Raw genomic sequence first — 115,343 nt, 5'->3', positions numbered from 1 at the left:
TATCTTGCAGTCATCTGTGAATAAAATATCGTGAAAATGCCCACGCTTGTGAAGACCAAGTGACATTGGCCCTCCCTTATAGCTGTCCCCAAAGGCATACTCCATCTTATTTCTGGTTTCCCACTCTGTAGGGCTTCCAAGAATTTCCTCATACTCATATTCGCTGCTAATTACCCTGTCAAGCATCTTCTTTACCTGAGAGCTCTTTAGTTTAAGCTGCTCCTCATAAGGCAGGGTATGATATGAACAGCCTCCGCAAAGTCCATAGTTCTTACAGGCAGGCTCCCTGGTCTCTGTAGGTGCTTTTTCTAAAACTTCTTCTATACGGGCCTCGTACCTGTCATTTCTTCTTCTCCCAACCCTGTATCTAACCTTCTGTCCTTCGATTCCGCCCTTAAGTACAACCTTTCTCTCATCATCTGAAAGAAATATAATTCCCTTGTCAGGAAAATCCACATAACTTACTATACCCTCGTTAATCTCACCTTTTTTCAATTCTTTTTCCTCTTATCTAATCAAAATAATATTGGTGTCAAAAGTATTTGGCACCCATTAATGCGTTCCCCTACAGCTTCAATTCTCAGGGAGACTGCAAAATTATCTGTCAGTAACTCAATCATTTTACAAAATTTTAGCCTTCAAATTTACACAGTGCAATCTCCTGTAACCCTCTATCATACAGAGAAGTCAGACAGAGACTGCCGTTAATATTATGCAGTTTATGCTTTGACATCCCTTTTGGAAAACCTATGTCAAAGTATTCTCCATTACTTAGGGAAAATACTCTTTGTTTCCCTTTCCACTCATCGCTCTTAAATAATGGCGTCAATATCACATAGTCAGAGTCTGTAAATACACCGTTTACACCGCCTTTTTTCTCTGACCTTTTCAAGTTGTCAGATTCAATATACTTTTTGATTACCTTTCCCTTGTCTGATATCTTAGCAATTGCATAGTAGTCTAAGCCCCATTTATTGACAGATGTTGTGCTTTCTCCTGAAGTAAAGGCATAGATTTCATTATTAAGTATTTTCAAGGAGTCGATTTTAGGCATTTCTTCATTACTTTCATCATGATTGGTAAATCCCTGTTTATCAATTTCCAAAAAGCTCTTCCACTTGGCTGACTTTGCCTTAAAATCAATATCTAACAAAGCAAAACATCTTGATAAATCATAATATACCTTATTCTCAAAGCAAACCGGTATGAGAGTGCTGTCAGATACGACCTGAAAATACCTCTGCTCTGCCTTTTCAGGCACAACCTTTCCTGAAAATAAGGAGCCATTTTTAATTGGTATGACCAAAGGAGAAGAGAAATCTACGGTGTAGTACAAAAGCTCATTCTCAGGCTTTATTATGCCAAATCCTTCTCCGTACTTAAAAAACACAGGATAATTTCTCCTGCTATCTGTATAATCAAAGGCAGCAACCTTTCTAATACCCTGTGATGAAAGCTCAAGAACACTGTATTTACGATAGTTTTCAGCCTCAGATGTAAGTACCAATGCCCTTCCATCGCTTAATATTCCACAACTATGGACAAAGGTATATTCACCGTTTGTATCCCATTTTTCTATAAGATTTAGTTTTAGTTTCTCCATTACCTCACTCCCATTAACTCTCACACATTTTCATTACTTACATATATATGTTGGCATCAAAGCAACGTCCTATACAGCCTCCATTATGCCATAAGAATAAAATTCATTCAATTATGCTTCAAGAAAATCGTCCATTAGCAAAAAGTCTCTGATTCCAACGTAGAAAATTCCATACTCATCGTATCTTGGCACTATATTATCTCTGACAATAATAATTTTCTTAAAAGAATCGTCAATTCGTTTTAGAGAGTTTCTTTCCTGTTCTTTCTTCTCCTCACTGTTTATAGCAAAAGCTGATTGAATATAATATCTGAGATTTCCTCTGTTAATAATAAAATCAACCTCTAATTGTACTCTTGTTGTTTTTCCCTCCACATTTGGAAAATATTCCACAACACCCACATCAACATTAAATCCTCTTCTTAACAAGTCATTGTAAATGATATTTTCCATAATATGCGTTTCTTCAACTTGTCTAAAATTCAATCTTGCATTTCTAAGACCAATATCAGCAAAATAGTATTTAAGTGGTGTAGAAAAGTATTTTGAACCTTTAATATCGTATCTTTTAGCAGCATACAAAACATAGGCTTCTTCAAAATATGTTAAATACTTTGAAATAGTATTATTTGATATATTTATCTTTTTTTCCGAAGCATATCTATTAGATAGCTTAAGTGGATTTGTAAGTGAGCCTACTGCTGATGATACAAAATCTAGTAAAACTTCTAATACTTCCTCACTATTTTTTATCTGCTTTCGATCTATGATATCCTTAATATATGTTTCCTCAAATAATCCTTTCAAATATCTGCTCTTTTCTTCAAAGGTGTCCATTTCTAGTACAAATGGCATTCCACCGCAAAGTACATAATCTTCCCATGCTTTATCTTTATCCTCGTAACAGCTACTCATCTCAGCAAACGATAAAGGATAAACATGTATTTCATCTCCCCTATCTCTAAATTGTGTCAAAATATCTTTAGAAAGCATTTTTGAATTACTTCCGGTAACATATATATCAAGATTTTTTCGTTTCATAAGTGAAAGTAATGCATCAACAAAAGTAATCTTTTCATCATCATCATCAATATATGGATTTTTTACCGACCTTGAAAATTGTATCTCGTCAATAAAAATATAATATCTTTTATCACTAGTTATCTTATTTTTTATATATTCATTGAGCTTAAACGGATCTCTATACCCACTATTTTCGATATCATCGAGAGCCATTTCAATAATTTGGTTTTCAGCTATACAATTTTTCAATAAATAATTCTTGTATAGTTCAAACAACAAATATGACTTACCACACCTTCTGATACCTGTGATGATTTTAATTCTTCCGTTATCCTTTTTCTTAATTAGTTCATCTAAATATTGCTTTCTTTCTATAATCATATCCCACACCTCTTTTCTACGAATAATTTATATATTTTGCCACGTTTTTTATTTGTATATATTTTATCACAGTTAAAGAGTAATCGCAATCATAAGGAATAATTTTCGTGGCATAATATGTTTTTTATTCCATCTTATAGTTTTGATCTTTGATATCTCTTTTTTCTCCATTACCTCACTCCCATTAACTCTCACACATTTTCATTACTTACATATACATATTGACATCAAAGCAACGTCCTATACAGCCTTCATTATGCCATAAGAATTAAATTCGTTAAATATCAGGGTGAATTTATTACTCTTTACTTTGCCCTTGTAAAGTGCTAAAATTACCTTGTATCATGGTTAAACCAAGTAATGTAAACCTAAGCTTGTATTTATGATATTTATTAGAAGCTTTTATGATATCATTATGACTTTTGGAGAAAAGAGATGAAGGATAAACTAAGAACTCCTGCTATGGACTACTTCTTTGATGCAGTCCTCACACTTAAAAGCAGGGAAGAATGTTATAATTTTTTTGAAGATGTCTGCACCATAAATGAGCTCTTTACCATATCTCAGAGACTTATGGTTGCTAAGATGCTTACTGAGGGAAAGACATATATAGAAATATCAGAGGTGACAGGAGCTTCCACCGCAACCATAAGCCGTGTTAACCGTTCACTTGAGTATGGTAATGACGGCTACAATATTGCTATGGAGAGGATAGAGGCTGAAACTGTAAAGGAATAATCTCGCTAGTGTCTTCAAACGAAAAGCCGGCAAACCAAGAAAAATGCATATGTACATTAAGTTATACTTAAACTATACCCAACATCTGCATTTTCTTGTCACCGGCTTTTTCATTATATATTCTGCTTTCTAGCACATTTCAATAAATCATCCACATCTTTTATTTCGTCAAATCATAAGGTGTGTTCTGGTAGATATAATAGTTCACCCAGTTAGTATAAAGCGTATTGGCGTGTGCCCTCCATGACAGAACCGGCTTCTTTGCAGGATTGTCTTCAGGATAATAATTCTTAGGAAGCTCGATAGGAAGCCCCTTAGACTTATCCCTCTTGTATTCCGCATCAAGTGTCATTCTGTCATACTCAGGATGCCCCATTACAAAGATGCGTTTTCCGTCCTTCGTCATAAAGAGAAATACCCCTGCTTCTTCTGACTCTGCAAGTATCACAAGGTCATCATTCTTTACTATGTCCTCTCTCTTAACCCCTGTATGCCTTGAGTGTGGAGCGTAAAAATAATCGTCAAACCCTCTTATTAGAGGCTCTTTCCTGTTATAAACCTTGTGTGGATATATACCAAAAAGCTTGTCCTCAAACTGGTACTTATCAGCTCCATAATAATGGTACATTCCTGCCATTGCAGCCCAACACAGATGAAGAGTTGAGGTCACATGAGTCTTTGCCCAGTCCATAATCTCACAGATTTCTTTCCAGTAGGCAACCTCCTCATAGGCTAAGGTTTCAACCGGAGCCCCTGTAATTATTAGACCGTCATATTTTTTATTCTCAATCTCTGAAAATGTCACATAAAACTCGTCCAAATGGCTTGTTGGGGTATTTTTCCCTACATAGCTTTCAGTTGTTAAAAATGTAACATTTACCTGAAGAGGAGTATTGGAAAGAGCCCTCATCAGCTGAACTTCCGTATCCTCCTTAAGAGGCATCAGATTTAGTATAAGGATTTTGAGCGGGCGGATATCCTGAGACATAGCCCTGTTTTCATCCATTATAAATATATTTTCATCTTCCAGTATCTTCTTTGCCGGAAAATTATTTTTTACCTTAATCGGCATTACTACCTCCTACAAGCTCCAAAAACTCGTTCTCGCTTATAATCTTGATTCCAAGTTCCTTTGCCTTTTTGTTCTTACCTGAGTTAGATGTAAGGTCATTATTTATAAGATAATCAGTCTTACCGGTAACCGAGCCAGTTACCTTTCCGCCCTTACTCTCAATAAAGTCAGACAGCTCTCTACGGTTCTTGAACTTCTCCACATCACCTGTAACTACAAAGGTAAGTCCCGAAATCGTATTACTGCCTTCACTGCTGCCCTCATCATTCGCATTTGCTTCGGCATTTTCAATATGCACCTCTAGGAGAAGATGTTCCAAAGTCCTAAGGTTCTCATCCTTATTAAAATAATCTGCAAATACTCCTGCCATAACCTCACCAACTCCGTCTATCTGAGTAAGCTCATCAGGCTTTGCCTTTGTTATCCTCTCTATATCATTATCAAAGAATCTGCATATTAGCTTAGCTGTGGCAAGTCCTATATTGGCTATTCCAAGGCTGTAAAGCACTCTTACCGCAGTAGTTTCTCTTGCCTTGTCTATACTCTCTATGAGGTTGTTGTAAGATTTCTCGCCAAATCCCTCTAATGAAACTATCTTTTCTCTATGACCACTAAGCTTAAATACATCACTTAGCTCATGTATCATATTTTCTCCTACAAACTTCTCCAAGGTCATCTCAGAAAGTCCTGCTATATTCATAGCATCCCTGCTTACAAAATGTGTAAGGAGCTTTATCTTCTTCGCCATACAGTCAGGATTGGTACAGTAGAGCGTCTGTACTCCTTCCTCATCCTTAAGCTCAGTCTTTCCTCCACATACAGGGCAGAACTCAGGTACCTCTTCAGCATCACTTCCAGTTAGGTTTTCTAATATCTGTGGAATTATCATATTGGCTTTATATACCTTAATCTTGTCTCCCACGCCAAGCTTTAGCCCTCTCATTATACTTACATTGTGTACGCTGGCCCTCGTAACTGTGGTGCCTTCAAGCTCAACAGGGTCAAAGATGGCTACAGGATTGATGAGGCCTGTTCTAGATGCAGACCACTCTATCTCACGAAGAATGGTTTCAGCAGTCTCATCCTTCCACTTAAATGCTATGGAATGTCTGGGAAACTTTGCAGTTTTTCCAAGACTGTTGCCGTATGCTATATCGTTAAACTGCAGAACCAGGCCGTCAGATGGGATATCATAGCTTTTTATTCTCTTTTCATAAGTCCTTACCTCTGCTTCGATGCTGTCTCTGGTTACAAGAGGATGGTCAACTACAGTAAAACCAAGACTTTCAAGGTAATTAAGCTCTTCCACCCTTGTCTTAAACTTCTCTCCGCCCTCTAAGTCTTCGTATACAATGAAATTTATATTTCTACTTGCAGTAACCTCTGTAGATAACTGCCTAACTGAGCCACTGCAGAGATTTCTTGGATTCTTATATTTTTCAGCTACATCAGTGATTTCATCATTTATCCTATTAAAGTCCGAATACTTGATTATAGCCTCTCCACGCACCATGAGGCTCCCTTTATATGGGATTACGAGAGGGATATTTTCAAAAAACCTTGCATTTTCGGTAACAACCTCTCCTATTTCTCCGTTACCTCTTGTTAGAGCCTCGACAAGCTCACCATTTTCATAGGTTAGAACTATGGTTAACCCGTCTAACTTCCACATAAGTATCCCCTCTTTATCACCTAAAAAAGATTCCAGTTCAGCCACTTCCTTAGTTTTGGCAAGAGAAAGCCTTGGCTCCTTATGAGCTTTCTTTGGAAGGGAGCTAAGTACCTCATAACCCACCTTTTTTGTAAGGCTTCCTGCGAGCACTATGCCCGTTTCTTTTTCAAGATTCTCAAGTTCGTCATAGAGCTCATCATACTCGGCATTGCTCATAATCTCTGCACTGTCAGCATAATAAGCCTTTGCTGCCTTATCAAGTATTTCTATCAGCTCTTTCATCCTCTGCTTTTTAGCATTTATATCCATATCTACCTCAATTCCTTTACAAGCTCATTATATTCTTCTTCGGTAACATTTCTGTATGTACCGGGCTTTAAATTGCCAAGCTTTATATTCATTATCCTTATTCTTTTTAGTTTCACTACCCTGTAGTCAAAATACTCGCACATCCTTCTTATCTGCCTGTTAAGGCCCTGTGTAAGAATGATATTAAATGACGTCTTACCTGTACGCCTTAGCTTACATTTTCTGGTTATAGTGTCAAGAATAGGTACTCCTTCTGACATTTTTTTAAGAAATTCATCGTCAAATGGCTTATCTACTTCTACTTCGTATTCCTTTTCGTGGTAGTTTCTCGCCTTCATTATCCTGTTAGAAAGATCTCCGTCATTGCTAAGAAGAATGAGTCCTTCTGAGTCCTTATCAAGCCTACCCACAGGGAAAATCCGCTCAGGATGGTTGATGTATTCTACTATATTTACATCCTTTGATTTTGGATCCTTTGTAGTGCAGACTATACCTCTTGGCTTATTGAAAGCTATAAGGACTTTTTTTGCACTTCTCACGATTATGTTCTCATCTACCTGAACTTCATCACCTTCGCTTACTACAGAGCCTAAGAGGGCATGGCTTCCATTTATCGACACCCTGCCCTCTTTGATTAGCTTGTCTGCCTCTCTTCTGGAGCAAACACCAGCTTCACTTAAATATTTATTTATCCTAATTGATTCCATAATCACCTATGCTATCCGAACCATAATTACTTCTTTTTACTCTTCTTACTTTTTGTGTTCTTTTTGCTGCTTTCTGACTTTTTACCTGACTTTTCTTTCTTCTGCTTGGTACTCTTTGCATCATCCTTACCGTCTGATACTTTTATCTCTTCATTACTTCCTGCTTCTCTATTCTGTAGCTTAGAAAAGAAGTCAGCAAGCTTATTATCACTTTTAATTTCGCGTGCAAACTGGGTGTTTACATCTGAAAGCAGTGCACTCACATCATCTCTTTTGATATCAGCATCAATGATTTTTTGAACTTCATCAGGTAAAGGTGATAAGATTATCTTATAATCACCACCCTCATCAGCTCTTACATAAAAGCCGTCAATACTGGAAGCCGTGGTATCTATGCCCTTTATCTTAATTTCAGTCTTCGCATAGACCATCTTTGCATTCTCCTCAGGGCCATCTATAGTGTAGCAATCATCCAGCTTGATACTTTCAAAGTTTTTCATTATCTTAGGCAGTTCTTCTATGCCTGCATAGTTTACATTGTCAACCAGCTTTGATATTTCAGCCTTATCTACCTTAAGCCTGGCCTCAAGATACTCCTCTACCAGCTTATTTACCTCAGGATAAGCATTTTTCATAAGTATGCTGATACCCGCTGCATTATTACTGCTATCTGTTTCTTTTGCCTTATCATTTGCTGCAGAAGATGTTGATACACTGCTATCCGTCTTTGAAGTACTTCCAGACAAGCCATTGCTTCCGGTTGTATGAGAGGACTCATTATCTACTACTGATGTAGTATCCTTTACAACGGTATGTGCACTTTCTGTGCCTGTAGCTACAGATTTTTTAGTGGTAAAAACCACCATGCCAAGCAGCATAACCGAAAAGCTGGCACTTATGATTATCTTTTTATATTTAAAACGCATAATTAACCTCACTTAAGCCAAAATCGTACCCTATCATTATACTATTTTTGAGTATTTAATTCAAGGAATCATACAAAGACTGCTTAAGTTTCTACTTCTTTTTTCCAAAAAACTCAGCTAAAGGGTTGATTGTCTTAGCTGTTTCAAGTATATTTCCCTGTTCATTTTCAAGAAATTCCCTGAATTCATCAAGTTCTTCGTCTGAAAATCCTACGTTCTTGATAAAAACCAAACCCGGTATAATTGCCTCAGCCTCTCTCTTATCCTCTTCATCTATAAAGCTTATAAATATCTTCTGCCTTCCATCCTGCTTTATTACAGGAGAAACAACCACTTTTATATTATCCATATATCCTCCAAGACTAATCATATTACATTTGCAATTATATCATATTTATATTACAATTAGATATAAAACTCGTGCAAAATTCGTGGTTGCCAAACCATAGTATACACTGTATAATGGACTTAAATATAGAATGTTTCAGAGAGGGATGTAGCCGTATGACAATGAATATTTCTGTTTTAGGGAAATTCAGCATTGAATATAACGGAAAGACAGTATCAGATGATATTAATCGTTCCAAAAAGATGTGGAATCTTCTTGCTTTTATTGTTATGAATCATAATTCTGCGATTACTCAGTCCAGATTTATTGATTCATTATGGTCAGATGACAACAATAACCCTGTGAATGCTCTTAAGACTCAGCTTTTTCGTACTAGGGAAATGCTTAAGCCACTTGGACTTGAAGGTGAGGGATGTATTCTTTCAAGCAGAGGGGCGTATTCGTGGAACCCCGAGTTCGAGATAGTTCTAGACTGTGAGTTATTTGAAGGGCTTATTCAGGATGCGGAAAATGCATCACTCTCGAGAGAAGAAAAGATAAGCAGGTATATGGAAGCCCTAAAGCTGTATCAGGGGGATTTCATACCTAAGCTGGCAGGAGAGGTTTGGACCATTCCTATAAGTGCAAGGTATCACAGCATGTACCTTGAGGCTGTGAAAAGCCTTTGTGAGCTATTAGAAGAAAACAATGATTTTGATGCAATTATAAAGGTAATTCATAAAGCTATAGAAATAGACAACCTTGATGAAAAGCTTCACTGCCTGCTTATACTTGCATATATAAGGTGTGACCGCTACAAGGATGCTCTTGACCACTATGATAATGCTACTAATATGCTTTATAGATGCCTTGGTGTCAATCCATCAGACGAGCTTAGAACACTTTACAGCCAGATAATGGATACGCAAAAGGCTATGGAGACCGACCTTGCTATAATCCAAGAGCAGCTCATGGAGAATTCTTCAGATGAAGGAGCATTCTTTTGCGAATATGGTTATTTTGTAAAAACTTATCAGTTAACCAAGAGGAGACTTGAGCGTCTAGGTCTTTCTACCTATCTCTGCCTCTTAACCCTTCAGGCAGACAGCGCCAAGGCACTTGACTTTGCTAAGCTTGATGACTATATGTCAAAGGTTCTCGGCATACTTAAGATAAGTCTTAGAACCGGTGATGTCGTATCCAAATACAGTGGAGCGCAGTACATCCTCATGTTATCCTGTGTGAATTTTGAAAATGCTGATATAGTTATGAACAGAATTCTTGCAAGATACAAAAAGAGGCATAGAACAGATAGAGTTACACTTTCCTACAAGATTAAAGAGATATAGACAGGTGTTTATCCGGTTTAGTATTTATATTAGATCAAAATATCAGCCCTTAGATATGGCGGTGGTACCTTAAAGGTTTACTCCCACTGTATCTAAGGGCTTTTTTAGAATCTAAGTATTGTCTCGGTTGCTGATGTCAGCTTATCTGCAATACAAACAATAACAGCCTCCCTACACTTAGGAAGCTTTGTTACTGTAAGAGGCCACATGTGGCTCCTAATTATATTCTCTTCCTTTTCGCCTATTCCAAAATCACGCTTTGCATTTGCGGCAGCGTAACTAGGGTGCATAAAGCCATGCAGCTTGAAAAATTCCTTTAGATTTTTGAATTTGGCTTTCTTTTTATGCCAATCGTATAAAAAGTAGTCGTGTAAAAATGCTCCTCTTATCAGTGCCTTCTCATCTGACTTAAGCTTGAACATCTTGTTAATTCTATAACTCATTGCTGCCACCCTAAAGCAGTGGTCATAGGTAGTTATCTTACCGTGCTGGATAAAGGTCCTCATTCTAAGCACATGCTCGTGCTCATTTATCCCTTCAAGGAGTCTTGTTACCTCAGCCTTTATGACTTCATTATTTTTCATCGCTAATCTTCCTTTTATTTCCCACTACCGGCAACAAGCCGATAGTTTCCTTGACTCTGCCTGCTATTTGAGCTGCTCCATTTGACCTGAACTGTTTCATACTTCTTAGAGCATGCTGCTGAGCTTTACTCATCGTAGACGTATATTCTTTTACCTTGTCAGATGTAAGCTTCTCGTACGCTTCCCACTTTTCTGTAATAAACTGTCTCTTTTCCTCAATCACCTGATAAGAGGCTTCCATTCTGCGGTCAAATTCTGCACCCATTTCCTCCATTTTCTTAACAAGCTCTGTAAGTCCTGATACGGTAAGTGCCAAATCCGCACCAAGTACAGCAATCAATAACATTGCTATTCCTTCTATCACAAGCGGAGGAACATCTACAAACAGTCCAAACACAGCAGGAGATATATATTTTACCACAAATATACCTGCTATTCCAAATCCAATTGATGCAGGGAGGCAGATTCTACCCTGTATGTTAAACGGAACCTCACTATAGTCCCACCATACTGCGTGAAACAGCTTTTCAAGCACATAAGAAGTCACAAACTCAATCACCGCACTACCCAACATACTTATAAGAAATATCTGCCACAGCTTTGCTTCGCCATTCTTAAATATCTCATTAAATACCAGAGTGGCAACTACTGCCCCTGTTCCATATATCGGACAAATAGGCCCAAATAAGAACCCCCTATTGTCCCAATGATGAGTACGTATGGTACAATATATACTCTCATATATCCAGCCCATAAAACTAAATATAATAAAACATATAAAATATAAACCTAACGCCATCTATCCCTCCTATTATGGTTTACCTACAAAGCCTCTTAGATCACTCTGATTTCTATTGGCAAATTCAATTCCTATAATAGGGTTACCGCTCTTGTCAAAGCCATTAAATGTGTAACCCGAAATTATTTCAACATGATATACATTTCTATATCTTCCATTGTTTACAAAGCCTTCCATAAAGAAAAGGTCGCCCGGTTCAAACATCATATTCCTTATATTCGCATCCGAAAGTCCGCCTTCTACTATCTTTTTGTTCTGGTCATAGTACTTTCCCATTGCTGCTGCAGTCGGAGCGTAATTGGTACTCATTATGTTAAAGCCAAACTTATTATACGCCCTCCACGCAAGTGCGCTGCAATCATAATAACCCTCTTCCATTCTCCTTGACTGGCTGTATTTACTTCTTAAAGAATAAGCTCTGGCCCATTCTACCACATTTTTACGAAGTTCTGAAGTCACAGATACTACACATCCAAAAGTCTTGCCGTTAACCTTAGCAGTCACCAAAGTATTTCCCTTTGATTTTCCTACTATCCTTCCACTAGAATCAACTTCTGCAATGGCTGGATTTGCTGAACTCCATACAGTATTCCCAGTTCCCTCACCTCTGATTCTAAGCTGGTGGGAGCCTCCCTCAGCCAATACTATCGAAGTAGATGACATTTCATTATCGATAATATTTACATCCAAATTGAACTTTTTACCATTGATATCTACTGTAAGTGTACTAACTCCCGGATTGTAAACATCTATTGAAAGCACGTTTTTTTCAAGATAGGCTGCAACCTTCATATTTGGGTTTGAACTGACAACACTCACGTTAGCATTGGTAGTCTCACTAAGTTCGACCCTGCTGTTGACATCTACTTTGAAGCTGGTGACTTCATTGTCAAATTCACCTATTTTAGTCCTTTTAGCTACAAGCCTATTCTGTGTAAGTGTTACTGAGGAAACGTCCGCAAGAGTCTTTTGTACTGATGAAGGTGTTGCCACAATAGTGTTATTTACAATGGTACTGTTGCTATTGGTGCTATTCCCGCTGTTGTTATTGGTACTATTCCCACTGTTATTATTACTATTATTATTGCCTTTACCGATGTTAGTATTATTGTTGTCAGCATTGCCCTGCCCGCCATTGTTTCCGACACTCGAGCTTGGCTTTTTATCCGAAACAATATTTACTTTTTTAACAACTTTTTTCTCTATAATAAGCTTATACTCTGCCATAAAAAACAGGTTTCCCTGCCTATCCATGCCTGATATGGCTACAGAAGCAAGTCCCTTTTTATTAACCCAGTATTTTCCATTGCCAAACTGAAAAAGGTTCTTTCCATTTTCAGGTGAATAATAAAAATACGACTTTTTCCCTTTTTTGTATTTATCCTGAGGAACAAAAGTTATAAAATCATCCTCTTTTATTCGTATTTCCTTAGAATCATCATTGTTTACCTTTATTACTCTATTTGCTGCCATAGCTGAAACTTCGGTATAACTATTTATAGCTGTAAAAAATATAAATGCTAATGATAGTTTTACAGCCAATTTAATCATTTTATGCATCTGATATCCCTTTCATAATGCTTATAATCTGTTGCGAAGTTAAGTTTCAATACCCATCCTTGTAAGGCTTACGACGCTTTTACAGTATAACATGTATTTGTGTCATTTTTATATATATTTTTAGTTTTTTATCTTAAAAAAAGCAAAAAAAGGATGCCAAATGACATCCTTCAGTGTTTGTGTGTTGTGTGTTAATAATCCTATTACTTTCTGAGTCCTAAACGAGCGATAAGCTTACGGTATCCCTCAAGGTCCTTCTTCTGATAATAAGCAAGAAGTCTTCTTCTTGCACCAACCATCTTAAGAAGACCTCTTCTTGAATGATGATCCTTTGCATTAACAGAAAGATGTGCGTTAAGCTCTGCGATTCTCTCAGTAAGGATAGCTATCTGAACCTCAGGTGAACCTGTATCTCCAGGTGTTCTGCCATATTCCTTAATAAGTTCGGCTTTTTTCTCTTTTGTTATCATATTATTCTCCTTTCATTGATTCGCTGTCGCCAAGTATAAGGTCGGAGTATCCATATACTGCGCGGCAGTATTCTATGTGTGCATGCACACTCAGGTTATTCTATCATAAATTATTAAATAAGTAAAGTATATTTTTACTTAAGTTCCACAACGGGTATGAGCTTATCGGCCTTTAATATATGGTTAGCCAGCCAATCCAAGAGGAAATTCAAGAGTCCGGTCAGATATTCATCCTGATTTTCATCCACATCATCAAGATTAATATTCTCAATTTTCTCTACAAACATAGAGTGTGCCCTCTTCTGATCTTCAAGTCCCTTATAGTTGATGCTCTCCATATACTTCTCTTCATCTGCAAAATGAACCTTTGTATATTCCAAAAGCTCACCAAGCACATTACTAATCTGGTCAAATTTATCATAGAGAAAGTCGTTATGCATCACATCGTTTGCCTCTTTGATGATTTCAAAGAGCCTTTTATGTTCATCATCAATAAAACTAACTCCAACCAGATATTTACTTGTAAATGCAAATGGATCTGTACTTTCTTCTTCAATATTTTCTTTAGAAGCCTTCTTTTCAGATATAATAACAGGCTTACTAATAAGAGTATCCTTACTCACAATATGGCTGTACAGCCACTTAATCATAAATCTAATCACTTCGTCAAGCTTTGCCTTTGCAGTCTCATCTACCACACTGCCAACTTCACTTTTGATTGTCTCTAGTTTATCAGAGAACCATTTATGCTCATTTTTCTGTACTTCAAGCTCTCTGTCCACAGTTTCTGTCATGTAATCTTCTTCTTCTTTGAATCCGTGACTAGCATATCGTTCAAGGTCAGCTATTACCTTCTTAAGTTTCACTATAGGACTATCTGAACTATCTTTTCTAAGTACATAGTTTAGAGTTTCAAAATATTCAATTCTGTATTTATCAATACTAACCGACCCAACAAAGCAATCCTTAGTAAAATTAAACATCATTCCTCCTTGAATATATGGAAAATAAATTCAGTTGCAAATAAATTTGCAAAGAATATTCATGCTTTTCATTTATCTAACAATATATATATCGTATACTTGGACCATTTAATGAACCTGTGAATTGTGTAAAATATAATTGTATTATGTGGGTGATTTTCTATCTCCTATTAAACTAAAAAGGACACCCCTTAGGTGTCCTTTTTACATATATCTTCAAAACTGCAACCGAATCAACATCTTCCTTTTCTTTGGTCAAGCCTTCGACCTATTAGTATCAGAAGGCACACGGATTACTCCGCTTACACCACTGACCTATCAACCTCATACTCTCTAAGGGGTCTTATTAGCCTACGCTATGGGATATCTTATCTTGGAGGGGGCTTCACGCTTAGATGCCTTCAGCGTTTATCCCTGCCAAACTTGGCTTCCCAGCCGTGCAGCTGGCACTGCAACTGGTCTACCAGCGGTTCGTCCATCCCGGTCCTCTCGTACTAAGGACGGCTCTCCTCAAATATCCTACGCCTGCGCCAGATAGGGACCGAACTGTCTCACGACGTTCTGAACCCAGCTCGCGTACCGCTTTAATGGGCGAACAGCCCAACCCTTGGGACCTACTACAGCCCCAGGATGCGATGAGCCGACATCGAGGTGCCAAACCACTCCGTCGATGTGAACTCTTGGGAGTGATAAGCCTGTTATCCCCAGGGTAGCTTTTATCCGTTGAGCGATGGCATTCCCACTTACATACCACCGGATCACTAAGTCCTACTTTCGTACCTGCTCCACCCGTCGGTGTCGCAGTCAAGCTCCCTTCTGCCTTTACACTCTGCGAATGGTTTCCAACCATTCTGAGGGAACCTTTGAGCGCCTCCGATACACTTTCGGAGGCGACCGCCCCAGTCAAACTCCCCTCCTGGCATTGTCCCCTGCCCGGATAACGGGCAAAGGTTAGAAACCAGATACACGAAGGGTGGTATCCCAACATTGACTCCGCAGAAACTGGCGTCCCTGCTTCTTAGTCTCCCACCTATCCTGTACATCATATATCTAATCCCAGTACCAAGATGGAGTAAAGCTCCATGGGGTCTTTCCGTCTTGGCGCAGGTAACCAGCATCTTCACTGGTACTTCAATTTCACCGGGTGCATTGTTGAGACAGCGCTCAAATCATTACGCCTTTCGTGCGGGTCGGAACTTACCCGACAAGGAATTTCGCTACCTTAGGACCGTTATAGTTACGGCCGCCGTTTACTGGGGCTTAAGTTCGTACCTTCGGATTACTCCTAAGCACTCCCCGTAACCTTCCAGCACCGGGCAGGCGTCAGCCCATATACATCACCTTACGGTTTCGCATAGACCTGTGTTTTTGCTAAACAGTTGCTTGAGCCTATTCTCTGCGGCCTGTATCTCTACAGGCACCCCTTATCGCGAACTTACGGGGCCATTTTGCCGAGTTCCTTAACAATGCTTCTCCCGCCGGCCTTGGGATACTCTCCCCATCCACCTGTGTCGGTTTACGGTACGGGCTCTGACTACACAATAGCGGCTTTTCTCGACGGCTCTCCCAGGAGCTTCCCTACTTATATTTCGGTCCGCATCACACAGTCCACTTACCCGGACGGATTTGCCTGCCCGGCATAAACCATGCTTGCACCTGAATCCTTTACAGGCACTCCCTGAATCTCCGTGTCCCCACATTTCTGATAGCCAGAGGTACTGGAATATCAACCAGTTGTCCATCGCCTACGCTTCTCAGCCTGAGCTTAGGTCCCGACTTCCCCAGGGAAGATCAGCTTTACCCTGGAAACCTTGGATATACGGCCTGAAGGATTCTCACCTTCATCTCGCTACTCATTCCGGCATTCTCTCTTGATAACTCTCCACGGCTCCTTACGGTACCGCTTCTTCGTGTTATCAATGCTCCCCTACCAACATACCTTACGGTATATTCCATTGCTTCGGTGTTATGTTTCAGCCCCGGACATTTTCGGCGCAGGACCTCTCGACTAGTGAGCTATTACGCACTCTTTGAATGAATGGCTGCTTCTGAGCCAACATCCTAGTTGTCTTCGAAACCCCACATCCTTTACCACTTAACATACACTTTGGGACCTTAGCTGATGGTCTGGGCTGTTTCCCTTTTGACTTTCCGACTTATCTCATACAGTCTGACTCCCGGTAAACATCTATATGGCATTCGGAGTTTGATACGCATTGGTAGACTTTGACGCCCCCGCAGCGATTCAGTGCTCTACCTCCATTAGACTATACCGAGGCTAGCCCTAAAGCTATTTCGGGGAGAACCAGCTATCTCCGAGTTCGATTGGAATTTCTCCGCTACCCACAGCTCATCACCGCCTTTTTCAACAGACGTGTGTTCGGACCTCCATCCACTTTTACGCAGACTTCATCCTGGCCATGGGTAGGTCACCCGGTTTCGGGTCTGCCGTTACTGACTTACCGCCCTATTAAGACTTGGTTTCCCTTCGGCTCCGTACCTTAAGTACTTAACCTGCCAGCAACGGCAACTCGCCGGACCGTTCTACAAAAAGTACACGGTCGCACGTTAGTCGTGCTTCCGCAGCTTGTAGACACAGGGTTTCAGGTTCTCTTTCACTCCCCTCCCGGGGTTCTTTTCACCTTTCCCTCACGGTACTATACTCTATCGGTCACCAGGTAGTATTTCGCCTTGGGGGGTGGTCCCCCCTGCTTCCTACGGGGTTTCTCGTGTCCCGTAGTACTCCGGATACCACTGAATCACAGTCTGTTTCGCATACGAGGCTTTCACTCTCTTTGGCCGGCTTTCCCAAAACCGTTCTGCTACCTACTGCTTCTTCGTACGTGGTCCTCAACCCCAAGGATAAATCCTTGGTTTGGGCTTCGTCCCCTTTCGCTCGCCACTACTTAGGGATTCGATGTTTCTTCCTCTTCCTCCGGCTACTTAGATGTTTCAGTTCGCCGGGTTCCCTCCGTATGACTATGGATTCATCATACGGTGACAGAAGTTCTTTCTGCCGGGTTTCCCCATTCGGATACCTGCGGATCAAAGGATATTTGCTCCTCCCCGCAGCTTTTCGCAGCTTATCACGTCCTTCTTCGGCTCCTGGTGCCAAGGCATCCGCCCTGCGCCCTTGTAATCTTGACCATTATTGAATTGGGAATGCCACAAGGCGTAAGGCACTGTGCAAGCTTGCTTGCTTACGGTGCCTGATGCCTTGTGGGGTGCGTTTCCATGAAACGCACATCACGAGCGTGAAATGCGAAGCATTTCTGCGAGTGACCCAATTCAATTTAACTTTTGATAACTTATATTGGTTCTCTTTAATTTAACACTGACTAGCGTATCAGTATTAAACCTTTTTAATAAATACATTGTTTTATTGAATTCTAAATCACACTTGTTTTTCAACTTGTGCTAATCAGAAATTCAACTTCTCGATGTTGTTTCATATCTAGCTGTATATCTCCTAATGATTAAATCACTAAAAGCTATACTTGCATAAATATTTGTTCGGTATGCAGTTTTCAAGGTACATTTGACTGACTTTTCAATCAGTCATTTGATACAACCAACTAACAACTATTATCTAGTTATTGATTACATCAAATCACTAATTGAAGGCTTTAGTCCTTTTTAAGCTATTCTGCTATTCCAAGCTTTAATTCTTTTAAGATACTTCCGTTCGAGCTTCGCTCTTACTCGAAGAGTGTAGTGTTTATTAGAGGAAGTTCTTTTTCGCTTCGCTCAAAAGAACGACTTAAATTCTAAATTCATACTTCGCCTTCGGCTCGCATTCATTAAGAATTTAATGTCAAGAAATTAATGTCTGGCAGCCACCTACTCTCCCACACCGTCTCCAGTGCAGTACCATCGGCCGCCCAGGCCTTAACCTTCGTGTTCGGGATGAGAACGGGTGTGACCCCTGGACGCATCGCCACCAGACGTATTTAAGTTATCTCGTTGATAACTAGATAGTAAGACAATCTCTACTTCTTCTTCCTTAGAAAGGAGGTGATCCAGCCGCACCTTCCGATACGGCTACCTTGTTACGACTTCACCCCAGTCACCAGACCTGCCTTCGGCAGCTCCTCCCTTGCGGTTAGGCCACTGACTTCGGGCATTTCCGACTCCCATGGTGTGACGGGCGGTGTGTACAAGACCCGGGAACGTATTCACCGCGACATTCTGATTCGCGATTACTAGCGATTCCAGCTTCATGTAGTCGAGTTGCAGACTACAATCCGAACTGAGGCAGCCTTTCTGAGATTCGCTCCGGCTCACACCTTCGCTTCCCTCTGTAACTGCCATTGTAGCACGTGTGTAGCCCCGGTCATAAGGGGCATGATGATTTGACGTCATCCCCGCCTTCCTCCGAGTTATCCTCGGCAGTCTTTCTAGAGTGCCCGGCCTAACCGCTGGCTACTAAAAATAGGGGTTGCGCTCGTTGCGGGACTTAACCCAACATCTCACGACACGAGCTGACGACAACCATGCACCACCTGTCTCTCCTGTCCCGAAGGACTACAGACATTACTCCGTATTCAGGAGGATCTCAAGACCGGGTAAGGTTCTTCGCGTTGCGTCGAATTAAACCACATGCTCCACCGCTTGTGCGGGTCCCCGTCAATTCCTTTGAGTTTCATTCTTGCGAACGTACTCCCCAGGTGGAATACTTAATGCGTTTGCGACGGCACCGAAAGGCTTATGCCTCCCAGCACCTAGTATTCATCGTTTACAGCGTGGACTACCAGGGTATCTAATCCTGTTTGCTACCCACGCTTTCGAGCCTCAGCGTCAGTTTTGGTCCAGCAGGCCGCCTTCGCCACCGGTGTTCTTCCTAATATCTAAGCATTTCACCGCTACACTAGGAATTCCGCCTGCCTCTCCCATACTCAAGTTTAACAGTTTTGGGAGCAGTCAGGGGGTTGAGCCCCCTGCTTCCACTCTCAACTTGCCAAACCGCCTGCGCTCCCTTTACACCCAGTAAATCCGGATAACGCTTGCCCCCTACGTATTACCGCGGCTGCTGGCACGTAGTTAGCCGGGGCTTCTTAGTCAGGTACCGTCATCATCTTCCCTGCTGATAGAGCTTTACATACCGAAATACTTCTTCACTCACGCGGCGTCGCTGCATCAGAGTTTCCTCCATTGTGCAATATCCCCCACTGCTGCCTCCCGTAGGAGTTTGGGCCGTGTCTCAGTCCCAATGTGGCCGTCCGACCTCTCAGTCCGGCTACCGATCGTTGCTTTGGTAGGCTTTTACCCTGCCAACTGGCTAATCGGACGCGGGCCCATCCTATACCTGATTGCTCATTTCCCGACAAAACCATGCGGTCTCGCCGACTTATGCGGTCTTACCAGCCGTTTCCAGCTGCTATCCCCCTGTATAGGGCAGGTTGCCCACGCGTTACTCACCCGTCCGCCACTAAGTATTACAGTCTTCCATCCGAAAACTTCTGTCTGTAATCTCCGTTCGACTTGCATGTGTTAGGCACGCCGCCAGCGTTCATCCTGAGCCAGGATCAAACTCTCATAAAAAGTGTTTGCCTTCGTCAGAACAAGCTGACATTTATCATCTCTTGCTTATTCCGTTATCGACCGGCTAAAGTCGATAATTTTTACTGTTTTTTTAAAGGTGTATAAGCATTACTACTTATACGCGTTCGTTTGAATTTTCAAGATTGTCTCACTATTTAGTTATCAAGGTTCTTTGCCTTACAAACCGCTTGTATACTAGACTTTTTAGTTTATATCAAGTAGTTTCTTGTGGGGCAACGGATAGTATGATACCACAGTTTCGACATATTTGTCAACAACTTTTTTAAAGATTTATTAAAGAAATTTTTAAAACCTGCCGATATAGTAAGATGCACCCTAAAAAGGTGCATCTATGCAAATATCTTACGTCTAAGCAGAACCCAACTTAGTTATGCTAAGTACACAGGATCTAATCCTTTATTTCTAAGGTAGGTCTCCCAGTCTGTAAACACGGTTCCATCCTCATCAATGCACGCAGGATAGGCGATATCATAGACCTTTTTAAGTCTGTCAAAAACAGGATTGGTGTCGCGGTATTTTAGAAATTCTTTTAAGTACTGTAAGTTGGTATGCACATCCAAGAATTTATAATCTATTCCATATCTGTCAAAATTATATTTACAGTTCTGGCAGTCTGGACACATCTTGCTTCCATATATCGTAATCATAATTTTCCCTTTCTTAACTCGTAGTCAACCAAAGACTTAATTAAAAGTGAATTTCTCACCGGACTTGATGGACTGTTTTACCCCCGGCTTCGTAGTAACACCGATCATATTTTTTGCATACTCAGGGTGGTTTGTCACAAGCTCATCCACAATCTCGTACATTCCATGGAGCTGAATAGGGGCCCAAGTCTTGTAATTAGCCACCTCCATATATCTCTTTATGGTACGCTCTCCTACATCACCAAACTTAGGTTCAAGTGGAAGCATGGCAAAATCAAAGGTTCTTCCTTTTATTTTATCAGTGCATTTTTCAAATTCATCTTCACAATGGTCAAGATAAGCTTCATAATCAGCAATACTTAAGTCAGGATGCTCTAAAGACATTTTTTGATACCATTTATTATACTCTTCCTCTGAAGCAGTCTGATTGAGGTAGAGAGTTCCGGCATGGAAAATAGTTTTACCCTCTATTTCAACTATAAAGCCCACTCCCATCTCTGTAGCAGGAATTGAGGTAACAAGCATTTCCCCATTCTCAGAATAAAGCCTTGCATCTCCTCCAAAGCAGCTTACATGGTCCTGAATTTTTTCAGGAAGACCGTCTAAAAATGTGTCAACCTCCGGGATAGAGTGGTCGTATCCTATGAAAATCTCTGCATGGGGAAGCTGTTCAACCGCTCCAAAAATCTCAGGCCTGAAGTGATCCTGATTGATATTACTTGCAAATATGTAAAGTGGCTTCTCTCCCCTGATAGGCGGAATATCTCCCTGATACCAATCGAAAATCAGAGTAGCACTCTCAAGCTCAAGCAAAAAACCACTATGTCCTAAATATATACCTTTAGCCTTAAAATCTGACATTAACCCATCCTCCAAAAATTAAAATATTTCATTAACTAATCATCCTTAAGATTAATTCAATAACAAAGTTCATTATACCATATAATTATTTCAACTAAAAGTTTTTTTATAATACAAGTAGCAAAAGCATAAAAATTCGTTTATGGTTTTATTGTAATAGAACTTATTATTGTTTAAGACCGCATCATATTATTACAATTCTGCAAATTTGTTAACTGCTCCTATCAACTTTATCAAAAAATCAACCAATTCTTCTATAGACTGCTTAAACCCACCTTGTATCCACTGCTTAAGGACACTATTACATCCATCTGCTATAAAGTAATACATCCATTCCTGCTTATCTTCAGGAAGTCCTGGGAAGTACTCAAGTAATACTTTCTTATTATCTTCATAGCAAAGCGAAAACAGCCTTTTGCGAAATACCTTGCCCTGACTCTCAGAAAATAAGGCAACATAAAGCTTCCTTTTTTCAGAGATATCAGTTAGAATAATTGTAAATATATCGGAGAGGCTTGACTTGTCAATATGCTCTAAATTAGCCTGCAAATTGTCAATAAGCTCATCTTCTATCTGCTCCAACAAATCATAGGTATCCTTATAGTACTTATAAAATGTAGTTCTATTAATGCCTGCGGCAAAGCAGATTTCTTTCACAGTCATCTTGGCTATAGGCTTATTCTTTAGAATGTTTAGAAAAGCCTCAAATATCATTTTTTTGGTTAACTTAACTCTTACATCCATAGTATTCTCCATTTAGCAACATTTTTATAGTAAGTGTTGTTTAAGTCAACACCTGTAAGCAATTTGATGATTGATAGATTATTATCATAAAAGTATAATAGTCTGGTTAAAGCAACAGGTGTCGACAAACTTATTGTAACCCCAAGAAACTATTAATTCAACAAAAAGGAGTTAAAATGAATACTAAAAAAAGAGCTGTCAGGCTTATTTCCGTTTTTTTCATAGGGATAGCCTGTATATTTATCATTCTTCTAATTGCTGTATTTGTACTCTGGCACAACGAGATATCAAGCGTGACCTCTATAAAGAAAATCAGCGATGCCAATCCGGAGCATGGCGATGGAGCTGTCTACACAATGAAGGTATCCGGAGATTATTATTTTGATGAATTTCTTAAGGAGAACGGCGCTAAGAATGATACCGAGCTTATAAGCTTTATAACCGGGAAGATTACCAAGGGAATCATCCCTATGAAGATTAAGAATTCCGAAATTGCCTGCTCAGCTTTTACTGCCTCAACCTCAGACGGCAAGCGCATTTTCGGACGAAACTATGATTTTAAAAAGACAAACACTATGATAGTCCATACCAATCCCGGCGGGGGCAGACATGCTTCAGTTTCAACTGTTGACCTTCAGTTTGTCAGCGTTAATATCGATACAGGTATCACAGGCTTAAAAGATAAGATACTATGTCTGGCTGCTCCCTACGCACCCCTTGATGGAGTAAATGATGCAGGGGTGAGCTGTGGAATATTTATGTCCTATCAGGGCGAAAATACCGTTCCTACCGATGTAAATACCGATAAGCCAGACCTTACCAGCACTACTATGCTTAGGATGGTTCTTGACTATGCGGACAATGTTGATGAGGCCGTTGAAATGATTCAAAAGTATGATCTGCATGACTCAGCCAAGACCTCTTATCACTATATGATTGCAGATGCTACAGGTAAAAGCGCCATCTTAGAATGGGTAAATGGTACCGATTCTACCGATAACGATGCTTCAAAGAGAAAGCTAAATATTATCTATAACGACCCTGCTAGGGATGGCAACTATCAGATAATTACCAACTACATACTTTCAGACGGATATTATAAAGATGTGCCTGAAAAAGAGGCACACGGAGTTGACCGCCTTAAGATGCTTGAGGCTGCTCTTGCACCAAAGGGCGGAGTGCTGGTAGACGAAGAGGAAGGAATGAAAACTCTTGCAATAGTTGGCCGTAGAGGGATGAACAATGAGGATAGCAACTCCTTAACCATCCACAGCGTTGTCTACAATCTCACTGACAAGACCGCTATCTGGGTAGATAATGAGCATTTTGGTGAAAAAGAGCATACCTTTATATTAGATTTGGAAAATACCAAGGCTTCTAAATAATCTCTAAAATCAATATAAAATGCTTCCAGCCAATAAAAAAGTGACTGTCTCAAGTTGTGATAGTCACTTTTTATTTTTGAAATATATTTATAATTCATCTGCCTTGTAAGTAGCATAGCCCTCATAATAATAGCTGTAATCAAGGCCTTTCATAAAAACCTCTCTGTCGTCTGTTTTATCAGTCAAAGCCGAAAATAAAAGAGTCTTGATTTCGATATCCTTGACCGGACTTCTTTCCATCGCTAATAAATAATCGTCTTTATCTACTTTGCTCCAATCCACCACCTTTTTAAGTTCAGATTTTAATATTAAATCAAGCCATATCCTTGCACTTCTCCCGTTGCCTTCCCTAAAAGGATGGGCAATGTTCATTTCGACATATTTCTCAATTATCTCATCAAAGGTAGACTGTGGCATTTTCTCTATGCTTTTAAGAGCCTCATTAAGATAGATTGTTGGGGCAAATCTAAAATTTCCTTTTGCTATATTAACCGTTCTTAGCTGACCTGCAAATTCATATATGTCTTCAAATAAATGGCGATGGATTTTAACAAGTGCTTCAAGACTTCCAGGCTTTAATTCATTCATAAAATCTGTTTGAAACAAGTCTATAGCCTTTTTCTTACTTATTCTCTCTTCTTCATTGGCAAGCTTAAATGAGTCGGTTATTCCAAGTTTATTATCTATCGTCATTATTTCCCTCTTCTTTTATTCTTAATTGTATCAATTACATGTCTGATAGCTAAAATCGGATGACTAAGCAGTAGTCTTGGTCCTGAAAACCGCATTACATCTTTGATTTTACCCCTCATCTCAGGACTGTAGCAGTGCGACTTACAGTTTGAGCAAAATGTCTTTGTCTCCATAAAGGGGCAACGGTCTATGCGAAACATAGCATAGTCGTGTAACTCCTTGCAGGAAGGACAAAGCCCCTCCTTCTTTCCATGCTTCTTTTTGCAATACCACCTTATCATAAATGCTACGATATCTTTATCGTTCTGCCTTTTCTTTTCTATCTTATCCATAGAGATTTACCTTCCGAAATTTAAACTCCACCTTGTGGTTTATATTCAAATGTTTTAAGTATAATAATCACCTTACTTCTGTATCATCATATCACAAGTACTAAGCTCAGCCTTCACATTATATCATACTTATCTAAAAATTTCACAGCGGATTTTCTTGCCTTTTCTACTTTTTCATCATCCGTATTATCTATATCAGATGTTCGCAGCCAGCGCTTTCTAAACAAAGTCTGCGCCGCTTCTATCATTATCGCAGAAGCCTCGATATCTTTCTCAGCTTCAATAGCTTGCATAAATGCTTTAGCAGAAAGCTTACATATTGTCTCTGTTTTTATCCTATGAAATGACATTTGCATGAGGCTCGAAGCTGACCAAGCCCTGCAAAGCTCATCTTCATCAATAAGCATCCGCTTTGATAAGATATCTGCTTCTCTCTCGGATCCAACCCAGCCTAATGCTATGATTACCTTCTGCCTAAGCTTACTGTCCTTTGTTGCTAAAAGCAAAGCTAGTATAGGATTTAATCTATCACAAAAATCTATATAAAAATCTCTGTGTTTCATTTTAGACAGATTTTCCGCCATCAGATAAGCTGTATTTACCTTTTCTTCCTCATCCTCAGTTTTATCAAGTTCACAAAGTAAAAACTCAAGTCCTTCTTTTCCGTGCCTGTCAAAGCTACTTGATATATTTAACCTATTACCTTCTTTTAAGTCCTTACAGATAAGTTCATAGTGATAGGCAATTTCCCTGCTGCCACCTAAGTCAGCTATAAATTTAATTCTTTCTGCTCCTGGGAAATTATGCTCTGCCAGCTTATTGTAAGCTTTCTTTAATTCTTCCACAGTGAGATTTTCTCTACGAAGCTTTTCTGCTTCTATCTCATGTATGATTATATCTGTTTGATTTGACATTTTTGTGTCTCCTAAACTTTTGTAATATTAACTCACATTGCTTTATTACAGTATACCATAATCTATCAATTAAACTCCAATCACCTTTTGATCGACTTGACAACTTGACCACTTTAAATGCCCACTAAGAGATAAAAATAGCTATCAGTAGGCATTCTTTTAATTCCACATTTTACTTTTACAACTCCAGTTTTTATTAAAATCTTGATTTGCTATCAACATCTCATAAATAGGTTCAATAAATGTAATAAGCCTATCTATTACTTCTTCAAATAATAATTTCGAGTTCTTTACAGGATCAAATGCAGTCCACTGAGTATTTAATACAACGTTATCCTTAAATTCTCTGATTTCTGTGAAGGCATCTGTTTGTAACACCCTATTTCTGTGTGTTAAAGTGCTTCTAAGTGCTTGCGTAAGGACAATACCTTCAAAATCAAATATCCCACAAAGATAATAAATATCATAAAAGTCCTTCATTCTACTTGTTCCAGACATCCTCTGAAGAATTGCATCAAATTTCTCTGCAATTGTACTCTCCAACGAATATGTAAAAACCTCAGGTGATACAAAACCAGAAAGTCTTGTAACAATAGTTCTTTTTACAGGGATTGGCACAATTACATCATCAATACCTATATCAATAGAAAATGGAATTCTCACTTTCTCAATTCTACCAATAAGCATAGTCTTCACACCAGGATATTTTTTATCGACTGTAATTGGCTCTGTGTCCAAAACCTCAAGCTTTATAAAATCATTTCCTGTGCTGACATTACATATACACTCCATTGTTTGCCTTATATTCTCAAGGCTTCCATGAAGTTCTCTAATCATAAAGTCTATGTCTCTAGTAGGTCTGGAATCAAATTCTGTAAGTGTGTAGATGAACATTCCACCTTTTAGTATCAAATTATCGGAGTACCTAGACACAGATAGTTTTCTTAAGAATTCTTCCTGAGCAAAAAGTTGAAGTACCAGCTGAAATGATATCCCTTCTTCTTTTGACTGATTCTTCAATCTTGCTAAAACTGATGCAGCTATGTTTTTCAAAGCCATACCCCCAGAACCTCCCTCACCTTTTTTTCCACTTGAAGTTGCTTCGCATATTTCACCAATCTCGCAGTAACCTTGTCGGGATCTTGAATATATCTTTGAATGGCTGTATTGAATACTTCTCCATCGACTTTATTTCTATGAAGAAGAAGATCGCAAATTGTTCTTTCTCTATTATAAATCTTGACCAATTTACCATCAATTTCTGCTTCTTCTATTCCCACCTTATATCTCTCTCTTTTAATAAAATGGGGCTTTATAATAGGATAATCAATATAAAACCTTGTCCTCGTGCTTTTATTATCCACCGCCAAGTGCCAAGCAGATGGAGTCCTGTCAGTATATCCATAAAAATCCAGTGCACTTTCCATACATATTACTCCATCTGGAAATAATCTGGTTATAACAGGTATATCAGAAAACGAATGCTCGCCCAAATATTGATAATATCCTCTCCTTACCTGCTCTATCTCACCTTCTTCCAGCGCATTCTGAATCTTCTTATAATAAAAACCTTCCTCTTTAAGTTCAGCAGTACTCATTATTCCACCATATTTATCAAAAATTGATCTAAGGCTTTTACTCATCACAATTACCTCTTTTAATTATATTATACAATTATCTATATATTTTTGTATAGTTTAATAATTATATTATACTTTTTAATCCACTAAATGTCAATGTAATTTGGCTTTTTCCTTTGATCTTATCTAAAAAATTTATTAGCTAAAGTAAATACATATTTTTAGATAGAAAATTCCGACAAAAAACGCCCGGACTAATCCGAGCGTTTTACATTGTTATTCAATTTTCTTATTTCTAAATACACCTTAAAAGCAACAAGCTTTCTTCTAGTACAACTTCGCCCCAGCTGGTATTCTGTTATCTACCATAAGAAGGTTAAGTCTCTCCTCGCCCTCTTCACTGTGAATAGCTGAAAGAAGCATACCACTTGTTTATGCCTTTATATATTTCTGCTTGCTGCTGTTTGGCTTTTCAGGGATTGTGCGTTTCAGTCTGCCGCTGTTAAGTAACGGCATCAAAATCTTTTTCCGGAAATAGTCCCTGGAACTAATATCACAAAATTCCTGTATTTCAGCTCTTGTCCTGGCTTCTGTGCAGCAATTCATTAAGTTTCACAATATCCAGCTTGACTCCGATCATCTTTTAATCAACTTGATCACTTGACTTGACCACTTGACTTGACCACTTGCTACAAGAGAAGTCTCTGGGCCTACCTTTGTCCTCGAACCGACAGACAGGGGAATAATGATTTTAAATACGTCATCTTCTATAAATTCAGGCTCTGAACCTGTTAGAAACGTGCACCACTAGGCGTACTGCAGTTAACCCGGTGCGGTAATCTCGCACAGGATTTTAAATATCTGCAGACGGCGGTTATTTTTTCTTAAGACAACATTTTATTCGACCGACTTCAACGATTCGACCATATCTATATGTGCTGTTAACCTGCATACCATAAGCTGGATCAAAAGAGAGCAGCCTACGACGATCAATGAAACAATTATATATGATATCAATCGTAAATGAGGTGAATATGAAATCGTGGTTGTTGAGACTGTTCTGACATATAGTCCAAGAAAATACCATCCGGCAATCGAGCCAATTATCCACCCTGTCACCATGGTGATCAGGCTGCTTTTAAAGATAAGACTCTTTATATCTGTATTGTAGCTGCCGAGAACACGAAGTGTGGCATATTCTCTGTATTTTTCTGTAAAGTTCAATAATCCGAGATTATACTGGATCACAATACTTAGAAGAATGGCTGCTACGATTAGAAGTATGATCACTCCTTGAACGCTGTCCAGCAATTCCTCTGACTCACTGTATTGTTTCTTCAACTTGACTGAATCTTTGATAACAGACATCTGCCTCACATCGTCCAGATTCATGTTGTCATCTGCCAATAATGCGCTGGCTGTAAATGTATTGCCAAGCGATTTCCAGTATGACTGCGACATAAATATTCCCTGAGGGCTGTTTATATCTGCTATCTGGGAGACCTTCAGATAATTTCTCTTTCCCGCTATAAGTATGCTGATAAATCCGTTTTCTTTCACATTCAGATCCCTGGCTGAAGAACCGGATAGAATTATTCCATCATCAGGCAGTTCCAGCACATTTCCATCAGTATCATATGTCGTGAAAAAATAACCCTGACCAATAATAAACAGACTTTCAGAATGAACAGACATTGAGCTTTTTGCCTCACATGACTGTTCGCTTACCCACTGACAGTCGCCTGACAGAAGAGATTCTATTTTTTTGACTTCATCCTCTGTTGGAGACATACTGAGATTTAACTTTTCATAATAAGTGTATTGCCTGCCATAAATCTCACTGTTTACGATGTTGATAGTGTCTTTTAATCCGAAGCTTGACATCAGAAGCATCATGCTCCCTAAAACGCCTACAATTCCTATTGCTGTACGAATTTTGTTCTGTCCTGCATCTCGGATGATCCATCTCCAGTCAAAGCTCAGTCTGTTCCACAGAACTTTAAAATGTTCAGCAAAGACCTTTTTCTGACTCTGCCTGCCAGAAGCACGGAGCAAATCAGCCGGTGTCTCAGCTACGATGGATCTGCATGAGATCCAGGCAGATAAGGTACAGATAGTGATAAGCAGTACAATAAGTATTACTGAATAATACGAATTACGCCCCAGCCATTCAGGCATGCTGTAAAACTTTTTCTGCAGAGAAAGAAGGACAGGGGTTACTGTATATGGTGCAAGCTCATAGCCCAGTAATGCTGCTGGAATGCTGATGACAAGTCCGTAAACAGCATAATGTAGCTGGATCTGAAGAGGATGAAAACCAAGCGCCTTTAATATTCCGATCTGTGTACGCTGCTTCCTGACAATTCTTGTCATAGTTGTGTAAATGGTAAGGAGTGCCAGAAGAAAAAATACGAGTGAAAACATGACAGACATCTTTTTTATCTGCCCGATCTTATTTATGTATGAAGATACAGGTGTGTATTCCGTTCTGTCATAACACATCATATATTTATCACCTAGAATAGTTTTCAAATCTGAGCGCAGTGAATCCACGTCAGTTATATTATCTGTAGTAATTTTTATCTGATTATAGGCTGCATTAGGGACTATCTGAGAAAGAGTATCTGCTGATATGAATCCATAGGTATATTTCGAATGATCTGGCACCGTGGATGTAGATGAACCTGTATAGCAGATATACTCAGGGCTGTAGACCAATCCCTTAACTTCTAACTTTTGACTTTTTTCACCGTAGTATATCTGAATCTGGTCACCAACATGGATTTTCTTATTGTCTGCATAATCTTTATCCAGCCAGATGCCGTCTTCTGTTGGCTTATATTCATTTCCGTTAATACATAAAGGCTTTGATATTTTATTGTCTTTGTTGGATATAAGACAGATATTGACATTGGAATCGCTATCCAGATATGCGCTTTCTACAGCGGAAAGCTGGGTTTCGTTTACCCCATCAAGCTCTTTTATCTGTCCAATATCATCATTGTCAAATCCGAGACCATTGATCCAGATATCTGCCAGATTTGAATCCTTAAAATAGGCAATCTCTTCCTGCTCCATACCGTTCCATACTCCCTCGATACCTGAGTATATCAGCATTCCAAGAGCGCACATGATAAATATCGACAGGAACTGAGATTTCAGTCGCCAGATGTCACGAAGCATTTTACGAAACAGTGTACCCATTACCAGTTTACCTCGTCAACCTTCAAAGGTTTTTCATTTTTCTCAGAAAATTCGATCCTACCGTCCTTTAGGTGTATCACTTCATTAGCGCATAGCGCAATAGATGCATTATGCGTCACTATGATTACGGTTTTGTTATATTTCCTGGCCATATCCGTAAGAAGTTGAAGTACACTCCTTCCTGTAGCGCTGTCCAGAGCCCCTGTTGGCTCATCACAGAGAAGAATGTCAGGATTTTTACATATGGCACGTGCGATAGACAAGCGCTGCATTTCTCCGCCTGAAAGTTCATCAGGAAAATGCTGACATCTATCCTCCAGCCCGACACTACGGATCATTTCCTTTGCGTCAAACGAATGTGGCGTCATCTTAGCCACAATACTGACATTCTCTAGCGCATTAAGTGATGGTATCAGATTGTAAAACTGGAAAACAAATCCTATCTTTTTCCTTCTGTATTCGGTTAGTTCAAATTCATTGAGCTTTGAAATATCGGTATCTGACACCCGTATGCACCCAGATGAGGCTCTATCCATGCCACCTATAAGATTGAGCATCGTACTCTTTCCAGATCCGCTCGGTCCTAAAATCACAGTGACGCTTTCGTCTTCAATGCTGAAGCTGACATGATCAAGTGCCGTTACCTCGCTGTCACCAACATTATATGTCTTTGATACATTCTCAAATGTAACTGTTTTCAATATATTCACCTCGCTATGTAAAGAATACAATATCGTCCTTTTTCGGGAGCAAAATGGAAACGTTCACCATGCTAAACAATGAAATGAGATATTTGCGTACTTTCTGACTCAAGACCGCATACTAGCATCGCCTGTTCAATGGCATTTGTTAATTCTGTGTATACGTAATATCTACTCATTTGCTCTCCTTCTGTTCAGCAAAATTATATAGTTTAAGAATCATTGTCTTGATTGTTGGTAGTTTTTCCTTCAAATAATCGATCTTCTCATCTGGAGAAATTTGATTCATGATATTAAACAATCCTGAAACCAAAAACTCAGTGATAAACTTTGGGTCACTGCAGTTGCATTCTCCATTATCATTTCCAGAAAGTATAAGTTCTGTTACAAGAGGAACCATTTTTTCCCCAACATTGAAAAAAATCCTCTCGTGTGTTATACCGTTTTTCACATTTAGGATTCCCATAAATATGCCAGACTTTTTTTCTGCCGAATCAATAAAAATTTGAAAAATACGATTGATTTTGTCAAAGGTGCTTATATCCTTATCTATCAATTCGTTGACAGCATCTATTATCGCGTCTGCATATCTATCTGCCAACTCCTCCATTACTTCATCTTTTGACTTGAAGTAATAATAGAAAAGTCCCTTTGCTACTCCAATTTCATTGACAATATCCTGTACTTGTGTCTGCTCATATCCCTTCTCCTCAAACAACTTTCCAGCTGTCTCAATGATTTCCTTGCGTCTTTCTTCTTTAGTTTTTGCCATGTAAATTCTACCTCATATTTATTGACTGACTTCAGTCAGTTTTTATTATAATATTTTTTTGATTGTTTGTCAACCAAACAAAAAAAGACCGTCCACAGCTGTCTTTTAGCTATGGAGCAGTCTTATATATTACATTTTATTTAGTTTAATACACATGACACCAATTACAAATTCTTCTAACTAGTACAACTTAGCACCAGCAGGTATCCTGTTATCTACCATAAGAAGGTTAAGTCTCTCCTCGCCTTCTTCGCTGTGAATAGCTGAAAGTAACATACCACAGGACTCAATTCCCATCATAGCTCTTGGAGGAAGGTTGGTAATGGCAACAAGTGTCTTTCCAATTAACTCCTCAGGCTCATAGTAGGCATGAATGCCACTTAAAATTGTTCTGTCTGTGCCTGTACCATCATCGAGGGTGAACTGTAACAGCTTCTTGCTCTTAGGTACTGCTACACAGTCTTTTACCTTAACTGCTCTAAAATCAGACTTACTGAAAGTCTCAAAGTCCACTGTATCTGCAAAAAGCGGCTCTATTTCAACCTTTGAGAAATCAATCTTCTCCACAGGCTTTGACTCTGTGCTTACTGATGAAGATGTCTTCTTATCAGGGTTAAGGCTCTTAAGTGTAGGGAATAAGAGTACATCTCTAATTGAGGCTGAATCGGTAAGTAGCATTACAAGTCTGTCTATACCGTAACCGATACCGCCTGTAGGAGGCATACCATACTCAAGTGCTGTAAGGAAGTCCTCGTCAGTGTGGTTTGCTTCTTCATCGCCTGCTGCAGCAAGTGCATCCTGAGCAGCAAAACGCTCTCTCTGATCGATAGGATCATTAAGCTCTGAATAAGCGTTACACATCTCCCAGGTATTTATGAAAAGCTCGAAACGCTCAACTCTATCCTCTGCTCCCGGCTTTTTCTTGGTAAGAGGTGAAATCTCAATAGGATGATCCATAACAAAGGTAGGCTGTATCATCTTCTCCTCGCAGAATTCCTCGAAGAAAAGGTTGATGATATCACCCCTCTTGTGATGAGGCTCGAAAGCAATATTCTTCTCCTTAGCTATAGCCTTAGCCGCTTCATCTGTGGTGATTGTACTAAAATCAACTCCTGAATACTCTTTTACCGCATCAAGCATAGTTATACGCTTAAATGGCTTGCTAAAATCAAGCTCTATTCCATTGTAAGTAATAACAGCACTTCCACAAACCTTCTCAGCAAGATATCTAAACATCTCTTCAGTAAGGTCCATCATACCGTTATAGTCCGTATAAGCCTGATAAAGCTCCATAAGTGTAAATTCAGGGTTGTGTCTGGTATCTACACCCTCATTTCTAAATACTCGTCCAATCTCAAACACTCTTTCAAAACCACCTACTATAAGGCGCTTAAGATAAAGCTCAAGAGAGATTCTAAGCTTTCTTTCTTCATCAAGTGCATTGTAATGAGTGAAAAATGGTCTTGCAGCCGCTCCGCCTGCGTTTTCAACAAGAAGAGGAGTCTCTACTTCCATAAAGTCCTTCTCTGCAAGGAAGGAACGGATTTCTTTAAGTATCTGTGACCTTTTTTCAAAGGTATTTCTTACGTCCTGATTCATAATGAGGTCAAGGTATCTCTGACGATATCTTGCCTCTGTATCCTTAAGTCCGTGATACTTCTCAGGAAGAGGTCTAAGGCTCTTGGTAAGGAGGGTAACTTCTTCAGCATGTACTGAAATCTCGCCAGTCTTTGTCTTAAATACATAGCCCTTAACGCCGATTACATCACCTACATCATATTTCTTAAATTCAGCATAAGCCTCTTCTCCAATAGAATCTCTCGCTACATAGCACTGCATACTTCCGTATCTGTCTGAAAGGTTGCAAAAGCTTGCCTTACCCATGATGCGCTTAAACATCATCCTTCCGGCTATTGTTACCTGTTTATTCTCTAAATTATCAAAATCATTTTTTATATCTACTGAATGATGTGTAACATCAAACTTGGTTGTCACAAAAGGATCTTTGCCTGCCGCCTTAAGAGTCTCAAGCTTCTCCTTGCGAATTTCAACCTGCTCATTAGTGTCAAGTGCCTGATTTTCCTGTGCCACTATTCTTCTCCTTATTTATGAATCTTGATTACCTTATACTTAAGAGTTCCTGCCGGTGTTTCAACTTCAACAATATCCCCCTCTTTGGCACCCTTAAGTGCTCTTCCTACGGGTGATTCATTTGAAATCTTTCCTTCAAGGCTGTTCGCCTCTGTCGCACCAACAAGCCTGTATACAAGCTCTTCATCGTACTCCATGTCAAGCAGAGTAAAAGTTGAGCCAAGATTAACTGTTCCCTTCTCAGCATCCTCCTCTAAGAATACTTCAGCATTCTTAAGAATCTTCTCTAACTCTTCAATCCTTGCTTCTATATCACGCTGCTCATCCTTTGCCGCATCATACTCTGCATTCTCGGAAAGGTCTCCCTGTTCACGAGCTTCTTTGATTTTCTCCGCAATTTCGCGTCTGCGGTTTACTTTAAGGTTCTCCAGTTCTTTTTCAAGCTCTTTAAGACCTTCATATGTCATTACATTCTTAGCCATAATACCCCCTGATTCGGCACAAATTATCTACGCAATATCACGCCATAGTCACGAAAAAAGTAATTGACTTTATAGGCAATATAAATAGTTTGTGACCTTTAGCATTAATAATTTGGCTTTGCATTTTAAGTGAACTAACAAAAAAGCACTCTCTATGAGTGCTTTTATTGTAACTGGGCTAAAAGGATTCGAACCTTTGATGACGGAGTCAGAGTCCGTTGCCTTACCGCTTGGCGATAGCCCATCAACAACGAAAATAATTATAGCATGGTCAAGCAAAATATTCAAGTGCTTTTTTAAATTTTGTCTACTTTCATAAAGTTTTTTTAATTATAACTCTCTTTTTCTATCCTTTATACAAAAGAAAGGTTTATTCGCACTGTTCAGCGACTAAAAAGCCTTTGACATCCGTATCATTTATTTTGTGTAAAACTTTGCAAAGGTGTAGAAACTAAGCCTTATTTTTGATATACTATTTATATTAAAAATGAAAGCAAACAGGAGGTATAAAGTGCAACATTCATTTCAGCCTTATGAAAATGATATACTTACAATGAATCCATTTAAGATAAACGAGGAGCCTGCCCTTCTCACCTGTGGTACAGAAGGGCACGTAAATACAATGACTATTTCCTGGGGTGGTCTTGGTGTCATCTGGAACAAAGATGTAGGCTTTGTATTTATAAGAGGAAGCAGATACACTAAGGAGTTTCTTGATAAATACGATACTTTTTCAGTGACTTATTTTGCTCCCGACAAGCCAACAAGTCTTATGCTCAAATACATAGGAAGTGTATCGGGACGCGATGAAAACAAAATAGAAAATGCAAGGTTTCATGTAGATTTTTACAATGGTACCCCTTATATTGATGAGGGGCGTGATGTTGTAATCATGAAAAAGCTGTCCGTGACTAAGATTAATCCGGAAGATTTAATTGACCCTGAGATTGACAAAACCTTTTATGAAAATAAAGACTATCATTATATGTACATAGGTGAAGTTATCCAACTTATGTCAAGATAACGCTTTTATATAGCAGCTAAACTCTAATAAATGAAAGAAGGAAGAGAAATGTCTAAGATTATTTTAACCGGTGACAGACCTACCGGAAAGCTCCATTTGGGCCACTATGTCGGCTCATTAAAGAGAAGAGTTGAACTTCAAAATTCAGGTGAATTTGATGAAATATATATCATGATTGCCGATGCACAGGCACTTACAGACAATGCTGATAATCCAGAGAAGGTGAGGCAGAATATAATAGAGGTGGCACTGGATTATCTTTCAGTAGGACTTGACCCAAGTAAGTGTACCCTATTCATCCAGTCACAGATATCAGAGCTATGTGAGCTTTCTTTCTATTATATGGATTTAGTTACGGTTTCAAGACTTCAAAGAAACCCAACCGTAAAGGCCGAGATACAGTTAAGAAACTTTGAGACAAGTATTCCTGTTGGATTCTTTACTTATCCTATAAGCCAGGCTGCCGACATCACCGCATTTAAGGCTACCCATGTGCCTGTGGGCGAGGATCAGGAGCCTATGATAGAGCAGACTCGTGAAATAGTTAGAAAGTTTAACTTCACTTATAGTGATGTGCTTGTAGAGCCAAATATAATGCTCCCTGACAATGAAGCCTGCAAGAGGCTTCCTGGAACTGATGGCAAGGCTAAGATGAGTAAGTCTCTGGGGAACTGTATCTACCTTTCTGACAGTGCGGAAGAAGTGAAGACAAAGGTTATGAGTATGTACACCGATCCTGACCATATAAAGGTAAGTGACCCGGGTAAGCTTGAGGGAAATACAGTATTCACTTATCTCGATGCCTTTGTAAAGGATGACAGCTTCAGCAAGTATCTTCCTGAGTATGAAAATCTGGATGCTCTTAAAGCCCACTATCAGGCGGGTGGACTTGGAGATGTGAAGGTGAAACGCTTCCTTAATGCAATACTTGAAGAGGAGCTTGAGCCTATAAGAGCCAGAAGAAAAGAATATGAAAAAGATATTCCTGCTGTATATGAGATACTTAAAAAGGGTAGCGAGAAAGCAAGAAGTGTAGCCGCAGCCACCCTTTTGGATGTTAAATCCGCTATGAAAATCAATTACTTTGATGATGTTGAACTAATAAAAGAACAGAGCGAAAGATTCCACTAATAAAGATATTAGCAAAAACTGATAAAGTCTTAGCAAACTCATTAGACGAAGTGAAGCGGATGTCTAAGCGGGTTCGGACATTTATCAGTTTTTGCGTTTACAGGTATATCGACCTATTAAATCAAAGTAGTTAAGCCTGCATTCCAAGTCTCTTTCTTCTTCTCTTCCTAAGGCTCTTTATAATCGAATTCGCAATAAGCATGCCAAGTGCCAAAGCAAGTGCAACCGATATAGTACCCACTCCCAGTTTACCAAATTTATGCCATTCCTTTGTTACCGCATAGTGCATAGTTTTATACAGCATTCCTCCCGGCACAAGTGGCATTATCGCAGACACTAAGAATACTGTTGAAGGCGCCTTCTCTCTTACAGCCATGATTTCAGAATAAATATTTATCACTACGGCGGCCACAAAGTACTTCATAGGCTCAGAAGAAACAAAGTATCCCACTCCTATGTATGCAGCCCAACCTATAAAGCCTCCAAATCCAGCTGCCATGAGCCTTTTAGCATTGGTATTAAAGGTGCAGGCATAGCCTATGCTTCCAAAAAACGATGTCACAAGTGTGATGATAATTACCATATAATACGGCAGCTCTACTACACTTGACACTATAGTTCTTGCAAATAAATCCTCATAAAATCTTGATGCAGATGAAAAGCCGAGGGCTATCATGACAGCTATGAGGGTTGCCTCTATAAATCTGATTCCACCTGTGATTGTATCACCGCCAAACATATCCCTTAGTGAATTGGTTAGCATTATACCAGGTATGAGCAGCATTACATCTCCTATACTGACCATACTTACCGAGTCTGCAATCCCCATCCTCACTGCAACTATAGCAAGGAAGCCACCAATAAGAGATGATACCACTATTGGGATAAATTTATTTATTTCTATTTTCTTTGCAAATTCATCAATATACTTAAATATTACAGCTATAGCTGAAGATGTTAGGGCATCTTTAACGCTTCCTCCGAAGAAAAGCGTAAAGGTGAAAGCAATCAGCATGAAAAACAGTATCTGGTGATAAAAGGAGTAATACTTCTCATTCATCAGCTCCTTAAATCTCCCCCTGCCCTCTTTCACACTCAGCTTATTATCACAGATTTCTCTTGAAAGAGCGTTCATTTTCTCAAGTCTGTCCATATTGTAAGCAAATTTATCCACCCTTCTAGTCTGGGTAACAGAGCCATATTCGCCGTAGTATACTGTGACAATCAGGCTAGTGGTTATCGAAAGTGCTTCTGCCCTTACAGCTCCAAAACTCTTACATATTCTTCTTATGCTATACTCTGTTCTTGCAACCTCTGCTCCCGACATCACCATCTGCTCGGCAATATCAAGAACCAGGTCAAGCCTTTCTTCCCATTCACGTCTTTTACTGCCCGTGCCTGTGTCACTTTTTACTGCTTCAAGATTTTTATTCATTATCATAATATTTATCCAAAAAACTATGCTTTTTCCCGCCGTATTTATAGGCGATTACAGTTTCAAGGTTCACATGAGACATACTGTTAAATATATTGGTAGCCACGCTTGGATTTACCTTCGATAGCTCTTTAACTAACTCCTTCATCTCCGCTCTCTTTGAAGTGCCCTCGTCACCAAGCTTCTCCTGCTCTTCTGTAAACCTACAGGCGCATCTTAGAAAGGTCAGGTTATTATAGTTTACCCAAGCCTTTATATGCTCTTCCCTAACCATGTATAGAGGGCGGATAAGTTCCATCCCCTCAAAGTTTTGGCTATGAAGCTTTGGCATCATGGTTTCGTATTTTCCTGCGTAGAACATTCCCATCAGTACCGTTTCTATTGCATCATCAAAGTGATGTCCAAGAGCTATCTTATTGCAGCCAAGCTCTCTTGCTTTGCTGTAAAGATGCCCTCTTCTCATCCTTGCACATAGATAGCAGGGACTTTTTTCTATGTCAAAAACTGCATCAAAGATATCACTTTCAAAGATTTCTACAGGTATTTCAAAAAGCTTTGCATTTTCTTCAATCAGCTTTCTGTTTGTAGGATTGTAGCCCGGATCCATCACAATGAACTTTAACTCATATTCAAACTTCCTATGCCTTTTAAGCTCCTGCATAAGCTTCGCAAGTAAGAACGAATCCTTGCCACCGGATATACAGACTGCAATTCTGTCTCCCTCTTTGATTAGCTCGTACTCTTTTACGGCTTTTACAAAATTGGTCCATATCTCTTTATGATACTTCTTTACTATGCTTCTCTCTATTTCTTTAACTCTCTCTAATTCCTTCATATATACCTTTTCTAAATTTACTCTGCGTAATGTAAATGTGCTTCATCAATGTTTTCTAAAGTATTCTTTAAATATCTGTCTGCAAGCCATTTTGCCATAGGGAGATTCTGGTCAAGGTAGTTTCCACACTCTACAGGGCTTGCTCCCGGTATATCTCCCTCAAAATCCCTTAGAAAAGTGAACATTTCTATCAAAAGAGGAAGAACATCCCCAGACTCCAAATCTCCGGCCATAATGAGATAGCAGCCTGTTCTACAGCCCATTGGTCCAAAGTAGATGATGCTATCCTTATATTTTTCGTGATTTCTTAAAAATGTCGCACAGATATGTTCCAAGGTATGAAGCTCAGCTGTATTCATAACCGGTTCTTTGTTGGGTGTTGTCATCCTAAGATCAAAGGTGGTTAAGACTTCAGAGCCAACTTTATCCTTTCTCGATACATATACTCCCGGTTCAAGTACCAGGTGATTAACTGTAAAACTCGCTATTTTATCCATGATTCCTCCATAGTGTTTGCAATTCTTTGTTTATATAAGTTATACCAGGCTACAGGCATAAGCTTTGTTTTTATCTAAAGATAAATGTCTATTCTTTTTACGCCCTATCCTACTAAACTATTAGTATACGAAAAGCTGTTGCAATATGCAACAGCTTTTCTGAAAGCGTTTCGTGTTTTATTTCAACTTTGTTACTGTTATCAGCTCTTTGAAACTGACTGTACGCCCTTTGCAGCCTGGTCATGCTGTGGCTTTGTCGTCTTCGCAGTAGCTGCACTTTGTGCTGCCGCCTGAGCGGTAAGTTCTGATGAAGCCTGAGCCGTCATAGCTTTCTCACTCGTTACACCTTTTGACTTATAGTAATCTTCAAAAAGCTTATTGGCAGCTTCTAAGGTCTTCTTGGATATATCAGGAAGTTCTTTACCCCAAGCCTTAGTTGCTTCTTTGTAGCCCTTCTCCATTGCCTTTTGCATGGCTTTCATCTGTTCCACATCATCTCCTGCGAGGGCTGAAGCATGTTCAAACATTCTCTTTGAAGTCGCTTCAACTCCCCAGTAACCTTTTTCGGAAATGTCTTCCTGTGCCTGCTTTTTGACCTCTTCACTAACTGTAAAGTTGCCTTTAGCAAGAGCTTTCCAGATTCCATCCATGTTATCGGTTGCAATAGCAATCTTTTCACCCTGTCCGGTCAATGACTGTTTCACAAGCTCTAAAAACTGCTTCTGTCTGGCCTCAACCTCTTCTTTTAGGGCTTTAACAAGGGCTGCTCTGTCTTCCTTACTCATCTTATTGATTTTGTAAGGTTCTTTGTTAGTGTCTTCCTGTTTAGTCTTTTCATAGACTGCTGCCTGATTTTCTGTCTTAACCTTAGCATTCGCGTCTGCCTTACCGGATGATTTGGACTCCGGTGAGGAGGTACTTACGGCCTTGGCATTTACAGAAACTTCCGCATCTTTTGTCTTTGAGACTTTTTTCTCGCCTACCTGAGGCGCTACGGAGGCACTAACACCTGCAATAATACTACTCATTTTTTCTCTCCTTTCCTTGAAGATTTACGCAAATCCTTTTGCTTTGTTTAGAGGCATATACTTACAATGCCCCTTATCAATTATATCGGCATTTAAATGACAATCTTTATGCTAGTATCTCCTCTTAATTACCGCCTGTAAGTTTGCTATCTCAAATTCTTCAGAAAACAAAAACTCCTCCATCAAATAAGCTATATTTCCCTCTGAATGCTCTACCTCTTTAGAATAAGCCTTGGCTGAGACTATCATATCGTCTATATCAAATTTCAGGTTATCCCTATATCTTAGCGCTGCAATTCCTCTTATACTAAAGAATCCCAAAAATGCAAACTTTGCCCTTGATATAACATCACAGTCATACACTCCCTTGGTAAAATACCTAAATACGAAGTAGACCATAAGGTTCTCATACCAGATATCAAGCATTTTGTTTTCTTTCCTGCATTTTTCAAATTCCTCCAAAACTTCTTTGCTTAATTCTGACTTAAATCTTGCAAATACCTCTACCCATTCCTCTCCAAGCACATAAAGTTCACCAAGTAGATAACATACCTCTTCAAAAAATGCGTCAAAAGAGGCTTTCCCATCATTGTTACAGACAGGCTTCAATTCTGCAATCATTCTGGGGAGGTCGTCATCTTCTCCTCCCTCATTTATAATTTCCTGTGCCTTTGATACAAAGGAAAGAAAATCGCTAATCCTCTCATAGATGTCCCTTGTTCTATCCTGCAAGATAGCTATGCTTTTATCTCTTATATACTCAATCTCATCTACAAACATAGGAAGACTCTCTTCATATATCACTTCATCAGGTATTTCTTTCCAGATGAACTTAATCTCATCTTCCCTTGAGAATAAAAGCCTCCCCACTACTTCACAAGAGAGGGCCATACTCTTTTCCCTTGTATTTTCATACTCTACCGTAAACCTTGGATACTCGGTACACACCTTACATAGCGACTTTTCACCAAGATTTATGTAGATATCACAAAGATTTTTTTCATTTAGGAATGGACATCTGCCATCCTTTAGTCTAAAGGTATTACACTCATCCTCTTCGTCTGAGCCGTCAACCATAGACTCCCTAAGCCTATCTCCAAAGCTTCCTTCCACTTTTTTATAGGCCTCATAAGAGTCTTCATCAATATCAAGCTCCCAGCCTATACAGCAGCTATCCGTGCAGTCCCCGCCTATACATTTAAAATCATAATAATAATCAGGTACTCTAAGTTTCATTTTTCTCCTTTAGTGCTTTGAGGGCTTAAGTGATATAGGCTCGGTCATGTTTACCGGATCAAGTATCTTGTCAATTTCCTCTGCTGAAAGTATCTTCTCCTCTAAAAGAAGGTCTCTAATCGACTTATTGGACTGAAGAGCCTTCTTTGCAAGCTCTGCTGATTTTTTATACCCAAGATAAGGGCAGAGAGCCGTAACAACACCTACACTATGATCCACAAGCTCCTGACAACGGGCTTCATTGGCAGTAATTCCGGTTACGCAGTTATCTACAAAGGTCTGCACCGCACTTGCAAGGATATCTATTGATTCAAACATACAGTAAAATACCACAGGCTCAAAGGCGTTAAGCTCCAGCTGTCCTCCTTCTGCCGCCATAGTGATGGTCATATCATTGCCTATTACCTTAAATGCAACCTGATTGACTACCTCAGGTATAACAGGATTTACCTTACCAGGCATTATGGATGAGCCGTTCTGCTTGGCAGGAAGATTAATCTCGTTAAATCCTGCACGAGGTCCTGAAGATAAGAGCCTAAGGTCATTGGCTATCTTAGATAATGTAACTGCACAAGCCTTTATCGAACCTGATACAGAGACGAAGGCATCTATATTTTGAGTTGCATCTATAAGGTCTTCAGCAAGTTCAAACTTGATTCCGGATACTTCCGAGAGAGTAGGTGCTATTATCTCCATATATCCCTTGTCTGCATTTATTCCGGTACCTATTGCAGTGCCGCCCATATTGACAAATTTCATCTCTTCTATAGCGTGCTCCATACGGTTGATATCACGCATAATTGCTACAGAATAAGCCTTAAACTCCTGTCCGAGCCTTATAGGCACCGCATCCTGCATCTGAGTCCTTCCCATTTTGATAATATGGTCAAACTCTATAGCCTTATCACAAAGCGCAGTGTGAAGCCTTAGAAGCTCATGTTTAAGCCTGTCAAGCAGACGTATCGTAGTCATCTTGCCTGCTGTAGGTATTACATCATTAGTTGACTGGCCATAGTTTACATGGTCATTCGGATGTACAACGGAGTAATCTCCCTTCTTACCGCCAAGCAGCTCTATTGCACGGTTTGCTATAACTTCGTTCGCATTCATATTGATGGAAGTTCCTGCGCCACCCTGTATAGGATCTACTATAAAGTCCTTCCAGTAATTTCCGAGTATTATCTCATCGCAGGCTACTATTATTGCTCTTGTTATATTGTCATCAAGGAGTCCTACCTTGTGGTTAGCCATAGCAGCAGCCTTTTTGATAAAGGCAAGGCTTCTTATGAGCTCCGGATGCATCTTAAGTCCTGTTATGTGAAAATTCTCTGCAGCCCTAAGGGACTGCACCCCGTAGTAAGCATCCTCAGGTACTTCCTTTTCTCCAATTGAGTCACTTTCTGTCCTTAATATAGCTTTTTCCTCATCCATCATCCTGTCTCCTTTAAATAAAATGGTAAAGAATTTATATTCCTTACCATTTTAATCCCTTTTATTAAATTATTCAATCAAGATTCTTGTTTAATTTTCCTCGTCCAAGGCTCATTTGTAAACCTGTTTGCAATAAGTTCTTCATCTTGTCATTTATACAGTTATTCGTATCTCATAATGATATGGGTCACTCATTTTTACTTCACATTCACTACCATCAAGCATACCGTCCATCACCGCCTTACGAAGTCTGTAATAATTCTCCACATCACCGTCTACCCAATACTGTGCGTGAATATCCTGAATCATTTCCCAAGACAGCTCTGTATCTGTCCTTCCTGTTACCTGATTAACATGGTCACAAGGCATGCCATTTACAAAGAAATCTTCAAAGTATTGGTATATATCCTCTACTCCATTTAACGAACCTGCCTTATTCTCCTTGCCAAAGTCAAAAGCAAGTTTACTAAGTTCGTTAAAGTCAGCTCCTTTAGCTAAGACATCAGTAATAAGCCTTGCAAAACGGCTTTCTGCGTCTATAATCTGTGACTGAAGCCAGCCATGTATATTGCTTTCATCAATCACCTCATCAAGCTTTGGAAGCACTTTGGTATATTCCTTGGAATCCTCTATCCATCCATGCTCTTTTGCCTCTACCGCTACTTTTTCAGTAAGATCCTCCTGATTTCTAATCTTGTCATACAACCAATAATGAATTGGACCTAAAAACAAACTCATATGTATATTCTCCCTTCGGTGTCTTTTAGTTGACTTTATCACTACAACTTACTATAATTATAACATAAAATACGTTGTATAGACAACTAAAAAGAGGTTTTTATGAATTATTTATTTCTTACAAATACCCCCTTATTCCATGGAGTAAGAGAAGATGAGATAGAGCACCTGCTTTCCTGCCTAGGTGCAAGAGAAAAGACTTATCAAAAGAACGAAATCATATTCAGGGCAGGCAGTGCCGTGAGTGAAATAGGCCTTGTTCAGTCAGGGAGTGTAAATATAGTGGTCAATTTCTACTGGGGAAACAGCAATATCTTCGGCCATGTAGAAACGGGAATGATATTTGCTGAAAACTACGCTGCCATCCCGGGCAAAGAACTTCTCTGTGATGTTGTAGCAGCAGAGCCTTGTGAGATTCTCTTTCTTAATCTGACAAAGTTACTCACTACCTGTACCAGTGGCTGTTCCTTCCATCAGAGGCTGATACACAATCTCCTTCGTATCTCTGCTATGAAAAGCCTTAACCTCTCCTCAAGGATGATGCACACTGCTCCAAAATCCATACGTGACAAACTGCTCTCCTACCTATCCGAGCAGGCAATGGTAAATAGCAACACACATTTTACCATTCCTTTTGACCGCCAGCAGCTTGCAGACTATCTGGGTGTAGACCGCAGTGCTTTGTCAAATGAGCTTAGCAAGATGCAAAAGGATGGCCTCATTTCCTTTAAGAAAAATGAATTTATCCTGCACGAAACTTAACCTGGTGCAAATTATAATTAATATTTTGGTTTATTTACATACATAAATAATAGGGTTACCACATTAAAGCTAGACAGCTAGTCATCTTTCCAATGTGGCAACCCTTTGTTATTTCTTTTATCTATTACTTCTGAAAATGCTCTTTTGCAAATTCCATATCCTGTACTACTTCTGTAGTTCCTACATATTTACCTGAGCTATCCCTGACAGCAATGTAGGATACCAGCATGGTACGTCCACCCTTTTCCATCCAGATCTGAACCTGGTCCCTTGCTCCACTCTTAAAGTCATCTAAGATTGATCGAACCATTGGCTCTATCTTAGGTGGATGGCAGGAGTATACTTCTCTGTCAATCGCCATACCAGGGCGCTTAAATACCTTAGGTCCTTCATTGAAGTAACGGTTGATATCATTCTCATCTATAAAGGTAATTTCAACAGGAATAGTATTTAGAAGGGCGGTGAGCTGAGGAACAGTCATATGTCCTCCAGGCATAACTATCTCTCCTTCTACCTGTGGCTTTGCCGCAACCTTTGCATTCTCTGCTTCTTCCCAACGCTCATTCTTAACCCCAAGACATTCAGCATAGTCCTTAGAATCACGATAAATTCCATACCACTCTTCAGTGGTAAAATTAACCGCGCAGATAGGGAAGAGGATGTTCTGCTCCTTATATATCATTTCTTCAGCACGCTTTAATACTTCATCCAGATGCACATTCCATTCAGGACTATGCTCAGTTACCTTTGCCAGGCTTCCCAGCTCGTCACGGATCTCATCATCCACTGTCCACATAACTGCTGAAGGCCCTGAAACTCCGTATTTTACCTTAAGATGAGGATATAGAAGATCACCCTTCTTGGCATAGTGGATGGAAATCTCCCTTATCTTATTAAATATCTCTTCACTTCTGTTTTTCTTAAACTCCTCTAAAAGTACAGTAAGAGCGTCATTTTCCTTAGTAAATGTATAGAGAGGATGTCCAACTGTCTGTGTAAGCGCCGCCGCTCTCTCGTGTTTGTCTGAATAGTCTTTTTTAGGGAAGGAATCACGCTTAGCAAGCTCAGCAGCAATTCTTTCTTTCATAAGGGAAGCCTCAACCGCCTTCTCTGCATTGGCAATCTTTTCTTCGGTGGTTGCTCCATGAAAAAGTGCTGAATGAATATCACAAAGCTTTTGCATCTCTGTTATAGGGGTTCCCTCCTTGATAAGCTCCTGCTCAGCCCTCATTATCTCAGAGGCCTCTACTGAGGCGAAGTTTTTAGCAAAGTCAGCTCTTACACTTTCAAGGTCCTCTCCTGCTCCAAGTCTCTTTAAGTATCCCTTTAACTGTTCTGTACGGCTTTCAGGCTTTGTCTCCTCACCGGTCTTATTCTCTTTAGCTGCCTTTGCCTCCTCTTCCGTCTTAACTGCTCCTTCAGCCTTTTCCACAGTATCAGCAGGCTTTGCTGACTCCTTTTTACCTGCCATAGCAGGCATCTCACCTACAAGTTCAAAGCCATTTGACATAAGGGCAGAGACTATATCCATCATTGATATACCCTTCATCTTGGCGCCCTTTGGTATGGTAGTGATTCTTCCTACAGAGTTTAACATCGCCTTTTTGGTAATCTCAGTAAAGCCAAGATTGTACATTATATCTGTTAACTCCGGATATTCACTAACCAGTTCATATACTGTTTTATTTAAATCTATTTTCTTTGACATTGTATCGTCCTCCTCTTCGTTATTATACTATAAGGATAATGCAAGATACAATAAAATTATGTTGTTTTAACAACGAATAATTAAAAGTCATTATCAGTTAGAATAATACTTTTGACGTCCATATCATTTTATAGATTATCAAAAAATTCCGTAAAACTAGGAAATTTGCTCCACTCATCCCTCATAATAGACCTGTCTATAGTATGCTCCTTAGAAAATACAAATATTTTATCTGCAATATCTTTTAACTGATTAAAATGATGGCTTGAGATAATTATGGTTTTCCCGCTGTCCTTAAGGCTCTTCATAAGTTTAAGAATCAGCTCTCTATAACTTGGCGAAAGACCGTTAAAAGGCTCATCAAAAATGTATACATCAGGATTCATCGTTAGCACCGAGCCGATTGCTACAAGCTTTTTTTCCCCACCTGAAAGATGATATGGTATTCTATCCTGTAGATGTTCAATTTTTAATAGTCTTAGTATTTCATCTACCCTCTCCTTTACTTCCTCATCTGATAGTCCCATTTGCTCCGGACCAAAGGCAAGTTCATCTCGTACTGAGTTATTAAACAGCTGAATATCACTATTTTGAAATACAAGTCCTATGCTTTTATAAATATTTGCTATCTTTTTTCTATCCTTTATAAGTGCCGCATCAACTTTTATACCCTTATAAAGATATTCTCCAGCAGAGAGTGGGTATAGCCCCACTAATATTTTAAGCAAGGTAGACTTACCGGCACCATTTGGCCCCATGATGCAGGCAGACTCACCCTCTTTGATATCCAGATTAATGTTTGAAACTCCTATGCCATCACTATAAAAATACTCACCCTTATGTATTGATATCACTACGCCCTCCGAGTCAATTTATTTTAATACAATGAAAATCATCAACAAGACAACAGTCCTAAGCACAGATAATAAATCATAGCGGTTAAAAGATAATCTTTTTTTTCTTAAGTTATTCAAATTATAACCTCGTAAAACCATCGCCTCATAAAGCTCTCTGGTATATCGATCAGTACTTAGGTATAACTGCCCTATAATTGCTCCAACCAGTCTTTTGTCTTCCTTCATTCCTATACATCTTAGTTTAACCGCTTCAATTATGCTAACTGTTACATTGCCAAGTACATATATATACTTATAGCATATATCCATAGTTTGTACAAACAACATTGGCATCCCTAGCTGTCTGAGTGCTTTCACAAGCGAAGGAAATGGAGTAGATGCTGAAAATATCGATAAGTTCAACAAATTTACACCCACACGAAATAAGAATAGTGAAGGATTCACATTGTTAGCAAATATAACTCCCGGCAAAATAAATACAAACGAGAGAAGACATAAAATGAAGAGTCTTTTAACAACCGATATAATGGTACTCCCCTTAAATAAAGCCAGCTTTGATAGGAAAAACAAGGAGGTTATCCATAAAAATATTAGGTTTTTACTGAGCGAAATAACAATTGTTAATATCATAAATTCCAGTAACCTAATATAAGGAGAGTTTTTTTCACTAGCTTCATTACGCGTGAATCTAATTTTATCCAACATCTTAGACAATGTGTTTAAGTTCTTGCCAAGAAACATTGAAGATTTCTTAAACTCAAAGTCACTACATTCATTTTTTTTTAAGAAAAGAGGAAGATAAAACTCTTCCTCCTTGTATGTCTCTTGCTTAAATAAATCCTCTTTCATCAGCACTTCCTTTTATCAATAATGAGAATAGCCGCTATACATTTGTTTTCGATTTGCTCTGTATAACTGTCTGTATTATCTTACCCAGTATAAAGAAGATCAAAATCGCAGTAACTGCAGATAGTATATATCCTATCGAAAGATTAGTATTAGGGATAGTATAATCCGGGAATATCGAATTAAACTCAAAACCTCTTTCCAAACCTTTAGGTAAGAGGGCTCCAGGGTTTGTCTTATTCAAGATCTCAAGAAGCTCCTCATTTGACCACTCTCCAAATGCAGTACCTTCTGCAAGAAGACCAAGTGGTGTAAGTATCAAAAGAAAAATAATAAAATATCTAAGCTTAGTCACAATGGAGTGACCCTGTTTTTTATCTTCCATAACAGGACCCTGAATTTTTTCAGGTGATATCCTTTTAACAAACTTAAAAATGACAAGTGTAAAAAATGCTTCAACAAAGCCGGCAACAGCCAAGTGAGTAAACATCATTGCAGGAATGGTGACAGATAGTCCGTAAGGATTATAAAGCGCAACACCACCATCGTTAAATAGTATCGGCTGAATTCCCAGCTCTATAGCAGTAGCTAAAGCCGCTAAATTAAGTCCCACATAAGAAGAAATAATAACACCTATGGTCTCAAGATTTCTTTTTTGAAAAAATCTATATATAGCATAACCAGCAAATGGCATAATTATAGCCATATTAAGGATGTTGGCTCCCAGTGCCAGTATTCCTCCATCTCCAAAGAGAAAGGCCTGTAATATTAAAGCGACTGAAACAGATATTGACGCAGCGTACGGTCCCATAAGAATAGCCAACAAAACCGAGCCTACAGCGTGCGCCGTTGTACCTCCGGGTACCGGAACATTGAACATCATCATCAAAAACGATAATGAAGATGCAACTCCAAGCATAGGAGCCATCTCTCTATTATCTCTTACTGCCTCCTTAACCTTCTTTACAGAATAAGCAAGAACCGGTGCAGCAACACCTGCTGTTACGGCACAAGATAGTGGACTTAGATAATTATCCGGAATATGCATATTTTCCCCCTTTATTATTTAATATTGTTTTTTGCGTAAGTTTAGAGGTTTGAGTCCTTTTAACTGCTCTCTATAAAAGTCAATAGCTCTATAAAGCAACTTACTGTTTTCGTGCAAACTATCGCCCATAATTCTTAGTATAAAGCCACCTTCTTCAATTTCCGAAATCCCAAAAATTGAGGTCTCTTCATTAGAATCAGTTCCTCTATATTCATTTTCAAGTTCACTGTAAATGAGGTCTATCCAGTTTTTGTTATAATCATCATCAATTACAAGTAAGGAATTAAAATTCTTATATCCTTCCATAAACCCAAGCTCATTAATTGGCATTTTCCCCGGTTCAAAAACAAGGTAGTCATTAAAGCAAAGTCTATTTTCCCTATAGACTTTTGTCCTTAGTTTTACCCTATTATAAGAAAACAGCTTTTCATCCTTTGACCAGCCAGATGTAATACCATCTGTCAGAATAAGACCTGCTCCTTTTTTAAGATGTATCTTGGTATCCTGTTTAAAAACAGAGTTTTCATAAGGAATGACCTCATCTATATAGTACTCCAAAAAGCCGTCTTCTCCTACTGTTATTTCGTTTAACTGTGTTGTTTCCTGTCCGTTTTCACACTTGTAGATGTAGCTGGGAGTCTGTGTCGTTAATATTGCGCGGCAATAATCATCAAGCAAAACCTCGCTGTAATAACTCTCTCCTTCAAGGAAACCTCCACCGGTAGAAACCAGAAAGTATAGCGGAATAAGGTCAGTTCTTGGAAGCATAGCAGAAATTCTTGAGTTTCCACTTCTGTACCCCTTGTCTAAATAGTTTCTTCCATCTCTAAGCTTGAAGTGGAGCTTGGTAATCCCGTCATATTCTTCTTTTTTCATCATTCCCCACTTTCCATAAGTTAACAATGATTTTAAGTACATATACTAAAGATCCTCTAAAAGCACGTCCTTCTTTATCCATTTTATTACCTCATCAAGACCTTCATCAGTCTTTAGATTAGTAAATAGGAATGTTCCCTTTGAACGAAACTTTTCAGAGTCACTTCTCATCCTATCAAGATTTGCACCAACATAAGGAGCCAAATCGATTTTATTTATTATAAACAGATCTGACTTTATCATACCTTGTCCTGCTTTTCTAGGTATCTTCTCTCCCTCTGCAACGTCAATTATATAAATGGAAAAGTCAACCAGCTCCGGGCTAAAGGTTGCCGCCAAATTGTCACCGCCGCTTTCCAAAAAAATCAAATCAAGTTCATTATGAAATCTTTCCTCGAGTTCTTCAATGGCCGCCATATTCATTGAAGCATCCTCTCTGATTGCAGTATGAGGGCATCCGCCTGTTTCTACTCCTATTATTCTGTCTTCTGACAAAACGGAGTTTTTCACCATAAACTCTGCGTCTTCCTTGGTGTATATATCATTTGTGATAACCCCGATATTATAGTCGTTAGCCATTCTACGGGTAAGTCTCTCAATAAGAAGTGTCTTTCCTGAACCTACCGGTCCACCTACTCCTATCCTTACAGCTCTTTTCATCTGTTCCTCCTTCATATAAAGATTACAGTTAAGACATCTAAAGCTCTCCCCGGTCAAGACATAAAAAGCCTTGCTTCCTGTCTTTCATGCCTTATCTGTGCCATTTCTATACCAGGTGCATTTGCACCAAGATCATCAACCGACAGTTCCTTTGCAGTTTCATATAAATCCGATAACATTTCATTTATATTTCTAAGAATAACCTGCCCCTCTCTTTGACCTAGCGGTATCGCTCTGACGGCATTTTGTATAAGGGTTGAGGCTATACTGTAGCCATAATATAAAAATGCATCTTCTTTAAATATTCCAATAGAATGTGCAAAAATTGAGAACACCACAGCAGGATTCCCATAGGACTCACCCTCTGCAATCCACTTCATATACCTCTCAAGTCCTGGTATGTTCCCGTGGATTCCTTCTATCAAGCGAAGCATCTGTTTGCCTATCAGTTTGGTACCGTTTCTCGTTTCCTTTGCAAGGGTGGATATTGTGAGTATTCTATCATAATCTTTTAACAGATTAAGCTTATTAAGGCTCAAGGCTTCTAGTGATAGCAGTACAAGGAGCCCCTCTCCATAGGTAAACTGCGACTCAAAAAAGTTCTTTATCCAAATATTAAAATCATCGGCCTTCTTAATCCTTCCGTCTGACAGATAATTCTCCATACCAAACGAGTGATTAAAACTTCCTATCGGAAAAGTCGAATCACAGATTTGAAATAAATCTAGTGTTTTTGATTTTCTCCCCATAATCTCTCCGCTTCTATGACTTAAAATTTCTCTTAATGTGTATGAGGATGTTCCTTATGTCCCTCGCCTTCGTGCTTATGAGCTCCATCTGAACTAAGGTTTGCATAATGAAGTGCTTCCTCAAGCTGAACTTTTTCAATGCAGAATGGGGTACCCATCTTTTTAAGATTTACTTCAACAACAGGATCATATAAAAGAGAAATCTTACCATCCCTTACCTGTACAGGCTTATGAAGGTTGCCCAAAGTATGTGCAATGATACCCATGTCATTTATATCCTTTGGAGCAATTATTATCATCTCCTCAGGAATAACAGAAAGAGCAAGTATGTGACCTTCATCAATTATAAAATACGAGCCATTCTCAAGCTTTTCGTCATCACTTAGCCTAATTCCAAACTCATTGCCATGGTCTGATTTAACTCTTAGAATCACCTTTGACAAATCATCGCTTTTTACCATTGCTGTCTCAATATGCTTGCTTTTCACGGATGCATCATCCTTTAGATTGCCTGATATTTTAGTAAAAATCATTTCAACCTCCTAAACTGCCAAGTTTTAATATATCGGATTTCAATCTGCCACAATCGTATCCTTTGTAGAACTTTTATGTAAGAGGGAATTTCAGGGAAATTTCCTCTTACATAAAAGCCGGGAAGCAATTTCCCGGCTTATCTTTAGAATAAGTAGTATCTCTGCGCCAGGGCGATAGTATCTACAGTTTCACAAGTAATCAGCTGTCCGTCTATCGTAACATTAAAGTTCTGAGGATCTATCTTTATAGTGCTTGGTGTGTAGTCATTAAGTTTCATGTCATGCTTTGTAAGATTTCTTGTATTCATTACAGGCAACACTATTTTATCCAGGTGCAATTCTTCTTTAATGCCGTGATCATAGGCATACTTAGATACGAAGGTGATATTGGTAGAGCCAACTGCCTTTCCTCTGGCACCATATAAATCCCTCATAAATCTAGGCTGTGGTGTAGGTAAGCTTGAGCTTGCATCTCCCATTACACCATAGGTAATCATCCCTGCTTTAAGTACCATCTTAGGCTTTGCACCAAACTTTGCAGGCTCCCAGAGAACCAAGTCAGCATACTTACCAACTTCTACTGAGCCGATATAAGAACTCATACCGTTCATAATCGCAGGATTTATTGTATATTTCGCAACATATCTCTTGATTCGGTTGTTATCGTTATACTTTGTATCTCCCTCAAGCGGACCTCTTTGAGCCTTCATTTTGTCGGCGAGCTGCCAGCAGCGCATAGCAACCTCACCAACTCTTCCCATAGCCATAGCATCACTTGTCATAACGGAGATCGCACCCAAGTCGTGGAGCACGTCTTCTGCTGCAACTGTCTGCTTACGGACACGTGACTCTGCAAAAGCAACGTCTTCAGGCACCTTAGGATCAAGGTTGTGGCAAACCATTGTCATATCAAAAAGCTCATCTATAACATTTCTTGTATATGGGTTGGTCGGGTTGGTAGAAGAAGGAAGTACATTCTTATGTCCCGCAACAACCATTATATCAGGTGCATGACCGCCGCCCGCACCCTCGGAATGGAAGGTGTGGACAGTTCTTCCGCCAAAAGCATTTATTGTATTTGAGACAAATCCACCCTCATTTAACGAGTCGGTATGAACTGCAAACTGTACATCATACTTATCCGCAGCTTTAAGAGAATTATCAATACCCGCAAAGGTAGCGCCCCAGTCTTCATGTGTCTTTATTCCCGCTGCTCCAGCCTCTATCTGCTCTGCAATTGTTTCAGGAACCGCACCTGTACCCTTTGCAAGAATACCGAAGTTTAGTGGCTCACTGTCTACTGCTTCAAGCATTCTGTGAATATGGTATTTACCTGGAGATGTTGTTGCAGAGTTTGAGCCGTCAGCAGGTCCCGTACCACCTCCAAACAAGGTCGTTATACCGTTGTCAAGAGCAGCATGTGAAAGTCCAGGTGATATATAGTGAACGTGAAGGTCAATTCCACCTGCAGTTACTATCAGGCCTTCTCCGGATATTGCCTCAGTGCTTGCGCCTACAACAAAGTCTACATCATCCATAATGTCAGGATTGCCACCCTTACCTATGGATAAAATCTTTCCATCTCTTATACCTATATCTGCTTTTATTATTCCTGTATAATCTATTATTGTAACACCTGAAATGATGGTGTCAGCAATAAGTGGATTTTCACTTCTTAATTCTGTAGCGTTAACACCCATTCCATCTCTAAGAACTTTACCGCCACCGAACTTGCTTTCCTGTCCGTGTATGGTATAGTCTTTTTCAATAGCTGCGAAAAGGTTTGTATCTCCCAAACGCACGCTGTCGCCTACAGTAGGTCCGTAAAGAGAATTGTAGGTTTCTCTATCCATTTTAAAACTCATGTTGTTTCCTCCTACTTTTGAATATCCAAAAATCCGTTAACCTTGTTATTAAAGCCGTATACACGTCTTTTACCGCCGAAATCGATGAGCGTTACCTCTCTCTCTTCACCCGGCTCAAACCTTACTGCAGTACCTGCAGCGATATCAAGCCTCTTTCCATATGCCTTTTCTCTATCGAACTTAAGTCCCTCTTCGTTTGCCTCATAAAAATGAAAGTGTGAACCTACTTGGACAGCTCTATCTCCAACATTTTTAACTTTTAATTTGATTGCATCATAACCCTTATTGTACTCGACAGGTTCTTTAGCTGATTTGTATTCTCCCGGTATCATATTGCTCCTTTCCACCGTATCAAACCCGGTGATATGATATTTTTTCATTATCCTTTCATACACTTAGCGTATAGGATCATGAATTGTAACAAGCTTGGTTCCATCAACGAATGTAGCCTCCACCTGAATCATAGGTATCATTTCAGGTATACCTTCCATCACATCTTTTCTTGTAAGAACCTTGCCGCCTTCATTCATTAGTTCTTCCACAGTTTTTCCTTCTCTTGCACCTTCAAGTATATAACTAGTTATCAGTGCAACACTTTCAGGGTGATTGAGTTTAATCCCCTTATCTTTTCGATTCTGTGCAATCATAGCCGCAAGGCTAATCATCATTTTTTCCTGTTCTCTTTCTGTTAACTGCATACTGTCCCCTTTCTTGATTCTTAATTTGGCCAGTGATTAGTAAGCATAAGGAATCCCGGTATCCAAGCCGTCACAATACCCTCAAAAATAGCAAGACATGGAACAAACTTACCCAAATCTTTTTTGAGGTTAATTTCAATAAACGCTGTCAACCATAAAAGCCCCCATAACCACCATATTACACCATACATCCAGTTCCCACCATAGCCTACAAAGCAAAGCACTCCTGCTGGGATTGAGTTGATAGCTACAAATAAACTAAACCAACCATACAATCTTTGATCGAAATTAAAAATTGTGTTGATTGCGGTGTAGAGGTAAGTAAATGCAAAGAGCAAACCTGTAGCAGAAGCATAAAACCAGGATGCATCCTTGCCAACCATGGCTCCATAAGCGATTACCGCAAGATTTAATATAAGTCCGAGTCCGCCAGTGAATATATTCATGACTACATTTGACTTGTCCTTAATCCCTTCCAAACGATAAAAACCGTTACTCATAAGAACCATACCAACGTAAAGCAAAATAACTCCTAACAATTTGTACTCCTTTCACAAAACCTTATAACCAGGTCTTATATATCATAAACGCACTCATCGTTATAGCCGCGCGTATTATGTACTATCACATAATATCATATGCTTTTTCGTCAAGAAGTGTGGAATCAAGTCCCTTAACCACATCCTCATCCTTTGGCTTAATATTGGTAATACTTCCATAAACCTTAAGTATTATAAAAGTAACAATCATCGAATATACAGCTATTAAAACTGCTCCCCCTGCCTGTACGAGCAACTGATGAATAGAAGGAACTACAGTGTTTACATTGCTGTCAGCAAATACTCCTATAAGAATAGTTCCTGTAAATCCACCCATTCCGTGTACTCCCCATACTCCAAGTGCATCATCCCAGCCGTTCTTTTCCTGAAAACCGAGGGAAATATTACATATAACACCTGCAATTAAACCGATTATCACTGCTGAAACCATATTAACATATCCTGCGGCAGGCGTGATGGTCGCAAGACCTGCAACAGAACCTGTCAACACATCGACAAAGTTTACCTTTTTTCTAACTATAAGAGCGTATACACACCAGGACATCATACCTGCAGCAAGGCCTATTGCAGTATTAAGAAATGCTGTTGCAGCAAGATTATCTGCTTTTAGTGCTCCTCCTGAATTGAAGCCAAACCAGCCAAACCACAGTAACCCGGTACCCACTGTCGCAATCATAAGGTTATTAGGTGCCATTGAAGTATTTTTTATTTTTCTCTTGCCGAGTGCATATATCGCGGCAAGTGCAGAAAATCCAGCAGTTGTATGTATAACTGCTCCTCCTGCAAAGTCTGCAAAGCCAAGCTTAGATAAAAATCCTGAACCCCAGACCCAATGTGCTACAGGGATATAGACAAGCAATGTCCAGAATATAAGAAGACCAATGTACCCCTTCATATTGAGTCTTTCTGCGAAAGCACCACTAATAAGGGGCACTGTAATTACACAAAACATCATCTGATATGCAAAGAAAAGAGCAAATGGAATAGTTGTAACCTGTGTTCCATCAGGTAAAAAATTAATATTATTAAGTGCAAAATAATCGCCAATATTACCTATAACTCCACCTATATCTCCACCGAAGGCGAGACTAAACCCTCCAAATATCCACATCAGGGTAATAATACCCATTGATATAAAAGACTGCATCATAATAAAGAGTACATTTCGCTTTCTTGCAAGTCCTCCATAAAATAGCGCAAGTCCTGGGGTCATAAGGCAAACCATAGAAGTTGCTAGCATCATAAATGCTGTATCTCCATTGTTTATATTCATAGCCTCTCCTTTGTGTAGTGTTATTAGTTATTTTAAGTGTAGACCTTTGCTAATACAAAGTCAAGCTATATTAATAATCATTATCACCAGCATTAGCCAAGAAAAACATTATAACTCTACTTCTGACAGACTATTTATTTTTCTTTAGTAATTCACCAAATAAAAATACGAGAAATATAATGGCACAAATAACAAACCATAATAAATTAGCTATCATAGTACAATACCTCCCAGTTTTTCAATTTTATTATACTCCCAGATTAGCAGGCTGTAAATCTATTTGTTACTATCGTGTTACTATCAAAGAGAAACGCTAAGAAACGCAGACAAAGAAAAATCCCATAAAATCAGGGTTTTGCCCAATTTTACGGGATGTAAAAATCGCTGTTTCTTATCATCTCTGAAATCCATATGATATATAAACACAAAGCTATCTCATTATTTGCTTGTTATAGTTCTATAAATCTAGTATTTATACCTAATCTAAATATCCAAAAACTCATAAGGCTTTTCCGAAAGAGAAGATTCGCAGCACTCAGCAAGATACGCATCCTTCTCCTTTAGGCTCTCTATGTCCGGATATACGTTTAACACTCTGTCCCCCAGATTCCAAAAATCATGTGACCAAGACTGCGGGTTTTCCCATACGTGTGGATTTCCTTTCGCCCAATTCGGAAGCTCCTTGCGAACCTTGGTTGCCACTGCAAGCTGCCCTTTTGCAGTTTTATAAATCGTGTCAATCCTTATTCCACCGTCTACCGGACGTTCTACACGAGTAATCTCCATACCATAGAACATTACCTTTCTTCTTACCCCTTTTTCATAGAGGTTTAACTCAATCTTGTCATATCCTTCGCTTTTGTTGCGTTGAACACTTAGAAAGTCCTGAAGTGCCTGTATCACAGCGGCAGAAACACTTCCGGCGTACTTGGCAGCATCATCAAATAAGTGTAGATCTGCTTCTGCAACATAAATATTTTTTGTGGCCATAACCATACCTCCTTATTTTTGTAACTTGTATCTGAAGTTTAGTATCTATATGATTATGAACATAATTATAATCATATAGAGGTATTTTGTCAAGATAGACTTTCTTTCCATCATTATGATGTTGAAGACTGTGATTCTTCACTGATACCGGGAGCCTAATATCAAAATGCAATATACAAAGTTCTTCGTTTTTGCAATCGAGTAGGAGGCGGTAACTAACCCAGGGGCTTTTTCTTTGCCATAATTTTGTCCTACTATATTGATTTCGTTTATGTTTTGTTTTATCTTGTTTATATTATAAACGATTTTATTTATGTTGTCAATAGGTTTTATAAACTTTTTTATTTATATTGTTAATTTTTTGATTGACAATATAAATTATTACATATATAATGTAAACATATATAGAAAAGGAGGTTATAATAATATGAGTGTGGAGGAGCAAATAAAAATCTTATGTGTTAAGAAAGATATCAGCTTATCAGAGTTAGCAAGGCTGAATAATATCAGCCCTCAAAACTTTAGTCAAAAATTAAAGCGTAATACCCTAACTGTTGACGATTTGAAAGCAATAGCGGATAAATTGGAATGTACTTATCAAACTTCTTTTGTCCTTCCCAACGGTGAAAAAGTAGAATATTAGAAAGAGAGGTATAAAATGAATTATACAGTTAATCTGTTATGGGATAGTGAAGCAGATGTGTGGGTTGCTACCAGTGATGATATTATAGGGCTTGTACTTGAAAGCGGTTCACTAGATGTATTAATCGAGCGTGTGCGCCGAATTGCGCCCGAACTTTTAGAACTGAACCATCAGCCTATTGAACACGCTAAAATCCTGTTCAAATCCGAACGGCTTGAAGAGGTGTATGCATAATAGCTGAATATGAAAAGAAAGTAAGAGAAATATTAAAAAGTTACGGATGTTATTTCATAAGGCACGGTAAAGGTGACCACGATATATGGCACAGCCCTATCAATGACCATAATATTGTAGTAGATGGAAAAATCAAATCACGGCATACGGCTAACGCAATACTTAAACAAAGCGGCATAAACTACCGTTTTTAAGATTATAATGTCATGGACATTGCACCACACGAACTATATTATAATTACATGCTATTAAATTAGAAAGTGAGGTTAATAATATGATCATTACAATCAACTTAACAGATGATGAATTACATCTAATTGAAAGCTACGCAAAAGTTCACGGTATAAGCGTAGAGCAGGTTATAAAATCATCAACGCTTGAAGCTATTGAAGATGAGTATGACGCAATAATCGCAGAAGAGGCATATAATGAATTTTTAAAAAATCCCGTTACTTATACCAGTGATGAAGTGTGGGGTAATTGATATGTGTTATAGTGTTGAAAGCCGAAAGTCGCTCAAAGTCGCACCAGTTCTGCATTTCAAAGTCGCAAAGTAGTTAATAAGTAGTTCAAGTAGTTATTTTTTAGTTTTTGCGTATAACGGAAGACACCCAAAATTAGCACCTCACTTTGTTACTATCGTGTTACTATCAGAGCGAAACGCTAAGAAACGCAGACAAAGAAAAATCCCATAAAATCGGGGTTTTGCCCAATTTTACGGGATGTAAAAATCGCTGTTTCTTATCTCTTAATGAAAGGCTCGCCGCAGGAAAATTTGATCCTCGGCACCCTGCCGCCGAAATAATCGTAAAGCTTATCGATTATGCCTATATTCTGTTCATAGGATAGCTCCTTATGCAGCTTTGTGTGGTTGTGTTCGCCATACAAGTGGCAAACCCTGCATCGCTGGTTGCAACGGTGGGTTATTTTCCAGAAAATATAATTGATCATGTTTGAGCATTCCTTTTGCCTGGCTTCACGGAGCGAACCGTTTATATTCATTGACCCGCCCCGGCAGCGCGTATTGCGTTTGTCAATAAAAGTTCTTTACGATATCCTCTATTTTGGGCTTTGTAATATTGACATCCTCTATGTCTCCGTGCTGACTGCACCAGATGATCGCCTTCATAACGTCTGAGGTGTCGCCCTTAAAGGTAATGATCTTCTTGCTGCTGATATCGACGGTCTCCGCTTCAAAGGGAAAGTCTCCTTTTTCTCTGCCGTGAGGGGCATAAACGATCTCACAGTTTTTTCCGGAGTTCTTTTCATTTATTTCACTCGAGGTGTCGTCATACAGCACCTTGCCGTGGTTGAGCACGATTACCCTATCGCAGATAGCGTCGACGTCGGTAAGGTCATGGGTCGTCAGTAGAATGGTCACATTTTTCTTCCTGTTGAGATAGACTAGGAAATTGCGGATTTTTTCTTTTACCGAAATATCCAGACCGATGGTCGGTTCGTCAAGAACTATTATCCGAGGCTTGAAGCACAGAGCGGCTATTATCTCACAACGCATCCTCTGGCCAAGGCTGAGCAGTCTGACTGGCTTGTTTACGATTTCGCGCGCGTCCATTTCATTTATAATCTCGTCAAGCCACATGTCAAATTCATCCTTGTCCACCCTATAGACCCTGCGCAAAAGACTGAAGGTATCCATAGCTGGTAAATCCCACCACATCTGGCTCCGCTGGCCGAAAACTATGCCTATATCATTCATCAGCTGCTTGCGGTGGTTAAATGTGTTCTTCCCATCGATTGTGACAAATCCTTTGGTAGGGTACATGACACCCAGTATCATTTTTATCAGTGTAGACTTACCGGCACCATTAGGCCCGAGTAGTCCGACTATGCTACCGTCCTTTATTTCAAGATTCAGATTGTCTACAGCCGTTACCGCTTTTTTTGTGTTGTTATTGTATATCTTAGTTAATCCGTCTATTTTTATCATTATTAGCCTCCTGCTCCTTCATATTTTTTGATTCCCATCGTCCATGCAAGTTTTGCTATGCCCCACATCAGAGCAACTACAAGGAATATCACCAGCTTTATGACAGTGTGGTCACCCTCCTTATTCAATATGACTATGGCGGGGTAATAGCTGATAAAAGCGACGGGCACTAAGTATGTAAATATTTCTTGCAGGATCCGGCTGTAGATAGTTATCGGGTAAACTATAGCTCGCAGTGTTCCGTGGGTGAAGATCCCAAGCAGCTCCCGCGAATTGATGATCCAGAAGGATACACTGGCTGTAATGATGAATATCGCGCTGTATATCACGGTACCCGTGGCAAGGAATACAACCAGCCAGAAGATAGAGGTACTGCTAAAATTCCTGACACACGAGTAAATTATGATCAGCAGGCCCAGCAGTACCTGCCCCAAACGATCAACAGGTATTTCCTCTATCATCGCACAGAAAAGATCGCTTTCTGGGCGTATCAGTTTCATAAGAAACTTACCGTTTTTCAACTGCCTGGGGATGTTGTTGATACCACACAACATCAGCCTAGACATCGCGTAAGCGACGGTAGCCATTCCGTAAATCAGCATTATCTCATATTTTGACCACTTGTTGATATCCGACACCTTACTTATCAGGAACAAAGTCGATATATATTCGCAGAAGTAAGTTATAAACATCACAAAGCATTTCAAAACGAAGGACGACCTGTATTGGAACTGTGATTTAAGACTCATCGTTAGGCACATGACCCAAACGCCGATCTTATGTTTAACCTCCCTGAACATAGACTTTTTTCCTTTCCTTATCATAAACGAAATAAGATACCAGCCATAGTGCCAGCGCCCAGAAAGTTTCAAGGATAAGCAGCTTCAGTATACTTCCCTCAGTTCCGAGGATGATTGAGATAGGCAGATAAATCTGCGAGGAAAAAGGTAAATGGAGCGATATCCTGTAGAGCCATTCTGGAAAAATGTTCAGCGGCAGCAGTCCGCCTGAGAAGAAAAGCTCAATCGCCATTATCAGGTCTACCACTCCCATCGACGTTCTGTTTTTTATTGCCAGCATTACAATAATGAACTGGATTTCGTTGGCGATAACAAGTCCGATAATGATCGAATAAACAAAGTATAACAGCATCATAGGCGTGACGTTAGGATACCATGTCAGCGCAACCACTCCAATAAGAAGAAGCGGCAGGAAGCGCCAGAGCAGATAATACAGCACGCGTCCGACCTCCATGCCGATAAGGTACCCAATCAGGCCGATGGGATTGGTAAGGTAAAAAATAATATTACCCGTTTTTATCAGATCATCTATATCTATTCCGCCCAGGCTACCGCTAAGACCGGTTATAGTCAGTAGAGCCTCAGTGAGAATGACATAGCCGACGCCCTGCTGTACGGTATATGAGCTAATACCGTGTTTGATAAAAGCGACAAGTATGTACATCTGGATTATCAGCCAGAAAGAATTGACAATTATGCCGAAGAGGTTAGACTGCTTATATGTGGCGTTTGTCTTGTAGCTGAGCTTTGCTATATACAGCAGACATTTCAGTTTATCCATCAATATTGTGCTACCTCCTGTTTTTTAAATAATATTCGAGGACAGCGTCCTTCATCACGACGGCCTTTATGCTGAAAGGACCGTATACTTTCCGGCAGTAGTCATGCTCATAGATGCCTATAAAAAAGGTGTACTGCATTTTCCTAGCTGCAAACATTTCGAAGATATTACCACTGTCAGACGCTTTTTTCCAGCTGAGGAGCTGCCGGTCGTGGAAATAAGCAGGGTTAGGCCTTCGCCTCCGCTAGAGATCGGGTTTTCGATCAAAAATCGGCGCTTTTCCTCCGAATTGTAATTGAACAATTGCTTTTCCACCCTGATATTATGCTGATCCATATGCTTCTTCAGCAGGTTTATCTGCGTGGATTTGCCTGCCCCGTCTGAGAAAGAAACACGGAAAACGAGCACCGTTCACAGCTCCATTTTACATGCTCAAATGGGCTCAATTTTCCCCCCTCCCATTTTTTAACTCAAAACCACCTCCAAAACGAGTTTTCCCCCAATTTTAACCCAAAAAACAGGATCAGAACCGGATAAATCAGGACAAAAAAAGTCAAACCGAATCAAAGGATTTTATACGGCAAAACCCCGGAAAACCTTGATTTTCCGGGGTTTTTGACCTGTTTTGATACGGTTTGTTCGGCAATTTATCTCTTAGAGAACTGAGGAGCCTTACGAGCTTTCTTAAGTCCGTATTTCTTTCTCTCCTTCATTCTTGAATCACGAGTAAGGAAGCCTGCCTTCTTAAGAGATGGACGATAGTCTGCATCTGCCTCAAGAAGAGCTCTTGATATACCATGACGGATAGCACCTGCCTGACCTGTAGTACCGCCACCACGTACAGTAACGAGTACGTCAAACTTCTCAACTGTCTCTGTAAGAGCAAGTGGCTGGCGTACTATAGTCTTTAAGGTCTCAAGACTAAAGTAGTCATCTATATCTCTCTTGTTTACTACAATCTTACCTGATCCTGCTACAAGATATACTCTTGCAACACTGCTTTTTCTTCTTCCGGTTCCATAAAATTTAACAGTAGCCAATGTAATATCCTCCCTTCACTCTAATTAGTATCTGCTCTTGATCTCATAAACTTCAGGTTTCTGAGCTGTCTGTGCATATTCAGCACCAGCATATACGCGAAGCTTTGTGAGCATCTTATTACCAAGAGTTCCGTTTGGAAGCATGCCCTTTACTGCGTGAGTAATAGCATCTTCTGGCTTTGTATTAAGGGTTTCCCTAAGAGTCTTCTGCTTAAGTCCACCAACATAATCACTATGACGATAGTAAATCTTCTGATCAAGCTTCTTACCGCTTACTTTAATGCCCTTTGCGTTAATAACGATTACATAATCGCCGGTATCTACAAAAGGTGTATATTCAGGCTTTCTCTTACCTCTTAAAAGGTTAGCCACTTCTGTTGCAAGGCGTCCAAGTGTCTGTCCCTCAGCATCGATTACATACCATTTCTTCTCAACGCTGTTAGGGTTAGCCATAAATGTCTTCATGGTTATTCCTCCCAAAAAATATTGTTAAAAGCACATTAAGGAGTATGTGCTGCGTTTTCTTTACTATGGCAGAAGAATATGTATTACTTAGATAGGATGTCCGGGCCTATCTGAATAATGGCGTAATTATTCCGTCACAATTGTTTATTATACAGCTTAGTACTTTTATTGTCAAGTAAAATCTTTCATAATCGAGTCAACAATTTCTTCAACAGATAAATCATCTACGTCAATAATTCTATCCGCAGTGCTCTCGTAAAGTGCTCTTCTTAACGACAATAATTCTTCCACCCTGCTTAGCTTGTCTTCTCCCATAAGCAAAGGTCTGCTAATATCTCCCTCGAGCCTTTTAATTACAGTTTCGGGGCTAACCCTAAGATAAATTACCTTGCCGGCTTTTTTTAGCAGCTCACGGTTATTATGAGACGAGACTATCCCTCCTCCTGTTGATATTACTTTATCTTTTGTTACAGCAAGACTTTTAAGTGCGGCATTTTCAAGCGCCCTAAAGTGTGCCTCTCCTTTTTCTGTAAATATCGTACTTATCTTACAGTCTTCTTTACTTTCTATAAGTGCATCGGTATCCAAAAACTCCATATCACTTTTAGCGCTAAGGGCCCTGCCTACAGTGGTTTTCCCTGAGCCCATAAAGCCTATCAGTACGATATTCATCATAATACCTTGTCTAACCTGTCTAAGATTTCTCTGACTTCATTTATTTCCATCTGTCCCGGAGCACTTTCATTGCCTATGCTTGCAAAGGTTATAGATGAACCTGTGAATTCTCCAAGAAGTCTTGTCACCCTTCCCATGCTTCCCATAGCTATGCTTATGATAGGCTTTGGATTAGGTCTTGTATAAGTAAGAATGGTAGCAGTCATTATTCTCATTACATCTTTTTTCTTGTGAGGCATGGTTGCAATCTTTAGAATATCGGCATTGCAGTTGTCAATCACTGATAATCTGTATACAAGTTCTGCAGTGTCAGGAGTACCTTCAAAGTCGTGATAGGAGCCGATTACCTTCACATCTGTAAAGCTGTGAATTTCATCAATTATATCTCTTGCCTTTAACTTAAATGAGAAGATTTCAACATCTATAAGGTCGGTAATCCCTGCATTGGCAACTGAAAGAATAAGGTCCTTATACTTCTCATTCTCTATCTCCTTACCACCCTCAAGCAAGGTTCTAAAGGTGTAGATTATAGGCATGTCTCCAACTATTTCTCTCATTTCCGAAAGAATTTCATTGTGGAAGTCCTCGTCAAATTCTCTCTCAGTAAGCCTGTCTGCTCTCCATTCGATAAGATCAGCAGAATTTTCCACTGCCTTTTTAGCCTCTTTAAGAACCTCTTCCTTGCTTTTACCCATAACAAGTACGCAGATTTTAGGCTTTCCCTCACCAATAGTCAAGTTTCTTACAGTTACATCCATAGTCGGTTCTCCTTTCTGCTAAAAGAACATGCTTTTCACTTCCTCAACCGGCATATCTTTCCCTGTATAAAGCTTAAAAGCATATACACCCTGCCACAACAACATACCTTTCCCATCTATGCAGCTACAGCCCGCTTCTTTTGCCTCTCTTAATAGTCTCGTCTCTAACGGATTGTAGACCACATCAGCTACAACCAGTCCCTGCTTAAATACAGATAAGTCCTTAATCACAGACTCATCGTCACGCGGCTTCATCCCCACCACAGTTGCATTTACAAAGATATCAGCTTCCTTTATCTTTTCCGTAAACAAAGGAGCGTCTTCGATATCATAAATATTGATATCAGCTCCCGGGACTTCCTTTTTTATCTTCTCAATGGTTTCAAGCATCCTGTCAAAGTTCTTGCTTTTTTTATTGAAAATGTTAATAGTCCCCGCTCCATCAAGTGCAAGCTGAACTATAATCGCTGTCGCAGCCCCGCCTGCGCCTGCAACTACAACCTTTTTACCCTTAACGGCCACCTTATGTGCTTCAAGGTTCTTAATGAAGCCTACACCGTCAGTATTGTAACCAATAAGCCTCCCATCCTCATTAACTACAGTATTTACAGCACCGATAAGAGCTGCTGCCGGTGAGAGCTCATCTATGTAGGAAATCACATCATTTTTACAGGGCATGGTGAGATTAAATCCTCGCATCTTATAAAGCCTCGCCGCAGAAACCGCTTCCTTAAGGCCTGCTTTATCTATGTCTATGGCTACATATACATAGTCAAGCCCAAGCCTCTTAAAACTATAGTTATACATCGCAGGAGAGCCTGAATGTGCTACAGGCGAGCCAAATAGAGCAAGCAGCCTCGTATGTCCCGTAATATCCATTTCAGTCTGAAACCTTTCTATCCCTTTCATAGGCCTTTAGTACAATTTTTTCAAGAAATCTCTTAAGGACTATCTGTATTTCCTCATGCTTGTCTATGGGGTTTAGCAAAATATTCTTAAGCCCCGCCTTTTTTGCTCCCCAGATATCTGTAAAAAGCTGGTCCCCTATGAAGAGGGTATTGTCTTTATTGGTCCCCATCATTCTGACAGCCTTGATATAATTAGCTTTACCCGGCTTTCCCGCCTTATAAATATAGAGAGAACGAATATTTTCATTGAATCTTTTCACTCTCTCTAATTTATTATTGGAAAGAAGACAGGTCTTAAAGCCCATTCTTTTTAGTTCATTGAAAAGCCTTTCTATACCCTCCGTTGCAGAGGCGCCATGAGGAACAAGAGTATTGTCTATATCAAATATCAACCCTCTGATTCCCTTCCTGTAAAGACTGTCAAAATCAATTTCATATACTGAGTTTCGCCTCTCATCAGGATAAAACTTCTCCAATAATTTCATCATATCAGTTTAATATTCTCATTCGACTGTTCAGCCTGCTCAAATGTGTCTAAGATTTCCTGACCATACTCACCAAGATTGATTTCAAGCAAATCCACATCCTCAAAGGTAATCTCAGTCGAATCCTCTACCGCTAGCAGATACTCCAAAAGCGTATCCATGTCTGTAATACTATCCTCATCCAGATTGAAAACCCCTTCAAGATATGAATGAGCCATTGCCTTCGTAGCCATCTCTCCACAGTCTATAACGATCTCTTCCATCTTAATACTCTCCTTCTTAAATCAAAATACTTTGTATAAATAATTTATGCCACAATCATTAATGCTTGTCAATAAGAATTACACTAATCTTATACCATCTTTTTCAATTACAATCACTCTCTCTTTATAGAGTCTTCCAATCGCTCTCTTAAATGCCGCCTTGCTTAGGTTGAATTCCTCCTTTATCTCATCTGCACTGCTCTTATCCTGATAAGGGAGGCTTCCACCAGCCTGCTTTAGTTTATCAAGTATGAGTGCGGAGTCTGCATCCATCTGTACATAAGCTTTCTGCCTGAGGGAAAGGTCAAGCTTTCCATCCTCTTTTACCTCAAGCACTCTCGCCTCTATCTCATCACCCGGCTTTAGCTCACGGTGCAGCTCCTTTTTAGGAACAAGAGCAGAATACTTGTTGTCTACCGCAACATAGGCTCCAAACTGCTCATGCACCTGATAAACTGTTCCCTTTACCATATCATCCTTTTGATAAGGAGGTAAGAGAGAGAGTCTTGAATAAAGGTCCATGGTTGCACAAAGCCTGTCGCTAAGGTCAATGTACACCGTTACAAGTATCTCATCTCCTGACTTTATATCATAAATCTGCTCCTTAAACGGAAGAAGCAAATCCTTAGGCAGCCCCCAGTCAAGAAAGGCACCTATTTTATTTACTTCCTTTACCTTTAGCTTCTTTATTTCGCCTATTTTTATATAAGGCACAAGCCTTGTGGCTATCATCCTGTCTTCAGAATCTTTATACAGAAATACCTCAATCTCCGAGCCAACCCTCATATCCTCAGTCACCTGATTCTTCGGAAGGAGAACCTCATCTTCCAGAGCTCTGTTCTTATCATCTTTTTTCTCAATGTCTGTCAAAAATAAGCCGAAGTCAGTTTTTTTAACCGCCACCAGTGTCTGCGTATAACCTAATCTCATTATCTCCCCTCTCTATCTAAGCTCAAATTCTACCTTTGCAAAAGTTTCCCCATCCTCACTGTCGAGTGAAGCATATACTTTTTTGCCACCATCATCATAGTAATAAGTCGTAAGTACCACCTCATCAAGCACTGCAGCCTTTTTGTATTCTACCCTTATCTGTTTGATTTCATCCACATCAAACCTCTCAGGAAGGAAGTCAAGAGCCATTCTTACATACTCCCTGTTGTTCATATGAATATTTGAATCCAGATGAGACTCTCTGACCTTAAAGGAATCACCCTTTATTTCCCTGCTTGCTAAGGATGGTATGGTTATCTTCCTATCAGCCTTTTCCATAGGGAACTCTTCATCTATCTCAAATCCGGTTCCTTCTGCCTGTTCATATTTTACAGGCTTACCCTTGATTGTGTCTACATAAAACCAAACTGAATTGGCGTAAGCGCATACTTCTTTATTTTCATCGTATATGATGAAATTCCTGAGTCCGTAGAAACCCTTTATATCATAAGCTCTTGTTTCAATCTCTATATTCTCATCTATCCTTGGCCTCCTGTTTATAACAATCTGCCATGAAGTAAGAAACCAGGCTCTGTGTAAGCCGATTAATTTATCCTTATATAAGCCTATGCTATTGCTGTGAAAATTAGAACAATCCTGAAAATAGCTTATCAACTGAGATATGGACAGTTTGTTATCCTTATCTGTTTCACTGAATCTTACAGTACTCTTAAATGTATACATTGTCGGCTTCCTCCATTTCTATGATACTGTCAACCAGTCCGGAATTTCTTTTCATCTCACTTTCATTTTGAATCATTTCGTTAACAGAGTTTTCACTGCCTACAATTGTAACACATTTTCTCGCTCTTGTAACAGCTGTATACAAAAGATTTCTGTTAAGTAAGGGTTTAGGTGCGTTAAGAAGTGGAATAATCACTGCAGGATACTCACTTCCCTGCGACTTGTGTATGGTGATTGCGTATGCAAGCTCCAGCTCCTCAAGGGTTGCACCCGTGTATTCCACAAGCTTGCCCTCATCAAATTCAACGGTAACAGTGCCCGCAAACTCGTTTATTTCCCTTATGATTCCACAGTCTCCGTTAAATACTCCACTTCCTTCCTTGATGGTAAGCCCTTTTTTAGTAACTATCTTCCATTCCATCTGATAGTCATTTTTTATCTGCATCACCTTGTCATTTTCACGAAAAATCACTTCTCCCCACTGTTTCTCCCTTTTACCAGGTGCAGGTGGATTAATGTATTGCTGTAGAATTTTGTTTAGATTTTCTACTCCTAGCTCACCCTTTCTTGATGGTGTAAGCACCTGAATATCATACTTAGTGGCATCAACATAAGGAGGAAGCTTCTCTGCAATAAGGCTTACCAAAGCCCTTTGTATTTGGATAGAGCTGCTCATACTAAGCATAAAGAAATCCTTGCTTTTGTTGTCAAGCCTTATGCTCTGTCCTGCATTTATCTTATGTGCGTTGGTGATGATATCACTTTCTGCAGCCTGTCTGAAGATTTCACTTAGCCTCACTACATTGAACTTTTCAGAACTAATTATATCCTTTAAGACCTTTCCCGGTCCCACGCTTGGAAGCTGGTTGACATCTCCAACAAGAATGAGTCTGGTACCAACAGTTATCGCCTTAAGTAAAGAATACATAAGATAGATATCTACCATTGACATCTCGTCTATTATTATCACATCAGCTTCAAGAGGATTTAACTCATTTCTCTCAAAGCGCATAGAGCCACCCTCTTCAGGATTGCCATTTAGCTCCAAAAGCCTGTGAATGGTCTGTGCTTCCATTCCTGTGGTTTCAGTCATCCTTTTGGCTGCTCTTCCTGTAGGCGCAGCAAGAAGTATTTCCATATTCTGCATCTCAAAAAGCTTGATTATTGCATTGATGGTAGTAGTCTTGCCGGTTCCCGGTCCTCCTGTAATTATAACCAGTCCGCTTTCTACAGCCTCATATACAGCCTTTCTCTGCAGGTCTCCAAGCTTAATCCCGGTCTTTGCCTCAACCTCCCTTACCTTAGCCTCCATAACCTTATAATTATTTTCACTCTTGGCATTTAAGTCTAGGAGCTTTCTGGCAACTGTAAGCTCCATATAGTAAAGGTTATTATTATAGACTCTTCTCTCCCCTTTTACTTCCTTTAATACTATCTTTCTCTCTATTGTAAGCTCGTATATATCATTTTCAAATTCAACCTCTGATATACCCAAAAGCCTTTTTGATTCTTCATATAAGTCCTCATACAAAAGATAGGTATGTCCGTTAGATGCTGCCATACTAAGGGCAAAGGAAATGCCGGCCTTCATCCTCATGGATGATTCTGGTGAAAATCCCATCCTAAGTGCTATCTCATCTGCCGTCTTAAAGCCAACTCCAGCTATGTCATCTGCAAGTCTGTATGGATTCTCTCGCACTATCTTCATTACCTTAATGCCGTATTCCTTGTATATCTTCATAGCAAGGGCATTGGAAACCCCGTATTGATTAAGAAAAATCATAGCATTACGAAATTCTTTCTTTTCTTCAAACTGACTCCCTATTTCAATGGCTTTTTTCTCTGTAATTCCCTTGATTTCAGCCAGTCTCTCAGGTTCTCTCTCAATGATATTAAAGGTTTCATCCCCGAACTTTTTAACTATTTTCGCAGAGAGGGCAGGTCCTACCCCCTTAATAATGCCTGAGCCAAGGTATTTTTCCATGGCTACAGAGGTCTCAGGCTCCTTTATCTCATAAGATGTCACAGTAAACTGAATACCGTATTGCTTATGCTCAACAAAGCTTCCCTCCGCTATAATCTGATCCCCCTCAGTTATATCCGAAAAGTAGCCTGTACACACTACATCATCACCTTCTACACTTATATTTACCACAGTGTAGCCATTTTCAGCGTTCCTATATACAACCTTTTCCACAAACCCATTAATAGTTTCTTTTTCCAATGCCACAATCTCCTACAGTGAACAAGCCTGCATACAGTATTAACCGTATGCAGGCGTTAATTTTAATATATTTATTTTTCGGCAATACTCTCATCCGCAACCGCAGATGTAGTATTTCTCTTCATTGACTCATAAAGCATCTTTGCTATGCCTAAATCAGTATTCTCGGTAAGCAATTCTGCCTTATCTTTGATGAAGCTGTCCTTAAACATTGACATATACTCATTGTCGTTTTCCGAGTCAGCTCCGTCTATATGTGAAATCTCTTCCATCTTAGCCATAACCTGCTCAACCATATAAGCTTCAAAGGACTTGCAGGCCTTCATAAGTTCTTCATCATCAGTAGTGCTTTCCGCCTTTTTAACTGAATCAGTAAGCTTCTTAGTGGTCATGCCTGTGGCTGTATTTTCCATAAGTCCGTTGTAATAGTTATTATTTATAGAAAGGAAATCCATTCTTACCTCCTAAGATTGTTAGCCTGCTCGAGCATCTCGTCAGATGCTGTGATTGCCTTAGAGTTAAGCTGGTAAGCACGCTGGGTAACTATCATATTTACCATCTCATCAGCAGCAGATACATTAGAACCCTCAAGATAACCTGTCTTTATAAGGCTTTTGTTAAGTCCTTTATCTGTATCTTCGCTTCTTGCCTCGCCTGAAGCAGGAGTTACGTAGTAAAGGCTGCCACCGCTTCTGTTAAGTCCGGCAGGATTGTTGAACTGAAAGAGAGCTATCTTACCCAGGTTCTCATATTTTGTAGTATTTGCCTCTTTATCATCCACTCTATATAGTACATTACCACTTAAATCAACGCTTATTGCATTTGGGTCAGCCTTGCTGTCTATTTTAATAGGGGTACCCGCTGTACTAAGAACAGGATTGCCGTCTGTATTGGTAAGCTCCCATCCGTCAGATACTGCTGAGAGGTTAAAGTGACCGTTTCTGGTGTAGGCAGTCTTTCCTGCTATTTTAACTGCAAAAAAACCGTTTCCCTGAATGAAGAGGTCGTATTTCTCTCCTGTATCAAGGGCTGCACCCTGTGTGAACTTGGCAGTAACGGATGCATTACGCACACCAAGCCCTACCTGAACTCCGATAGGCTTAGGATTACCCTCACTGTCAGTTGACTTTGTTTTAATCTGTTGATACAGCAAAGACTTAAACTCCATACTCTGAGTCTTAAATCCTGTTGTATTTATATTGGCTATGTTATTGGAAATAGTATCTAAGTTTACCTGCTGTGCCATCATTCCTGATGCAGCACTCCATAAAGATCTAAGCATAATAGTCTCCTCTTACTTAACTAACTCTACCTACAGAGTTAACTGCGCTATCCATAATTGAATCTGAACTCTGAATCATCTTCTGCCCGGCTTCATACGCTCTAGTTATAGTTATCAGATTAACCATCTCACGAACTGAGTTTACATTGGACTGCTCTATATATCCCTGTAAGACCTGTGCCTCAGCTTCTTTCTCCGTAGCTCCTGCTACAGTCTGATAAAGGTTATCACCAAATTTTTCTATGTAATCGTAGTTTTCAAAATCAACCACTTTTACCTTGTCTATAACCTGATTATTCACTGAAACCGTTCCGTCTACACCTATTGAAATATCTTCAGAATCAAGCGGAACCTGTAATACGCCGCTCTCAGTCCTAAGCTGATTGCCATACACATCTGTTACATGACCGTCTTTTGTAAGTCTGAAGTTGCCATCTCTGGTATACTTAGTTGATTCGTTGCCGTTCTTATCCACATATCTGACTGCAAAGAAACCTTCCCCCGAAAGTGCAAGGTCATATTTTCCTGCTGTCTCTCTAAGCGCTCCCTGTGAGTAGTCGGTAAACACTTCACCAATCTTTACTCCAAGGCTCATCTTTCCTATAGCGTGGTCGTTGTAAGCTTCCGATACATCCCTGATTTTTATACCCAAAACCTTATCAAATGACTGACTTGAAGAACTCTCCATCTTATATCCAGCAGTTGTTGCATTCGCAAGATTGTTGGTCATTATATCCATTCTTCTTTGTTCATTAATCATGCCGGTGTAGGCTGTATAAAGGCTTCTTAGCATTTAAGTTCCTCCATAAATCGGATAAATTTTCTTCACATGGATATATCGGCAATATGAAACTATTTCTTAACCCTTATTATTCTTTAAATCCTGTTGTATTACTTAAAAATTCTACAAACTTTCCTGTACCAATAGCTACACAGTTCATAGGATTCTCAGCAGTCACAGTATTTATACCTGTTTTAGCCTCAAGGAGCTGCTCCATACCCCAAAGCAGGGCACCGCCTCCCGTAAGCACTATTCCTCTGTCTGCGATATCTGCTGCAAGTTCAGGTGGAGTCTTCTCAAGCACCTGATGTACAGAATCCACAATCTGCTTGCAAGGTAGCTCTAAGGCTTCAAGAGTCTCATCAGAGGTAACCGTAATTGTATTTGGAAGTCCTGTAAGCAGGTTTCTTCCCCTTACATCGAGGGTAACAAGCTCAGGACGCTTAAATGCAGAACCAATCTTTATCTTTATCTCTTCCGCAGTCATCTCACCAATGAGAAGGCTGTGCTTCTTACGCATATATTTGATAATAGCATCGTCAAAGTCGTCTCCCGCAATTTTTACTGATGCACTTACAACAGAGCCTCCAAGCGAAATAACTGCTACATCACTTGTACCACCGCCGATATCAACTATCATATTGCCACAAGGCTTTGATATGTCAATACCCGCTCCAATAGCTGCTGCAATAGGCTCTTCTATAATGGCAACTTCTCTTGCACCTGCATTATAAGTAGCCTCCTCAACCGCACGCTTCTCAACTTCTGTCGCAGCTGAAGGGATACATACACTTATTCTAGGCTTTCTGAAAAATCTCTTGCCACCCGCCTTCTGGATGAAATACTTCATCATCTTCTCTGTCACATCATAATCGGATATAACACCCTGTCTGAGAGGTCTTATAGCCATAATATTGCCCGGAGTCCTACCAAGCATGAACCTTGCTTCCTCACCTATAGCCTTTACCTTCTTGGTATCTCTGTCTATAGCCACAACTGAAGGCTCTTTAAGTACAACTCCCTTACCCTTTATGTAAACCAATACACTTGCTGTTCCTAAGTCAATTCCGATATCACTACCCAACATAAACAAGACTCCTTTCCTAACCCGACAATCTATTTTACACTAATTATTATCATTTCTTAATTTTAGGTCACACTTAACTATTATACCCTCTTATAACAAAAAAAGATAGTAGAAATTTAAGTATATTCTTTAAATGAATTTGTGAAAATTTGAATCAAGACGGATAATGTTGTATAATGCGGATATAAAGTAAAATCAAAGGGGAACAACTTATGGAAGATAAAAGCACACTTGCCCTGTATAAAAGCCTCAAGCTAACAAGAAATCTGATAAATATCAGCTTTTTTATAATATTCCTTGTGTTGCTTTTTTGGGGAAATTATAACCCTGCCGCAGCCTTCACCCTTATATTCTACAATGCCCTCCACTGGCTGCTTTTATCCAACCTTAAAAGTAAGTATAAGCCAAAGAAAGAAAGCGATAACGACATAATTGAATTAACCGTACTGAAGTTTACCTTTACCGCAGGAATACTGCTCCATCTGGTTCTTTGCTACGGCTTCCTCTACAAGCTTCCAATCAAGATTGCAGCTCTACGTCCTCTCCCTTTGGCTCTAACAGTGGCTATTATTGCATTTCGTTTCATTTCTTATATTTTCATCAATATGAAGACAAACAAAAGGTAGGTCATCAATTTGCCCTACCTTCATTTCTTCTTTCTGCTTCTTCTTTTGAGTAAACACAGCCACAATAGTCCTGTCTGTAAAGCCCATATTCTCTAGAGAGCTGTACCGACCTGTGATATCCGCCCTTTTTCTTAAAATCCGAATAAAGATAAGGAATATCGTATTTCTCTCCAAATCTTTCTCCAAGTGAGTTGAGCCAGTCTGCATTCTTATGAGGGCTTATGGAAAGAGTGGTGGTATAATAATCCGCTCCGTACTCCTTAGCTGCCCTTGCCGCTTCCTCCATACGTAGTTCATAGCAACGGTAGCATCTTGCACCGCCCTCAGGCAAATCCTCTTTACCCTTGGCTATTTCATAAAACTTCTCAGGCTCATATGCTCCACTTACAAGTTTTACCTCATGTTCAAGAGGCATCTCTTCTATCAGCCTGCCTAGCTCCTGTATGCGGGTTTCATACTCCTCTTTAGTGTCAATATTAGGATTGTAAAAATAAATCGTAATATTAAAATACTTACTCAAATACTCCAAAGTATAACTGCTGCAGGGTGCACAGCAGGCGTGGAGAAAGAGGGCAGGAACCCTGCCCTCTTTAGTAAACTCTTCTATTTTTTCATCTAAAAGTTTTTGATAATTGACTTTATTCAATGTCTTCTCCTATCAGTACATTACAGCTTCAAACTGCTTGGGCTTAATCCCACTTACCTGACTTAATGGTCTCTTCCAAAATCTCCTTTGCATATGAACAGGACTTCTCTACTGAGCCTGCTTCAAAAGGACTTGATACATTAGCGTATTTAAGGGTTTCAAGATAGCTAAGGCTTCCTCCTACCTTGCAAAGCTTAAGATAGTCTTCCCAAGCTTTTTCCTTATTCTCAGCGTATTTCTTCTTAAACTCCATCGCTCCCATAGTAGTAAGGGTATAGTTTATATAATACATAGGATGCTGGATGATATGAAGCTTATGATACCAATAACCGCCTCTCTTCATAAACTCATCAGCCTCATCATATTTTCTCCAAGGCATGTACTTTTCTTCAAGCTTGTGCCACTCATATGTTCTTTCCTTAGGCGTAAGCTCAGGCTTCTCATAGCAGATATGCTGGAACTCATCTACAGCAACTCCAAAAGGCACGAAGGTAATGGCATCCTGTAAATGCTGGAAACGGTACTTATCTGCATCCTTTCCAAAAAATCTCTCCGCATAAGGATAAGCAAACTGCTCCATACTCATGGAATGGATTTCCGCTATGTCTGTAGACTCTGAGTAATACTCTGATATAGGCTGGTTTCTCATAGCCATATAGCCTGCAAAAGCATGCCCCAGCTCGTGTGTAAGAACCTGCATGTCAAATATGGTTCCGTTAAAGCAGGAGAACACAAATGGAGCCTTAAGAGGTGCAAGGCTTGTCATATAGCCTGTGGATGCTTTATTAGGCTTATTCTTAAGGTCTAAGAGCTCGTGCTCCATCATAAAGTCGATGAATTCAGCTGTTTCAGGGCTTAGCTCGTGATACATCTTCTTAGCTTCTTCCATCATAAAGTCGTCATCGCCCGCAGGTACAGCATTACCATCCACAAAGGTCATCTTCTCATCGTATACATAAAGAGGGTCTACCCCTATACGCTTTGCCTGAGCCTTATAAAGCTCCGTACATAGCGGTACAAGATAGCTTTCTACCTGTCTTCTAAAAGAAGCTACTTCTTTCTGACCATAATCAGTTCTGCTCTGTCTGAGGTAGCCTAGAGGAATAAAGTTCTCAAAGCCAAGATTCCTTCCCATCTCATTTCTTAGCTTAATAAGTTCATCCCATATCTCTTCAAGACGCTTTTCATTACTGTGATAAAAGTCAGAATATGCCTTATATGCGGCTTTCCTTATCTCTCTGTCCTCATGCTCGAAGTACTTTTGTATTCCGTAGAGATTAAGCTCTTTTCCGTCAAACTTAATCTTACAGGAAGCCATCATCTTCTGATATTCGCTCGTGAGCTTAGCCTCTTCCTGCAAAAGAGGGATATTTTTCTCTGAAAAACGCTTCTTTTCAAGCTCTATACTTGTAAAGAACTGCTTGCCAAATTTGGTTTCAAAATCAGCTCTGTACTTGCTTTCATTTAATGCTTCTCCACTTTCAACGCTTATCGGCCCAAAGGTAGGGAACTGTGCGTTAAACACTTCGTGCTCCTCTTCATAGAACTTATCTGAGGTATCAAGAGTATGTCTGATATAGACAAGGGTATACATCATCATAAGATGATTGATTTCATTTTCTGACTCAGTATATGCAGACAAGGCAGCTGTGAAGCTATCTGCCTCCCTTCCCTTTTTAATATATGACTTCAAGTTCTCTTTCACCTGTTCAAAATCAGGGCGTACATATTCGAGTTCACTAAATTTCCAATTTTCTTTCATAACATATCACCTTTCCGGTTTATTTTATTCTATTGTATAACAAGCCGGAGTAATTTTAAAGCCTTCAAATTTATAAAAATATAATTAGCTCTCTGCTCTCCCCCTCACCTTGAATGAAATTATCATCACTCCTATACTTATTGTTGCGAAGAAGATAAGAGAGTGAATAAGAGGGGCGAAGTTATAATCTCTTCCCATCCAGAAATCTATGTATCCGTTACTAAAATGAGTGAACGGGAATAGTTTGCTTATATTTTGAAGCTCCAAAGGAAGGTCTTTAAGCTTTATTCCCATCATGCCTCCCAGAGCCATAATGGTAAAATATATAGCCATAACCAAAGCGTAGGTAATTCCAAATCTTCTGATTATATTTGCTATTCCATGTGCAAGGGCAATGCAAAATCCTGACATCAGGTAGATGGCTGCAATCCAGATAAACACAGCCATAGGTTTTGGAGAGGCAATCGTGACAAAACATAGAGTTCCTACAAGATATAAAGCAAAACAAAAAGTTAAGAACACATAGTTAGCTATCAGCTTACCCATAAACAGCCTTGTTCCCGACATCCCGAAAAGACTGAGCCTCACAGGGACATCCTTTTCAAGCTCATTTGAAAATGTGGCTGCATAGCCAATAAACATAGTGGAAAGTGGAATTATCATCGACATACCTATTAAGAGGCCCGCGGTCAGTTCGGGTTTTAATTTACTCGGAACGTCATTTAAGGCTCCCTTTGATATGATTACCATAAGGAAGATAGGAAAGATTGCTCCAAAAAAGAAGGAATAGCCATTGTACAGGTTGCTTAGAACCTCATATTTCACCAGATAAAACATCGATTTTTTCATCTTTTTCCTCCTCTATAATACACAGCCTTAGCGTTAATCGTCATTAGTTCTATATCATTGTTGCTCCTTCTGTAGTTTACATTCACACTACTAAGAGCTTCTGTGATTACAATTTCATCCTCTGCTTCATCACATCTAAGGGCTATCATTCCTTCAGGGGCTACTATCTGCCTGTGATTTTTTGCGATTTCTTTTGTAGCATTGTTTTCTTCACAGAGGATGACTGCCTTTCCACAGTATTTTCTAAACAAGTCATCTTTATTGCCAAAGTCAATCACCTTCCCCTTGTCAAGATAAAGGATTTTATTCACCAGATGCTCAAGTTCTTCATAATAATGAGAAGTCACAAGCAGGGTTGTATTTCTTTCCTTATACCACTGTACCAACTTCTTCATCAGCTTCTGTCTGGTCTCAAAGTCAAGACCTGAGGTCACCTCGTCAAGTAGGGTGATAGGACTTTCTGAACACATCACCAAAATCAGGGTGAATCTCTGTTTTTGTCCTCCCGATAACTGCTTCCACCTTTTATTAAGACAGGGTTCAAATTCAAAGAATTCTATCATTTCAAGAATCTTCTTGTTGTTCTTTATACGCCCTCCTATCAGCATTTCCAGAATAATTCTTAGAGGAACAGTATCTATGTATTCATTCTGCTGCATATGAACAGCTATCTTGTCTGCCTCTATCCCCCTTTTTATGCTTCCCTGATAATTAACTATGCCAAGTATACTCTTTATAAGGGTTGTTTTTCCTGCTCCATTGCTTCCGATAACCCCAACTCTATCATTATCAGCTATCTCTATGGTTCGTCCAAGGTCAAGGGCAACCTTATCCTTAAAACTCACTTTCACTCTGTCTAATGTTAACATAACGGCTCTTCCTTTCTTTTTATGGTAAAAGCAACCTTATCTCCTGTGTTTTCACAGGTTAAAATGAAGCCTGAAAGTTCTGCAAAATACTTTGCCACATAGAGTCCAAGACCATGGCCTGCCTCACTCTTTCCCCCTGTCACAAAGGCTTCAAATAACGAATCTTTGATATCCTCATCTATATGAGCCGGCTGATTCGTAACTTCTATTCTTTCATTTGAAATCAAAATACAAATCTCTCCCGCTTCTTCGGTATATTTAGCTGCATTTCCAATTAGATTTGCAAGAATCTGCTCCAGAATATTAGGATCAAGGTACCATTCAGCCTCTCCCACACAGCTTGTCTTTATATTCTTAACTTCTGTCATAGTCCGTACTGAGTTTAGAGCCTGATTCGCCATTTCTTCTACAGCTACATTTACCGGTGTGATGTTGTCCGCTATATGATTAATCCTTAGTATCTCATCAGTCATCTGTCTAATCACGATAAGCTGCTTCTTAACTTCAGGCAAATACTTATCCCTATCTGAAAATTTCCCGAAATTCTCTATCATGCCATCAGTAAGCAGAGTGGCCGCTGTCACCGGCGTTTTAAGCTGATGCGAAAATGCCCTCATAAACACCTCTTTTCTTTCGCCCTCTTTGTTAAGCTTATCATATGCTTCTTCCTGAGATTTATACAAAAGATTGAGCGAGTTGGCAAGCCCCGCTATTTCATCATTTCCTTTTACAGCTATAGGCTCTATATATCCCCTGCTTCCCCTCCTGTTGTCAGCATCCTGCAAAAGCAGGGAAATAGGCTTTACTATGTTTTTGGAATAAAGGCCTGAGGTTATGAAGATAAGGAGAAGGAGTACAGGAATGATTACGGGAAGCAGGCTAAATATAACAGGTATAATATCTGTGACTGAAGGTGAAACTGCCGCAGCCATCTCAAGCAGATAGTATTTTGCTCCCTTGTTTACCCCTAAAAATGTAGTATAATCTATCTTATTCAACTCATCCCTAACACTGCTTTCAACAATGAAGGATGATTCTCCAAGGCTGTTAAACTTTGCGTTTTCTTCTGAAAAATCAGTGGAATTGTTGTTGTACTCAAGGTCAACCTTCATTATATCATTCCCAGCGAAACTATCTTTATCAAACTTATCCTTGAACTTTTCAATTATCTTTTCAAAATCTTTCCCATAGTCTTCTATCTTATTTTTATCATTTCCCGCACCTATATTCTTAAAGCCTTCCTTTAGCTTATCTAGCATCTTTCTTAAGTCTTTGTCTTTAATTTCTATCCTTCCCTTCATAGAATTGTTGGAAAGCTCTATAATATAGCCGTCTATCGGTATCTTTATCCCAATACTTTTAGTAGGAATACCCTTTGAAGAATTTCCTTCACTTTCTATGAAGCTGACAAAGGACTTCTTAAAGTCATCATAATTAGCCTCTTTTTTATATGAAGTATAAAGAGAAGGCAGCATAAGCAGGAGATATCCTATGATGAATACTCCTACAGCAGTGGCCAAAACTATGCTGTATAATAAGTTTTTATTTGAAAGCTTCATTTAATCCTCCTTCCATCTGTATCCTACACCTATGACAGTATCTATGACATTAACAGGGAGTTTCTTTCTCAAATTCTTTACATGAGCATCTATTATCCTGTCATTTCCTATGTAATCCTCATTAAAGATACTTAGTATTAACTGTTCTCTTGATAAAACCTGATTAGGTAAGTCGTGAAGTGTCTTTAGGAGTAGGAATTCACTTACTGTAAGGCTCAGGTCTTTTCCTTCAAAATAAGCCCTGTAGGACTTATCATCAATGACAAGTGAAGTTTCTTTCATACTGCTCTCACTTTTTATTCTTCTAAGCAGCACATCTATCCTTTTAAGGAGAATAATGGGTGAGGCAGGCTTGGTTATATAGTCATCTGCAAAGAAGTTAAAGGCTTCAACCTGAGTATTTATGTCTTCATAAGCTGTCAGCATAATGACTCCCATGTCAGACTTAAGCTCAGCCCTTATGTATTCAAGCACCTTTAGACCACTCATCCCAGGAACCTTGATATCAAGGACAGCCAAATCAAAACTCTTTTCTTTAAGTCTCTCCACAGCCTCATCTCCACTGCAGCACTCTGTCACCTTATGCCCGGCTACATTCATATATTCCGCAATCACTTCTCTTATGGTTACTTCATCTTCCAAGAATAATATTTCCGCCATATCATCTCTCCTCTTTCTTTATGAAGCTATTCTATCACAACGGTATGAATTCCGTATGAAGTTCATGTGCTTTTTTTGTATAATTTTATCTGAGAGAGTCTTATCTGATATAGAATTTCGAAGAAATTTCCCATCACATAAAAAAATCCTACCCTTAGATTTTCATACCCAAAGGCAGGATTTGCTTGGCTTCATTCATTATAAATGGTGCCTAAAACAAAACAATTATTCTAGGCACCATCAAAAAACTTTGTTATATCTACTTAAAACCCTTAATTAGCACAGATAAGAACCAAAAGTTTGTTTTTGATTATTCTTTATCCTTGCCAAAAATATTCTTAACGCCATCAATAGCACCCTCTACTGCACCTTTAGCATTCTCTGCTACTTCTTTAACATTCTCAGAAGCATTCTCTGCTACTTCTTTAACCTTTGATGCTGCTTTCTCAGCCGCACCTTCTGCTTCTGTTTTTGCATCCCCTACTAATTTACCAAAGCCTTCTTTTACAGCACCCTTAGCCTGATCAAGCTTATCTTCTACTGACATAACAAACCTCCTTTTTAGTTTAACTAGTTACAATAACCATTATACACTACTTGATATGGGAAAGCAAATTACATTTTTTTCTTTATTTCTTTAACTTATCTACAACCACATCGAGAGCCTTATTAAGCTGGTTATCATATTTTCTATCGTACTTTCCGTTTTTGGTCGCATCTTTACTAAGCTCAACAACAACATCAGGCTCAATGCCTGTTCCGTGGATGTTTACACCATTTGGTGTGTAGTACTTTGATACTGTTACCTTCATGGCTGTACCGTCTCCAAAAGGAACAATGGACTGAACTATTCCCTTACCAAAGGTCCTTGTGCCAACTAAAGTAGCCGCCTTGTAGTCCTTCATGGCTCCTGAGAATACTTCTGAAGCAGAAGCAGAATTCCCATTTACAAGGATGGCTACCGGCTTATCGAAGCTGTCGCTGTCCGTGGCGTCTTCATCTACCCTTTTGCCGTTTTTATCAACAGTATACACAAGAAGTCCCTTCTTTATCATCCTGTCAAGCATTTCACAGGTCACATCAAGAAGTCCACCAGGATTGTCTCTAAGGTCAATGACAAGCCCTTCCATCCCTTCTTTGTTAAGCTCAGATATCGCGTTCTTAAACTGTGAAGCCGTAACCTCGTCAAATTCAGAAACAGATATATAGCCTATCTTCTTGCCACTTCTTTCTTCCATTCTGTAATTAACGGTGTCTACCTCAAGCTTCTTTCTTTCCAGGTTAAACTCGATTTCCTTACCATCTCTTAATACCGTTACCTTTACAAAGGTACCTTCCTCTCCCTTTATCATAGACACTACTTTGGAGAGCTCAAGACCTTCAATCTTCTTTCCCTCTACCTTGTAGATAACATCTCCAGGTTTCATCCCTTCCTTTTCGCCGGAACCCTTCTTAAAGGTCTTCACTATGGTGATGGCACCTGTGGTCACATTCTGGCTGACTGCTACTCCTATGCCGCTGTAGGTACCGCTTGAAGAGGATGTAAACTGCTTGTATTCTTCAGAATTGTAATATACTGTATATGGGTCTCCAAGGCTGTCAACCATGCCCTTGTAGATTCCATCCTTCATTTTGTCGTTATCTATTCCATTAAGATAATAATCATCGATGGTATTGTATATTTCTTCCTCTTTATCAGTAACCTTGTTCCAATCAATGGCTGCTCCTGAGACATTACCCGGCTTTTCTGATTCAGTCTCCTCAGAAGAAATGGTCGACATCTTCTTTACCGTATCAAAGAGCAGCATTCTTACATTACGGTTTTGAAACGCGAGGTCTACCAATCCCACAGCTAACAACACCATCACAATCATTCCAATAAATACGCCTAAAAAAAACTTTTTATTATCTTTCATCCGTCATCTCCATTACATAAGCCAAACATTACGGTGATACATATTTAAGAGGATTCACATAAGCTCCGTTTATCTTTACACTAAAGTGAAGATGTGGTCCCGTAGACATACCTGTGCTACCAACAAGCGCTATAGTTTCTCCTCTGCTAACCTCCTGTCCTACAGACACAAGAAGCTTTGAAGCATGCATATAAACAGTATATACCCCTCCTCCGTGGTCAATAATAACGTGATTTCCCATAGAATAATGGTATCCCGCTCCTATTACCCTGCCTGCTTTGGCAGCGATGATAGGCGTTCCTGCATTTACCGCTATATCAATCCCATTGTGGAAGGTACCTGAGCCAAACATTACCTCACTCCTGTATCCAAAACCGGAAGTAATACGTGTGCTGTAAGGCATAGGCCATATCATACCGGATGCAGATGCCTTGCCGGTTACAATCTGTCCGGTTTGATTAGACTGATTGGCTAGCCTTGCGGCTGCTTCTCTTGCCTCTCTTTCCCTTCTCTCTCTGTCAGCTTTCTCAGCAGCTGCAATAAGCTTGTCTATGTACTGCTCTTTTTTACCTATTTCAAGGTCATATTCACTTACTTTATTTCCTGCTTCCTTTATGAGGGCCGCAAACTTTTCTATCTGAACTCCCTTTGCCTCTGCAAGCCTTTCATTCTCAGCCTTCTTTACTTCAAGTTCGGATAGTGTCATATTAAGTTCTGCAAGCTTTTCCTCTTTCTCTACCTTCTTTTCCTTAGCTATCCTCTTAGCCTCTTTGTATCTGTCAAGAAGAGTGTTGTCATAGTCGGATATCTTTGCCATATACTCACCCTGGTTAAGAAGGTCTTCAACAGACTTAGCACCCAGAATAATATCAAGATAATCAGATTCTCCGTTTTCATACATATATCTGATTCTTTTCTTCATTATATCGTACTGGTCTTTTTCGACCTTTTCGGCCGCCTTTATCTCGACTTCTACCTTGGCTATGGTCTTTTCCATCTTGTCAATCTTTGTATTATAATCGGATATATTTAATTCTATAACTTCCTTCTTTTCATCCAACTTCTTTATGGCATCTTCAATCTCGACTTTCTGTGCTTTTAATTTCTCTATCTTCTCAGCTTCTTTTGCCCTCTTTTTCTCAAGCTTTTTCTTCTGAGCCTTCTGTTCCTTAATAGTATCGGCCATAGGAGTGGCAATATTCCCACCAAAGGAAGCAGTAAGTGCAAAAATCAGTGAGAATAAAATTACCTTCTTCTTAGACATCTATATGCCTCCTTACTGTAAAGAAACTTCCTACAAAGCCTATACCCACACCAATTGCAAGTGCAAGCGGTACAAGTACCGCAAACTCCTCTTTAATATCAATGAAGACAAGTACGTTAACGAGGGCATTGAACCTCTCAGTAAGTACATCAACTGCCCTTTCATAGATGAAGTAAAGCAGAATAAGCGGCAATGCCGCACCTACAACACCCATGATTACACCTTCAATTATAAATGGAGCGCTTATAAAGAAATCCGTAGCACCTACCATCCTCATAATGAAGATTTCTTCTTTTCTTACTGATATACCCATGGCTATAGTCGTACTTATAAGAAAAATAGCGACCGAGAGAAGAAGTCCAATGATAGTTACCGATATAATTCCAACAAGAGAATTAATGGCAGTAAATCCGGAAACCGTGCTGCCACTGCTGTTGACCTTCCTCACTCCATCAAGAAAACTTATATAATTAACTATCTCCGCCTGATTCTCAATTTTTTTCACAAATACAGTATAGGAATCACTTCCTGCAAGCGGGTTGTCATTACCAAAAGTTTCCACAAGCTCAGGCTTTAGCGAAGTCTCTTTGTACCGTCTCCAAGCCTCATCAGCTGATACATACTTAACTTCCCTTACTTCCTTCCTAGCCTCTATCTTAGCCCCTATTTCTTTCTTTTTGGCATCTGATATGCCGTCTTCAAAAAAGACCGTAATCCCTACGCCTCCCTCCGCAGATTTCATTATGTTTTCTACATTGGTTACAATAAAGAAAAATAAGCCAAAAAGAAATAGGCAGGCGGCTATGGTACCCACAGATGCTAAAGAAAACATTCTGTTTCTGCGAATACCCTTTAACCCCTCCCTAAAACTATTAACTAAAGTTCGAATTTTCATCATTTACACCGTTTATCCAATCACCGGCTACTTCGCCATTTTTTAATTCAATTACTCTTTTATTCATCAGTTTCACAATTTCAATATTGTGAGTAACTACTACAACGGTAGTTCCGTTTTTATTAACCTCTTCAAGCAGATTCATAATCTCCCAGGAATTCTTTGGGTCTAGGTTACCGGTAGGCTCATCTGCAAGAATCATGATAGGTTCATTAACCAAGGCTCTGGCAAGAGCCACTCTCTGTTGCTCACCACCCGAAAGTTCCCTTGGAAATGCCTTTTCCTTATCAGCCAGACCGACTATATCAAGCATCTTAGGAACGGTCTCTTTTATGACCTTAGGCTCCTTTTCTACTATTTGCATGGCAAAGGCAACATTTTCATACACAGATCTGTCTTTTAAGAGTCTGAAGTCCTGAAATACCATCCCGACATTCCGCCTGTGCTTTGCTACCTGATTATGCTTTAGCCTCTTTAGATTCTTGCCGTTTACATACACCTTCCCCTTTGTTGGGCTTATTTCCCTCATAAGGAGTTTTAATAGGGTTGATTTACCTGCACCGCTGTCTCCGATTACAAAAACAAATTCACCTTTTTTAATGGTGATATTAACCTCTTTAAGTGAATTTGTTTCACCGTTGTTCTTTGATGAATAATCCTTTGTGACATTCACAAGCATAATGGCAGGAACGTCTTCATCAGGATTCTTATACTTATAAGAACTTTCAGAGAATAATCTCTTATTCTCTGAAAGTCTTTTTCTTCTACTATTTTTAGCCATTAGAATTCTTGATTCTCCATATATTTCATGTACTTAACTACCATAAGCGCAATCTTAAATGTAATAGCATCATCAAACACTCTTATATCAAGATTAGTCATTTTCTGAAGCTTATCCAAGCGGTATACCAAGGTATTACGATGAATATAAAGCTGTCTGGATGTCTCAGAAACATTCAAGCTGTTTTCAAAGAATTTATTGATGGTTGAAAGTGTCTCATCATCAAACTCATCAGGAGACTTACCTTCAAATATTTCTCTAATAAACATCTTGCAAAGAGGCATAGGTAACTGATATATAAGTCTTCCTATTCCAAGTGTATTGTAACCTACTATATTGAGGTCAGCATAGAAAATCTTGCCAACATCAAGTGCCATCTTGGCTTCTTTATAAGAACGTGATACATCTTTAATCTCAGGAACTATAGTACCATAAGAAATGTTTACCGAAGACATTGCCTCTGCATTTAGCATATCGAGCATAGTCTTTGCTACCTTATCCATGTCGGCATAATCTTCTTCCGGTTCAAGCTCCTTAACCACAATTATATCTTTTTCATCAACAGCTGTAATAAAATCCTTTGTTGTTCCCGTAAAGAGGCTTCTCACTGTCTCAAGTGCATTTGAATCCTTCTCTATCTTAGTCTCAATAAGGAATACAATACGCCTTGCTTCAATATCTATGTGAAGCTTCTTTGACCTGTTATAGATGTCAACCAAAAGAAGGTTGTCAAGTAAAAGATTCTTGATAAAGTTATCTTTATCATACCTTTCTTTATAGGCGACAATAAGATTCTGAATCTGGAATCCTGCAATCTTCCCCACCATATACACATCATCATTGTCACCTCTTGCAATGATAATGTATTCAAGCTGCTGTTCATCAAAAACCTTGAAGAACTGATTGCCGGAAAGCACCTGGCTATCAGCAGGTGACTCCACCAAATTAAGAACTGCTTCCTCATACTGTTCTGCACCTTCAAAAGTAGAAGCAAGATTCTTTCCCTCGGTATCCATCACGCAGAGATCAACTCTTGTGATTCCCTTAAGTCCTTCTATGGTGCTCTGTAAAATCTGATTTGATATCATTAGTTCACCCCGCATATTATTGTTTTTAGTGTTCCACATGCCAACCTTTACAGGCATAATCAGCTATTCAAAGTTCATTTTGTGAGTAATTTGAATAACCTAACTTTAATTCTACCATTTATTTGTCAAAATGTAAAGAAAAGCCGGTCTCATATTAATAATTTCTAATGAGACCGGCATAATTATTTTATTATTTTACTAATTAGAATGCGATTGCAAGACCTGATTCCTTGTCAAAGATATGCATCTTAGAAAGGTCAAGAGCAAACTTAACAGCATCTCCCACTCTTGCAGTAGTACGAGGATTAACTCTTGCAGTAAACTCTACGTCACCAACAGGGAAGTAAAGGAATACTTCTGCACCAAGAAGCTCATATACTTTGATAGTAGCATCAAAAGTGGTATCAGGTGAGCTGTTGATGAATACTTCTTCATCATGGATATCCTCAGGACGAATACCAAACTCAACTGTCTTTCCATCATAACCCTTTTCAATAAGAACTCTGGCTTTCTCGTTAGGAAGCTTAATCTTAAATCCAGCGAATTCAAGAGTAACTGCATCGCCCTCTTTCTTAACAAGAGCATCGATAAAGTTCATCTCAGGAGAACCGATGAATCCTGCAACGAACTTATTAACAGGCTTCTCGTACAGGTTCTGAGGTGTATCTACCTGCTGTATATAACCATCCTTCATAACTACGATTCTTGTACCGAGTGTCATAGCCTCTGTCTGATCGTGTGTTACGTAGATGATAGTTGTTTCAAGTCTCTGATGAAGCTTACTAATCTCGATACGCATCTGTACACGAAGCTTAGCATCAAGGTTTGAAAGAGGCTCATCCATAAGGAATACCTTAGGATTACGAACGATAGCACGTCCCATAGCAACACGCTGTCTCTGACCACCTGAAAGAGCTGCAGGCTTACGGTCAAGAAGCTTCTCAAGGTCAAGGATTCTGGCAGCATCATTAACGAGTCTGTTAATCTCTTCCTTTGGAGTCTTTCTAAGCTTAAGTCCGAATGCCATATTGTCAAATACTGACATATGTGGGTAAAGAGCGTAGTTCTGGAATACCATCGCGATATCCCTGTCCTTAGGCTCAACATCATTTACTCTCTTATCTCCGATATAAAGATCTCCGCCTGAAATCTCTTCAAGACCTGCAATCATACGGAGTGTTGTAGACTTACCACAACCTGATGGTCCAACGAAAATGATGAACTCTTTGTCTGCGATTTCAAGATTGAATTCTTTAACAGCCTCAAAACCGTTTGGATACTTCTTTGTTACGTTTCTTAATGATAAACTTGCCATAGCTTCCTCCCTTATAAACTTTTTACCAGATTTTAATCAATCTATGTAAAGTAATAATAGTGAACAAATATTTATGAATACATAATACACTATTATAGTCAACTAAACCATTCTTTTTTTACACAAAATCGAAACCTTTTTTTTGTTACATTTGTCCTAAAAACATTAAAAGTGCGCACTGAATAGAAAATTTGCACAATTTTTTGAGGATTTTTTAGGTGATTTTTACTCCATTTTTAAGTTTACAAAAACAAAGCACATCATTCACTCAACAATTACGCTAAATTTAATTAAATACAATCAAACTTGTATGTAGTTTAATTTTTATTGAAATCGCAAGATTGTCGTATTGAAATCGCATAAAAATAATTGTAAATAGTGCTACTTGAGTCTATAATCCAATTATAAGGTGATTAACTGCAATTCGCATTAAAAGGATATAAATGTCAAAAGCTTTCGATATTCAAACTTTATAATTCTTATTGTAGTAAACAATAATACTTTTTATAGGAGGAAGTACTATGTCTGAATTATTTAACAATATACCTAAAATTGCCTACGAGGGGCCAAAATCAAAGAATCCTCTTTCTTTCCGCTACTACGACGCGGATAGAATAATACTCGGAAAACCTATGAAGGAGCACCTTCCTTTTGCTATGGCTTGGTGGCACAATCTTTGTGCTATTGGCGCTGATATGTTTGGAAGGGGTACTGCAGACAAGGACTTTGGTACTGAAAATGGAACTATGGCACATGCAAAGGCTAAGGTAGATGCCGGATTTGAGTTTATGGAGAAGCTTGGCATCAGATATTTCTGTTTCCATGATGTTGACCTTGTCCCTGAAGCAGGAGACATAAAGGAAACAAATTCCCGCCTTGATGAGATTTCGGACTACATACTGGAGAAAATGAAGGGAACTGATATCAAATGCCTGTGGGGAACAGCCAATATGTTTAGTAACCCAAGATTTGTAAATGGTGCAGGCTCTACAAACAGCGCTGATGTATACTGCTTCGCTGCAGCACAGATAAAGAAGGCTCTTGATATTACAGTTAAGCTTGGAGGACGCGGCTATGTATTCTGGGGCGGTAGAGAAGGATATGAAACCTTACTTAATACAGATGTTAAGTTTGAACAGGAAAATATAGCTAACCTTATGAAGATGGCTGTAGAGTACGGACGCAGCATAGGCTTTAAGGGAGACTTTTACATAGAGCCTAAGCCAAAGGAACCAATGAAGCACCAGTACGACTTTGATGCTGCTACTGCGATAGGCTTCCTTAGAAGCTATGGCCTTGATAAAGACTTTAAGTTAAATATAGAAGCAAATCATGCCACTCTTGCAGGACACAGCTTCCAGCATGAGCTTCGTATATCTGCTATAAACGGTATGCTTGGAAGTGTTGATGCAAATCAGGGCGATACATTGCTTGGCTGGGATACCGACGAATTCCCGTTTGATGTGTATGATACAACAATGTGTATGTATGAGGTACTTAAAAACGGTGGACTTACAGGTGGATTTAACTTTGATGCAAAGAACCGCCGCCCAAGCTATACCTATGAAGATATGTTCTACGGCTTCATACTCGGTATGGACAGCTTTGCCTTAGGCCTTATAAAGGCAGCTAAGCTCATTGAAGAGGGTACTCTTGAGAACTTTATAAAAGAGCGCTATGAAAGCTTTGAAAGTGAAATAGGTAAGAAAATCCGCTCTCATACTACAAGCCTTAAAGAGCTTTCAGACTATGCTGAGAAAATGGGAGCTCCTAAGATGCCTGGAAGCGGAAGACAGGAATACCTCCAGTCTGCACTCAATCAGACATTATTTGGTGAGGCTTAGACATTAGCGGCGTTTACATATTGCGTATTGCGTCCCAAGTATAGATTTAATTTAATATGGAGTTTCGCCAAGATTTCCTATCAGACAAAAAAGCTCAATGACAATTACTTCATAACTGTCATTGAGCTTTTATCTTTAATTTTCTAATTATCTACAAATCCTTTGTTGCTTCATATATTTTCCTGTAGCTTTCATATACTTCATTATACTTACGTACATTCTCACTCTTTGGAAGAGCGGCTGATTTGTAATGCACGAAGGTCCCGGCACATTCATTTAGATTGTTAAACCAGCCAAGGCCCACTGCTGCCATCATGGCAGCCCCAAGTCCCGGCCCCTGCTCTGTGGTAAGGGTTATAATTTCAGTATCAAAGATATCTGCCTGAATCTGCAGCCACTCTTTATTCTTGCTGCCTCCTCCCACAGATAGAATCTTGTCAAATTTTCTTCCTGTAAGCCCCGCCATAAGCTCTTTCGAGTCCCTCAAAGAAAAGGTTATTCCCTCAAGAACCGCTCTTGCAAAATGGCTCCTGGTATGTGTTGTATCTATCCTTGTAAAGCTTCCCCTTACCTTGCTGTCAGCATAAGGAGTACGCTCCCCTACTATATAAGGGGCAAAAAGCAAGCCATCAGAGCCTGCCGGTATACTGTGGATATCAGAAAGCAGCTCTTCAAAGCTTTCATTAGGAGCAAAGGTCTCTTTGAACCAGTTAAGGCTATGTCCTGCTGCCAGTGTCACTCCCATCGAGTAATAAGCATCCGGGATACCGTGGTTAAAAAGGTGAAGCTGTCCCTTATAGTGGCTGTGAGCCTCTTCTTCGTATGACAGGAATACACCGGAGGTACCTATACTTACCATACCGAGTCCACTTACAGTTATACCTGAGCCTACTGCGGCACAGGCGTTGTCTGCACCGCCTCCCATCACCTTTATTTCTTTTTCAAAGCCGAATTTCTCTCTATATTCAGGACTAACTTTTCCAACACAGTCAATCGAATTGTAAAGCTTTGGAAGAATTTTTGCATCAATGCCGTATTTCTCAAGGATTTCATCAGACCATTTCTTTGCTGCCACATCCAAGAGCAGAGTTCCTGCTGCATCAGAATAGTCGGTTGCAAGTTCTCCTGTAAGCCTGAAGATAAGATAGTCCTTTGGCAGCATAATATGGGCTGTCTTTTCCCAAAGCCCCGGTTCTTCTTCCTTCATCCACAGTATCTTCGGCAGGGTAAATCCCTCAAGTGCTTTGTTTTTGGTGATTTCTATAAGTCTTTCTCCGAAATCTTCCATTATCTCTGCGCACTGAGCTGTAGTACGGGTATCGTTCCATAGTATGGCAGGCCTCACTGTATTATACTTCTCATCCAAGGTAACAAGGCCATGCATCTGTCCTGATATAGCTATTCCTTCAAGCTCTTTCTGAAAGTCAGAAACCTTTTCAATAAGTTTGCTAAATACCGTCTCACAGGCCTTTATCCACTCTTCACCATTTTGCTCACTGTAGCCCTTCTTAGGATGAAGCAGAGAGTAGTCTGCGCCTGCAAAGGCCACTACTTTACCGCTTTTATTCATCAAAAGTCCTTTTAATGAACTTGTTCCCAGGTCTATACCCAATACATATCCCATAATCTTCTCTCCTTAGTCAGGTGTCTTGATTTGATTTTATTTAACCGCACTATTGTGTGAATACTCTATAAAGCCCTCTCCAAAGGCTTCTCTTACATCACTTACTATGATGAAGGCCTTAGGGTCAGTAATAGATGCGATTTCCTTAAGCTTTACAATCTCTTTCTTGCCAACTACGCAAAAAAGCATATTTTTATCATTGTTGGTATACATTCCCTTTGCAGAAAGAGCTGTCACACCTCTGTCCATCTCACTCATTATAAGCTTTGCTATCTCGTCATATTTGTCTGATATTATATATACAAGCTTAGCAAACTTCACACCCTCAAGCATGGTATCTGAAATCTTGGTTAATACATAGATAGTGATAATACCGTACATAGCATTTCTAAATCCAAGCACAAAGGCACCGAGTACGACTATAAGTCCGTCTACTACAAAGAGAATACTTGGTACCGAATAGTGTTTAAGGAACTTGTGGACAATGGCACTTACCATATCAGTACCACCACTGGTGGAGTTGGTAAGGAAGATAAGTCCTATGCCTACACCGTCAAGCAAGCCTCCGAGTGCTACTGCAAGGAAATAGTCTCCACCACACAAATTGTAGGTAGGAATTACATAGAGCCAGGCGGCAAATGCAACTGCACCAAGCAGTGTCTTAGCCACAAAGTCTTTACCAAGTACAATCAAAGCTATGATAAATACCGGTACATTAAGCACTGCATTACTTAGCCATACCGGGATATCCAGTCCGAAGTTCTGTGCAAAGTACTTTATAACTATAGCGAAGCCTCCAAAACCTCCCATAACCATCTTCATTGGCTCATAGATAAGCTTTACCGGTGCTGACATACAAAAGGTTCCGAGTAGTATTAGAAATACATCGAATAGCTTTCTGTATTTGGATTTCTGCATCTGTGTAATTGTCTGAATCATTTTAGTAATCAACCTCTCTAATTTTATTTACTGCCCGAAGACAGCATATTTACTATATCTTCTTTCTTAATAATCACACCTCCATCAAATCTCTCCCCCTGCAAGGTTACAAACTTTATATCAGTTTGATTAACTTTCTGGAGCGAGGTTAAGATATTTACATAGGTGTTCTTTTTAATGTCGGTGAACTTGCTGTTATACAGGCTTTTAACAAATTCGGACTTTGCATTTTTATCCCCGTTTATAACACTGTTTGTGAAGGTCTGTAAAAACGTAGAGTCACCCTTTGTATTAAAGTAGAATACTTTGTCAGCATCTTCTGCACTTAGAAATAGAAAATGTGAGATACCCAGTTCAAGGTAGTCCTCAAGCATTAACATCCCAGCCTTAAGCCCCTGCTTATTCTTACTGTACTTATACAGGTACGACAAAGTAAGTACCTGTGGCACATCTGCAAGCGAGGTGGATATCTCTTTGTATAGCTCATTTGAGACTTCAAACTTCATGTCTCCCGGGAAACTATAAAAACTGATTTTATTCTCCTGTTTGTCAAAGTTTACAAAATAAGCAGAACTTATGAGATCCTTGTCCTCCTTATCACCTATGAAGATTATGCCTCTTATAACCTCTTCGGTGTCTGCATCAGGCAGGGCTTTATTTAGCAGAGTGGTTTGAGTTATTTTAATATCTTTCTTAACATTGTTTGCATTCTCTCCGCTCCCGTTATCTGCATCCTTAAACTTATAGATGTAGACAAGTAATAAAGCAATAATTAACAACATAATTATGATTGTCGTTAACACGAATATCTTTGCTACTTTCTTAGTCATCCGCCTTACTACCTCTTTCTGGTAACAACCAGTTGTAATTTTTTCTCAAGATTTGGTCCAAAGCCCTTTAATACCGTGATTTCATCCGTGCCAAAATCCTGCATTACATTTCCGTTTATAAGTACATTCGGATTTGGCTGATAGTGAATCTCAGCCTCCCCGGTAACAGCATTTTTTCTTATCGTAAAAGTTGAGCCCTTAGAAGAGGACATAACCTTTGAGTCAGTAGGAAGGATAATCACTCCCTGATTGAACTGATCTGTAAGTCCAAGGTAATAAAGGACTGAATTGTAGTCTTTTATTGCTGCCCCACTGCTTGTATAAAGGGCATAAGGCACAATGTTATCCTGACCTAAGTAATTATTGTTACCGGTGAAGTAGAATATACTTAAAGTACTTCCATCAGTTATAGTTTTCTTTATGACCTGCCTTACAGAGCCACCCTGTATGGTTATGTTTATATCTCCGGACTTAACAGTACCTGCACTTAAAGGATAGGTCAGATAACTTACACCGTCAACTGTTATAGGCCTAATTGATTCCTTGGTTTCAACACCATTTTCAAGTACAGTATCGACACTTACTAAGGCACTTCCTGTTGCAGACACAGAAAGCTTAGTATCCTTAAGCCCCATTGTATTGATATTGTTACCGTAGTTGTCTGATACCTTGATAAGCAGATAATAACTGTCTGGATTCATGTTTACCCAGACATTGCTCCCAAAGTCCCTGATTACATCACCGCTTTTAAGCTTTGTTACATCTTTGTCAACCACAGGCTCGTAAAATATACCCGAAGATGTTACAGTATTTCTGTATACACATCTGTAAATACCCTTGAACTCAGCAGACATAATAAATGATGGCGGTACAACTCTAACAATCTGTGTAGCACTAATCTCGCTGTTGTCAGCATTTTTATAGCTTATTTTAAGCTCTCCCGAGGATCCAATTGGCGTAGGCTGGTTCGGTATATTGGAAGGGAAAATCAGCGTTACCTTGCCTGCTTCATTTACCGAAACGCTGTCTCCCTTCCAGGTTACGCTAAATCTCTCATTAAGAATGTCGGGGCTTGCAGTAATTTCTTTTCCCTTATCATCTATGACCTTAAAATATACATCTGCGAATAATACACCGTTTTGGACAGTCATATCCCTTACAATAGCACTGGTAGAAAGTTCAATCCTTGCAGGCTTTCCATTCACATTATTACTAGCGGAAGTATTGTCATCCTTCTTTGTATCATCACTCTTAGAGCCGCCTGTGATGTTAATCTTAATTAAATCGCTTACAACATTATCACCAGAATTTTTACTTTTCTTTGCAGAAGCCCTCACATACAAGGTTCCTGATTTATCCCCGGCTGTAAAGATGCCGTTATTGTCTATGGTTCCAAGGTTTGACTTAGTCTCAGCGTTTTCATCCGCAAAAAGCTGATAGAACACCTTGTCAGTTGACTTAATGCCTTCGTTTATCTCAAGCGCCTCATCCACAGGGGTGATTTTAGACTTAAACCTATAGGTAGAACCGCTTTCCACCTCGACATCATCAGTTGTTCCTGCTGAATTGATAAGACTAACTTCTCCTGCCTTTGTCTCAGCTGTAAACTTGCACCTTAGGGTATAGGTTTTCTTTCCCAGTTTATATCTGAAGCTGACTGTGGCCTTTCCGTTACCTACAGCCTTGCAGCTGCCATTCTTACTTACCGTAACCCTGCCTTTATTATCCGACTTCCAAGTACCTTTAATACCCTTGGTCTTACCGCCGATATTGTACTTTAGCTTTACACTGTCTCCTCCCACATAGATGATCTTCTTTGTGACAGGCTTCTTAGATGTATAGAGGTAGTTCTTAGCAGCCGCTATTGCCTCTGTACTAAATAAAGTCGATATGCCTACTGCGGCACTTAACGCTACAACAAATAATTTATTTTTCATAGTCTCCTCCCTACAAGTTAATATGTGAGAAAGAATTCCCCGTCTAAGAGTATAACATAAATTTCTTCTATTTTCACTACAAACTTGCACAGTTACAAAATTATTGATAACATGGAGTCAAAAAAAATTATGGAATAGTTTGGAGGAAGGATGAATAAGACTGTACTTATAAGCGGCTCAGGCAGGGGAATAGGCAGGGCAATTGCCACAAGATTTGCAAAAGAGGGATATAAGATAGCAATAAATGCAAACAAATCTAAAGATGAACTTGAAGAAACCAAAGATTATCTCATTTCGTTTGGTGTGCCAGTGCTAGTGGGCCAGGGCGATGTGGGAAATTATGAGTTTTGTAAGGATTTTGTAGCTGGAATAAAAAATACTCTTGGAAGCGTAGACATACTGGTAAACAATGCAGGAATATCTCATATAGGACTGCTTTCAGATATGAAGCCTAATGAATGGAATGAGGTAATAAACACCAACCTTACCTCTCTATACAATCTCTCAAGCCTTGTCATTCCTGACATGGTTAGAAAAAGTGCAGGTAAAATAATAAATATTTCTTCTGTTTGGGGGAATGTAGGAGCATCTATGGAGGTTGCCTACTCCGCAAGCAAGGGTGGGATGAACTCCTTTACCAAGGCTCTTGCAAAAGAGCTTGCTCCAAGCAATATACAGGTAAATGCCATAGCCTGTGGAGCCATAGATACAGAAATGAACAGCTTTTTAGACTCTAATGAACTTGCCTCCCTTATAGACGAAATTCCTACGTCAAGACTTGGAAGTCCCGAAGAAGTAGCCGAACTTACCTATAGTCTTGCCACAGGAAATGATTATCTAACCGGTCAGATTATTTCTCTTGATGGCGGTTGGTGCTAGACATAATTTCATCTCCCACAGGCGGTATATCTTATTTGGATTTTGTTTTCTTTACCTTCTGTGGGCTTGTTTTTGCAGCTTTTTTAGAATTTAAGAGGTCATGGTAGAACATATACTGCTGCATGATAGCGGCATAGCCTTCATATCTATGAAAAGGAAAGCCGTCTTTATAATGTGCTGCAAGTATCTGTTTTACATGGGTATCTATAGGGAAGGCATCCAGGTGATGAAGTCCAAAAACACAGATACAGTCAGCCACCTTTTTGCCTATGCCATGCTCTGCCATAAGTGCCTTCTTTGCCTCCTCATAAGAAAGACCTATAAGGCTTTCAGGCACAAACTCCCCCTTTACTGTCTTAAGAGCAAGTCTATGTATATATTCATCCCTGTAACCCAGACCATAAGAATGTAACTCCTCCACAGACACCTGACTTAAAACAGTGGCAGAGGGAAAGCTTCCGTCTTTTGTTAAGGCACACAGCTTTGCAATGCTGTTTTTTATACGGGGAATGTTGTTATTCTGTGAAACTATAAAAGAAATAATTATCTCCCAAAGGTCCTGTCTTAGTATCCTTATCCCATAGCCATGCTTAATAGCAGTCTTTAAGTATTCATCCTCCACGTCCACCAGGGCCTTGACTTTAGCATAGTCCAGTCCCAAATCAAAATAGTCATACCATACTTTGTTAAATTCTTCCTCACCGCAGTGAAATACAAAGCTTCCGTCTTTTTCTTCTACAAGAGTAGTATATTCTCTAAACCAAACCCTGTACAGCCCTTCCTCTTCTTCATTCATCCTAAATATCTGGCCTGAATCAGCTATCTGCTTTAGATTTAAGTCATTTAGCTTTATAGTAAACTTGTCACTCATCAAATAAGCTTCTCCTATTTCTCGCTTTCAATTATATTCTTAAACTTGGCTTTTATCCTTACAAGCGCATTGTCTATGGACTTAGGACTTCTCTCAAGAGCTTCTGCTATCTCCACATAGTCCTTCCCTGACAGATAGAAGTCAAGCACCTCTTCCTCAAGCTTTGATAGGGACTCGCTAAGCTTCTCAAGTAAAAATATTGTATTTTCCTTGTCTACCACAAAGCCCTCAGGCTCAAAGAGACTGCTTGCACGGAGATTGTTGATGAGCTTTATATCATCTGCATCCTCTCCTGAAGCCTGCCCAGCATATAGCGAAATATAGGTGTTAAGAGGTCGGTTTTTACCTGCCTGCCCTGCCTTTATTGCATTATACATCCTTCGTTCGCAGACCATATTGGCAAAGGTTGAAAACATGGCATTCTTTGACTTGTCAAAATCTCTTACCGCAATAAAAAGTCCTATCATCCCCTCCTGTATCAGGTCTTCCCTGTCTCCTCCAAGCAGATACAGGGTTTTAGCCTTACCCCTTACCAGATTCTTATATTTGTTTATAAGATAGCTCTCAGCCTCTACATCTCCCTCTTTTGCCTTCTCACAGAGCTCCTCGTCTGTGAATTTTTCAAAATTCATATACTAAAATTATCCCCATTATTTATTTGTATTAAGTCTCTGCCTTACTATCTCGTATGCAAGTACTCCTGCCGCGACTGAAGCATTTAAGGAATCAATCTGTCCAAACATAGGTACTCTTACTACAAAGTCGCATTTTTCCTTAACAAGCCTGCTTACTCCGCTTCCCTCAGAGCCTATAACAAGTCCTATAGCTCCCGTGAGGTTACAGTTATACATAAGTTCTCCTGACATATCCGCACAGGCAAACCAGATTCCCTTTTCTTTAAGTTCATCTATGGTACGGCTGATATTCGTCACCTTGGCTACAGGTGTATAATTGATGGCTCCTGCTGAGGTCCTTGCCACAGTGGCAGTAAGCCCCACAGCATGTCTCTTTGGAATGATAACCCCGTGAGCACCCGCCTGATTGGCTGTTCTTATTATGGCTCCAAGGTTGTGTGGATCTTCTATATCATCAAGAACTATGATGAAAGGAGGCTCTCCCTTTTTACTTGCGGCGTTAAGGATGTCATCAACCTCTGCATAGTCATAGGCTGCGGCCATAGCTACAACTCCCTGATGCTTATCTCCCTCAGCATACTTATTAAGCCTGTCTTTGCTTACAAAGCTAATAATGGTATCAGTCTTTTTGGCTGCCCTTAGTATGGACTGCAGGGTTCCATCTGCTACTCCCTCCTGTACATAGAGCCTGTCTATTGTCCTATCTGACCTAAAGGCTTCAAGTACAGCATTTCTACCATAAATAACAAGGCTTGTTTCCTCGTTATCATTATATTTCTCTTTCATTTTTCTCCTTTAGCAAAAAGCACAGTTTCATAATTATTTGCAATAAATCCTTAAATTCAGTAAGCTATAAGCCTAATATCTTCATAGTCTTGAACCCGCGCCTGCCTTTATTAGTTCAAGCATTCTCTCATTTTTACCTGTAAGATAAAGATATCCCATCAAAGCCTCAAAGCCTGTAGCTATTCTATAGTCTATGATACTGGCGTTTTTAGCAGAGGTATAAGACTTTGCATTTCTTCCACGCTTAAACACAGCCTCTTCCTCGCTGCTTAGGAGTGGCAGGATGATTTCCATAGACTCTTTTTGCGCAGTCGCCTTGACAAGAGAGCTTGCCTTGTGGTGAAGCTTATTGACAGGGGCATTTCCTTTTTCTACAATTATAGTACGAATCACAACCTCGTAAATGGCATCGCCTATGTAGGCAAGAGTAAGGGGCGAAAAACTCCTTATATCCTTGTCTTTAATATTAAAAAAGCCTTCAATCCCACTTACTGAAAGTACCGATATATCTATATCCTTTTCCACTTAACACCCTCTCTGGTATCTTCCAAAACTATACCCTTTGATGTAAGTATATCTCTTATCTTATCTGCTCTGGCAAAGTTTTTTGCCTTTCTTGACTCAGTTCTCTCTTTGATGAGAGCCTCGATTTCCTCATCAAGAATCTCCTTTTGCTTTACCACCTTTAATCCAAGTACATCTGATAAAAGCACTATTATTTCTCTTACCTCTTTGATAAGTTCTGCCGAAGACTCTGCGCTTATCTCAGAGTTAGCAAGCTTTACAAGGTTAAATATAGCTGACACAGCGTCAGCAGTATTAAAGTCATCCTCCATGGCTGCTTCAAAGTCCTTTTTGAAAGCTAAGGCCTTCTCTTTAATTTCCTTTTCTTCCTCAGTTAGCTCTCTTAATACAGCATTTTCAAGGAGGAAATCAAGGTTTGATACCGCATTTGTAATCCTCTCAAGCCCTGTCTTAGCCGCCTCCATAAGCTCGTGGCTGAAGTTGATAGGTCCTCTGTAGTGAGCACCAAGCATAAAGAACCTAAGCACACCAAGGTCGTATTCCTTGCTTACATCCCTTATGGTAATGAAGTTTCCGAGAGACTTACTCATCTTCTCGTTGTTTATCCTAAGATAACCGTTGTGCATCCAGTACTTAGCAAAACCTTTTCCGTTTGCAGCTTCACTCTGGGCTATTTCATTCTCATGGTGAGGGAAGATAAGGTCTTCTCCACCTGCATGGATGTCTATCTGCTCACCAAGGTACTTCTTGCTCATCACAGAGCATTCTATATGCCAGCCCGGTCTTCCTTCACCCCAAGGTGATACCCAAAAAGGCTCTCCCTCCTTCTTTGGCTTCCAGAGTACGAAGTCTAGAGGATCTTCTTTTTCATCATTGATGGCAATCCTCGCGCCTGCCTCAAGGTCATCTATATTCTTGTTTGATAGCTTGCCATAAGACTTAAAACTTCTGGTTCTAAAGTATACACTTCCGTTTTTAGCATAAGCATAGCCTTTTTTAATGAGCTCCTCTATCATTTCTATCATACCGTCTATCTCTTCGGTAGCCTTTGGATTCTTGGTAGCAGGAAGCACATTTAAGCCTTCCATGTCAGTCTTTGCTTCTTTAATATATCTCTCTGATATCTCTGATGCACTTACACCCTCTTCGTTGGCACGCTTTATTATCTTGTCGTCCACATCAGTAAAATTAGACACATAGTTTACATCATATCCCTTGTACTTAAAATATCTGCGGATAGTGTCAAAGATAATAATAGGTCTTGCATTTCCTATATGCATAAAGTTATACACTGTAGGACCGCAGACATACATCTTTACCTTACCAGGCTCAATCGGTGTAAATTCCTCTTCTTTGTTTGTAAGTGTATTATGTATTTTCATCTTCTCTTCCCTTCGTATATTCATCAAATCTCTTAGTAAGCTTATCCAGCTTCTTTCTAAGCTTCTTATTCTCTTCTCTTAAGGCTGTAATATCCCTAAGCACCGGATCCGGAAAATGAATCTGGTCAAGATCAATCTGCTCGCACTTGATATTATTTCGCTTAACTATTCTACCTGGTACTCCTACAACTGTAGAATTAGTCGGGATATCCTTAAGCACCACACTTCCCGCACCTATCTTAGTGTTATCTCCAATGGTAATATTGCCAAGCACCTTCGCTCCTGCACTTATCATCACATTGTTGCCTATGGTAGGATGCCTCTTTCCTGTCTGCTTTCCCGTACCACCAAGGGTAACTCCCTGATAAAGGGTACAGTCATTACCGATTACGGCAGTCTCTCCGATTACAACCCCTATGCCATGGTCTATGAAAAAGTTACTTCCTATGGTTGCACCCGGATGGATATCTATACCCGTCTTGTCAGCCCCTTTTTGCATTATCTTCCTGGCAAGAAAAAAATGTCCTTTTAAGTAAAGCTTATGAGCAATGCGATACCTCACCATTATCCTAAATCCCGGGTAAAGCAGGATCTCATACTTTGATTTGATGGCAGGATCTCTTTGAAGTATGGCAGCATATTCTTCCTTAAAAAATCTAATAAATCCCATTATCTGCTGCACCCTCCACAGCCGCCGCAGCCGCCCATCATATAATCATCTTCATTGATAGCTTCTTTAAGAAGACACACCGCCTGTGCCTTCATCCCTTCACCTGTCCCTGTAAAACCAAGGCCTTCCTCTGTGGTAGCCTTGATATTTACCTGACTTTCCTCTATCCCCAAGGTCTTTGCTATGTTTTTGACCATATCGGGTATGAAAGGCGCAAGCTTTGGCTTTTCTGCCATAATGGTTGCATCTATGTTCTCTATTACATATAGCTTATCTTCAATAATTTTACCGACTACAGCAAGGAGCTTAAGGCTGTCCACATCCTTGTATCTCTCGTCTGTATCCGGGAAATGTCTGCCTATGTCACCCTCAGCCGCTGCCCCAAGCAGGGCATCCATAATGGCATGGGTTAGCACATCTGCATCAGAATGGCCAAGGAGCCCCTTTTCAAAGGGTATCAGAACACCTCCGAGAATCAACTTCCTGCCCTCTACCAACCTATGTACATCATATCCGTTTCCTATTCTCATTATTCAACCGTTCCTCTTTCTCTCCAGTACAATATCCACTCGTCCAAAGTCCAGGGAGTGTAGTCTGAATACATGCAAAAACAATTTATCATGTTACAGGGAATATTTTTAACCGTACCGTCCTTATAGCAGGACTTGGTTTCACGTGTAATCCTTATAAATTCCTCTATAAGCCTCTGGTCGTGAGTATCGTGAACATGCCCATAGAGCATAAAGGTCTTTGACTTTCCCTCAGTGTTAAGTCTGTACTGCCCATTGTAACACATAATAGGATAATGGCAAAGCACAATCTTTCTGTTATTGTCTTTTAGCTCAGTATAATCCTTAATCCATTCAAACCTGCTCTCATCAAAGGCTGTTTTCTTAAGGTAGAGACTGTCGTGATTCCCCCTTATAAGGCAGAGCTTTCCGTTTAGTCTGCTAAGGAGTTCGTTGGTTTCTTCCGCTTTGCCATAAGAGAGGTCTCCAAGTACGATGACCTCGTCCCTTTTATTTACTCTGGTATTCCACCTGTTTATAATGTAATTATGCATTTCTTCTACATCTCTAAAGCCTCTGTTGTCCATTTCGTCGTTTAATTTTTCGTGAAAAAAATGCAAATCTGAAATATAATACCTCAATTTTTCTCCTTATATCTAGTAGCCAAACATACCACTTAGGGAGTCATCATTCTCTATCCAGTCATTCACGCTTATTACCCTGAAGTTGTCCTTATCATCTCTAATGTAGACTCTTTCTATGCCGGCATTGATGATTACCCTCTTACACATAGCACAGCTGTTGGCATTCTCCACATAGCCGCCGCCACGCATCTCAATCCCTACTATGTAGATGTCGCTGCCAATAAGCTCCTCTCTAGAGGCGCTTATGATGGCATTCTGCTCTGCATGCACACTGCGGCAAAGCTCATAGCGCTCTCCTCTTGGAACCTTTAGCTTCTCACGCATACAAAAGCCCAAGTCCGAACAGTTCTTCCTGCCTCTTGGCGCCCCTGTATAGCCCGTTGCAATAACTTCATCGTTCTTTACAATAACCGCTCCATAATGTCTTCTAAGGCAGGTACTTCTTTGCGATACCACTTCTGCTATATCAAGGTAATAGTTTATCTTATCTCTTCTTTCCATACATTCTCCCACAGTTCTTAGTTATAAAAAAAGCACCTGACTACATTGCTGTAACTCAGGCACCCTGTATCATAGCGAAGGAGGGACTTGAACCCCCGACACCACGGGTATGAACCGTGTGCTCTAGCCAACTGAGCTACTTCGCCATATCAGTTTCAAGACTTCTCTCAAAACAACAAGGGTATTATAAATGTTTATGGGAGAAATGTCAATAGGTTTTTTAAAATATGTGGCTGCGGGTCGAAGGAAGTAGTATCACCGGCTACTTGAGATCAGTTAAAATACTTAATTATCTCTTTGCTTATGGCTGTTAAGGTATCATCTAACACATTCTTTGCTTCATCCTCTTGGCTGACTTGGACATGGAATAATAAATTGCGGTATGACGTTACTGCTCCAACAGCCTGCCCAGCCAGCTTTTTATTGATTTTGCTTAAATCATTATCCTTAGCATAAAAAGAATGTAAATTATCTCCAATGTAGTATTCATTGAAACTTACACCTAACCTAATTTGACTTGTGCTTTCTTTGTTTTCATATATAATGTATTCAAATGTTGGGTCAGGAACAGTACCTGAATTCTTCATAATCAGGCTGTCACGAGAGTTAAATGTCCATTCCTTTCGAATATAGAGCAGAAAATTGTGGCCTGTCTCATATTTTTTTTCATAACCTTTTAGCCTTAGATTCTCAGCCATATATTCATAAAACTTCTGATACTCATCAAATGACAGTATCGTTTTTTCTTCTGATGAGGACGAACTTAAAGACTGTTTTGATGACACAGAAGACTGCGATACATTAGTTTCAGTTTCTTTGGTTGAATTTATCCCCCTGGTATAGTTCCTGCTTATTATGAAGTTGACAACTGTAAAAACCACCATCAGGGCAACTAATCCTATAACAAATACTTTTCTTTTTTTATCCATAGTGTAAACCTCTTTTATATAGTGTTTTAATCAATTTCCCCTAATTATAATTGCTGATAGAGTTGCTCTACCGGCTTTGCCTCCTTTCTCAAAAAGGCGCAAAACCGCCTAAACTAAAGTATACCAAGCAATTTAAAAAAATACCATACCAAAAGTGGAAGTTATTTGTCCACTTCTGATATGGTTTTAACTATAATCTTGACTATGGCGTTTTTTATTTTTTAGTTGTAAGAAACTTCACCAAAAAAACTATCATAATTACGACATAAGCCAGGTACAAAAGATAAAGCACATTTAATGGTATATCAAAGCTAAGCTCCGGATGCTGTAATGCATTTAACACAAAAAAAACCATTACAACAAACATTATTATAAAACCACAGAAAAACATAAGTTTCTTCTTTTTCAATTTTAATCTCCTTAATTATAGCTTATAACTGATGTGTTATTACCATTTAGTATATCTCTTGGTGTTACCCCTGGTTCATTTGGCCAGCCAGTAGTCTCTAAATCAATCCCTTGTTTCTTATATGCAGCCCATACCAACTCTGAACAATACCAAGTTTTTTCATTTTCACTTGTATTTTTTGCAGCATCATATGCATAATCCTTTCCAATTTGTTTTATGCAAAAATTAACCGCTTTATTTATTACTCTTGAAGAAGCATTTGTCCTTAAAATTGTGACTCCTTTATCAGCAACTCTTTCATCATCAAGTACACTTCTTCGCACTCCAGATTGTATAGCTTCAATAAGCCTTATGTATTTAACTCCATAAAAAGTATTAAAATACACCCCCTCAACTATGGCAATATGACCTGTAAAACCACCACCACCATTTGCCTCATATATTATATCACCTTTTTTAACCGTTGACAATAAATTATAGCGACTATAATTAGGTACTTGTGGCAAACTAGTTCCGGTATTATAATACCACTTTTCATCAGGAGAGCTATATAACTGACAATCTTCTTCATCAATAGGCTCTACCGAAATTAAATCTTTATAAGAATGCAAATATTCTTCTGGATTACTGTATGCGTTTCCATAATATTCATCCTCAAAAGTGTCATATGTAATATTCACAGGTAGATTACTATTTTCAAAAAACTCAATAATTTCATTATAAGATTTCTCTAATTCGTCATCTCGAGTTTGTGCATTAACCATAATAATATTTGTTGTTAATAATGAAGTTAATAGAATTACAGCAAAACTTCTTTTCATAAATAAACCTCCAATTGAAAAATTATTTTTGTTATTTAACCGAAGTTTGTATAGAATGTCACCATTCTTATACCTCTGTGGATTAATATTATGCATAGAAACCTCCTTTCCAGACAACAACTTGTCATAGTAATAAATATCGACTTACTTGGGTAGATTTTATCAGATTAAGAATATAAAAACCATACCAAAAGTGGAAGTTTTTTTCTGTCCACTTTTGGTATGGTTTTAACTATAATAATATGCTACCATTCTCATTATTGCATTATTGGATGTACTTATGAAAAAGATATATCAAAATACAATTATTATGGCTACCTAGCTTGTGACTATCGTTTTACTATTTTCTTCTAAAATACCAGATAATCTTCACTCAACAGCTATTTCACACATCTGTACCATCGAAAATACTGATGATTATATTACAATATATAACCATATTTTGATATTTTCAATGTAGCTCCTCTCCGTACCACTTTTGAAAAGCCCTCCTTAATGGGGCTTTTTGTCTTTCACTGGCCTTCATCAAACATCTAATTCTATAGCTCTGAATGTACTTTGACTTACTCTCCGAGTTATCCCCAGTCATTCTATCTAAGGTATAAGTTTTTTCTTCCAACAAAAATACTAAAAAATCTCCCCTCAGTGAGCTGATAGAATACTCAATTGTCATATCTGCATACTGTATCGTCTTTTCAAAACGATTTGTTTCTTCATAAGCTGAGCATAAGGTAACATAAAGCAAAGCCAAAGGTATATAACGATATTTCATATTAACTTTACCCTGAATCCGTGAAGTTAAAAGTCTAACTTTCACGAAAATGCCCACTATACCGTGGCTTATTAAAAGTTCTATATTTTATTACAATTCACCTGTTAGGTGAAGCCATATTAAGATACAATAGTCCTGTAAATCAATGGCTTCAGGAGAAAAATATCATGAATTATAACCATCACATTACACTTGAAAACAGTAACATAATTGTCAAATATACAAATGAGCGAATCATTCCGGCTAGTGGCCTTGCTATTGTGGGAGCACTGCTTGGCAAAAGCAATTTCACCAAAAAACTTAACCACATGGATGTGGCTAAGAACCACTCCCAGCACCAGATTAATAATGGAGATATCATCCTGGTACACTTCCTGACGGCATGGTACCCGTGGACATTGATGTTACGCCTATGGACAATTCAAAGACTTCAAAGCAGGGTGATGGGGAACCTATAAGGGCTTTGACGGCTATGCACCAATGATGGCATACATTGATACCGAAGGCTATGCAGTGAATTTTGAACTCCGTGAAGGAAAACAGCACTGTCAAAACGGTACAGTGGAATTCCTTCTCGAGACAATAAACCTGTGTAAGAAGCTTACTGATAAACCTCTTTTGGTAAGGCTTGACTCAGGTAATGATTCTATTGATAATGTAGCCGTTCTAATAGAGAACGGATGCTACTTTATTATCAAAAGGAATCTGCGGAAGGAAAGCAGGGAAGAATGGTTTCAAATGGCAAAAACGTACTGTAAGGATATAACAACCCCTAGAGAAGGGAAAACTGTTTACATTGGAAGTGACTGGAAAGAGGTGTCAAGTAAACGGTTTGAGAAAAACTTTACCCTTCGTGCAGGTTATGAAATAACCGAGAGGACGAACTTGAAGACTGTTTTGCTAACATAGAAGACTGTGTTACATTAGTTTCAGCTTCTTTAGTTGAATTTATCCCCCCGATATAGTTCCTGCTTATTATGAAATTGACAACCGTAAAAACCACCATCAAAATAACCAATCCTATACCAAATGCATTTCTTTTTTTATCCATAGTGTAAACCTCTTTTATATAGTGTTTTAATCAATTCCCCCTAATTATAATTGCCGATACATACGACTCCGAATCAATATCAAGCTTAACTTCCCTTTTAAGTTCAAACGTGTTTATATCGTATAAGCTGAGCTTTTGTAGGTTTGCAACAACCAAGTATTCACCATAAAGCTGTGTAAGAGACAACTCATTATTAAGTTCGATATCCTTATAAAGCCGTCCTTCTTCATCTATCACACTAACCTTAGTGCCTTTTACTTCAACAGGATCATAGTTAGTAATCAAAAATTTATCTTCATACTTAAATATATCTGAAGGTTGCTCCGCCTGAATATCTATAACTTTAATGTCATAATTCCTTTTATCTATTGACAATATTTTAGAAATTGGCTTATCATCAGTACTTATCTGCATTGTAAAATACATATAACTACCGTCCTCACAATACATTTCAGTAGTTCTACCGTATTTAGTCAAAGAAATTTCTTTAACTATATTCAAATCTTTATCCATAACTCTAAGTATACAGCTGTCTGAACTTTCATCAGCTGTTATCGAAAAAGCCAAAAGTTTTTCACTCATTGGAAAAATCCCATAAATATAAGTTTCTTTATATTCTTTAATTATATTTTTGTGGTACTCTTTATCATACCTTTCTATATAGCTCGACCCATTCATAGTATTAACTGCATATACATATTTATTTATAACAGCCATATGATTAAGAGCAATATTGCTGAAAGGATATTCCGAAATCTCAAAAGTATTCTTATTTAGGCTAATAACCTTTTAAGTACTTTTATTATTTCCCAATCCCTGAGGTATCATATACACCTCGTTATCAACAGTTAAAGGTTTATAAAAGTGAGAACCTAACCCTGCATATGTCAATTTACTAGAACCAAGCAGCTCTAGTTCATCATTATACCAATCAATCCTACTCTTATACATTTGCTGTGAAGTATGTACAATCCCTATAGTAGAATCATATTTGGTGTCAGAATTCCCTGTGTTACACGATATCAAAAAACAACTAATGGATAATATACAACAAAACAATATTTTTTTCACAATAATTTTAAGCCGATAGAGTTGCTCTACCGGCTCTGCCTCCTTTCTGAAAAAGGCGCAAAACCGCTTTAACTAAAGTATACCAAACAATTAAAAAAATACCATACCGAAAGTGGACGTTATTTGTCCACTTCGGGTATGGTTTTAACTATAATCTTGACTATAGCGTTTTTTATTTTTTGGTTGTAAGAAATTTCACCAAAAAAGCTATCATAAACATGTTTTTTCATTTTCACTTGTATTTTTTGTGGTATTTTTTCGCTTACTATGGAATCTGGCAACATTTTGTTCATCCCATTATTGTTTTACCAGTATATCCCGCAGCCAGCATAAAGTACATCAACCCCATTCCTATGTACAACCCAACCAGCCCTAGTTCAAATACGGATATTGCAAAATAAATCACTATACAGGATAATAAGGATATTATGGTAGAGTATTTTAAAATCCAAGTTTCATACCCTATACTTTGTAAAGTGTATTTGTAAACCTGGCTTACTGCATTAATTAACTGAATTAATAATGCAAAGATACATATCCCATACGCTTCAGTCAATAATTTAGAATCATCAGTAATAATCCCAAGTATATCTGGAAAAATAAAAATAATTCCTGTCAAAGTTAAAATAATGAATAAACTACACATGACCGCTGTCTTTGGATATTGATTTAATTCAGTATTTGATTGATTTTTAAAATTTTGCGATACCAAAGCCATTGCGACTCCACCATAAGAATATGCAGGGAGTATGATAACTGAAGAGACTACTTCAAGTAAATTGTATACAGCAATAGAATATGTATCCAATCTTGTTACGATTGCTGTGATAAGCATAACAAACAGAGTAGACTCAACAAAATCCTGTCCCATAATAGGAAAATATAATTTCATCATTTCCTTTATTTCATTTAGTTTTATCATAAATCTGAAATTAACTGTCTTATGCCTTTTGAAAAAGAAAATAAATATTAGTACATTCAAAGCAAGCCCTACAATAGTTCCAATTGCAGCTCCCTTCACTCCCAACCTTGGCATTCCAAATTTACCAAAAACGAGTATATAATCAATTATAAAATTTACTGTTAAAGAAATTAGATTTGCTATAAGGCTTATATTCGTTTTTTTCAAATTTTTAAAATATGATGAGAATAAGAATATAAGCATGTTTAGCCCTAATCCCCAACCCGCTATCGCTAAGTAATCATAAGCATATTCATGCACTTGTCCTTTCAACCCATAGAATTCTCTTAAAAACCAACCTCCAAATACTATCGAAATAATACCAAAGCCAACTCCTATAATTAACGCAAGACTAAAAGCAGTCGAAAAAATTCTACTTTGTTTAATATTATCTGCACTACCTATGGCTTTCCCAAAAATAATTACAAAAGCTACAGATAGTGCTCCTAATGTTCCCGTAAGTAAATAAATCAAATTAGCCACTACACCAACTGCTGCAAAGCCTTCTACAGATAGTCTTCCTATTATTGCTTGGTCGGCAACACTAAATATCATTTGTCCAAACGAACCGGCTAATACCGGGAGCGCCATAGTATTCATTGTTTTAATTATTTCTTTGTCCGGCATTATTATCTATCTCCTCAATGTAGGTTTTATATAATTTTTCAGATATTACCCTTATTTTAAGTAACTGCCTTAAAAATTCTTTTGTATCTTGTGCTAAATCTCCATACGATATATCGTACTGTTCCATTATTTGTTCCATAGTAACAATAATACTGTTGTTATTGTTTAGCGATTTTATAATGCTTATGGATATCTCATTAACTATATAAATTCCTCCTAAAATGCAAATTTTTCCTGAGCCATCTTTCTCTTCTCGTAAAATTATTTTGTTTTTATTATCTCTTTCTAACTTTATTAGCTCCATATTCGTTCACCTCTACATACTGGGCACCTTTCATCTGAAAATTTATAGTTTAATGACTTTGCATAGGCACATGCCCTGCATCCACCTTTACATTTGTATAATAATTTACAATCTTTGCACTTTCCTTCAATATTGTCTAGTTTACTACTTCTCATCATTTGAAAAATCTCAGAATTTCTCCATATATTAGATAATTTGTCTTTTAATACATTCCCTGCACTAAGCTCCATACTAGATATCATTAAACTGCAACCAAAAACATTTCCAAAGCCATCAATTGCAAGATTATCTCTACCCGCAGTACATCCAAAATCACTCTCTTCTAAAGACGACGTGATATTGGGTGGAATCCACATTGATAAATCTTCCTCTCTACCAGCCTCCATCAAAGGTAGATATAGTTCCCATGGCAGTTGAGACTCTCCCGTATGCACTATTTGTAAATTCACAGGGAGTTTATTTTCTTTTTTTAAATCAGTTAAATTTATAAGTACTTCTTTCCACTCACTATAATCTATTGAAACATGATTCTTCGATGCTTCTCCTACAGTTGCTAATAACATGATTGCTACATTATTAATTCCCATATTTTTAATAACATCAAAAGTTTCAATCATATATTTAGCATTTATTTTTGTCAAAGTGATAATAGCATCTATCGGAACATCATACTTCTGTAGATATCCAACCGCTTCTTTTACTTTTTTAAAAGTTCCTTTAATACCCCTAGATCTATCATGAACTTCTTCTGGTCCGTCAATACTAATACATATTTTTTCAACTCCTGAAGTCGAAATCCTTTTTGCTATTTCTTCGGTAATAAGTGTACCATTAGTATTAATATAACAAGAAAACATGTGGTTATTAACAAGTTCCAATATATCTAATATGTCAGACCTCAAAAAAGGCTCTCCACCTTCGATGCTAACTCTCATAATATTATTTTCATCAAATTGATTAAATATATCTTTAACTTCATCAAAGGATATTTCGTAAGTTTTTGAATACTTACCACAGGCACTTGCTGAACAAAAACTACACTTTAAATTACAGTAAGGCGTAACTGAAAAATCTACATAATATGGATCCCTTATTTCATTCATTAACTCATCTCCCAATTCATAATGAAAGCTAACTATCATAGATATCAATATAATAGTTAGCTTTTGGCATAAATAAAGCAATTACTAAATACACAATCTAATTATTCTAAGTTACAACTATGCTATGCTTGCCCCATGCCTTAAGATTAACTATTTCTGGTTTTTTATACACCTTTTTAAATTTCATCTTAACCTACCTCCTTTCCAGGTAACACATTACTATAAGCGCTTAAATATTTGTCACCTTATTACTTATAAGTATATGCTGTGTTTAGGAATAAAACCATACCAAAAGTGGAAGTTTTTTTCTGTCCACTTTTGGTATGGTTTTTAATAACTAAACATGTTATTTTTTATAAAAATCAAATTAGGAGGCACTTATTTATGAACAAAAAAATTATTTACTCTGTTTTAGTATCTACTATGTTGATTACACTAGTTACATTATTTTCGTCACACTTAATGGTGATAACTTCAAAAAAAGTCGAAACTAATGTCTGTACCATCGAAAATACCGATAAACCTATCTGTATTTATTCGCGTAAATTGTAATTACTTATTTTAGCTCCTCCCCATACCACTTTTGAAAAGCCCTCCTTAAAGGGGCTTTTTGTCTTTCGCTGGCCTTCATCAAACATCTAATTCTATAGCTCTGAATGTACTTTGACTTACTCTTCGTGTTATCCCCTGTCATTCTATCTAAGGTATAAGTTTTTTCTTCAAGCAAAAATCCTAAAAAATCTCCCCTCAGCGAGCTAATAGAATAGTTGATTGTCTTATCCGCATACTGTACCGCCTTTTCAAAACGATTTGTTTCTTCATAAGCCGAGCATAAGGTAACATAAAGCAACGCCAGAGGTATATAACGATATTTCATATTAACTTTACTTCTTTCGTAAGCCATGACAGTTTTTTCAAGCAATTCTATACTTTTATCAGTCTCACCAATGGCTTCATAGCAGACTGCTATACCATTGATTATAATAGCTTCTGCTCTACTGGGCACAAATCTACCGACATTATCAAGTCCCATTTCTCCTCTTATTATACTAAAGGCTTTTATTAATCTGTCTGCTACTTCATTAACATCACATTGCCTGATTCTTAGATCAAATAGTGCAGACATATACTCTACATATTGCCTGTTCTTCTTATTATCTAAGGGTATCCTCTGCTTTAATTCGTTAAACAGGTGCTCTGCTTCCCCATACTTCTGAAAGGTAGTTAGTTTTGCTATCTCCCTTTCCATATCAAGCAAGCGGAAATCATCAGTTATAATCCTACTTTCTACAGTCTCTGCCTCTATATTAAAATAATCCAGTATTTTTTGTATTGTTCCCCGCTTAGGCTTAGCCTTACCACATTCTATCCTTGAAATCGTCTTAACATCTATATCCAAATCATCTGCAAGCTTTTGCTGAGATATGCCTCTTATCACCCTTTCCTGCTTAACTATCTCTGAAATAATATTCACATTTCTCTGCTTGTATCCGGTAAGCAAATTAATATCCTTAGTATTCCATTCAAATCCATGTTCTTCATATAAATCTTTCAAAGCATCCCGCATCTTCTTGTAATCTTGGTACAATGTTGTATTTATGTTTTTAGATATGAAAATGATATTCTCCAAAAGCTTTGATATATTTAGCAAAAGTCCGTTACCTGTAAGCATTTGCTCTGCCTTTAAGATAACCTGCAAAGCCTCATCAGGTCTATTATTTTTGATATAGCTGTTTCCTACAATCAATGAAACCCTGCCATACAAATTGCACTTTATCTCCTCATCGTAAAAATGTCTCTCAATATAGTCAAGTATTGTAATACCATATGTTTTAAGCAGATTCTCACCCAGTTTTTCTTTATTATTAAGATATAAAGTAAGCAGTTTTAGCTCATTTTCTCCTAATAGATAGTTCTCCAGTTTCTCTAAAGAAAACTCAGGCAATGTTAGTGTTAATGCTTGATAGTAACTTCTGTCAGCCTCTACGAAATCAAGGTATTTTTCTTCAGAGATAAATCCTTTTATCATTTTAATAAACTGCAAGTGTAAAGGGCTTTCTATGTCTGCTAACGTTTCATAGTCCGCAAGTAATTTAGCTGCTTTATCATAGCTTTTATTTTCAATTGCTCCAGTGAGTTTTTCTCTCAGTTCATACAATTCATAGTCCTTTTCATCCTGCATAAGCTCAACCTTATTATCAGACCTGCCTAACCTGCTTACAATCATATCAAGCACAAAAAAGTCAGCCCCTCTTTCCCCCGCTTCAGTCCTTCTTATAACAGACTCTGAGCAGATTCCTTTCGCTAGTTTTTCTATACTAATATTTTGCTTAACACGCTCATATTTAATAAGTGCCCCTATTTTTACTATATTCATAAATCCCTCATACTCTGATTAACTTCACTAATATAACTCTACCTCTTAAGAGCTATAGTTTCATCTTCTTAATCATTACTTACCATTATACACGAAAATATGCCACCACTCAAAAGCCCCGCACATATAAGTGCAGGGCTTTTGAATACTAATGTTCAACTTCCATCTTTCTTTTTGCAAAGGTTGCAACAAGAATCAGGATTGCTCCTACTGAGTAGTACCAGCCATCAGGTATTATCGAGCCTGATGGTGATGTATTAGCCTTATTTGCATCAAATCCGGCTAAAGGAGTACCATCCTCAGTAACCTCATATTCATTGTCTCCATTTGACTTTATCTCTCTTACAGCACTTCCTGATGCGGTAGTACTGTACTGCGTTACCTTTCCGGTATTTGTTTCATCATAAGCCGCAGAAGACTTGATTTTCGCATACACAGGACTTGTAAATCCTGCCAAAATAATCACTGAAATGAGTATAAATCGTACAACACTGCATTTATAATTTCGACACATAAAGTCCTCCTTCAACTTATTTTTTCTTTTATTACCACAATTCATAAAAGCTTATATGCAGCAATAAAAGTACAGTATTTGTGATGTTTTTATAACTCCTCACACTTACTTATATCGGCTAATAAGTTAAAAAGTTAACACTTTAGGTCTATTATTTCTGTACAGAGGGAGTTAAACTGCTTATTATTCTCTTTCCTCTTTACGCTTTCTTCCTGTAAACACAGCCATTAAGAGTAGTCCTGCTCCAAGCTCATAATACAAAAGAGTTCCTGCTCCACCTGTTCTTGGGAGTCTTTTCTTAGCTCTATTTTGTATAAAATGAGACAGAGGGGTACCATCATCTTTAAGCACGTACTCTTTCAGCTTGTCAGGCTTTGTCTTCTTTACAAAATGTCCAAGAGGATAGCCGTCATCATCTATGACAATAATCTCATAACTGCTGTCCGGATCATTTGGATCAGGAACATTGTCAAGATTGTAGGTAGGTATGTTGGGATTTGTATTATTGCCAGGTGTAGGATGTGGCTCTCCAGGCTTCTCCGAAGTACCCGGTTCACTTGGGCTTTCAGGATCTGACGGGTCTGACGGCTGATTAGGATGTGTAGGTTTTACAGGCGTATTAGGTACGCTTGGCTTAACCGGTTTCTTTGGAGCATTTGGTTTATCTTCACTAGGAGGATTTGAAGGAGCTTTAGGGCCATTAGGGTCTGTTTCACCTCCAGAAGGAGGTGCAATTCCACCGCCTCCTGATTCTGATGTTGACAAGTTGGTTATAGTCAGTTCATTGCCATCCTGAGTGACATTACCATAATAGCCAAGTAACTCTATCATCCTGCCTACCTGAAGCTCAGTAACTCTTATCCTGTATTCTGTAGGATTTAGCCTATATCCTTCAGGAGCTTTAACTTCCTTAAGCACATAGTCACCTGAACTTATTCTGTCAAATTCAATCCTTCCTCCTGCATCAGTCGTCTTAGGTGAGCCGTACACCTGTACTCCATCCTTTGTTAGCTCAAATTTTGCCCCAGAGAGTAACTTATCCTTAGCCTGATTGGTCTTAAATATGGTAAGCTTATCAAAGCCCCATACCCTTCCTGTTGAGGATACATTTACAGCATAGCCCACATCAGGCTTCTTGATCGCCTTTTCAGTAGAGTCTTCAAAAAGAGATACAGTATTTCTTACCTCTTCACCCGAATTAATCGGAGCACTGAAATCTGTTATGTAAGTAATCTTGTAGTTTGCATTACTGTTTGGCAGGTTGATAATAAACTTTCTGCCTGTATCTTCATACTTAAATATCTCAGAAAGATTATCTTTTATTTCACGCTGTGGTATAAACTTACCATTGTCATCTACGGTTCCCTCAAATATCCTAAAGTTATCTCCCTGGAATACGAGCTCAGAGCTGTTCTTTTTCTTCCTTACCATGATATTGTTACTAAGGCCATCCTCAAAATGCACCTTTTCACCTGTACTATAGGTCTTATATGGTCTGTATACTATACTCCACTTTATAAAGCCTTTTTCAGCATACTTTGAGACATTTTCATCATAGGTTTTCCAGATGAATTCTTCGTTTACGTCCACTCCCTGATTGTCAGTTATCTTTACTTCTTTCTTGCTGTCACCGTCATTGGTATCTATCCATTTTTTTTCAGCGGTGATTTCAGCCTTGTTTACTATGTTTTCCCTTTTGTTTAGGTAAAAATCTACCTTACTAGGCTTTATACGCAGCTTAAAAAGGATTACATAGGTCCCATCAAGCTTTGTAAACTTAAATATCAGCTTATTATGAGAAGCATCATTTGTAAATGTAAGCTTGTCAGTGCTAAGGGAAAGTGGTGAACCCTCTGCAAGTACAGTTGCATCAGCCTTTGCAGGGCTTGTTGCAGCTTTACCGCCATATATGAGGTAATCGTTGCTCCCGTTTATCTTAGCAAGTTCAAAGTCCTCAGGGATGATGTCGGTAAGGGTAACTGCACCTAGGTCTCCGTCTACATCGTTTACTCCTGCTGCATTTACACTTATTCTGTAGATGATAGACTTATCTTCCCTGTTATAAGCCACTGCATTATTGTCTTTGGCTGTTTTTGCAGCATAGTCAAAGACATCATCATTTATTATATTGTTGCCAGCGGATACAGCTAGATTGTTTACAAATCTCTTTGCTGCATCCTTTGAAAGTGCCTGCTTGTTAAGCATCTTGGTGTTATACTTGGTTGCATTCGCTGCTTCTTCTATAAGAGTTCCATCAGGCTTAAAGAGATTCATAAAGTTATATGCCGCTGTATCTCT

The 115,343-nt window shown here is 39.0% G+C and carries 115 protein-coding genes, 2 tRNA genes, 3 rRNA genes and 3 pseudogenes (2 of these 123 running past the window's edge); 14 read left to right on the top strand and 109 right to left on the bottom strand.

The genetic code is table 11. The features are described 5' to 3' along the window. The 3 genes from JJN12_RS03575 to JJN12_RS03565 form a co-directional block, all read right to left on the bottom strand. Positions 1 to 495 carry the 5' portion of a class I SAM-dependent RNA methyltransferase gene (locus JJN12_RS03575; protein WP_208428404.1) on the bottom strand. It extends 978 nt beyond the left edge of the window, so only the first 495 of its 1,473 coding nucleotides appear in the window; the start codon lies at positions 493 to 495; its stop codon lies off the left edge, out of view. Positions 496 to 631: 136 nt separating this feature from the next. Beyond that, positions 632 to 1,603, bottom strand: coding sequence for a hypothetical protein (locus JJN12_RS03570; RefSeq protein ID WP_208428403.1), 972 nt, complete (start codon positions 1,601 to 1,603; stop codon positions 632 to 634). Between the two features lie 111 nt (positions 1,604 to 1,714). Then, positions 1,715 to 3,007: an ATP-binding protein gene (locus JJN12_RS03565; RefSeq protein ID WP_208428402.1), complete on the bottom strand. Its 1,293-nt coding sequence runs from the start codon at positions 3,005 to 3,007 to the stop codon at positions 1,715 to 1,717. A 435-nt stretch (positions 3,008 to 3,442) separates the two neighbouring features. Between JJN12_RS03565 and JJN12_RS03560 the strand changes: the two genes are divergently transcribed. After that, on the top strand, positions 3,443 to 3,745 hold the full coding sequence (locus JJN12_RS03560; RefSeq protein ID WP_208428401.1) for a YerC/YecD family TrpR-related protein: 303 nt from the start codon (positions 3,443 to 3,445) through the stop codon (positions 3,743 to 3,745). 160 nt (positions 3,746 to 3,905) lie between these two features. Here JJN12_RS03560 and metA read toward each other — a convergent pair whose 3' ends face one another. From metA to JJN12_RS03535, 5 genes are all read right to left on the bottom strand, one after another. Then, a complete protein-coding gene (gene metA / locus JJN12_RS03555; RefSeq protein ID WP_208428400.1) occupies positions 3,906 to 4,817 on the bottom strand; it encodes a homoserine O-acetyltransferase MetA in 912 nt (303 codons plus the stop codon). Beyond that, positions 4,807 to 6,792, bottom strand: coding sequence for an NAD-dependent DNA ligase LigA (gene ligA / locus JJN12_RS03550; protein ID WP_208430309.1), 1,986 nt, complete (start codon positions 6,790 to 6,792; stop codon positions 4,807 to 4,809). The genes metA and ligA overlap by 11 nt, the downstream gene beginning before the upstream one ends. An 8-nt stretch (positions 6,793 to 6,800) precedes the next feature. Next, positions 6,801 to 7,505, bottom strand: coding sequence for a pseudouridine synthase (locus JJN12_RS03545; protein ID WP_208428399.1), 705 nt, complete (start codon positions 7,503 to 7,505; stop codon positions 6,801 to 6,803). A 26-nt stretch (positions 7,506 to 7,531) separates the two neighbouring features. Further along, entirely contained in the window at positions 7,532 to 8,431 is a 900-nt protein-coding gene (locus JJN12_RS03540) for a hypothetical protein (RefSeq protein ID WP_208428398.1), read from the bottom strand. 91 nt (positions 8,432 to 8,522) lie between these two features. Further along, complete coding sequence (locus tag JJN12_RS03535; protein ID WP_208428397.1) at positions 8,523 to 8,780, bottom strand: hypothetical protein; 258 nt, start codon at positions 8,778 to 8,780, stop codon at positions 8,523 to 8,525. 155 nt (positions 8,781 to 8,935) lie between these two features. Between JJN12_RS03535 and JJN12_RS03530 the strand changes: the two genes are divergently transcribed. Beyond that, positions 8,936 to 10,108 (top strand): BTAD domain-containing putative transcriptional regulator, encoded by a 1,173-nt coding sequence (locus tag JJN12_RS03530; protein ID WP_208428396.1) that lies wholly within the window; start codon positions 8,936 to 8,938, stop codon positions 10,106 to 10,108. Positions 10,109 to 10,212: 104 nt separating this feature from the next. Here the strand turns inward: JJN12_RS03530 and JJN12_RS03525 are convergent, their stop codons facing one another. From JJN12_RS03525 to JJN12_RS03475, 11 genes are all read right to left on the bottom strand, one after another. Beyond that, complete coding sequence (locus JJN12_RS03525) at positions 10,213 to 10,692, bottom strand: HD domain-containing protein (RefSeq protein ID WP_208428395.1); 480 nt, start codon at positions 10,690 to 10,692, stop codon at positions 10,213 to 10,215. Then, positions 10,682 to 11,491, bottom strand: a complete 810-nt coding sequence (locus JJN12_RS03520) for a putative ABC transporter permease (RefSeq protein WP_208428394.1) — start codon at positions 11,489 to 11,491, stop codon at positions 10,682 to 10,684. The genes JJN12_RS03525 and JJN12_RS03520 overlap by 11 nt, the downstream gene beginning before the upstream one ends. Positions 11,492 to 11,503: 12 nt before the next feature. Continuing rightward, positions 11,504 to 13,051 (bottom strand): Ig-like domain-containing protein, encoded by a 1,548-nt coding sequence (locus JJN12_RS03515; RefSeq protein ID WP_208428393.1) that lies wholly within the window; start codon positions 13,049 to 13,051, stop codon positions 11,504 to 11,506. A gap of 203 nt (positions 13,052 to 13,254) precedes the next feature. Then, positions 13,255 to 13,521: a 30S ribosomal protein S15 gene (gene rpsO / locus JJN12_RS03510; RefSeq protein ID WP_208428392.1), complete on the bottom strand. Its 267-nt coding sequence runs from the start codon at positions 13,519 to 13,521 to the stop codon at positions 13,255 to 13,257. 134 nt (positions 13,522 to 13,655) lie between these two features. Further along, positions 13,656 to 14,504 carry a hemerythrin family protein gene (locus JJN12_RS14105; RefSeq protein ID WP_236013677.1) on the bottom strand — a complete coding sequence of 283 codons (849 nt, stop codon included), beginning with the start codon at positions 14,502 to 14,504 and terminating at the stop codon, positions 13,656 to 13,658. A gap of 251 nt (positions 14,505 to 14,755) precedes the next feature. Further along, positions 14,756 to 17,651 (bottom strand): 23S ribosomal RNA (locus tag JJN12_RS03500). Positions 17,652 to 18,331: 680 nt separating this feature from the next. Then, positions 18,332 to 18,449, bottom strand: a 5S ribosomal RNA gene (rrf, locus tag JJN12_RS03495). Positions 18,450 to 18,511: 62 nt separating this feature from the next. Further along, positions 18,512 to 20,045 (bottom strand): 16S ribosomal RNA (locus JJN12_RS03490). The 16S, 23S and 5S rRNA genes sit together here, the layout of an rRNA operon. Positions 20,046 to 20,434: 389 nt before the next feature. Next, entirely contained in the window at positions 20,435 to 20,713 is a 279-nt protein-coding gene (locus tag JJN12_RS03485; protein WP_208428391.1) for a glutaredoxin domain-containing protein, read from the bottom strand. A gap of 36 nt (positions 20,714 to 20,749) precedes the next feature. Beyond that, entirely contained in the window at positions 20,750 to 21,574 is an 825-nt protein-coding gene (locus JJN12_RS03480; RefSeq protein ID WP_208428390.1) for an MBL fold metallo-hydrolase, read from the bottom strand. Positions 21,575 to 21,766: 192 nt separating this feature from the next. Next, complete coding sequence (locus JJN12_RS03475) at positions 21,767 to 22,318, bottom strand: TetR/AcrR family transcriptional regulator (RefSeq protein ID WP_208428389.1); 552 nt, start codon at positions 22,316 to 22,318, stop codon at positions 21,767 to 21,769. 176 nt (positions 22,319 to 22,494) lie between these two features. Here JJN12_RS03475 and JJN12_RS03470 point away from each other — a divergent pair, with 176 nt between their 5' ends. Next, a complete protein-coding gene (locus JJN12_RS03470) occupies positions 22,495 to 23,703 on the top strand; it encodes a linear amide C-N hydrolase (RefSeq protein WP_208428388.1) in 1,209 nt (402 codons plus the stop codon). A gap of 87 nt (positions 23,704 to 23,790) precedes the next feature. On the opposite strand, the gene fic is transcribed toward JJN12_RS03470, so the two are convergent. The 13 genes and pseudogenes from fic to JJN12_RS03415 all read right to left on the bottom strand — a co-directional run bounded on the left by fic (position 23,791) and on the right by JJN12_RS03415 (position 34,716). Beyond that, positions 23,791 to 24,396 (bottom strand): protein adenylyltransferase Fic, encoded by a 606-nt coding sequence (gene fic / locus JJN12_RS03465; RefSeq protein WP_208428387.1) that lies wholly within the window; start codon positions 24,394 to 24,396, stop codon positions 23,791 to 23,793. Beyond that, complete coding sequence (locus tag JJN12_RS03460; protein WP_208428386.1) at positions 24,396 to 24,728, bottom strand: nitrous oxide-stimulated promoter family protein; 333 nt, start codon at positions 24,726 to 24,728, stop codon at positions 24,396 to 24,398. The genes fic and JJN12_RS03460 overlap by 1 nt, the downstream gene beginning before the upstream one ends. Positions 24,729 to 24,841: 113 nt before the next feature. Beyond that, on the bottom strand, positions 24,842 to 25,642 hold the full coding sequence (locus JJN12_RS03455) for a HEAT repeat domain-containing protein (RefSeq protein WP_208428385.1): 801 nt from the start codon (positions 25,640 to 25,642) through the stop codon (positions 24,842 to 24,844). A 159-nt stretch (positions 25,643 to 25,801) separates the two neighbouring features. Further along, positions 25,802 to 26,701, bottom strand: a complete 900-nt coding sequence (locus JJN12_RS03450; RefSeq protein WP_236013676.1) for a nucleotidyl transferase AbiEii/AbiGii toxin family protein — start codon at positions 26,699 to 26,701, stop codon at positions 25,802 to 25,804. Further along, on the bottom strand, positions 26,692 to 27,285 hold the full coding sequence (locus JJN12_RS03445; protein WP_236013675.1) for a type IV toxin-antitoxin system AbiEi family antitoxin domain-containing protein: 594 nt from the start codon (positions 27,283 to 27,285) through the stop codon (positions 26,692 to 26,694). Before JJN12_RS03445 ends, JJN12_RS03450 begins: the two co-directional genes overlap by 10 nt. A 264-nt stretch (positions 27,286 to 27,549) precedes the next feature. Continuing rightward, positions 27,550 to 27,648: pseudogene (locus JJN12_RS14705) on the bottom strand (methionine--tRNA ligase subunit beta); the annotation flags it as partial. A 6-nt stretch (positions 27,649 to 27,654) separates the two neighbouring features. Continuing rightward, the gene (locus JJN12_RS14700) at positions 27,655 to 27,828 is read right to left on the bottom strand and encodes a Fic family protein (protein WP_408610903.1); all 174 of its coding nucleotides are present in this window, start codon (positions 27,826 to 27,828) and stop codon (positions 27,655 to 27,657) included. Between the two features lie 291 nt (positions 27,829 to 28,119). Next, positions 28,120 to 30,426 carry an ABC transporter permease gene (locus JJN12_RS03440; RefSeq protein WP_208428384.1) on the bottom strand — a complete coding sequence of 769 codons (2,307 nt, stop codon included), beginning with the start codon at positions 30,424 to 30,426 and terminating at the stop codon, positions 28,120 to 28,122. After that, on the bottom strand, positions 30,426 to 31,130 hold the full coding sequence (locus tag JJN12_RS03435) for an ABC transporter ATP-binding protein (RefSeq protein ID WP_408610925.1): 705 nt from the start codon (positions 31,128 to 31,130) through the stop codon (positions 30,426 to 30,428). Before JJN12_RS03435 ends, JJN12_RS03440 begins: the two co-directional genes overlap by 1 nt. A 172-nt stretch (positions 31,131 to 31,302) precedes the next feature. Continuing rightward, positions 31,303 to 31,899 carry a TetR/AcrR family transcriptional regulator gene (locus JJN12_RS03430; RefSeq protein WP_208428382.1) on the bottom strand — a complete coding sequence of 199 codons (597 nt, stop codon included), beginning with the start codon at positions 31,897 to 31,899 and terminating at the stop codon, positions 31,303 to 31,305. A gap of 180 nt (positions 31,900 to 32,079) precedes the next feature. Then, positions 32,080 to 33,990, bottom strand: a complete 1,911-nt coding sequence (gene lysS, locus JJN12_RS03425; protein WP_208428381.1) for a lysine--tRNA ligase — start codon at positions 33,988 to 33,990, stop codon at positions 32,080 to 32,082. A gap of 11 nt (positions 33,991 to 34,001) precedes the next feature. Continuing rightward, a complete protein-coding gene (greA, locus tag JJN12_RS03420; RefSeq protein WP_208428380.1) occupies positions 34,002 to 34,472 on the bottom strand; it encodes a transcription elongation factor GreA in 471 nt (156 codons plus the stop codon). 173 nt (positions 34,473 to 34,645) lie between these two features. Further along, positions 34,646 to 34,716, bottom strand: a tRNA-Gln gene (locus JJN12_RS03415). A 267-nt stretch (positions 34,717 to 34,983) separates the two neighbouring features. Here JJN12_RS03415 and JJN12_RS03410 point away from each other — a divergent pair. Then, positions 34,984 to 35,496, top strand: coding sequence for a flavin reductase family protein (locus JJN12_RS03410; RefSeq protein ID WP_328706787.1), 513 nt, complete (start codon positions 34,984 to 34,986; stop codon positions 35,494 to 35,496). A gap of 48 nt (positions 35,497 to 35,544) precedes the next feature. Beyond that, a complete protein-coding gene (gene trpS / locus JJN12_RS03405; protein ID WP_208428379.1) occupies positions 35,545 to 36,627 on the top strand; it encodes a tryptophan--tRNA ligase in 1,083 nt (360 codons plus the stop codon). Between the two features lie 130 nt (positions 36,628 to 36,757). Here trpS and JJN12_RS03400 read toward each other — a convergent pair whose 3' ends face one another. From JJN12_RS03400 to JJN12_RS03370, 7 genes and pseudogenes are all read right to left on the bottom strand, one after another. Then, entirely contained in the window at positions 36,758 to 38,068 is a 1,311-nt protein-coding gene (locus JJN12_RS03400; protein ID WP_208428378.1) for a threonine/serine exporter family protein, read from the bottom strand. Next, positions 38,055 to 38,894 (bottom strand): annotated as a pseudogene (locus JJN12_RS03395) (tRNA 2-thiocytidine biosynthesis TtcA family protein); the annotation flags it as partial. The gene JJN12_RS03400 and the pseudogene JJN12_RS03395, both read right to left, overlap by 14 nt. 20 nt (positions 38,895 to 38,914) lie before the next feature. Continuing rightward, positions 38,915 to 39,394, bottom strand: coding sequence for an S-ribosylhomocysteine lyase (locus JJN12_RS03390; RefSeq protein ID WP_208428376.1), 480 nt, complete (start codon positions 39,392 to 39,394; stop codon positions 38,915 to 38,917). 200 nt (positions 39,395 to 39,594) lie between these two features. After that, positions 39,595 to 40,422 carry a hypothetical protein gene (locus tag JJN12_RS03385; RefSeq protein WP_208428375.1) on the bottom strand — a complete coding sequence of 276 codons (828 nt, stop codon included), beginning with the start codon at positions 40,420 to 40,422 and terminating at the stop codon, positions 39,595 to 39,597. 111 nt (positions 40,423 to 40,533) lie between these two features. Then, the gene (fliB, locus tag JJN12_RS03380) at positions 40,534 to 41,658 is read right to left on the bottom strand and encodes a flagellin lysine-N-methylase (RefSeq protein ID WP_208428374.1); all 1,125 of its coding nucleotides are present in this window, start codon (positions 41,656 to 41,658) and stop codon (positions 40,534 to 40,536) included. 9 nt (positions 41,659 to 41,667) lie between these two features. Then, entirely contained in the window at positions 41,668 to 43,089 is a 1,422-nt protein-coding gene (locus JJN12_RS03375; RefSeq protein ID WP_208430304.1) for an aspartate ammonia-lyase, read from the bottom strand. A gap of 153 nt (positions 43,090 to 43,242) precedes the next feature. Further along, positions 43,243 to 43,827 carry a hypothetical protein gene (locus JJN12_RS03370; RefSeq protein ID WP_208428373.1) on the bottom strand — a complete coding sequence of 195 codons (585 nt, stop codon included), beginning with the start codon at positions 43,825 to 43,827 and terminating at the stop codon, positions 43,243 to 43,245. Positions 43,828 to 43,929: 102 nt separating this feature from the next. Here JJN12_RS03370 and JJN12_RS03365 point away from each other — a divergent pair, with 102 nt between their 5' ends. Beyond that, positions 43,930 to 44,589: a Crp/Fnr family transcriptional regulator gene (locus tag JJN12_RS03365; RefSeq protein WP_208428372.1), complete on the top strand. Its 660-nt coding sequence runs from the start codon at positions 43,930 to 43,932 to the stop codon at positions 44,587 to 44,589. Positions 44,590 to 44,713: 124 nt separating this feature from the next. Here JJN12_RS03365 and JJN12_RS03360 read toward each other — a convergent pair whose 3' ends face one another. The 14 genes from JJN12_RS03360 to JJN12_RS03295 all read right to left on the bottom strand — a co-directional run bounded on the left by JJN12_RS03360 (position 44,714) and on the right by JJN12_RS03295 (position 57,252). Continuing rightward, positions 44,714 to 46,297, bottom strand: coding sequence for a DUF438 domain-containing protein (locus JJN12_RS03360; RefSeq protein ID WP_208428371.1), 1,584 nt, complete (start codon positions 46,295 to 46,297; stop codon positions 44,714 to 44,716). A 128-nt stretch (positions 46,298 to 46,425) separates the two neighbouring features. After that, positions 46,426 to 47,151, bottom strand: a complete 726-nt coding sequence (locus JJN12_RS03355) for an energy-coupling factor ABC transporter ATP-binding protein (protein WP_208428370.1) — start codon at positions 47,149 to 47,151, stop codon at positions 46,426 to 46,428. A gap of 18 nt (positions 47,152 to 47,169) precedes the next feature. Beyond that, positions 47,170 to 48,003 carry an energy-coupling factor transporter transmembrane component T gene (locus JJN12_RS03350; protein WP_208428369.1) on the bottom strand — a complete coding sequence of 278 codons (834 nt, stop codon included), beginning with the start codon at positions 48,001 to 48,003 and terminating at the stop codon, positions 47,170 to 47,172. Between the two features lie 34 nt (positions 48,004 to 48,037). Further along, positions 48,038 to 49,048, bottom strand: coding sequence for a cobalt transporter CbiM (cbiM, locus tag JJN12_RS03345; RefSeq protein ID WP_208428368.1), 1,011 nt, complete (start codon positions 49,046 to 49,048; stop codon positions 48,038 to 48,040). 18 nt (positions 49,049 to 49,066) lie between these two features. Next, entirely contained in the window at positions 49,067 to 49,927 is an 861-nt protein-coding gene (locus tag JJN12_RS03340; protein ID WP_236013674.1) for an urease accessory protein UreD, read from the bottom strand. A 42-nt stretch (positions 49,928 to 49,969) separates the two neighbouring features. Next, positions 49,970 to 50,584 (bottom strand): urease accessory protein UreG, encoded by a 615-nt coding sequence (gene ureG, locus JJN12_RS03335; RefSeq protein ID WP_208428367.1) that lies wholly within the window; start codon positions 50,582 to 50,584, stop codon positions 49,970 to 49,972. Between the two features lie 53 nt (positions 50,585 to 50,637). Then, complete coding sequence (locus tag JJN12_RS03330) at positions 50,638 to 51,333, bottom strand: urease accessory protein UreF (protein ID WP_208428366.1); 696 nt, start codon at positions 51,331 to 51,333, stop codon at positions 50,638 to 50,640. 32 nt (positions 51,334 to 51,365) lie between these two features. Next, positions 51,366 to 51,866, bottom strand: a complete 501-nt coding sequence (locus JJN12_RS03325; protein WP_208428365.1) for an urease accessory protein UreE — start codon at positions 51,864 to 51,866, stop codon at positions 51,366 to 51,368. A gap of 143 nt (positions 51,867 to 52,009) precedes the next feature. Continuing rightward, positions 52,010 to 53,731, bottom strand: coding sequence for an urease subunit alpha (gene ureC, locus JJN12_RS03320; RefSeq protein WP_208428364.1), 1,722 nt, complete (start codon positions 53,729 to 53,731; stop codon positions 52,010 to 52,012). Between the two features lie 11 nt (positions 53,732 to 53,742). Further along, the gene (locus JJN12_RS03315; protein WP_331466902.1) at positions 53,743 to 54,111 is read right to left on the bottom strand and encodes an urease subunit beta; all 369 of its coding nucleotides are present in this window, start codon (positions 54,109 to 54,111) and stop codon (positions 53,743 to 53,745) included. Between the two features lie 15 nt (positions 54,112 to 54,126). Continuing rightward, on the bottom strand, positions 54,127 to 54,429 hold the full coding sequence (locus JJN12_RS03310) for an urease subunit gamma (RefSeq protein WP_208428363.1): 303 nt from the start codon (positions 54,427 to 54,429) through the stop codon (positions 54,127 to 54,129). Between the two features lie 20 nt (positions 54,430 to 54,449). Beyond that, complete coding sequence (locus tag JJN12_RS03305) at positions 54,450 to 54,968, bottom strand: AmiS/UreI family transporter (RefSeq protein ID WP_208428362.1); 519 nt, start codon at positions 54,966 to 54,968, stop codon at positions 54,450 to 54,452. A gap of 85 nt (positions 54,969 to 55,053) precedes the next feature. Then, complete coding sequence (locus tag JJN12_RS03300) at positions 55,054 to 56,262, bottom strand: ammonium transporter (RefSeq protein ID WP_208428361.1); 1,209 nt, start codon at positions 56,260 to 56,262, stop codon at positions 55,054 to 55,056. Positions 56,263 to 56,745: 483 nt separating this feature from the next. After that, positions 56,746 to 57,252, bottom strand: coding sequence for an EXLDI protein (locus tag JJN12_RS03295; protein WP_183684651.1), 507 nt, complete (start codon positions 57,250 to 57,252; stop codon positions 56,746 to 56,748). A gap of 427 nt (positions 57,253 to 57,679) precedes the next feature. Between JJN12_RS03295 and JJN12_RS03290 the strand changes: the two genes are divergently transcribed. The 4 genes from JJN12_RS03290 to relB all read left to right on the top strand — a co-directional run bounded on the left by JJN12_RS03290 (position 57,680) and on the right by relB (position 58,613). Beyond that, on the top strand, positions 57,680 to 57,895 hold the full coding sequence (locus JJN12_RS03290) for a helix-turn-helix domain-containing protein (protein WP_208428360.1): 216 nt from the start codon (positions 57,680 to 57,682) through the stop codon (positions 57,893 to 57,895). Positions 57,896 to 57,910: 15 nt separating this feature from the next. Next, positions 57,911 to 58,129, top strand: coding sequence for a DUF1902 domain-containing protein (locus tag JJN12_RS03285; protein WP_208428359.1), 219 nt, complete (start codon positions 57,911 to 57,913; stop codon positions 58,127 to 58,129). Next, positions 58,126 to 58,323 (top strand): type II toxin-antitoxin system HicA family toxin, encoded by a 198-nt coding sequence (locus tag JJN12_RS14695; protein ID WP_328706812.1) that lies wholly within the window; start codon positions 58,126 to 58,128, stop codon positions 58,321 to 58,323. Before JJN12_RS03285 ends, JJN12_RS14695 begins: the two co-directional genes overlap by 4 nt. A gap of 80 nt (positions 58,324 to 58,403) precedes the next feature. After that, positions 58,404 to 58,613: a type II toxin-antitoxin system RelB family antitoxin gene (gene relB / locus JJN12_RS03275; RefSeq protein ID WP_208428358.1), complete on the top strand. Its 210-nt coding sequence runs from the start codon at positions 58,404 to 58,406 to the stop codon at positions 58,611 to 58,613. A 257-nt stretch (positions 58,614 to 58,870) separates the two neighbouring features. On the opposite strand, the gene JJN12_RS03270 is transcribed toward relB, so the two are convergent. The 18 genes from JJN12_RS03270 to mreB all read right to left on the bottom strand — a co-directional run bounded on the left by JJN12_RS03270 (position 58,871) and on the right by mreB (position 73,300). Further along, complete coding sequence (locus JJN12_RS03270; RefSeq protein ID WP_208428357.1) at positions 58,871 to 59,131, bottom strand: hypothetical protein; 261 nt, start codon at positions 59,129 to 59,131, stop codon at positions 58,871 to 58,873. Between the two features lie 31 nt (positions 59,132 to 59,162). After that, a complete protein-coding gene (locus JJN12_RS03265; RefSeq protein WP_208428356.1) occupies positions 59,163 to 60,077 on the bottom strand; it encodes an ABC transporter ATP-binding protein in 915 nt (304 codons plus the stop codon). Between the two features lie 2 nt (positions 60,078 to 60,079). Next, complete coding sequence (locus tag JJN12_RS03260) at positions 60,080 to 60,877, bottom strand: ABC transporter permease (RefSeq protein ID WP_208428355.1); 798 nt, start codon at positions 60,875 to 60,877, stop codon at positions 60,080 to 60,082. Next, positions 60,861 to 61,658: an ABC transporter permease gene (locus JJN12_RS03255; RefSeq protein WP_236013834.1), complete on the bottom strand. Its 798-nt coding sequence runs from the start codon at positions 61,656 to 61,658 to the stop codon at positions 60,861 to 60,863. The genes JJN12_RS03260 and JJN12_RS03255 overlap by 17 nt, the downstream gene beginning before the upstream one ends. 647 nt (positions 61,659 to 62,305) lie before the next feature. Further along, on the bottom strand, positions 62,306 to 62,698 hold the full coding sequence (gene rpsI, locus JJN12_RS03250; protein ID WP_208428353.1) for a 30S ribosomal protein S9: 393 nt from the start codon (positions 62,696 to 62,698) through the stop codon (positions 62,306 to 62,308). Between the two features lie 24 nt (positions 62,699 to 62,722). Then, on the bottom strand, positions 62,723 to 63,163 hold the full coding sequence (gene rplM / locus JJN12_RS03245; protein WP_208428352.1) for a 50S ribosomal protein L13: 441 nt from the start codon (positions 63,161 to 63,163) through the stop codon (positions 62,723 to 62,725). A gap of 171 nt (positions 63,164 to 63,334) precedes the next feature. Continuing rightward, the gene (locus JJN12_RS03240) at positions 63,335 to 63,838 is read right to left on the bottom strand and encodes a shikimate kinase (protein ID WP_208428351.1); all 504 of its coding nucleotides are present in this window, start codon (positions 63,836 to 63,838) and stop codon (positions 63,335 to 63,337) included. Beyond that, complete coding sequence (gene aroD, locus JJN12_RS03235; protein WP_208428350.1) at positions 63,835 to 64,596, bottom strand: type I 3-dehydroquinate dehydratase; 762 nt, start codon at positions 64,594 to 64,596, stop codon at positions 63,835 to 63,837. Before aroD ends, JJN12_RS03240 begins: the two co-directional genes overlap by 4 nt. Positions 64,597 to 64,614: 18 nt before the next feature. Beyond that, entirely contained in the window at positions 64,615 to 65,505 is an 891-nt protein-coding gene (locus JJN12_RS03230; protein WP_236013673.1) for a shikimate dehydrogenase, read from the bottom strand. Beyond that, a complete protein-coding gene (locus JJN12_RS03225; protein WP_208428349.1) occupies positions 65,477 to 65,992 on the bottom strand; it encodes a YqeG family HAD IIIA-type phosphatase in 516 nt (171 codons plus the stop codon). Before JJN12_RS03225 ends, JJN12_RS03230 begins: the two co-directional genes overlap by 29 nt. Next, the gene (locus tag JJN12_RS03220) at positions 65,989 to 66,252 is read right to left on the bottom strand and encodes a barstar family protein (RefSeq protein WP_208428348.1); all 264 of its coding nucleotides are present in this window, start codon (positions 66,250 to 66,252) and stop codon (positions 65,989 to 65,991) included. The genes JJN12_RS03225 and JJN12_RS03220 overlap by 4 nt, the downstream gene beginning before the upstream one ends. Before the next feature lie 78 nt (positions 66,253 to 66,330). Beyond that, on the bottom strand, positions 66,331 to 67,182 hold the full coding sequence (locus tag JJN12_RS03215) for a CvfB family protein (protein ID WP_208428347.1): 852 nt from the start codon (positions 67,180 to 67,182) through the stop codon (positions 66,331 to 66,333). Positions 67,183 to 67,194: 12 nt separating this feature from the next. Continuing rightward, positions 67,195 to 67,926 carry an acyl-[acyl-carrier-protein] thioesterase gene (locus JJN12_RS03210; RefSeq protein ID WP_208428346.1) on the bottom strand — a complete coding sequence of 244 codons (732 nt, stop codon included), beginning with the start codon at positions 67,924 to 67,926 and terminating at the stop codon, positions 67,195 to 67,197. Beyond that, positions 67,913 to 70,150, bottom strand: coding sequence for an SF1B family DNA helicase RecD2 (gene recD2, locus JJN12_RS03205; protein ID WP_208428345.1), 2,238 nt, complete (start codon positions 70,148 to 70,150; stop codon positions 67,913 to 67,915). Before recD2 ends, JJN12_RS03210 begins: the two co-directional genes overlap by 14 nt. 71 nt (positions 70,151 to 70,221) lie before the next feature. Next, complete coding sequence (locus JJN12_RS03200) at positions 70,222 to 70,605, bottom strand: hypothetical protein (protein WP_208428344.1); 384 nt, start codon at positions 70,603 to 70,605, stop codon at positions 70,222 to 70,224. Positions 70,606 to 70,607: 2 nt separating this feature from the next. Beyond that, positions 70,608 to 71,432 (bottom strand): flagellar hook-basal body protein, encoded by an 825-nt coding sequence (locus JJN12_RS03195; RefSeq protein WP_208428343.1) that lies wholly within the window; start codon positions 71,430 to 71,432, stop codon positions 70,608 to 70,610. Positions 71,433 to 71,448: 16 nt separating this feature from the next. Beyond that, positions 71,449 to 72,225, bottom strand: coding sequence for a flagellar hook-basal body protein (locus JJN12_RS03190; RefSeq protein ID WP_208428342.1), 777 nt, complete (start codon positions 72,223 to 72,225; stop codon positions 71,449 to 71,451). A gap of 76 nt (positions 72,226 to 72,301) precedes the next feature. Then, entirely contained in the window at positions 72,302 to 73,300 is a 999-nt protein-coding gene (gene mreB, locus JJN12_RS03185; protein ID WP_208428341.1) for a rod shape-determining protein MreB, read from the bottom strand. A 212-nt stretch (positions 73,301 to 73,512) separates the two neighbouring features. Between mreB and JJN12_RS03180 the strand changes: the two genes are divergently transcribed. Continuing rightward, the gene (locus JJN12_RS03180) at positions 73,513 to 73,926 is read left to right on the top strand and encodes a hypothetical protein (RefSeq protein ID WP_208428340.1); all 414 of its coding nucleotides are present in this window, start codon (positions 73,513 to 73,515) and stop codon (positions 73,924 to 73,926) included. Positions 73,927 to 73,930: 4 nt separating this feature from the next. Here the strand turns inward: JJN12_RS03180 and JJN12_RS03175 are convergent, their stop codons facing one another. From JJN12_RS03175 to JJN12_RS03115, 13 genes are all read right to left on the bottom strand, one after another. Then, positions 73,931 to 74,572 carry an epoxyqueuosine reductase QueH gene (locus tag JJN12_RS03175; protein WP_208428339.1) on the bottom strand — a complete coding sequence of 214 codons (642 nt, stop codon included), beginning with the start codon at positions 74,570 to 74,572 and terminating at the stop codon, positions 73,931 to 73,933. A gap of 43 nt (positions 74,573 to 74,615) precedes the next feature. Then, the gene (locus JJN12_RS03170; protein ID WP_208428338.1) at positions 74,616 to 76,334 is read right to left on the bottom strand and encodes a M3 family oligoendopeptidase; all 1,719 of its coding nucleotides are present in this window, start codon (positions 76,332 to 76,334) and stop codon (positions 74,616 to 74,618) included. A gap of 84 nt (positions 76,335 to 76,418) precedes the next feature. Next, the gene (locus tag JJN12_RS03165) at positions 76,419 to 77,183 is read right to left on the bottom strand and encodes an ABC transporter permease (RefSeq protein WP_208428337.1); all 765 of its coding nucleotides are present in this window, start codon (positions 77,181 to 77,183) and stop codon (positions 76,419 to 76,421) included. Then, positions 77,180 to 78,052, bottom strand: coding sequence for an ATP-binding cassette domain-containing protein (locus tag JJN12_RS03160; protein WP_208428336.1), 873 nt, complete (start codon positions 78,050 to 78,052; stop codon positions 77,180 to 77,182). The genes JJN12_RS03165 and JJN12_RS03160 overlap by 4 nt, the downstream gene beginning before the upstream one ends. Continuing rightward, positions 78,046 to 79,611, bottom strand: a complete 1,566-nt coding sequence (locus JJN12_RS03155) for a sensor histidine kinase (protein WP_208428335.1) — start codon at positions 79,609 to 79,611, stop codon at positions 78,046 to 78,048. The genes JJN12_RS03160 and JJN12_RS03155 overlap by 7 nt, the downstream gene beginning before the upstream one ends. After that, entirely contained in the window at positions 79,612 to 80,271 is a 660-nt protein-coding gene (locus JJN12_RS03150) for a response regulator transcription factor (RefSeq protein ID WP_208428334.1), read from the bottom strand. It lies immediately after the preceding gene. Between the two features lie 310 nt (positions 80,272 to 80,581). Further along, positions 80,582 to 80,818: a CsbD family protein gene (locus JJN12_RS03145; protein WP_208428333.1), complete on the bottom strand. Its 237-nt coding sequence runs from the start codon at positions 80,816 to 80,818 to the stop codon at positions 80,582 to 80,584. An 82-nt stretch (positions 80,819 to 80,900) separates the two neighbouring features. Continuing rightward, complete coding sequence (locus JJN12_RS03140) at positions 80,901 to 82,187, bottom strand: S41 family peptidase (RefSeq protein ID WP_208428332.1); 1,287 nt, start codon at positions 82,185 to 82,187, stop codon at positions 80,901 to 80,903. A 28-nt stretch (positions 82,188 to 82,215) separates the two neighbouring features. Next, complete coding sequence (locus JJN12_RS03135) at positions 82,216 to 83,451, bottom strand: murein hydrolase activator EnvC family protein (protein ID WP_208428331.1); 1,236 nt, start codon at positions 83,449 to 83,451, stop codon at positions 82,216 to 82,218. Then, positions 83,444 to 84,283 carry a permease-like cell division protein FtsX gene (locus JJN12_RS03130; RefSeq protein WP_236013671.1) on the bottom strand — a complete coding sequence of 280 codons (840 nt, stop codon included), beginning with the start codon at positions 84,281 to 84,283 and terminating at the stop codon, positions 83,444 to 83,446. The genes JJN12_RS03135 and JJN12_RS03130 overlap by 8 nt, the downstream gene beginning before the upstream one ends. Positions 84,284 to 84,323: 40 nt before the next feature. Further along, positions 84,324 to 85,025, bottom strand: coding sequence for a cell division ATP-binding protein FtsE (ftsE, locus tag JJN12_RS03125; protein ID WP_208430298.1), 702 nt, complete (start codon positions 85,023 to 85,025; stop codon positions 84,324 to 84,326). Between the two features lie 101 nt (positions 85,026 to 85,126). After that, positions 85,127 to 86,215: a PucR family transcriptional regulator gene (locus tag JJN12_RS03120; RefSeq protein WP_208428330.1), complete on the bottom strand. Its 1,089-nt coding sequence runs from the start codon at positions 86,213 to 86,215 to the stop codon at positions 85,127 to 85,129. 202 nt (positions 86,216 to 86,417) lie between these two features. Continuing rightward, positions 86,418 to 87,530: an ABC transporter ATP-binding protein gene (locus tag JJN12_RS03115; protein WP_208428329.1), complete on the bottom strand. Its 1,113-nt coding sequence runs from the start codon at positions 87,528 to 87,530 to the stop codon at positions 86,418 to 86,420. Positions 87,531 to 88,051: 521 nt separating this feature from the next. On the opposite strand from JJN12_RS03115, the gene xylA reads away from it, so the two are divergent. After that, on the top strand, positions 88,052 to 89,374 hold the full coding sequence (xylA, locus tag JJN12_RS03110; protein ID WP_208428328.1) for a xylose isomerase: 1,323 nt from the start codon (positions 88,052 to 88,054) through the stop codon (positions 89,372 to 89,374). 151 nt (positions 89,375 to 89,525) lie between these two features. Here the strand turns inward: xylA and xylB are convergent, their stop codons facing one another. Genes xylB through JJN12_RS03090 form a run of 4 tightly spaced genes read right to left on the bottom strand, consistent with a single transcriptional unit; the run spans position 89,526 to position 94,704 of the window. After that, the gene (xylB, locus tag JJN12_RS03105) at positions 89,526 to 90,998 is read right to left on the bottom strand and encodes a xylulokinase (RefSeq protein ID WP_208428327.1); all 1,473 of its coding nucleotides are present in this window, start codon (positions 90,996 to 90,998) and stop codon (positions 89,526 to 89,528) included. 36 nt (positions 90,999 to 91,034) lie between these two features. After that, positions 91,035 to 91,937 (bottom strand): YitT family protein, encoded by a 903-nt coding sequence (locus JJN12_RS03100; RefSeq protein ID WP_236013669.1) that lies wholly within the window; start codon positions 91,935 to 91,937, stop codon positions 91,035 to 91,037. 23 nt (positions 91,938 to 91,960) lie between these two features. Then, on the bottom strand, positions 91,961 to 92,767 hold the full coding sequence (locus tag JJN12_RS03095; protein WP_208428326.1) for a hypothetical protein: 807 nt from the start codon (positions 92,765 to 92,767) through the stop codon (positions 91,961 to 91,963). A gap of 8 nt (positions 92,768 to 92,775) precedes the next feature. Further along, positions 92,776 to 94,704 carry an Ig-like domain-containing protein gene (locus JJN12_RS03090; protein ID WP_208428325.1) on the bottom strand — a complete coding sequence of 643 codons (1,929 nt, stop codon included), beginning with the start codon at positions 94,702 to 94,704 and terminating at the stop codon, positions 92,776 to 92,778. Positions 94,705 to 94,854: 150 nt separating this feature from the next. Here JJN12_RS03090 and ymfI point away from each other — a divergent pair, with 150 nt between their 5' ends. Next, a complete protein-coding gene (gene ymfI / locus JJN12_RS03085; protein ID WP_208428324.1) occupies positions 94,855 to 95,583 on the top strand; it encodes an elongation factor P 5-aminopentanone reductase in 729 nt (242 codons plus the stop codon). 31 nt (positions 95,584 to 95,614) lie between these two features. Here the strand turns inward: ymfI and JJN12_RS03080 are convergent, their stop codons facing one another. From JJN12_RS03080 to JJN12_RS03015, 14 genes are all read right to left on the bottom strand, one after another. Further along, on the bottom strand, positions 95,615 to 96,454 hold the full coding sequence (locus JJN12_RS03080; protein WP_208428323.1) for a DNA-3-methyladenine glycosylase family protein: 840 nt from the start codon (positions 96,452 to 96,454) through the stop codon (positions 95,615 to 95,617). Between the two features lie 14 nt (positions 96,455 to 96,468). Then, entirely contained in the window at positions 96,469 to 97,086 is a 618-nt protein-coding gene (locus JJN12_RS03075) for a sigma-70 family RNA polymerase sigma factor (RefSeq protein WP_208428322.1), read from the bottom strand. A gap of 18 nt (positions 97,087 to 97,104) precedes the next feature. Then, complete coding sequence (rlmB, locus tag JJN12_RS03070; RefSeq protein ID WP_208428321.1) at positions 97,105 to 97,875, bottom strand: 23S rRNA (guanosine(2251)-2'-O)-methyltransferase RlmB; 771 nt, start codon at positions 97,873 to 97,875, stop codon at positions 97,105 to 97,107. 81 nt (positions 97,876 to 97,956) lie between these two features. Next, positions 97,957 to 98,388 (bottom strand): Mini-ribonuclease 3, encoded by a 432-nt coding sequence (locus tag JJN12_RS03065; protein WP_456298507.1) that lies wholly within the window; start codon positions 98,386 to 98,388, stop codon positions 97,957 to 97,959. Next, a complete protein-coding gene (gene cysS, locus JJN12_RS03060) occupies positions 98,385 to 99,782 on the bottom strand; it encodes a cysteine--tRNA ligase (protein ID WP_208430295.1) in 1,398 nt (465 codons plus the stop codon). The genes JJN12_RS03065 and cysS overlap by 4 nt, the downstream gene beginning before the upstream one ends. Then, a complete protein-coding gene (gene cysE, locus JJN12_RS03055) occupies positions 99,769 to 100,452 on the bottom strand; it encodes a serine O-acetyltransferase (protein WP_208428320.1) in 684 nt (227 codons plus the stop codon). The genes cysS and cysE overlap by 14 nt, the downstream gene beginning before the upstream one ends. Next, positions 100,452 to 100,982, bottom strand: a complete 531-nt coding sequence (ispF, locus tag JJN12_RS03050; RefSeq protein WP_236013667.1) for a 2-C-methyl-D-erythritol 2,4-cyclodiphosphate synthase — start codon at positions 100,980 to 100,982, stop codon at positions 100,452 to 100,454. Before ispF ends, cysE begins: the two co-directional genes overlap by 1 nt. After that, positions 100,982 to 101,602: a metallophosphoesterase gene (locus JJN12_RS03045; RefSeq protein WP_208428319.1), complete on the bottom strand. Its 621-nt coding sequence runs from the start codon at positions 101,600 to 101,602 to the stop codon at positions 100,982 to 100,984. Before JJN12_RS03045 ends, ispF begins: the two co-directional genes overlap by 1 nt. Positions 101,603 to 101,617: 15 nt before the next feature. After that, positions 101,618 to 102,106, bottom strand: a complete 489-nt coding sequence (locus JJN12_RS03040) for a deoxycytidylate deaminase (RefSeq protein ID WP_208428318.1) — start codon at positions 102,104 to 102,106, stop codon at positions 101,618 to 101,620. A 72-nt stretch (positions 102,107 to 102,178) separates the two neighbouring features. Then, positions 102,179 to 102,252: transfer RNA gene (locus JJN12_RS03035), tRNA-Met, on the bottom strand. A gap of 126 nt (positions 102,253 to 102,378) precedes the next feature. Beyond that, the gene (locus JJN12_RS03030) at positions 102,379 to 103,035 is read right to left on the bottom strand and encodes a hypothetical protein (RefSeq protein WP_208428317.1); all 657 of its coding nucleotides are present in this window, start codon (positions 103,033 to 103,035) and stop codon (positions 102,379 to 102,381) included. A gap of 214 nt (positions 103,036 to 103,249) precedes the next feature. After that, a complete protein-coding gene (locus JJN12_RS03025; protein ID WP_208428316.1) occupies positions 103,250 to 103,444 on the bottom strand; it encodes a hypothetical protein in 195 nt (64 codons plus the stop codon). An 11-nt stretch (positions 103,445 to 103,455) separates the two neighbouring features. After that, positions 103,456 to 104,361 (bottom strand): YiiX/YebB-like N1pC/P60 family cysteine hydrolase, encoded by a 906-nt coding sequence (locus JJN12_RS03020; RefSeq protein ID WP_208428315.1) that lies wholly within the window; start codon positions 104,359 to 104,361, stop codon positions 103,456 to 103,458. A gap of 355 nt (positions 104,362 to 104,716) precedes the next feature. Continuing rightward, positions 104,717 to 105,037, bottom strand: coding sequence for a hypothetical protein (locus tag JJN12_RS03015; RefSeq protein WP_208428314.1), 321 nt, complete (start codon positions 105,035 to 105,037; stop codon positions 104,717 to 104,719). 167 nt (positions 105,038 to 105,204) lie between these two features. Between JJN12_RS03015 and JJN12_RS03010 the strand changes: the two are divergent. Continuing rightward, positions 105,205 to 105,919: pseudogene (locus JJN12_RS03010) on the top strand (transposase); the annotation flags it as partial. A 199-nt stretch (positions 105,920 to 106,118) separates the two neighbouring features. Here JJN12_RS03010 and JJN12_RS03005 read toward each other — a convergent pair. The 7 genes from JJN12_RS03005 to JJN12_RS02975 form a co-directional block, all read right to left on the bottom strand. Then, on the bottom strand, positions 106,119 to 106,670 hold the full coding sequence (locus JJN12_RS03005; RefSeq protein WP_208428313.1) for a hypothetical protein: 552 nt from the start codon (positions 106,668 to 106,670) through the stop codon (positions 106,119 to 106,121). 778 nt (positions 106,671 to 107,448) lie between these two features. Beyond that, positions 107,449 to 108,747: an MATE family efflux transporter gene (locus tag JJN12_RS03000; protein ID WP_208428312.1), complete on the bottom strand. Its 1,299-nt coding sequence runs from the start codon at positions 108,745 to 108,747 to the stop codon at positions 107,449 to 107,451. Further along, positions 108,725 to 109,051 (bottom strand): PqqD family protein, encoded by a 327-nt coding sequence (locus JJN12_RS02995; RefSeq protein WP_208428311.1) that lies wholly within the window; start codon positions 109,049 to 109,051, stop codon positions 108,725 to 108,727. The genes JJN12_RS03000 and JJN12_RS02995 overlap by 23 nt, the downstream gene beginning before the upstream one ends. Beyond that, positions 109,042 to 110,154, bottom strand: coding sequence for a radical SAM/SPASM domain-containing protein (locus JJN12_RS02990; RefSeq protein ID WP_208428310.1), 1,113 nt, complete (start codon positions 110,152 to 110,154; stop codon positions 109,042 to 109,044). The genes JJN12_RS02995 and JJN12_RS02990 overlap by 10 nt, the downstream gene beginning before the upstream one ends. Positions 110,155 to 110,710: 556 nt before the next feature. Continuing rightward, complete coding sequence (locus tag JJN12_RS02985) at positions 110,711 to 112,531, bottom strand: helix-turn-helix domain-containing protein (protein WP_208428309.1); 1,821 nt, start codon at positions 112,529 to 112,531, stop codon at positions 110,711 to 110,713. Between the two features lie 148 nt (positions 112,532 to 112,679). After that, a complete protein-coding gene (locus tag JJN12_RS02980) occupies positions 112,680 to 113,045 on the bottom strand; it encodes a hypothetical protein (RefSeq protein ID WP_208428308.1) in 366 nt (121 codons plus the stop codon). Positions 113,046 to 113,228: 183 nt separating this feature from the next. Continuing rightward, a protein-coding gene (locus JJN12_RS02975; protein WP_208428307.1) for a SpaA isopeptide-forming pilin-related protein crosses the window boundary here: on the bottom strand, positions 113,229 to 115,343 show its 3' portion. The gene runs 1,959 nt beyond the window's last position; 2,115 of the gene's 4,074 nt are visible here — the last part of the coding sequence; its start codon lies off the right edge, out of view; its stop codon occupies positions 113,229 to 113,231.

This window comes from Catonella massiliensis (assembly GCF_016651435.1).
In the GTDB taxonomy this organism is placed as follows: domain Bacteria; phylum Bacillota; class Clostridia; order Lachnospirales; family Lachnospiraceae; genus Catonella; species Catonella massiliensis.
Note: the sequence above shows the minus strand (reverse complement) of the source record. Positions and strands in the feature narration are given on the sequence as shown.

Coding starts and splice junctions, on each gene's coding strand:
- JJN12_RS03570 (WP_208428403.1), bottom strand. CDS start 1,603: ATGGAGAAACTAAAACTAAATCTTATAGAAAAATGGGATACAAACGGT.
- JJN12_RS03565 (WP_208428402.1), bottom strand. CDS start 3,007: ATGATTATAGAAAGAAAGCAATATTTAGATGAACTAATTAAGAAAAAG.
- JJN12_RS03560 (WP_208428401.1), top strand. CDS start 3,443: ATGAAGGATAAACTAAGAACTCCTGCTATGGACTACTTCTTTGATGCA.
- metA (WP_208428400.1), bottom strand. CDS start 4,817: ATGCCGATTAAGGTAAAAAATAATTTTCCGGCAAAGAAGATACTGGAA.
- JJN12_RS03545 (WP_208428399.1), bottom strand. CDS start 7,505: ATGGAATCAATTAGGATAAATAAATATTTAAGTGAAGCTGGTGTTTGC.
- JJN12_RS03540 (WP_208428398.1), bottom strand. CDS start 8,431: ATGCGTTTTAAATATAAAAAGATAATCATAAGTGCCAGCTTTTCGGTT.
- JJN12_RS03535 (WP_208428397.1), bottom strand. CDS start 8,780: ATGGATAATATAAAAGTGGTTGTTTCTCCTGTAATAAAGCAGGATGGA.
- JJN12_RS03530 (WP_208428396.1), top strand. CDS start 8,936: ATGACAATGAATATTTCTGTTTTAGGGAAATTCAGCATTGAATATAAC.
- JJN12_RS03525 (WP_208428395.1), bottom strand. CDS start 10,692: ATGAAAAATAATGAAGTCATAAAGGCTGAGGTAACAAGACTCCTTGAA.
- JJN12_RS03520 (WP_208428394.1), bottom strand. CDS start 11,491: ATGGCGTTAGGTTTATATTTTATATGTTTTATTATATTTAGTTTTATG.
- JJN12_RS03515 (WP_208428393.1), bottom strand. CDS start 13,051: ATGCATAAAATGATTAAATTGGCTGTAAAACTATCATTAGCATTTATA.
- rpsO (WP_208428392.1), bottom strand. CDS start 13,521: ATGATAACAAAAGAGAAAAAAGCCGAACTTATTAAGGAATATGGCAGA.
- JJN12_RS14105 (WP_236013677.1), bottom strand. CDS start 14,504: ATGTTTAATTTTACTAAGGATTGCTTTGTTGGGTCGGTTAGTATTGAT.
- JJN12_RS03485 (WP_208428391.1), bottom strand. CDS start 20,713: ATGATTACGATATATGGAAGCAAGATGTGTCCAGACTGCCAGAACTGT.
- JJN12_RS03480 (WP_208428390.1), bottom strand. CDS start 21,574: ATGTCAGATTTTAAGGCTAAAGGTATATATTTAGGACATAGTGGTTTT.
- JJN12_RS03475 (WP_208428389.1), bottom strand. CDS start 22,318: ATGGATGTAAGAGTTAAGTTAACCAAAAAAATGATATTTGAGGCTTTT.
- JJN12_RS03470 (WP_208428388.1), top strand. CDS start 22,495: ATGAATACTAAAAAAAGAGCTGTCAGGCTTATTTCCGTTTTTTTCATA.
- fic (WP_208428387.1), bottom strand. CDS start 24,396: ATGACGATAGATAATAAACTTGGAATAACCGACTCATTTAAGCTTGCC.
- JJN12_RS03460 (WP_208428386.1), bottom strand. CDS start 24,728: ATGGATAAGATAGAAAAGAAAAGGCAGAACGATAAAGATATCGTAGCA.
- JJN12_RS03455 (WP_208428385.1), bottom strand. CDS start 25,642: ATGTCAAATCAAACAGATATAATCATACATGAGATAGAAGCAGAAAAG.
- JJN12_RS03450 (WP_236013676.1), bottom strand. CDS start 26,701: ATGGCTTTGAAAAACATAGCTGCATCAGTTTTAGCAAGATTGAAGAAT.
- JJN12_RS03445 (WP_236013675.1), bottom strand. CDS start 27,285: ATGAGTAAAAGCCTTAGATCAATTTTTGATAAATATGGTGGAATAATG.
- JJN12_RS14700 (WP_408610903.1), bottom strand. CDS start 27,828: ATGAATTGCTGCACAGAAGCCAGGACAAGAGCTGAAATACAGGAATTT.
- JJN12_RS03440 (WP_208428384.1), bottom strand. CDS start 30,426: ATGGGTACACTGTTTCGTAAAATGCTTCGTGACATCTGGCGACTGAAA.
- JJN12_RS03430 (WP_208428382.1), bottom strand. CDS start 31,899: ATGGCAAAAACTAAAGAAGAAAGACGCAAGGAAATCATTGAGACAGCT.
- greA (WP_208428380.1), bottom strand. CDS start 34,472: ATGGCTAAGAATGTAATGACATATGAAGGTCTTAAAGAGCTTGAAAAA.
- trpS (WP_208428379.1), top strand. CDS start 35,545: ATGTCTAAGATTATTTTAACCGGTGACAGACCTACCGGAAAGCTCCAT.
- JJN12_RS03400 (WP_208428378.1), bottom strand. CDS start 38,068: ATGATAATGAATAAAAATCTTGAAGCAGTAAAAAGTGACACAGGCACG.
- JJN12_RS03390 (WP_208428376.1), bottom strand. CDS start 39,394: ATGGATAAAATAGCGAGTTTTACAGTTAATCACCTGGTACTTGAACCG.
- JJN12_RS03385 (WP_208428375.1), bottom strand. CDS start 40,422: ATGAGTAGTATTATTGCAGGTGTTAGTGCCTCCGTAGCGCCTCAGGTA.
- fliB (WP_208428374.1), bottom strand. CDS start 41,658: ATGAAACTTAGAGTACCTGATTATTATTATGATTTTAAATGTATAGGC.
- JJN12_RS03375 (WP_208430304.1), bottom strand. CDS start 43,089: ATGGATGAGGAAAAAGCTATATTAAGGACAGAAAGTGACTCAATTGGA.
- JJN12_RS03370 (WP_208428373.1), bottom strand. CDS start 43,827: ATGAGTTTGTTTTTAGGTCCAATTCATTATTGGTTGTATGACAAGATT.
- JJN12_RS03365 (WP_208428372.1), top strand. CDS start 43,930: ATGAATTATTTATTTCTTACAAATACCCCCTTATTCCATGGAGTAAGA.
- JJN12_RS03360 (WP_208428371.1), bottom strand. CDS start 46,297: ATGTCAAAGAAAATAGATTTAAATAAAACAGTATATGAACTGGTTAGT.
- JJN12_RS03350 (WP_208428369.1), bottom strand. CDS start 48,003: ATGAAAGAGGATTTATTTAAGCAAGAGACATACAAGGAGGAAGAGTTT.
- cbiM (WP_208428368.1), bottom strand. CDS start 49,048: ATGCATATTCCGGATAATTATCTAAGTCCACTATCTTGTGCCGTAACA.
- JJN12_RS03340 (WP_236013674.1), bottom strand. CDS start 49,927: ATGATGAAAAAAGAAGAATATGACGGGATTACCAAGCTCCACTTCAAG.
- ureG (WP_208428367.1), bottom strand. CDS start 50,584: ATGAAAAGAGCTGTAAGGATAGGAGTAGGTGGACCGGTAGGTTCAGGA.
- JJN12_RS03330 (WP_208428366.1), bottom strand. CDS start 51,333: ATGGGGAGAAAATCAAAAACACTAGATTTATTTCAAATCTGTGATTCG.
- JJN12_RS03325 (WP_208428365.1), bottom strand. CDS start 51,866: ATGATTTTTACTAAAATATCAGGCAATCTAAAGGATGATGCATCCGTG.
- ureC (WP_208428364.1), bottom strand. CDS start 53,731: ATGAGTTTTAAAATGGATAGAGAAACCTACAATTCTCTTTACGGACCT.
- JJN12_RS03315 (WP_331466902.1), bottom strand. CDS start 54,111: ATGAAAAAATATCATATCACCGGGTTTGATACGGTGGAAAGGAGCAAT.
- JJN12_RS03310 (WP_208428363.1), bottom strand. CDS start 54,429: ATGCAGTTAACAGAAAGAGAACAGGAAAAAATGATGATTAGCCTTGCG.
- JJN12_RS03300 (WP_208428361.1), bottom strand. CDS start 56,262: ATGAATATAAACAATGGAGATACAGCATTTATGATGCTAGCAACTTCT.
- JJN12_RS03295 (WP_183684651.1), bottom strand. CDS start 57,252: ATGGCCACAAAAAATATTTATGTTGCAGAAGCAGATCTACACTTATTT.
- JJN12_RS03290 (WP_208428360.1), top strand. CDS start 57,680: ATGAGTGTGGAGGAGCAAATAAAAATCTTATGTGTTAAGAAAGATATC.
- JJN12_RS03285 (WP_208428359.1), top strand. CDS start 57,911: ATGAATTATACAGTTAATCTGTTATGGGATAGTGAAGCAGATGTGTGG.
- relB (WP_208428358.1), top strand. CDS start 58,404: ATGATCATTACAATCAACTTAACAGATGATGAATTACATCTAATTGAA.
- JJN12_RS03270 (WP_208428357.1), bottom strand. CDS start 59,131: ATGAATATAAACGGTTCGCTCCGTGAAGCCAGGCAAAAGGAATGCTCA.
- JJN12_RS03265 (WP_208428356.1), bottom strand. CDS start 60,077: ATGATAAAAATAGACGGATTAACTAAGATATACAATAACAACACAAAA.
- JJN12_RS03260 (WP_208428355.1), bottom strand. CDS start 60,877: ATGTTCAGGGAGGTTAAACATAAGATCGGCGTTTGGGTCATGTGCCTA.
- JJN12_RS03255 (WP_236013834.1), bottom strand. CDS start 61,658: ATGGATAAACTGAAATGTCTGCTGTATATAGCAAAGCTCAGCTACAAG.
- rplM (WP_208428352.1), bottom strand. CDS start 63,163: ATGAAGACATTTATGGCTAACCCTAACAGCGTTGAGAAGAAATGGTAT.
- JJN12_RS03240 (WP_208428351.1), bottom strand. CDS start 63,838: ATGATGAATATCGTACTGATAGGCTTTATGGGCTCAGGGAAAACCACT.
- aroD (WP_208428350.1), bottom strand. CDS start 64,596: ATGGATGTAACTGTAAGAAACTTGACTATTGGTGAGGGAAAGCCTAAA.
- JJN12_RS03230 (WP_236013673.1), bottom strand. CDS start 65,505: ATGAAAGGGATAGAAAGGTTTCAGACTGAAATGGATATTACGGGACAT.
- JJN12_RS03225 (WP_208428349.1), bottom strand. CDS start 65,992: ATGATGAAATTATTGGAGAAGTTTTATCCTGATGAGAGGCGAAACTCA.
- JJN12_RS03220 (WP_208428348.1), bottom strand. CDS start 66,252: ATGGAAGAGATCGTTATAGACTGTGGAGAGATGGCTACGAAGGCAATG.
- JJN12_RS03215 (WP_208428347.1), bottom strand. CDS start 67,182: ATGAGATTAGGTTATACGCAGACACTGGTGGCGGTTAAAAAAACTGAC.
- JJN12_RS03210 (WP_208428346.1), bottom strand. CDS start 67,926: ATGTATACATTTAAGAGTACTGTAAGATTCAGTGAAACAGATAAGGAT.
- JJN12_RS03200 (WP_208428344.1), bottom strand. CDS start 70,605: ATGGATTTCCTTTCTATAAATAATAACTATTACAACGGACTTATGGAA.
- JJN12_RS03195 (WP_208428343.1), bottom strand. CDS start 71,432: ATGCTTAGATCTTTATGGAGTGCTGCATCAGGAATGATGGCACAGCAG.
- JJN12_RS03190 (WP_208428342.1), bottom strand. CDS start 72,225: ATGCTAAGAAGCCTTTATACAGCCTACACCGGCATGATTAATGAACAA.
- mreB (WP_208428341.1), bottom strand. CDS start 73,300: ATGTTGGGTAGTGATATCGGAATTGACTTAGGAACAGCAAGTGTATTG.
- JJN12_RS03180 (WP_208428340.1), top strand. CDS start 73,513: ATGGAAGATAAAAGCACACTTGCCCTGTATAAAAGCCTCAAGCTAACA.
- JJN12_RS03170 (WP_208428338.1), bottom strand. CDS start 76,334: ATGAAAGAAAATTGGAAATTTAGTGAACTCGAATATGTACGCCCTGAT.
- JJN12_RS03165 (WP_208428337.1), bottom strand. CDS start 77,183: ATGAAAAAATCGATGTTTTATCTGGTGAAATATGAGGTTCTAAGCAAC.
- JJN12_RS03160 (WP_208428336.1), bottom strand. CDS start 78,052: ATGTTAACATTAGACAGAGTGAAAGTGAGTTTTAAGGATAAGGTTGCC.
- JJN12_RS03155 (WP_208428335.1), bottom strand. CDS start 79,611: ATGAAGCTTTCAAATAAAAACTTATTATACAGCATAGTTTTGGCCACT.
- JJN12_RS03150 (WP_208428334.1), bottom strand. CDS start 80,271: ATGGCGGAAATATTATTCTTGGAAGATGAAGTAACCATAAGAGAAGTG.
- JJN12_RS03145 (WP_208428333.1), bottom strand. CDS start 80,818: ATGTCAGTAGAAGATAAGCTTGATCAGGCTAAGGGTGCTGTAAAAGAA.
- JJN12_RS03140 (WP_208428332.1), bottom strand. CDS start 82,187: ATGAAAGATAATAAAAAGTTTTTTTTAGGCGTATTTATTGGAATGATT.
- JJN12_RS03135 (WP_208428331.1), bottom strand. CDS start 83,451: ATGTCTAAGAAGAAGGTAATTTTATTCTCACTGATTTTTGCACTTACT.
- JJN12_RS03130 (WP_236013671.1), bottom strand. CDS start 84,283: ATGTTTTCTTTAGCATCTGTGGGTACCATAGCCGCCTGCCTATTTCTT.
- ftsE (WP_208430298.1), bottom strand. CDS start 85,025: ATGCTTGTGAATGTCACAAAGGATTATTCATCAAAGAACAACGGTGAA.
- JJN12_RS03120 (WP_208428330.1), bottom strand. CDS start 86,215: ATGATATCAAATCAGATTTTACAGAGCACCATAGAAGGACTTAAGGGA.
- JJN12_RS03115 (WP_208428329.1), bottom strand. CDS start 87,530: ATGGCAAGTTTATCATTAAGAAACGTAACAAAGAAGTATCCAAACGGT.
- xylA (WP_208428328.1), top strand. CDS start 88,052: ATGTCTGAATTATTTAACAATATACCTAAAATTGCCTACGAGGGGCCA.
- xylB (WP_208428327.1), bottom strand. CDS start 90,998: ATGGGATATGTATTGGGTATAGACCTGGGAACAAGTTCATTAAAAGGA.
- JJN12_RS03100 (WP_236013669.1), bottom strand. CDS start 91,937: ATGATTCAGACAATTACACAGATGCAGAAATCCAAATACAGAAAGCTA.
- JJN12_RS03095 (WP_208428326.1), bottom strand. CDS start 92,767: ATGACTAAGAAAGTAGCAAAGATATTCGTGTTAACGACAATCATAATT.
- JJN12_RS03090 (WP_208428325.1), bottom strand. CDS start 94,704: ATGAAAAATAAATTATTTGTTGTAGCGTTAAGTGCCGCAGTAGGCATA.
- ymfI (WP_208428324.1), top strand. CDS start 94,855: ATGAATAAGACTGTACTTATAAGCGGCTCAGGCAGGGGAATAGGCAGG.
- JJN12_RS03080 (WP_208428323.1), bottom strand. CDS start 96,454: ATGAGTGACAAGTTTACTATAAAGCTAAATGACTTAAATCTAAAGCAG.
- JJN12_RS03075 (WP_208428322.1), bottom strand. CDS start 97,086: ATGAATTTTGAAAAATTCACAGACGAGGAGCTCTGTGAGAAGGCAAAA.
- rlmB (WP_208428321.1), bottom strand. CDS start 97,875: ATGAAAGAGAAATATAATGATAACGAGGAAACAAGCCTTGTTATTTAT.
- cysS (WP_208430295.1), bottom strand. CDS start 99,782: ATGAAAATACATAATACACTTACAAACAAAGAAGAGGAATTTACACCG.
- cysE (WP_208428320.1), bottom strand. CDS start 100,452: ATGGGATTTATTAGATTTTTTAAGGAAGAATATGCTGCCATACTTCAA.
- ispF (WP_236013667.1), bottom strand. CDS start 100,982: ATGAGAATAGGAAACGGATATGATGTACATAGGTTGGTAGAGGGCAGG.
- JJN12_RS03040 (WP_208428318.1), bottom strand. CDS start 102,106: ATGGAAAGAAGAGATAAGATAAACTATTACCTTGATATAGCAGAAGTG.
- JJN12_RS03030 (WP_208428317.1), bottom strand. CDS start 103,035: ATGGATAAAAAAAGAAAAGTATTTGTTATAGGATTAGTTGCCCTGATG.
- JJN12_RS03020 (WP_208428315.1), bottom strand. CDS start 104,361: ATGCATAATATTAATCCACAGAGGTATAAGAATGGTGACATTCTATAC.
- JJN12_RS03015 (WP_208428314.1), bottom strand. CDS start 105,037: ATGAAATATCGTTATATACCTTTGGCTTTGCTTTATGTTACCTTATGC.
- JJN12_RS03005 (WP_208428313.1), bottom strand. CDS start 106,670: ATGAGTGAAAAACTTTTGGCTTTTTCGATAACAGCTGATGAAAGTTCA.
- JJN12_RS03000 (WP_208428312.1), bottom strand. CDS start 108,747: ATGCCGGACAAAGAAATAATTAAAACAATGAATACTATGGCGCTCCCG.
- JJN12_RS02995 (WP_208428311.1), bottom strand. CDS start 109,051: ATGGAGCTAATAAAGTTAGAAAGAGATAATAAAAACAAAATAATTTTA.
- JJN12_RS02990 (WP_208428310.1), bottom strand. CDS start 110,154: ATGAATGAAATAAGGGATCCATATTATGTAGATTTTTCAGTTACGCCT.
- JJN12_RS02985 (WP_208428309.1), bottom strand. CDS start 112,531: ATGAATATAGTAAAAATAGGGGCACTTATTAAATATGAGCGTGTTAAG.
- JJN12_RS02980 (WP_208428308.1), bottom strand. CDS start 113,045: ATGTGTCGAAATTATAAATGCAGTGTTGTACGATTTATACTCATTTCA.